A 115,343-nucleotide genomic window follows, 5' to 3' on the forward strand; every position below is an offset into this window, starting at 1 on the left:
CCGTTCGCGGACGACGGCGAACGCGTCACCGCCGATCCCGCATTGCCCCGGCAACGTCAGCCAGGTCATCGCGGCCATGGCCAGCGTCGCGTCGATGGCGTTGCCTCCGTCGGCCAGTACGCGGGCACCTACCGTGCTCGCCGCGGGATGACTGGACGAGACCATGCCGTCGGCGGAGAGGGTGGACGGTCGAGGGTTCACTTCATGCACCCCCGCGCGGCCCGCCGGCGCGGGATGGAACTGGTGTCGTCGGGGTCGATGCCGACGAAGATCTCGCCGTCACGTTCCTCGACCGGGTAGGTCTTGATCGCCACCGTCGCCGGTGGGCACACGGGTTCCCCGGTCTCCAGATCGAATACGCTTCCGTGGCAGGAGCATCCGATGCCGTCGTCGACGAGTTTCCCGGACGAGAGCAGGCAGTCCAGGTGCGTGCAGTAGTTGGAGGTGGCGTAGGCCTTCCCGTTCAGGCGGGCCACGGCGAATTCGTGGTCGCCGGCGAAGAAGCGGCGCACGATGCCTTCGGAAACCTGTCCGGAGCGCGCAACGCGAGTGAATTCCATGGTCTTCTCCCTCTGTCGACAGGTAGGTCTCAGACCGAAGGGCTGAGGTAGACGGTCTTTTCGGCTTGGTAGAACTGCATCATCGACTCGCCCGCCTGTTCCTTGTGGGTTTGCGTGCTCGACGCCTTGTAACCACCGAACGGCGCGTTCATGCTCATGCCGGTGGTGGGCTGATTGATCTTCACCAGACCCGATTCGGAACGGCCCGCGAACGCGAGTGCCTTGGTCACGTCGTTGGTGACGATTCCCGCGCTGAGCCCGAATTCCGTGTCGTTCGCGAGTGCGACCGCCTCGTCGAAGCCGGACGCCCGCAGGAAGACCAGCAGTGGCCCGAACACTTCTTCCGTGACCACCCGCATGTCGGGGCTGCCACCGGCGAACACGGTCGGGACGGCGAAATAACCGTTCCCACTGTCGAGACTTACTCCGCCACAGACCAGTTCGGCGCCTTCGTCGCGGCCAATCTGCACGTACTCGAGGAACTTCGAGAGCTGTCCCGCGCTCGCGAGAGCCCCCATGCCCACACCCGGGTCTGCGCCCGGGCCGACGGTGATCCCTTCGGCGAGTTCCACCACGCGGTCCAGCAACCGGTCGTGGATCGCGTCCACCGCGATCACCCGGCTGGTGCCCGTGCACGCCTGCCCGGACAAGCCGAAGGCGCCCTTGACGATCAGTGCGGCCGCCTTGTCCACGTCGGCGTCGCCCAGGACCACTACAGGGTTCTTGCCGCCCATCTCGAGCTGACTGCGGCGAGACGGACCCACTGCCGCATGGATCGCACGGCCCACGTGAGTGGATCCCGTGAACGTCACGGCATCGACGCGTTCGTCCGCCGCGACCGCGGCACCGGCACGACCGGAACCCTGGACGAGGGCGAGGGCGCCGGCCGGAAGTCCCCCGGCCAGCAGCGCCTCGACCAGTCGCTGTCCCATCAGCGGCGTGAGTTCGGACGGTTTGAACACCACGACGTTTCCTGCGGCCAGCGCCGGTCCGAGTTTGCGCGACGGAATGTTGAGCGGGAAGTTCCAAGGGGTGATCGCCCCGACGATTCCGACGGGTTCGCGCAGGGTGATGACGAGTCCCTCACCCGGGGTGGGGTACGTACTGCCGGTGGTGCGGAGCGCTTCACCGGCGTAGAAGCGCAGGTTCATCGGTGTGCGGCCGACTTCCATGGTCGCCTCGGCCAGGGTCTTGCCCTCCTCGCGGACGAGTTCGTCGACGAGTTCGCCTGCCCGCGCCTCGAGGTGTGCGGCCGCGGCCTCCAGGATCGCCGCGCGGCGTTCCGGGGGCGTCGCGGCCCACTGCGGCGCCACCTTGGCCAGCGCGCTGACGGCGGCATCCACGTCCGCCTCGGTCGAATCCGGGAACATGCCGATCACGTCGTCGTGATCCGCGGGATTGCGCCGCTCGAACGTCGCTCCGGAAGACGACGGGACCCACTGCCCGTCAATGAGATTGAGTCCTTCGATCATGACACAGTCACCAATTCCTCGTCGTCGTCCATCAGGTCGAACAGGTCGACGTCCTGATCCGCTAACCGGCCCGGCGCGATCGACCGGCCGATCAATTCTCTGGCCGCGCTGATCTCGTCGCCGCGGTCGAGTGCGAAGGCGCCGCGCACAACACCGCTGTCCAGATAGAAGGCGGTGAACTCGCCGCCGTCGGCGCTGCCGCGGAAGACCAGGTCGGTGTAGCGGGCGGTGCCGGTGAACTGGATGTTCTTGCCGAACTGGTCGGACCAGAACCAGTGCGCGGGGTCCACCACCCCGACGCGTCCGAGCATGAGGTTCGCGGTCGCCGCCCCCTGCTTGCTCGCGTTGTCGAAGTGTTCGACGCGAACGTGCCTGCCTGCCGCGTCGGAGAATCGCGCTGCCACGTCGCCGGCGGCGTAGACGTGTGGAATCGATGTCCGCCCCTGTGCATCCACGAGGATCCCGCCGTCGACGGCCAGTCCGGAGGCCTGTGCGACCTCGACGTTGGGGACGATCCCGATGCCCACCACCACGACGTCGGCCTGAAGCACCTCGCCGCCCTGGAGGGCGATGAGCACGCCGTCCGACCGGGTCGTCACGGTGTCGACCCGGACGCCGGCGCGGACGGTGACTCCGTTCTCCCGCTGCAATCGCGTGCAGACGTCGCCCATCTCGGCTCCGAGGATTCGGGCGAGTGGCACCGCGTCCGCCTCGAGAACGGTCACCTCGGCTCCCAGAGCCTGTGCAGTGGCGGCAATTTCGAGCCCGACGAAGCCTCCGCCGATCAGGACCAGGCCGATGCCGGGACGAAGGTGGGCGGCGAGCCGTTCGGCGTCGTCGATCGTCCTCAGGTAGTGCACCCGTTCGGACGCAGGCCCGTTCACCGGCATCGTGCGCGGTCTGCCGCCGGTCGCGACGAGCACGGCATCGGCCGCGATGCTCCGCCCGTCGGACAGGTCGACCGATCCGCCGCTCGGGTCGATCCGGGTCACCGTCGTGCCGGTGAGGAGTTCGACGTTCTGTTTCTCTCGCCACGCGTCGGGAAGCAGCATCAACGACTCGCGATCCTCCTGCCCGGCAAGGAATTCCTTGGACAGTGGTGGGCGCTGATACGGCGCGTGCGGCTCGTCGCCGACGAGGAGGATCCTGCCGTCGAACCCTCGGCGCCGCAGGGTGCGCGCCGCGACGGCAGCGGTCTGACCGGCGCCGATGGTGACGATGGTGTTCAACGTCATGGGGTCACTCGCTCTCTCAGTCGACTTCGGCGGGCGAAGTCGCGGTCTCGGCGTAATCGGGGCTGCGGGTGAGATCCACGTAGACGACGTCGTCCTCGACCTTCACCGCGTAGGTCGGCTGGCACAGGTCCTGGTCTTCCTCGTAGCCGGTGTCGAGGTCGAACGCCCACTGGTGGCCCGGGCAGATGACCCGCCCGTGCAGCAGGGTGCCTTTCGCCAGTGACCGATCCTGATGGATGCACAGATCACGAAAGGCGTAGATCCGGTCGTCGGCCTGGAACAGGGCGACCGCGGTGTCCCCGACCTCGACGCGAAGCTTCCGGCGGCGGCCGAGCTCACGCACGGTGACCAGCCGGGTCCAGTTCGTCTCCATCGTTCTCTCCTGTCGGGCGAGATGCCTGCGTCCGGAGGGGCCCGATGTGGGCCCCTCCCTTCGCACGGTCAGGCGGTCGCGAGCTCGAGGTCGGTCGCCACGTACGTGTCGTAGAGTCCCTTCGTGTACGAGAAGCGCATCTCGGCTCCCCACTGCACGAGTTGCAGGCAACGCTGCTGCAGTTGCGGGGTATCCGCGTGGTCGAGCACGATCTGGTATCCACGCTCACCGTGCACGACGTCCGACGTGATGTGCAGGTCGAAGAATTCGATCTCGTCCTCGGTGAACCCGTACACCTCACGCAGAGGGATGATCTGCTTCTTGTAGATGCTCGGTACCTGCGACTCGAGTCCGACGACGAGCGCGGCGGTGGCCACGACGAAGTGCTCACGCTGCGAGACCGCGTAGCACCAGGACTGCAGACCACGGGTGATCGCGTTCATGTTCGACGGATCCTCGACACGTTCCTTCGTGGTGCCGCACGCCTCGGCGAACTTGATGAGGAGGTCGGTGTGCCGGATGTCGGCCAGTTCCTCCTCGTACATGTTCTGGAGGGTGAAATCCTTTGCATTGGTGAAGGTGTCGGGGGTGTTCGAGTAGATGTTCGCGAGGTAGTCGGCGAAGGGGCCGACGTAGTGGTAGTGGTTCTCCGCCCACCGCGCGAAATGGTGCTTCTCGAGCTTGCCCTCGGCCCACGCCTTGCTGAACGAGGCGTTCTTCGCCTCGCGGCCCTTGATGGCGTTCTCCAGAGCTGCGCGGAAATCGTCCCTGCCTAGAAGTTCGGTCATGATGTGCCTCGTCTTCCTCGAGTATGAGAATGGTTGGGGATGCTCCGACTGGAGTGAATTCGACGTTATCGACTCACGGCCTGCCCGACCACGGTCGAAGTGACTGCGTTGGAAGGGTTTCGATGTGCACATTGTCGGCACATCGTGTCCATTCAGCTGGGTACTGCGGCGAGGGCTTCGAACTCGGCCAGCATCGCCGCTCCGACTGCCTTGTCCTGCTTGCCGTTTCCGCCGCTGATGCCTATGCCGCCGACGATCTGGCCGTCGAAGACGAGGGGAAATCCACCGACGAACACCGCGAACTTGCCCGGCAGCATCTGGCTGATGCCGAATGCCTCGTTCCCGGGCAACGCCGGACCGTCGGGAGCCTCGTTGAACAGGTGCGTTGCCCGTTCGTGGCCGGCAGCGGTGAACGCTTTGGCGATCGCGATGTCCACGCCGGTGAGGCGCGCTCCCGGCAGTCGGTGCAGGGCGAGCACGTTGCCGCCGTCGTCGCAGACGCACAGGGTCTGCTTGACGCCGATTTCCTCGGCCTTCGCGCGTCCCGCGGCGAGCAGTGGGAGTGCGTCGTCGAGGGTGATTCGGTGAACCTGATGCATTGTCTTCTCCGTTGCGTATTCGGGAGGAAGTGATGCACCGATTTCTATCACCGTCATCACCGGCGGAACCATGGTCAAAATATCCGGCAATCTCGGCGAAATCAGGGCATAGTGCATAGGCAGTGCAGGTGCGCGCTCCGCCATACTGCACTTTTCGATGCCACCCGAGGAGGGTCCGTAGTGGACGACACCACGACACCGAACGCGGAGGACGAACGACTGTCGTTACGCGGCCTCCTGGAAGAGCCCCTGCTCGCGTCGGCCCGGCTGCTGTCCGGCACGGACGCCCCGAGCGGCCCGGTGACGTGGTGCCTGCCGTGGGGTGAGGTGATGAGCCGGCCCGATTCCCTCGCCGAGGTCGCTGTGTACACCCGGCCGGAAACCCTGTCCGCGCACGGACGTGAACTCGAATCGCTGGTGGCACGGGGAGCCGGGGTCCTTCTCGTCGACGGGTCGGCGCCCGCGGGCACGGTCTGGCCGACCGGACTCACGGTCGTGGAGCTGGGATTTCCCGTCGGTTTCACCGCACTCAACCGGCTTCTCGCCGAGCGCGCACTCACCCAGGAAGCGCACGTGATGCGCTATGCCCTCACCGTGCACCAGTCGCTCGCAGGGTTGCTGCACCGCGGAGCGGGCCTGCCGATGCTGATCCGCGAGGTGGCGACGCTGACCTCGGACGTCGCCGTCGCCCTGGACGTCCGGGGGCGGCTCCTCGCCCACGCGGGCCTCCCGGACACCGAGGACACGGGCACCGTCGCCCTGCTGGAGGCTCTCGCGGACGCCCTGCCGCGGCTCGAGGAATCACCACCGGCACGAATGCACAACGTTCACGTGCTCCGCCTGGAGCATCCGGACGGACTGTTCGCGCCCACGACGGCAGTCGCCGGGGCCATGCAGCTGGCCGGCCGCTACGAGGGCTGGATCGTGGTCGTCGTGCCCGGGGCGAACCCCCGCAGGCACGACATCGCACAGCACCGGGTGGTCGTCGAACAGGCCGGGACGATCATCGGCACCGAGATGCTCCGGCAGCGGAGCGTGGACGAGGCCGAGGAGCGGGCCCGCGGCGACTTCGTCCAGGCTCTGGTGCACGGCAACTTCGCCAACGACCACGACCTGCGCACCCGGGCCGCGCTGCACGAGATCGATCTGGACCTGCACTACATCGTGTTCGTCGCGCCCGGCCTCGTCGACCGGGCGTCGGGACGGCCCGGCGCGAGCATGGTCCGGCTGGCACGGTACGCCGCCGGCGTCCTCCCACGTCCGGGCGTACGTTCCCACGTCACCGTCATCGGCGACGTGCTCGTGGTGATCCGCTCGTTGACTTCCGTCGACACACCCGGCGTCGAATCCGAGATCAGCGAGTACGCGCACGCCATGTCGCTCGATCTCGAAACCCGTTTGGGTCAGCGGATCCCGGTGGCCCACGGACGTCCCGCGGCGGGCGCCCGCGGTATCGGGGAAAGCTACCGCGAAGCCCGCATCACTCTGGGCATCGCCCAGCGGCTCGGGCTGTCCGGTTCGGTGGCGTACAACGACCTGCGCGGGTTCAGTGTGCTCGCCCGCGCGACCGACACCGACGAGAGCCGACGGCTCATCCGTGACGTCCTCGGTCCCCTCCGGGCGTCGAGTTCGCAGGCCGACACCGAGGAGTTGTTGTTCGCCTACCTCGAGGAGGGCGGCAACATCAACGCGGCCGCGCGGCGTCTCCGGATCCACCGGAACACGATGATCGCCAAGCTCGATCGCACGTCACGGCTCATCGGCATGGACATCCGGGAACCCGAGAACCAGTTCACGCTGTGGCTGGCCCTCCGTCTCGATCTGCTCTCCCAGGTGCAGGACACCGTCAACCACGAGATCGTGACCCGCTAGCCCTCAGACGGCCGCCGGGTTCTCGCCTGCGAACGTCCCGGCGAGTCCGGCGAGCACGACGAGTGCCGCCACGGCGAACAGCAGTCCGTACGGATCGGCCGCCAGGTGCGCGGCCACGCCCACCCAGGCGGCGCCCACCGCCGAGCCACCGAAGCGGATGAGGTTGAACAGTCCCAGACCGGTTCCGACGGCCCCCGCGGGCGATCGGGTCGAACCGGCCGCGGCGGGCGTCTGGACCATGCCGATCCCCACTCCGGCGACGACGAGCACGGCGCCGACGGCGATCGGGTTCCGGACATCGGCGGACAACGTGATCGCCAGTGCGACTTGACTACTGATCAACACCACCAGGCCGGACCGCATCACCACCCGGGCCCCGATCCTGTCGACGAGACGCCCGACGACCGGCGCCACGCACGTCATGACGACCGGCAGCACGAAGAGCATCAGCCCCGCCTGTGTGGTGGAACTGCCCGAGCCCGTCAGGTAGAGCGGAAGCGCAAGCAACAGCGCGCCCAGCGCGAACATCTGGGTGAAGGCGGCGAGAGCGCTACGCAGGAACCGCGATTCGATCACCAGGTCGATGGGCACGAACGGGTTCGCCGCCCGCCGGCAATGGACCACGAACCCCGCCGCGACGACGGCTCCGCCGCCGATCGTCGCGATGCTGACCCAGACGGGAACCTGCTCCATCGAGACGGTCGTGAGGCCGAGGATCAGCAGGACCGCTCCGAGCGTGACGGTGAACGCCCCGATCACGTCGAGCCGCATCTTCTTGCCTGGGTAGCGCGGGATGTAGCGGAGGGTTGCGGCGAACCCGATCAGCGCGACCGGCACCAGTGGCACGAAAGCCCACCGCCAGCCCCACCAGTCGCTGACGATTCCGCCCATCGACGGACCGACGGCCTGACCGATCCCGTTCACCGCCGCCCAGGCGCCGACGGCACGCGCCCGCCGCGCGGGCCCGAACAGCCACGCGATCAGGCCCATGACCGCAGGCGCGAACGCGGCCGCGGCGATCCCGCCGAGCGACCGCCAGATCACGAGCACGGGCAGGGAGGGCGCGAGCGCCGCGCCGAGCGAACAGACCGCGGTTCCCAGCAGGGCGGCGCAGTACACGCGTCGGCGACCGAACCGGTCCCCGATCCACCCGGCCAGCGGCATCGTCGCCGCGAAGGTGAGGAGGAATCCGACGACGACGAAGATGCCGCTGCCGAGGCCGGCATCGAAGTCCGTGAGGATCGCGTTCAACGGGACGTTGACGATGTTGTTGCTGACCGTGCCGACGAACGTTCCGGCGAGCAGCGCCGCCAGTGCGGGCGACGTGCCGGGTCCGCGTTCGTCCCCCGCGGTTGCAGTCTGAGCCTGACCGACCGCCGTGTTCATAGAGTCCACTTTCATCCGAGAATTCGCGTTCCGGCGTTGCCAGTTCTCGCCGGAAACCCTTGCCGCACTCCGCCCACCCAAATTTGGTTAGGCAAACCTAATTATGAACACTGGATTCCGTGAAATGGCCTCTGCCGAGCATTCCTTTACTTGCGCGTGACAACAAGCAATCCCGGCGAAAAATGCCGGGCACAATGCACAAATACGCTGGTTATCGATGTGCACTCTGGACGTTGACCCTGGAAAACGCCCCGCGCAGTATCACTGCACTGTGACTAGTGCCACTAGTCTGTACCTATTTCGAAGGGGCGCACCGTGGATGTAAGTCTCACCGCCGCACATTGGGTGTATCTCGGAGGAATCATCGTCATCCTCGGGACGATGCTCATGCGGAAGAACATCGTCGTCCCCGCCGTCATCGGCACGTTCCTGACCGCCTTCGTGTTCTCCGACAGCCTCGTCACCGGTCTCGCGTCGATTTTCAACGCGAGCCTCGTCGCCGCCCGCGAGCTGTTCAACATCTTCCTGATCATCTCGTTGGTGACGGCGATGCTCGGCGCCCTCCGGCAGATGGGAGCCGACCGGTTGATGGTTGCCCCGTTCCGGCGCGTCATGCGCGGCGGCACCAGCAGCTTCATCGTCCTGGCCGTCGTCACCTACACGATCTCGCTGTTCTTCTGGCCCACCCCCGCGGTTCCGTTGATCGGAGCCGTCCTCATCCCCGTCGCCATCCGCGCCGGCCTCCCCCCGATGGCGGTCGGCATGGCAATCGCGATCTGCGGGCAGGGCATGGCGCTGTCGTCCGACTACATCATCAAGGTGGCGCCGGGTCTGTCGGCGAAGTCGGCGGGAGTCGATCCGGACGTCGTCGCGGACCGCGCCCTGGTGATGTCCCTGATCGTCGGTCTCACCGCGCTCCTCATCGCCTACTTCACGCAGCGCAGGCACATGCGCCGCCCCGCACCGGAACTGCTCACCGACTGGGAGTCACGCGCGGAGAGCGACTTCGGCAAGCCAGGCGGCGACGCCCCCGAGGGCGGTGCGACCCCCACCGGCGGCGCGATCGATCGCGCACCGGCCGAAGCGGCGACGAGTGCCGCTCTCCCGACGACGACGGCCGTCCTCGCCGAACCCGTCACGGCTTCCGCCCGGCAGGTCATCGACGACACGTTCAAGAGCATCCGTGCCGCAAAGACTTTCGCAGTACTCGTGCCCACCGCATACCTGGCATTCATCGTCTACCTCATGGTCGGCAAGTTCACCGCTCTGGTGCCCGATCTCAAGGGCGGCGACGCGGCGGCGATGGTCGGCGGCATCGCCGCGCTCATCCTGTTCGCCGCTGCCGCGACCAACGACAAGAGGGGTTTCCTCGAGACGACGTCCGAGCATCTGATCGACGGCCTGGTCTTCGCGTTCAAGGCCATGGGCATCGTGATCCCGATCGCCGGATTCTTCTTCATCGGCAACGGTGACTTCTCCGCCGCCATTCTGGGACTTCCCGCGGACGTGACCGGTCCGACGCTGCTCTTCGACCTGGTGAACGCCGCGCAGTCCCACCTGCCGCAGAACGTGTTCGTCACGTCGTTCGGCATTCTCGCCATCGGAATGATCGCGGGCCTCGAGGGCTCCGGATTCACCGGGCTGCCGCTCACCGGTTCGCTCGCGGGCGCGCTCGGGCCCGCTGTCGGGATGGATCCGGCAACCCTGGCGGCGATCGGTCAGATGGGGAACATCTGGTCCGGCGGCGGAACGCTCGTCGCCTGGTCGTCGTTGATCGCGGTGGCCGGCTTCGCCCGTGTGCCCGTCCTCGAACTCGCCCGGAAGTGTTTCGTGCCCGTGGTGTCCGGCCTGGTGCTGTCCACCGCGCTGTCCGTGCTCATCTTCTGACGGCTCGACGGCCTCGGTGGGGCGGTTACCCCGCCGAGGTCACGCGCGCAGTCGATCCGCATTCTCGAGGATGGCGGCACGCAGCGCCTGCTCCGGTTCGCTGAGAACACTCCGGCGGGCCTCCAGCACGAATTCGACGTCGACGTCGGGCCCCCATTCGTCGCGCGAGCGCATCCGCACCGGCGCCAGCCCCGCCGGCGGCAGCGTCTCGGCATGGAACACGACGCCGAGACCCGCAAGACAGGCAGCCCGCAACCCGTTCAAACTGTCGGTCACACAGACCACCCGCGCGCCGCGCCCCGATTTCTCCAGGACGTCGAGCGCCGCTTCCCTCGTGATCGACGGCGGCGGATACGTCACCAGCGGCACCGGCCCCTCTGCATCCGGAACGAAGTCGGGTGCCGCGAAGAACGCCAGCCGGTCGGTCCACACCAGTTCGCCGTGCCGGTCTCCTCTGCGACGCTTCCCGAAGACCAGGTCCAGCCGGCCTTCGTGCAGTTGCCGGAACAACACTTCGCTCAAGGCCACCGTGAGTTCGAGATCCACCAACGGATGGCTGCGACGGAACTCGCCCAGAATCCGAGGAAGCTCGTGCAGAACCAGATCTTCGGACGCCCCGAACCGGACGCGTCCTCGCACACCGGATTGCGTGAAGTAGCGCTCGGCGTCCGAGTGCCGCTCGAGTATCGACGTCGCGAAACCCACCATCACCGAGCCGTCCGCGGTCAGCTCGACCGAATGCGTGTCCCGCAGAAACAGGCGGCGCCCGGCTGCCAGCTCCAGCTTTCCGACGTGCTGGCTGACCGTCGACTGCCGCAGGTTCAGTCGCCGGGCCGCGGCGGTGAAACTCCGGGTGCGCGCGACCGCGAGAAAGCTCCGCAGATGAACCGGATCGAACATTACCCATTGTTATCACGGTTCGGCATTACAGTAAACGCGACTATCGCCTTTCGAAATATCCGCGTGTTCCATACGGTCGAACCATGCTGACGAAGATCCCGCTGCTCAGAAGACTCGATCCGTTCATTCTCGGCATCCTGATCACCGTCGGGATCGCCAGCCTGATCCCCGCGGACGGCACGGCCCTGACCGCGTTCACCTGGGCCACGAAGGTGGCCGTCGGAATTCTGTTCTTCCTCTACGGCGCCCGACTCTCCACGCAGGAGGCGCTGCACGGCCTGCGTCACTGGCGTCTGCACGTCACCATCCTCGCGGCGACGTTCGTGATCTTCCCGCTACTCGGAATCGCTGCGCGCGTGCTGGTCCCGACGATCCTGACCCAACCGCTGTACCTGGGCCTCCTCTACGTCTGCCTGCTGCCGTCGACCGTCCAGTCGTCGATCGCCTTCGTGTCGATCGCCCGAGGCAACGTGCCCGGCGCCATCGTCAGCGCCTCGTTCTCCAACATCCTCGGCATCTTCGTCACCCCACTCCTCGTGGCATTGCTGATGACGAGTGAGGGGGCAGGCTTCGACGCGTCCTCCGCGATCGGCATCCTCGTCATGCTCCTGCTCCCGTTCCTCGCCGGCCAGGCAGTGCGGCGGTGGATCGGCCCCTGGGTGAAGAAGCACGGCGCACCGCTCAAGCTCGTCGACCGGGGATCGATTCTGCTGGTCGTCTACGTCGCATTCAGTGAGGGAATGAACGAGGGAATCTGGGGCACGTTGTCCGTCGGCCGGCTCCTGGCTCTGCTCGCAGTGTGCGCGGTGCTGCTCGCGATCGTCCTGTCCGTCACCTGGTTCGGGTCGAAGCGACTCGGTTTCGACCGGGCCGATCAGATCACGATCACGTTCTGCGGGTCGAAGAAGAGCCTCGCCACCGGTCTTCCGATGGCCACCGTCCTCTTTGCGAGCCAGCCGATCGGCCTGATCGTGCTGCCGCTCATGCTGTTCCACCAACTGCAGTTGCTGGTGTGCGCGTGGATGGCGGGCCGGCTGGCCCGACGCACCGCAGCCAAGGAGACGGAACTCGCGACCAGTTCGAGCTAGCCGAGTATCAGTCGGCCAGCACGGCCTTCAGGAAGGTCTTGGTGCGCTCGTTCTTGGGCGCGGTGAAGATCGTCGCCGGGTCGCCTTCCTCCACGATCCGTCCGGCGTCGAACATCATCACCCGGTTCGACACGTCCCGCGCGAACTGCATCTCGTGCGTGACGATCAGCATGGTGATGTCGGTGGTGCGCGCGACGTTCCTCAGCACGTCGAGGACGTCCGCCACCAATTCCGGATCCAGTGCCGACGTGACCTCGTCGAGCAGCAGAATGTCGGGGTCCATGGCCAGTGCCCTCGCGATCGCGACCCGCTGCTGCTGGCCACCGGACAGTTGCGTCGGATGCGCGGTCTCCTTGTCCGAGAGCCCGACCGTCTTCAGCAACTCGCGAGCCCGCTGCACGGCCGCGGCCTTGTCGAGTCCGAGAACGTGGATCGGTGCTTCGGTGATGTTCTCGATCACGTTCATGTTGGGGAACAGGTTGAACTGCTGGAAGACCATGCCGATCCGGCGTCGGATCCGGCGCACGTACTTCTCCGACGCCGGCACGAGTTTGCTTCCCTTCTGCTCGTGCGTCAACGGTGTCCCGTCCACCCAGATGACGCCGTCGTTCACCTTCTCGAGGGTCATGAGCAGCCGCAGGATCGTCGTCTTCCCCGATCCGCTCGGACCGATCAGGGTCACCCGGTCGCCGCGCGCGACCTGGAAATCCAGGTGGTCGAGCACGACGTGGTCGCCGAACTGCTTCACGACGTCGTCGAATCGGATCATCGGGGTTGCTGTGCTCGCGTCATCGGGCAAGACGTCTCTCCAATCGCCGTATGAGCAGGGACGTCGGGTAGCTGGCGACGAGAAAGATCACACCCGCCAGGGTCAACGGTTCGAGGTACTGGAAATGCCGGGCGCCGAACTGCTGCGCGGCCGTCACCATCTCCACCACGGTGATGGCGAACAGGAACGGGGTGTCCTTGAACATCGACACCGCGTAGTTGCCCAGCGCGGGGACGACGCGACGGATGGCCTGCGGCAGGATGATCGCCCGCCACGTCCGAGTGGGCGCGATCGACAGCGCCCGCGCGGCCTCCCACTGGCCGACGGGCACCGCTTCGATACCCGCCCGGTACACCTCGGCCATATACGTCGAATAGTGGATTCCGAGTACGACGACACCGATCTGCAGCGGCGACAGTCCCGTGAACGTGTAGTACACGAACAGCAGTTGCACGACGAGCGGCGTCAGCCGGATGAATTCACTGATCGCGCGGACCGGGACACTCACCCATCGCGGCGCGGCCTGCCGGATCAAGGCGATGACGAGACCGAGAACGACAGAGATCAGGAAACTGAGAACGGTGGCGATGAGGGTGATCTTGAAACCCTCGAGCAGCACGGGCAGAGCCTCGAACGCTCGGTCCCAACTCCACTGGACGCTCATTGCTTCGCGGCCTCCAGTCCCCGTGGATCGGTGGGCGCGAGGCTGAAGATCTCCCGTAGGGACGGTCCCGTGCCAAGGCGATTCTTCGCCCGCACCTCCAGCGCGTTCATCACCAGTGTCAGCACGTAGCCGATGACGAAGTAGATGACGAGTCCGACGCCGAACGCGAAGAGCGTATTTCCGGTCGTCTGCCGGAGTTGGTCGATCTCGAAGGTCAAGTCCTGCAGAAGGATATAGCTCGCGAGCGCCGTTCCCTTCAGGAGTTGGATCAGGAGATTGGTCAACGGAGGAATCATCTCCGCCCAGGCCTGTGGGAAGACCACCCGGCGCAGCCGCTGCCAGTGACTGAAGTCCAGCGCCGTCGCCGCCTCCCATTGCGATTGCGGCACCGAGTTGATCGCGCCGCGCACCACCTCGGCTCCGTAGGCGCCGTAGTTCAGCCCGAGCGCGAGGATCCCGCAGAGCACCGGGTCGATGAGATAACCGAACAGCGGAACCACGTAGAACAACCAGAAGAGCTGCACCAACAACGAAGTGCCCCGGAAGAATTCGATGAAGGCGCGAGCCGATCCCCTGATCACGATGTTGTGCGCACGCGCAGCCAGTCCGAGCCCGAGCGCGAGGACGAACGCGAGGAGGGCGCCTCCCGCAGTCAGTTGGAGCGTGACGACGATGCCTTCCTGGATGCTCGGCCACGCATCCAGGAAGGCATCGATGTTCTCCTTCACAGGCAGCAGACCTCTACGACGATCAGCCGGCCCCGCCGCAGAGTTTGGCAGTGGTGAGGTTCGGATCGGGCAGTTCCTCCGCGGTGAATCCGAACGGTCCGACGATGGACAGGTACTTGTCCTTGTCAGAGGTGATCTTGGCCAGCTCGGCGTTGTAGGCGTCGCGCAACTCGGTGTCCTCCTTACGGAAGACCGTGCCGCCGGCACCGACCTGGGGTACCCCGTCGATCTCGGCGACGAAGGAGCTGGTCACGTCGACCGGGGCCTGCGGGTTGTTTTTCGCCAGCCAGTTCAGCGAGATCCCGGTGAGCGCAAAGACATCGGCTCGCCCGTTGGCGACGGCGTCCATTCCATCCTGCGGCGACGCCACCTGCATTGCATCGATTCCGAGCTGCTGCGCATAGTCCGATTCGATCGCCCCGGTCATCGCGGCCATCCGCACCCCGCTCTGCTGCACCGACTGCATGTCGGTGAGGTTCGCGGGATTGCCCTTGGGCACCATCAGCGCGGTGGTGTAGTTGAACTCGGGCTCGCTGAACGCTGCCTGCTCGCACCGCTGCGGCAGGATCGACATACCCGCGCTGACGACGTCGAACCGGCGGGCCTGCAGTCCGGGTATGAGCGCTCCGAAGTCGGTGCTCACGCCCTCGACGTTGTCGATGCCCAGGTTCTTGAAGATTTCGCGGTGCAGGGCCACGGTGGCGCCGGTCAACTGGCCGTCCTGCTCGAAGCTGTACGGCGCCTCGCCGGCGAAGCCGACGGTGACCGTTCCGCTGTCCTGCAGTTGCTGGAGGAGCGATCCGCCGCTGGTCGTGTCGGTCTTCGTGCACCCCGCCAGGGAGCCGGCAGCCACCATCATGCCTGCGAAGGCGACAGCCGCTCTGACCGCCGGACGTTGTTTCGACATCGTGCTCGTCACCACAGATTCCCTTCGTCACCTCGGGTGATCCGGGAGGACGCGCACCGCACGGCACGACCCCAACGGATCTGCCCGGGCCACGTTACGCAGGCGAAGGACCTACCATAGGGGAACCGGGGGGACGTTACCGCAGCGTTATCAAATGGCGGTCGGCGAATATCTCCGGGAATGCCGAAAGCCCCCCAACATGGTTGGGGGGCTTTCGGTAACGGATGTTCGGCGGTGTCCTACTCTCCCACACCCTGTCGGGTGCAGTACCATCGGCGCTGGAGGGCTTAGCTTCCGGGTTCGGAATGGGACCGGGCGTTTCCCCTCCGCTATGGCCGCCGTAACTCTATGAAACTGTCACACGGAACATCAGCGAAGACACACACAACAAACGTTGGTGGTGTTCTTCTTTCTTCTGTTCTGAAACGTGTGTGTTGTTTCAGATACTGCACAGTGGACGCGTAGCTTCTTTGTGGTAAGTCCTCGGCCTATTAGTACCAGTCACCTGCACCAGTTACCTGGCTTCCAGTTCTGGCCTATCAACCCGGTGGTCTGCCGGGGGCCTTACCCCCTCGAGGGGGTGAGAAACCTCATCTTGGAACAGGCTTCCCGCTTAGATGCTTTCAGCGGTTATCCCTTCCGAACGTAGCTAACCAGCGGTGCTCCTGGTGGAACAACTGGCACACCAGAGGTTCGTCCGTCCCGGTCCTCTCGTACTAGGGACAGCCTTCCTCAAGTTTCTAACGCGCGCGGCGGATAGAGACCGAACTGTCTCACGACGTTCTAAACCCAGCTCGCGTGCCGCTTTAATGGGCGAACAGCCCAACCCTTGGGACCTACTCCAGCCCCAGGATGCGACGAGCCGACATCGAGGTGCCAAACCATCCCGTCGATATGGACTCTTGGGGAAGATCAGCCTGTTATCCCCGGGGTACCTTTTATCCGTTGAGCGACACCGCTTCCACTTGCCGGTGCCGGATCACTAGTCCCGACTTTCGTCCCTGCTCGACCTGTCAGTCTCACAGTCAAGCTCCCTTGTGCACTTGCACTCGACACCTGATTGCCAACCAGGCTGAGGGAACCTTTGGGCGCCTCCGTTACATTTTGGGAGGCAACCGCCCCAGTTAAACTACCCACCAGGCACTGTCCCTGAACCAGATCATGGTCCGAGGTTAGAGGTCCAATACGATCAGAGTGGTATTTCAACAACGACTCCACACTCACTGGCGTGAGCGCTTCACAGTCTCCCACCTATCCTACACAAACCGAACCGAACACCAATACCAAGCTGTAGTGAAGGTCCCGGGGTCTTTTCGTCCTGCCGCGCGTAACGAGCATCTTTACTCGTAATGCAATTTCGCCGAGTCTATGGTTGAGACAGCTGAGAAGTCGTTACGCCATTCGTGCAGGTCGGAACTTACCCGACAAGGAATTTCGCTACCTTAGGATGGTTATAGTTACCACCGCCGTTTACTGGGGCTTAAATTCTCAGCTTCGCCATTGCTGGCTAACCGGTCCTCTTAACCTTCCAGCACCGGGCAGGCGTCAGTCCGTATACATCGTCTTACGACTTCGCACGGACCTGTGTTTTTAGTAAACAGTCGCTTCTCACTGGTCTCTGCGGCCCCACCCAGCTCACACTGCAAGAGTGATCACCGGACGAGGCCCCCCTTCTCCCGAAGTTACGGGGGCATTTTGCCGAGTTCCTTAACCATAGTTATCTCGATCGCCTTAGTATTCTCTACCTGACCACCTGTGTCGGTTTGGGGTACGGGCCGTGTGAAAGCTCGCTAGAGGCTTTTCTCGGCAGCATAGGATCACTGAATTCGCCTCATTCGGCTATGCGTCACCTCTCAGGCTGTGTGAATGGCGGATTTGCCTACCATTCGCCCTACAGGCTTACACCAGTATTACCACTGACTGGCTCAGCTACCTTCCTGCGTCACCCCATCGCTTGGCTACTACCAGATCAGGTCCCATGCATCCACATCCAGGGCCCCCGAAGGGGCGTAAGGACGCTTCAGGATGGTTAGTATCACTGATTCACCAGGGGCGCGTTCACACGGGTACGGGAATATCAACCCGTTGTCCATCGGCTACGCCTGTCGGCCTCGTCTTAGGTCCCGACTCACCCTGGGCGGATTAACCTGGCCCAGGAACCCTTGGTCATTCGGCGGACGAGTTTCTCACTCGTCTTTCGCTACTCATGCCTGCATTCTCACTCGTGTGGCCTCCACGGCTAGGTCACCCTGCCGCTTCCATGGCCACACGACGCTCCCCTACCCATCCACACCACTGCCCAAGACTCCGCAGAATCAAGGGGGTGCATTGTGTGAATGCCGCAGCTTCGGTGGTGTACTTGAGCCCCGCTACATTGTCGGCGCAGGATCACTTGACCAGTGAGCTATTACGCACTCTTTCAAGGGTGGCTGCTTCTAAGCCAACCTCCTGGTTGTCTTCGCGACCCCACATCCTTTTCCACTTAGTACACGCTTAGGGACCTTAGCTGGCGATCTGGGCTGTTTCCCTCTCGACTACGAACCTTATCGCCCGCAGTCTCACTGCCGCGCTCTCACTCACCGGCATTCGGAGTTTGGCTGATTTCGGTAAGCTTGTGGGCCCCCTAGACCATCCAGTAGCTCTACCTCCGGTGAGAAACACGCGACGCTGCACCTAAATGCATTTCGGGGAGAACCAGCTATCACGGAGTTTGATTGGCCTTTCACCCCTACCCACAGCTCATCCCCTCAGTTTTCAACCTAAGTGGGTTCGGTCCTCCACGACGTCTTACCGTCGCTTCAACCTGGCCATGGGTAGATCACTCCGCTTCGGGTCTAGAACATGCCACTACGGACGCCCTATTCGGACTCGCTTTCGCTACGGCTACCCCACACGGGTTAACCTCGCGACATGCCACTAACTCGCAGGCTCATTCTTCAAAAGGCACGCCATCACCCCCCACACCGAAGTGTGCAAAGGCTTTGACGGATTGTAAGCGCACGGTTTCAGGTACTATTTCACTCCCCTCCCGGGGTACTTTTCACCTTTCCCTCACGGTACTAGTCCGCTATCGGTCACCAGGGAGTATTCAGGCTTATCGGGTGGTCCCGACAGATTCACACCAGATTTCACGGGCCCGGTGCTACTTGGGTTTCCATCACGACAGTCATCATGTTTTCGTGTACGGGACTCTCACCCTCTACGACAGGCCGTTCCAGACCACTTCCACTAACACAATGATTTCTTACTGTCGGCCAACACGGCAGCATTGACAAGATGAACCCCACAACCCCACGAATGCAACACCTGCCGGCTATCACACATCCATGGTTTAGCCTCTTCCGCTTTCGCTCGCCACTACTCACGGAATCACTATTGTTTTCTCTTCCTGTGGGTACTGAGATGTTTCACTTCCCCACGTTCCCTCCACACACCCTATATATTCAGGTGCGGGTAACACGACATCACTCGTGCTGGGTTTCCCCATTCGGACATCCTCGGATCTCAGCTCGGTTGACAGCTCCCCGAGGCTTATCGCAGCCTCCTACGTCCTTCATCGGCTCCTGGTGCCAAGGCATCCACCGTACGCTCTTCATTACTTACAACAAAGATGCTCGCGTCCACTGTGCAGTTCTCAAACAACACACCCCGCTCGAACTCCCATCAGCACCATGCCCACCACCGAAATGATGCGGTCTGCCTGACATTCGAACCGGATCGTTTTTGCCTAGAAAAAACACTCACGTGTTCTCTCAGGACCCAACAGTGCATCGATATAACTCTTCTCCCACCGGCACTCGGGCCGGCAGTAGTGAAAAGAATGTTTGTCAGTGTTCCACCCATGAGCGTCTGCCGTTCCACATGTGGGAACGAAACAGTCTCTGCCAGAACATCATCCACTGACTGTTCAGTGGTACACGTCTGGAGATGTGCTCCTTAGAAAGGAGGTGATCCAGCCGCACCTTCCGGTACGGCTACCTTGTTACGACTTCGTCCCAATCGCCGATCCCACCTTCGACGGCTCCCTCCCACAAGGGGTTAGGCCACCGGCTTCGGGTGTTACCGACTTTCATGACGTGACGGGCGGTGTGTACAAGGCCCGGGAACGTATTCACCGCAGCGTTGCTGATCTGCGATTACTAGCGACTCCGACTTCACGGGGTCGAGTTGCAGACCCCGATCCGAACTGAGACCAGCTTTAAGGGATTCGCTCCACCTCACGGTCTCGCAGCCCTCTGTACTGGCCATTGTAGCATGTGTGAAGCCCTGGACATAAGGGGCATGATGACTTGACGTCGTCCCCACCTTCCTCCGAGTTGACCCCGGCAGTCTCTTACGAGTCCCCACCATTACGTGCTGGCAACATAAGACAAGGGTTGCGCTCGTTGCGGGACTTAACCCAACATCTCACGACACGAGCTGACGACAGCCATGCACCACCTGTATACCGACCACAAGGGGGGCCGTATCTCTACGGCTTTCCGGTATATGTCAAACCCAGGTAAGGTTCTTCGCGTTGCATCGAATTAATCCACATGCTCCGCCGCTTGTGCGGGCCCCCGTCAATTCCTTTGAGTTTTAGCCTTGCGGCCGTACTCCCCAGGCGGGGCGCTTAATGCGTTAGCTACGGCACGGATCCCGTGGAAGGAAACCCACACCTAGCGCCCACCGTTTACGGCGTGGACTACCAGGGTATCTAATCCTGTTCGCTACCCACGCTTTCGCTCCTCAGCGTCAGTTACTGCCCAGAGACCCGCCTTCGCCACCGGTGTTCCTCCTGATATCTGCGCATTTCACCGCTACACCAGGAATTCCAGTCTCCCCTGCAGTACTCAAGTCTGCCCGTATCGCCTGCAAGCTCGAGGTTGAGCCTCGAGTTTTCACAGACGACGCGACAAACCGCCTACGAGCTCTTTACGCCCAGTAATTCCGGACAACGCTTGCACCCTACGTATTACCGCGGCTGCTGGCACGTAGTTGGCCGGTGCTTCTTCTGCAGGTACCGTCACTTTCGCTTCGTCCCTGCTGAAAGAGGTTTACAACCCGAAGGCCGTCATCCCTCACGCGGCGTCGCTGCATCAGGCTTTCGCCCATTGTGCAATATTCCCCACTGCTGCCTCCCGTAGGAGTCTGGGCCGTGTCTCAGTCCCAGTGTGGCCGGTCACCCTCTCAGGTCGGCTACCCGTCGTCGCCTTGGTAGGCCATTACCCCACCAACAAGCTGATAGGCCGCGGGCCCATCCTGCACCAGTAAACCTTTCCACCCTCAGCCATGCAGCCGAAGGTCATATCCGGTATTAGACCCAGTTTCCCAGGCTTATCCCGAAGTGCAGGGCAGATCACCCACGTGTTACTCACCCGTTCGCCGCTCGTGTACCCCGAAGGGCCTTACCGCTCGACTTGCATGTGTTAAGCACGCCGCCAGCGTTCGTCCTGAGCCAGGATCAAACTCTCCGTTGAAGACTCTAGATTTCGAAACCCCCAAAAGGAGTCTCTAATCAGTCATAGACATCGAGTCAAATCACTAGCAATCAAAAACTCAAACTAGCATTTCAAACACTGACCCCCCTCCGACGGAAGAAGGAGAAGAGCCAGCAAATACCCACACCACAACTCACAACCAAACCACAAGGGCCAGTTGATCATCCGTGATGCGGAGTACCAAAAACATTTGGCACTGACATTCATCGACACACTGTTGAGTTCTCAAAGAACACGCACACACCATCACTACCGAAGTCGCAACTTCGGCCGCTCCGGGGCAACCGTTCCATCTTATCCTACCAGCCTCACCGGCGCAAGCCGAGACGCTGATCAGAATCTAACCGGGATGGAAGCATCACCGTACACGACGGTGAACTTCCGATTTACCAGGCGCCTGCGTCCAACCTCGTGTCCCCGCCTTCCGGCCGGGGTCGGTGTCCGTGTCGCTCTGACCTGGAATAAGTTACGCGAAGGGAAACGAGAACACCAAATCGCCAGGTCAACGCTGCGAAACGCCGATTCAGGGCACCCAGTACTTCGCAGCCAGCTCCTCGATCACCACATCACCGTCCGAGGCCTGCTCCAAAGCCGCGAGGTCGGCGTCGATGGAAACCAATCGTGGATCGTCCCCCTCCGCCTCCTGGACTGGGTGCCCCCCGTCCTCGGCCAGCTGGCGCAACAGCTTCTCGCGCACCCGGTCCTTCAGCGAATCGCTCATATCGAAATCATGACCGCGCGGCGGTGGGTTGTCGAGAGTGCACCGAACTCATTCCTCGGTCTCGTCCGGCGCCTTCACGTTGTCGCTCTTGCCGAAGACTCGCAGCGCGGTCGGAATGAGGACGATCAGCGCGCCCAGGATCGCGATCAACGAAAAGACCTGCATTGCCATCTGTGAACCGACTCTCTGTTTCGTGCCCGCGGCGACCAGGTGTCAGACCGGCGCGAGCCAGCTTCCCCAAGATGTGTTCCTGGTGACGGTAAACGCCGCAAGGAATATGAGCACACCGACTGTCACTCGCGGCCCGAACACGATCGTGCGATCGCGTCGTCCTCGCCAACGGCGACGTGCCCATCCGATCCAGGCGAAGACCATCACCGCGATGAACGGGACGATCAGAACATTGCCGGCCACAGCCGCGCCGATGTCGAGGTTGGTGAGGTCGTGCACCGCCCTCAACCCACCACAGGCCGGGCACCACCACCCGGTCAGGGCGTAGACCGGACAGAAGCCGTACGAACCGGGCTCGTGCGGATCCCGGAAGTGGAGGATCGCGGCGGCGACAACGGCGCCGGCGGCCACAGCGGCGGGCGCATCGAGTGCACGGAGACCGACCGCCGGCGTCGTCGGAGTTCCGCTCTGGGTGTCCACGTGTCCAGTGTTCACGATTCTTCCGGTCTCCGGTGCCGACAGTCAGTCGGGAAGCAAGTAGTCCGGCCACAGACGGTGGGTGCCGTCCTCGTCGACGCGAATCCCACCCGCACCGGCAAGTCCCGCCAAGCCTCCGGTACCGCTGCTCGGCACGATGTGCAGCGCCATTGCCTCGACCGTGCTGTCCGACAGCACCTGCATGTGCAGGAAGGCGAAGGAGCCGGCGACACCGTCGATCGAACCTTCGAAGCTCTCCCACGCCGCGTAGGCGCCCGCACTCTGATCCTCGGTGAGACCGCCGACGAATCTGGTGACCGACCGGCCCTCGATATCGCCGGAGAAGTTCTTCACCATCTCGATGTCGCCCGGGGTGACGCCGGTGGCGACGGACGGAGACCCGTCCCGCGGGCTGAAATCACTGACGTCGAACGTGCTGGCGGCATGACGAGTGGACATGGTGTGCCTTCCGGGACGGAGAAGTGAGTCGCCCCAGCATCGCGGGAGCGATCCCGAACTTCTTGTACATATCCGACACGGCGGAGGTGTCCCGACCCCGGAGACGACTCTGGCCCTTCCCGACTGATCGGGAAGGGCCAGAGGACCGCTGAGCTGCCTGAGAGAATCGAACTCTCGACCTTTTCATTACGAGTGAAATGCTCTACCGACTGAGCTAAGGCAGCGGTGCCTTTCGGCGGTGGCGAGTCTAGCGCCTCAACCCCGAGTATGCGAAAACGGCTCCCTGAACGCGTCGCCGAGAGTGGCCACCATGGCATCGACAGCCCACTGCGGTTTGACGTTGACGGTGATCGCCTCGCGGCACTCGAGAACCGCTTCGATGCACTTCAGAAGGCCTTCCGGGGTTGTTCGCGAGGCGAGGTCGGCCGCGCGATCCGCCATGTCCGGGTGGTTCGCGGCCGCGTTCGATTTCCATGCGACGGCGAGCGCGTCGCGATAGAGACCGGCCAGATCGATCAGTGCACGATCGAGTGCGTCACGGCCCGTGCGAGTGGCCCGGGACTTCTGGCGCTTCTCGAGATCCTTCAGCACGCCGGCCGAGCCTCGCAGGGCTCCGGCAGCACCCTTACCGGTGCCGCCCGCCCCCAGAGCCGTGCGCAACTCCTCGGTCTCCTGCTCGTCCCTGGCCGCGCTCATCTCCTTCGCCTCTGCGTCGGCGGAACGCACCAGTTCCTCCGCCGCAGCGAACGCGGTAGCGGGCCGCAGTGCCGCGACAGCGAGATCCAAAGCGTCCTTACGACGCACCTTGGCGTTCAGATCCGTCGCGAGACGCCGGGCTCGCCCGACGTGACCGCCGCTGATCGAGGCCGCCAGTTGTGCATCGGCGGGATCCAGGCCGTCCCGCTCGCGCAGGACCTTGGCTATGGAGTCGGCCGACGGGGTCACGAGATGGATGTGCCGGCAGCGCGACCGCAGCGTCACGGAGATGTCCTGCGGGTCGACGGAGGGCGCACACAACAGGAACACGGTGCGATCCGGCGGCTCCTCCACCACTTTCAGGAGAGCGTTGGCCGCACCCTCGGTGAGCCGGTCCGCGTCCTCGACGACCACGATCTGCCAACGCCCGGTGCTCGGCCGGCGAGCAGCCGTCTGCACGATGGCACGCATCTCCTTGACGCTGATGCTCAGGCCCTCGGGGACGACTTGCCGGACGTCGCCGTGGGTACCGGCCATCGCGGTGGTGCAGGCGTGGCAGACGCCGCAGCCGGGAACGCCGTCGCTGGTGCATTGGAGTGCGGCGGCGAAACACTGCGCGGCCACCGACCTACCCGATCCGGGCGGGCCGGTGAACAGCCACGAATGCGTCATCGAGGAGCCCATCGCACCGACTCCACGACGGGCGGCAGTCGCCGCGGCCGTCAGCTCGGCCTCGACGTCCTCCTGGCCCACCAACCGGTCGAATACCGTCACCGCGCCAGCCTAACCGGCTCGTGCGACAACCCGACCGGCCCGAGATACCGGCTCACGCCTTCTTGTCCGCTGCCTTCTTCGAGGCCGCCTTCTTGGCCGGCGCCTTCTTGGCGGCGGTCTTCTTTGCAGCCTTCTTGGCGGGTGCCTTCTTCGCGGCGGCCTTCTTCTTGACGGGACCGCGGGCACGCCTATCCGCCAGCAGTTCCGAAGCGCGAGCGTCGGTGATGGACTCCACCTCGTCGCCCTTGCGGAGGCTGGCGTTGGTTTCACCGTCGGTCACGTACGGCCCGAACCGGCCGTCCTTGATCACCATCGGCTTCTCGCTGACCGAGTCGACACCCAGCTCACGCAGCGGCGGGGTGGCGGCGGCCTGACGTCCGCGACGCTTGGGCTCCGCGTAGATCTTCAGAGCCTCGTCGAGGGTCACCGTGAACATCTGGTCCTCGGTGGCGAGGGACCGCGAATCCGTCCCCTTCTTCAGGTACGGGCCGTAGCGACCGTTCTGCGCGGTGATCTCTTCCTTCGACTCCGGATCGACACCCACCACACGCGGCAGCGACAGCAGCTTGAGGGCGTCGTCGAGAGTCACCGTCGCCAGGTCCATCGACTTGAGCAGCGAACCCGTCCGCGGCTTCGGACCCGTGGCCTTCTTCGCTGCCTTCTTCGCCGGCGCCTTCTTGGCGGCCGTCTTGGTCTTGGTCGTCCCGTCGCCCGATTCGTCGGGCACCGGCACCACGGCAGGTTCGGGCTCCGGTTCCGGCTCGGGAAGGATCTCGGTGACGTAGGGGCCGAAGCGGCCCTCCTTCGCCACGATCTCGTGTCCGGTCAGCGGGTCGACGCCCAGCTTGCGACCCTCCTGCGGGGTCGAGAACAGCTTCTCCGCGTACTCCGGTGTCAGCTCGTCCGGCGGAAGGTCGTCGGGCAGGTTGGCCCGCTGCGAGATGAGGTCGCCGTCGGGGTCGTCCGGGTTCTGGACCATCCGCTCGAGGTACGGACCGAACCGTCCGACGCGGACGTGCACTTCGCGGCCCTCGGCGTCGTCGAAGAGCCTGATCGAGTTGACCTCGCGAGCGTCGATCTCCTCGAGGTTGACGCCGACCATCTTCTTCAGGCCGCCCTCACGGGCAACCGAGCCCTCGGCGCCGTGATCGCCGCCGAAGTAGAAACTACTCAGCCAGTTGCCGCGCTGTTCCCGGCCACCGGCGATCGCGTCGAGGTCGTCTTCCATCCCGGCGGTGAAGTCGAAGTCGACCAACCGCCCGAAGTGCATCTCGAGGAGGCCGATGACGGCGAACGCGACCCACGACGGGACCAGCGCGCTGCCGCGCTTGTAGACGTATCCGCGATCGAGAATGGTCTTGATGATCGACGAATAGGTGGACGGGCGGCCGATGCCCAGCTCTTCGAGGGTCTTGATCAGGCTCGCCTCGGTGTAGCGGGCGGGCGGGTTGGTGGTGTGGCCGTCGGGATCGAGCTTGGTGGCGGTGACCGCCTGGCCCTCGACGAGCACCGGCAGGCGCGACTCGGCGTCGTCGGACTGGCCGCCGGCCTCCTCGTCGACACTCTCCACGTAGGCCTTCAGGAATCCGGCGAACGTGATGGTGCGTCCCGACGCGGAGAAGGTGCACTCCTCGCCGGTGCCCGCGGTTCCGGTGATCCGCAGGGTCAGCGTCGTACCCCGCGCGTCCGCCATCTGCGACGCGACGGTCCGCTGCCAGATCAGCTCGTACAGGCGGAACTCGTCGGTGTCGAGGCGGGAGTGCAGCTGACCAGGGGTCTGGAACACGTCACCGGCCGGGCGGATGGCCTCGTGCGCCTCCTGCGCGTTCTTGACCTTCCGCGTGTACTGGCGCGGTGTGTCGTGCACGTACTCGGCGCCGTACAACTCGGTGGCCTGCGCGCGGGCGGCAGCGATCGCCGACGACGACAGCGTCGTCGAGTCGGTACGCATGTAGGTGATGTAGCCGTTCTCGTACAGCCGCTGCGCGATGCGCATGGTCCGCTCGGACGTGAAGCGGAGCTTGCGGCCCGCCTCCTGCTGCAGCGTCGACGTCATGAACGGCGCGTACGGCTTGCGGGTGTACGGCTTGCTCTCGGCGGAGGAGACGGTGAGGTCGACACCGGCGAGGGACTCGGCCAGACGCTGCGCCCGTGCCTCGTCCAGAACCGTGACGGTGCTCGTCTTCAGCTGGCCGTCCGCGCCGAAGTCGCGGCCGGTGGCCACCCGGGAGCCGTCGACGCTCACCAGACGCGCCCCGAAACTGCGGGGGCTGGCCTCGGCGCCGGCGTCGAGGGTGGCGGAGATGTCCCAGTAGGACGCCGAGCGGAACGCCATCCGCTCGCGTTCACGCTGCACGATGACGCGGGTGGCGACGGACTGCACGCGGCCCGCCGACAGCCTCGGCATGACCTTCTTCCACAGCACGGGGCTGACCTCGTAGCCGTACAGACGGTCGAGGATGCGGCGTGTCTCCTGCGCATCGACCAGGTCGTTGTCGAGTTCGCGGGTGTCCTCGGCCGCGGCTCGGATGGCCGGCTCTGTGATCTCATGGAAGACCATCCGGCGAACCGGGATCTTCGGCTTGAGCGTCTCGAGGAGGTGCCAGGCGATCGCTTCGCCCTCGCGGTCGGGGTCGGTGGCGAGGAAGAGTTCGTCGGCGTCCTTGAGCAGGCTCTTCAGCTCCGTGACCTTGGACTTCTTCTCCGGACTGACCACGTAGAGCGGTTCGAAATCATGGTCGACGTTGACGCCGAGCCGAGCCCACGACTCACCCTTGTACTTGGCCGGGACGTCTGCGGCTCCGCGCGGAAGGTCGCGGATGTGGCCGACCGAAGCCTCGACGACATAGTTCTTTCCGAGGTACGGGGCGATCTTGCGGGCCTTGGTCGGCGACTCGACGATCACGAGGCGGCGAGGCTGGCCGGACGCTCCCGCCGCACCCTGTGCACTGCCGTTGTCCCCTTTAGCCACCTGTAGCCCGAGCCTTCCTGAAGTCGATCGCTGCCACTCGACAGTTGTGCAGACAAACCCTTTTATACCCGGTTCGCCTATTACTAGAGTGACATACCCGGAACCCATCCTCGCAGATCAGTACCGTCTACGCGGCTCTACACGTGGGGCCAACCGGTACGGTCGTCCAAATTTCCGGGCGCCTCACCGATGCTCTCGACGAGTCTGCCGAGCCTACGCCGACCCGAGATTCGGAGCCCCGGACCGGAGCCCCGGGTGCCGATCAGCGTCGGCGCGATGCCCGCTCTCATCAATGCCTGAGCCAACGGCGCGTGGGTATCCGGGGCGTGCGGATCGAGTCCGAGGACGAACCGTTCCCCCTCCGCTTCGCTCCTGCCCGACGCGAGAGCCCACACCCTCAACTGACGCCCCGACGGCACCCAGCCGGAGGGCACGGCCTTGACCGCTCCCCTCGTCCACTGGTCCGCGAGCGGCCGCAAGTCGACGACCGAGGCGGTGCGGACCAGCGGGCTGCCCTCGTCGCTGCGCGTGATCTCGACCTCGAGTCCGGCCTGGGCGATCAACTCCGCAATCGCCTGGGCCCGCCACTGGGCGTCGACCACGATCGAGATGCGCGCACGCCCGGCCGATGTGACCACCTGACCCGTCGCGGCGAGAAGACCGCACAGATCGGTGACTGCCGGCGGCATCGCCTCCGCGGAGAAGAAGGAGAGCTGGCTCACTGAAGTACCCCCTTATGCCACGGCACCGTTGCCGTGAAAACGACTCGTCCCCCACCGCCTCAGGCGATGGGGGACGAATCAGACGCGGTCACGGGGACCCCGCCTGTCTGATTTACGTGTTCACGAATGTGAACGGCAGAATCAGACTGCGCGAACGCCGGTAGCCTGGGGGCCCTTGGTGCCCTGGCCGACCTCGAACTCCACGCGCTGGTTCTCCTCAAGGGTGCGGAAGCCGCTGCCCTGGATCTCGGAGTAGTGAACGAAGACGTCAGCGGAGCCGTCTTCGGGTGCGATGAAGCCGAAGCCCTTTTCCGCGTTGAACCACTTCACAGTGCCCTGTGCCATGCTTTTCCTTCTCTTTCTAACACCGGATTCGGCGGACAGCACATACAGTCCGCCGGGCCGGTTCCGACCGCTGTACTACTAGATTTCCCCCTCAGGAAAAGCAGAGCACCGCGTTCGCAACATCGATCCTGCGAACGTTCACTCTTTCAAGCCTACGAACACAGAAGCTGCGACCAGTTGTAGTCAACCATGAACTCCGCGAACGCAACAGTCGAAATCCGAACAATTCACACAAAAAGTTGATCTTGTAGCGAACAGGCACGTTACAGCGGATTCATGAGGGGGTCGCGACACCCCGGGCGACAGCCCTGGAGAGGCACTCGTTATCATCAAATGCGCAGGTCGTGGCGGTGTGGAAGCTACTCGCCCGTCCCCTACGACAGCCCGGAGACATCAGTGAGCACACCGTTTTCACCACGTGACGACAGTGGAAATACGGGCGAAACATACGGCCGAGCGCTACTGAACCGAGTCCTCGAGGGAGTTCCCCGAGACGAAAACCCGCTCACTTTCGCCGCGGAAATGCCTGCCCGGACTTCTCAGCTGTCGGAATGGCCGGCGTGGGCGCACCCGAGCGTCGTCCGGGCCATGCAGGAGAACGGGATCCCCCGCCCCTGGACCCATCAGGCCGCCGCCGCCGACCTGGCCCGTCACGGGACGAACGTCGTGGTGTCGACCGGCACCGCCTCGGGCAAGTCGCTGGCCTACCAGCTTCCGGTACTCACCACTCTGGCAACGGATCCGCGGGCGACCGCCCTCTACCTCTCCCCGACCAAGGCGCTGGGCGCAGACCAGCTGCGGGCCGTGACCTCGCTCATAGACTCGGAAGTCCTGGATGCCGGGGACGACCTCCGGAGCGTGTGCCCGTGCGTGTTCGACGGCGACACCCCACTCGAGGTGCGGCACTGGGCGAGGGAGAACTCGCGGTGGCTCTTCACGAACCCCGACATGCTGCACATCTCCCTCCTCCGGACCCATCAACGATGGGCGCATTTCTTCCGCAATCTGGCCTACGTGGTGATCGACGAATGCCACTCCTACCGTGGTGTCTTCGGCTCGAATGTCGCGCTCGTACTGCGGCGGCTCCGGCGCATCGCGGCCCGGTACGGCGCCGATCCCGTCTTCGTCCTCGCGTCCGCCACCACGGCGGATCCCGGGGCGGCGGCGTCGCGGCTGATCGGAGCGCCCTGCGCCGAGGTCGTGGAAGACGGTTCACCACACGGCCCCCGGACGGTCGCGCTGTGGGAACCCCCGCTCATGCGGGAGGTCACCGGAGAGAACGGAAGCCCCGTACGACGGCCCGCCGGTTCGGAGGCCGCGCGCATCATGGCCGACCTGATGGTTGAAGGGGCCCGCACGCTCACCTTCGTGCGCTCCCGCCGGGGCGCGGAGCTGACCGCGATGGCGACCAAACGCCTACTCGGGGAGATCGATCCCGAACTCTCGGCCCGGGTCGCGTCGTATCGAGCCGGGTACCTCGCCGAGGATCGGCGTGAGCTCGAGACCGCGCTCGCCGACGGCACGCTGCTGGGAGCGGCGACGACGAATGCGCTCGAGCTCGGCGTCGACATCGCCGGCCTCGACGCCGTCGTGGTCGCCGGGTTCCCCGGCACGGTGGCGTCGTTCTGGCAACAAGGAGGCCGCTCCGGCCGACGCGGCGAAGGTTCGCTCGTAGTCCTGGTCGCGCGTGACGATCCCCTCGACACCTACCTCGTCCACCACCCGTCCGCGCTGCTCGACAAGCCCGTCGAGGCGACCGTCACGGACCCGAGCAATCCCTACGTCCTCGGCCCGCAGTTGCTCTGCGCGGCAATGGAACTACCACTGTCCGACGCCGAGGCCGAGGCGTTCGGGGCGATCGACATCCTCGGAAAGCTGGCGGAGCAGGGCCTGATCCGTCGGCGCGCCCACGGCTGGTTCGTCACCGCCGGCACAAATCCTCATGGCGCAGTGGATATCCGGGGTGGAATCGGTACCCAGGTGGCAATTGTCGTATCAGAATCCGGACGCATGCTCGGAACCGTCGACACCGGCCGCGCCCCCGCCACGGCGCATCCCGGCGCCGTCCACATCCATCAGGGTGAGTCGTACGTCGTCGACGAACTCGATCTCGACCAGGGACTCGCCCTGGTGCACGCGGAGGACCCCGACTGGACGACCTCGGCCCGCGAGACCACCGAGATCACGGTCACCTCCGTTCTCGAGCAGAAGCAGTTCGGCGACGTCGAGGTCGCGCTCGTCGAGGTCGAGGTGACCCATCAGGTGATCGGATACCTCCGACGACTGTCTTCGGGCGAGGTTCTCGACGCGGTCGAACTGGACATGCCGAGGCAGACCCTCCCCACCCGTGCGGTGATGTACACGATCACCCCGGAACTTCTGGTGCAGGCGGGTGTTCCGGCCGAACGCGTGCCCGGTTCGCTCCACGCCGCCGAACATGCCGCGATCGGCCTCCTGCCTCTCGTCGCGGTGTGCGATCGAGGCGATATCGGCGGCGTCTCGACCGCGTTGCACGCCGACACCGGACTTCCCACCGTGTTCGTCTACGACGGTCACGCAGGCGGCGCAGGATTCGCCGACCGAGGTCACGCCGAACTCACCCGATGGCTCGGCGCGACCCGCGAGGCGATCGAATCGTGCGAATGCACCTCGGGGTGCCCGTCCTGCGTGTACTCACCGAAGTGCGGAAACGGCAACGATCCCCTCGACAAGGACGGCGCGATCCGGGTCCTCACGGCGGTTCTGGCCTCGCTCGGCTGACGGTCTCCCGGTCAGCGCAGATACAGCCGAACCTTGTCGATCACATCGCGGAGCAGGTGAATCTCCTCGCTGGTCGGCGGGGCGGTGACCGTGAGATCGTCCGCGACCTTCAGCTCCCAGCCGGTCTGGGCTCGCACGTCGTCGACAGTGACCCCCTCGTGCACGCTGACCAGCTCGAGTTCGTCGAACGGACCCTGCCGCGACAGCACCCCGAGGTTCGTGAACACCTTCGTCACCCCTCGGCCCCGAGGCATGATCCCGTCACCTGCCGCCCGGGCCCGGACGGGACTCGGCGACGTGCAGAAGTCGAGTTCCGCGGGGAAAGCGCTCGGATCGTGTCGCCGCATCACCACGAAGATCTCGCCGGCGTTGGGCATGATCTCCACGGCGCCACCGGCACCGGGCAACCGGACCGTCGGCTTGTCCCAGTCTCCGATGATGCTGGTGTTGAGGCTCCCGTACCGGTCGATCTGGGCCGCGCCGAGAAATCCGACGTCGACGTTGCCGCCCTGCAGCACGTAACCGAACAACGCCGACATCGACACCACCGACTCCGCGCCCGACACGACGACCGAGTCGGCGATGCCCTCGGCCATCGCGGAGGGGTGCGCGCCGCACACTCCCGATTCGTAGATCAGTTCGACGTCCGGGTTGCTGGTCCGCTTGGCCAGATCGACGGCGAGCGTCGGGAGTCCGACGCCGGCGAAGACGCGCCCCTTCCCGGCGAGTTCGCGGGCGGCAACGGACACGATGACCTCGGTCGCCGAGATCGCTCCGACTGGTGCTGTGGTCATTTCCGGCTCCCGTAGTCGACTGGTTCGGAGAATCGCGGCTCGACGGCGAGGTCGTTCCAGTAGTCGCCGCCGAGTTTGTCCAGGTACTCGTCGTGATTCGCGGTGCCGTGGATCCACTCCTTCAGCCACGCCTGCAGGAGTGCGGAGTCCTTGCTGATCGCGGTCCAGCGTCGGTAGAACGCGCAGTCCCGGTCGTAGTAGCCCTGCACGTAGGACGGATGCGCCCCGCGCGGACAGACGACGACGGCATCGACCGCGTGAGAAGGGATCAGTGTACGACTGGGGTCGGAGCGGACGACCTCGTCGTCGACGATCTCCTCGACGACCACGATCGCCTTCCCCGCGGCGTACACCGCTTCCTGCTGCACCCCGGAGATACCCCAGATCTGCACGTTGCCGTGACGGTCGGCGCGCTGCGCGTGAACGATGGTGACGTCCGGGTTCAGCGGAGGCACGACGTACACGGTGCCCTCCCCGTAGGGATCGTCGACGAGCCGAATTCGGGGATTGAGCCGCGGAAGGTCGCTTCCGGCATAGGAGCGCAGCGGAAAGAACGGGAGGCGCGCGGCGCCCGCCTGATAGCGGCAGACCATTCCGTAGTGGCTGTACTCCTCGACCTCGAGGGCCACCGGATCGTGGTGCTCGATACGGCGTCGCAACTCGTGGAGGGATCCGGCGGATCCGCTCGCGAAGAACGAGGCCACGAGCTTGGTGACACAACCGGCAGCCACGAGTTGATCCGACACGATGTCGGGAGTCATCCGGCACAGCGTGAGGTTCTGCCGCTGCTGCCGGATGATCTCGTGCGCAGCCGCGAACGAGATGAGATGCGAGAAGCCCTCGAGGCACACGGTCATGCCGTCTTCGACGTACGTTCCTATGGCTTCCGCCATGCTGACCACTTTGCTCATCGCCATGCCCTTCTCCGGAACGACGGGACGTCGCCTCGGGACCTTCCCCACCGGATTACCACCGTTTGACTCAATAGTGTTGACAAATCTGTTGCCGGAACTGCAATAGTTCTCCCGTGGAGATTTCTCAGATCACTGCCTTTCTCGCGGTCGCCGAGGAGTTGCACTTCGGCCGCGCCGCACAGCGCCTGCACTCGGCCCAGCCGCCGCTGAGCCGCACGATTCGGCGACTGGAAAAGCAGCTCGGGGCAACTCTTTTCGAAAGAAACACGCGGAACGTCCGGCTGACCTCCGCCGGTGAGGCACTGCTCGGCCCGGCACGCGAGATCCTGGACGCCTGCCGGCTCGCGGAGATCGCCGTCGCCGCCGCCGGGCGCGGACAGGTCGGCCGGGTCCGCATCGGCTTCGCCGGAGTCTCGTCCCACCTGCTCATCGGGCGGTGGGCGAAACTCGTCCGGCACACCCACCCGGGTATCGAATTCGTCCTGGACAGTTCCGCTTTCGCGAGCGAAGCACTGAACAAGCTTCTCGACGGAACCCTCGACATCGGTCTGGTCCGGTGGATCTTCACCCCGCCGGGCATCGCGTCCCGCGTCATCCTCAACGAGGACTTCGTGGTGGCCCTGCCCACCGACCACCCGCTCGCAGGCAGGGACGGCGTTCGCATCGAGGAACTGGCCACCGAGCCCTGGGTGACGCTGCCCGCCGATCCCGGATCGGCGCTGCGTGACTCCCTGCAGAGGGCGGCCCACGACGCCGGTTTCACGCCCCGGATCGTGCAGAGCGCGCCGGACTCGATGGCGCTGATGGCGTTGGTGTCCGCGGAGGTCGGCTGCGCGTTGACCGTCTCCTCCGTGGCCGAGAACGTGAACAACCCGGATGTCGTGTTCCTCCCCCTGGTCGGCGGTCCCAGCACCCTGCAGCTCCGGATCGCGTGGCGAGCGGACGACGACAACGCCGCCTTGCGGGAAGTCCTCAGGCTGTCCGAGGAGGCATTGCCCACTCCGGAATAACCTGCGCGGTCAGGTGTGGGCTGCCGCACGGGCCTGCCCTGCACTCGGAGCGGTGTCCACCGCATCCTCCTCAGCGATGTCGAGCTGCAGTTCGTCCGCGTCGGATTGCTCCGCGGTCGACAACCGGCGCGCGTCGAATCCGGTCCGGTTCAGCAACAACAGGGTGCAGACCAGGGAGACGGCGGCATAGCCGGCCGACACGAATGCAACGCCGACGATGTTTCCGGACGAGTTGAGCATCCACTGCGCCAGCACCGGGGTGCCGCCGCCGACGACCAGCGAACACAGCTGGTAGGCCGCGGAAAGACCGGTGTAGCGGATGTTGGCGGGGAAGGCACGCGCGAGCACTCCGGCGATGGCGCCGTAGAACATCGAGTGCGGAATGGTCGCGAGGCACATCACGACGACGGCAATGGCGAAGTTCTCGGTCCGGATCGCGAAGAACATTGCCGGCATCAGGACGAACTCGGGAATCACCATGATGCACATGGCTTTCCGCATGTCGATCCGGGACACCAGGACGGCGCCGAACGGCTGCACGATGAACTGGACCACGAGGGCGATGGCGATGGCGCCGAGGAACGTGCCCCGGTCGTAGCCGAGTTCGCTGGTGGCCCAGGACAACGCGAAGGTGTTCTTGAAGTACGTCACCTGGGCCAGGGGCAGCGCGCCTGCACCGAGGAGGACGAGGACCCAATGCTTGCGCAGCACCTCACCGATCGGCAGTGCGACGGTCTTCTTGCGCTTCAGCACGGTCTTCATCGCGTCCGACTCTTCGAGCTTGAGACGGATGATCATGCCGACGATCACCAGGGCCGCGGAGATCAGGAACGGGATGCGCCAGCCGTAGAGCACGAACGCCGGGGTGGGCATGGCGGAGAGCAGGAAGAACGCCATCGTCGCCAGGAGGTTTCCGGCGGGCGACCCCTGCTGGGCGAACGCCGAGTACAGAATCCCCTTCCCCTTGGGTGCGTTCTCACTGGCGATCAGGACCGCCCCGCCCCATTCACCCCCCACTGCCACGCCCTGAACGACCCGGAGGAACACCAGGGCGGCGGGCGCCCATATTCCGATCTGCGCGTAGGAGGGCAGGAGTCCGATTCCGACGGTGGCGGTGCCCATCATCATGAGTGTGATGACCAGCGTGTTCTTTCGACCGATCTTGTCGCCGAGATGGCCGAAGACGATGCCGCCGATGGGACGGGCGAGGAACCCGGCCCACAGGGTGACGAACGCGAGCAGCGTGCCCATGCCCGCCGGCAGGGTGTCGGAAAAGAACACCTGACCGAAGACCAGCGCCGACGCGGTGCCGTAGATGTAGAAGTCGTACCACTCGATCGTGGTGCCGATGAACGAGGCGATGCCCGCCCTCCGCGCCTTTGTCTCGGCCTCGGTCCGCTTCGGTGGTGCCGTGGTCATGTGATGCCCTCTCTCGCCAAAGGGAGTGGTATGGATGAAAACCAGCTCGCATCAGTGAGACTCGCATCACAGGATCCATGCCGTCCAATACTTCCTGAGCGGGGGATTATTCCGAATCTGGTCATAATTTTTGAAACCTCCCACACGCTGGCGTGATGCGCGTCACCGGCCCGCCTCCTCGCTTCGACGTCACTCCGCGGGACCTGCCCTCGCCACGGCGCGGGCATCCCGGAAACCCAGCGAGGACAGAAGCACCGGTGCGGTGACCGCGACCTCGACGTCCCAGTCGTCGACCTCACAGGACACGACTTCGGTACGCATGCGCCCCGCGACTTCCCGGGCCGCGGCACACGCCGCGTCGGTGCCGCGGTCCAGCCCGACGGCCGCGGCGAGGGCGGCCAGATCTGCGGCGGACTGCGCCCGGTGCCGCACCGACACCGCCGAGCCGACGTGCACCAGCATCGCCGTGACCATTACCAGCGCCGCGAGCGCACAGCACGCCGTCACGGTCGCGGACCCGCGGTCGTCGGTGGCCCCCGAACTCACGGCCCTCCTCCGCTCCACCCGCGCACAGTGGGTTCGAGAGCCGCCACCGCCTCCGCGAAGATGTTCACGAGCGGAAGGAGTGGACTGCGTGCCCGCACGGTCGCGACGACGAACTCCCCCTCGGTCCGGACCGACACGTCGGCGCCGTCGGGTGCCACTCTCGCCGCCGTGGAGATCGCCGACTCGCGATCTCCACGGGCAGCAAGCCGTGCTGCCTCGCGGGCCGAGTCGACACACCGGACGTGCAGTGTCGCGGCGGTGATCGCGCCGACACACAGCACGACCACCGCCACGATCGATGCAATCGCGATGGCCGCCTCGACCGTCACGCCGCCGGCCTCCGACCGGCGCAGGTTCTCGGCAGCACTCATCACACCGCGGTGTTCAGCGCTTTGTCGATGATGTTCGTCAACGCCGTAACGATGCTGTCGCCGGTGACGACCGAATACAGCACGGCGCCAAAGGCCGCGGCCGCGATGGTGCCGATGGCGTACTCCGCCGTCGACATTCCGTCCTCGTCCGTCGCGAGCAGAATCAAGCGGGTGGTCAGTGCCCGACCTTCCGCCAACGCCCGAACTCCCGCCAGCGCCCGGATTCCGTGTTCCATGGTGTTCCCCCTTCAGAGTGTCCGGCGCAGCGGTTCTGCGCCGGAAGTGTCGATGTGTCACAACAGCCCGCCGTCCAGCACCCGCGAGGCCAGCCCGACGACGACCGGGATGATGCCGAGACAGAGGAATGCCGGAAGAAAGCACAGCCCGAGAGGACCGCTGATGAGCACGCCCGCGCGTTCGGCCGACGCCGCCGCCAGGTGTTCGACCTGGACTCGGCCGTCGGCGGCGAGCTCCGTCATGGAACCGGCGAGCGACGATCCCGATGCGGCCGACCGGCGCGCCATGCGGGCAAGGGATTCGGTGGCGGGGTCCGACGCCGCCGCCTCCCATGCGGTCGCCGCATCCGCCCCCAGCGACAGCAGGTCCGCGGCGCGGCGAAGCGATTCCGACAACGGCGCGGGCGCCGACCGCGACACGGCCTGCGCCGCGGTCGCGACGGGCAGTCCGGCGCGCAGGCACGCTGCCAGCAGGTCGAAGGCCGCGGCGATCGCGAGCGGGTCCTCGCGGCGCGCGCCCTCGTCCACCGCGGACGCCGCATCACCCGGGCCGACGCCGTCGGCGCGCAGTCGCTGCACCGGCGATCTGGGTGCGGGCAGCACCAGCACGGCGCAGGCGAGGAGAAGTACCGCACACCAGATCATCCCGTCACCCGTCCGGTGATCCGGTCGGTCCACAACAGGCCCGCGCACACCAGCCCCGCACCGAGCAGCAACAGGATGCCACCCACACCGCCTCCGAACAGCACCGTCAGAGGGGCCGCCCCCATCATCTGACCGAGACCGACACCCAGGAGCGGCAGCCCGGCCAGTACGGTCGCCGTCGCCCTCGCCCCGGCCAGCGACGCCTCCGTTCGCTGACGGAAGCGACTGCGTCCCAACAGGTCCGTCCGTGCCGCTTCGAGCAGTTCCGCCAGTGCGAGACCGTGCGCGTCGGCCACCGCCCAGATTTCGGCGATCCGCCCCAACTCGGTACCGACGCGGGAATCCGCGATCCGGAACCCGTCGGCGGCCGATCCTCCGAGCCGCGAGCGCGCCGACGCGGCCCGGAATGCCGCCGACACACTGCCTGCCGCTTCGTCGGCCGCCGTCTGGCATGCGGCGGCCGGATGGGCGCCCACCCGAAGTTCCGCCGTCACCACCTCGAGACTCGACAGTACGACACGCAGATCGGCGTCCTTCGCTTTCGCCGCACTGCGTCGCACCGATCTGAAACGCACTGTTGCACAGACGATCGTCGCGGCGAGGACCGCCCACAGTCCGCCCAGTTCGTACACGATCGGGATACCGGCGAGCGCCGCCGGAACCACCCAGGGCAGACGCAACCGGCGACGGGGGCCTTCCCTGCCCGTGACCGCGAGCAACCGCGGCCGCGACCTCGCGGACGGCACAGTCAGCACTGCGCAGGCGAGCACCACCAGACCGGCGATCACGACGGCACCTCCGTCCCCGAATCCTGCGGTCCACGACGAGAACACAAGTGGCGGAGCCGGTCCACCGCCGGACCCTCACCCGTGTCGTGGTTCCAGGCGGGCACGGTCGTGACGTGCCCGTACTCGTCGCGAGTGACGACGCCGATCTGCGTCAGCCGCCGCGCCCCGCTCGAAGCCCGGTGGACGTGCAGAACCACCTGGACCGCGGCGGCCAGCTGACTGTGCAACGCCGAGCGGTCCATTCCACCCAGTGCCGCAAGCGCTTCGAGCCGCGCCGGAACCTCCTCGGGCGAGTTGGCATGCACCGTCCCGGCACCGCCGTCGTGACCCGTGTTGAGCGCCGTCAGCAGGTCGACGACCTCGGCGCCGCGAACCTCGCCGACGACGATCCGATCGGGGCGCATCCGCAGGGATTGACGGACGAGGTCCCGGACCGTCACCTCACCCACGCCCTCGACGTTGGGTGCCCGAGCCACGAGCCGGACCACGTGCGGGTGCGTCGGTGCCAGTTCCGCGGCGTCCTCCACGCACACGATCCGTTCCGCCGGGTCCACCGCACCCAGCAACGCGGCCAGCAGCGTGGTCTTGCCTGCGCCGGTACCGCCGGTGACCAGGAAGGCGAGCCGCGCGTGCACGATCGTCACCAGCAGGTCGTGGGCCGCCTCCGCCACGGCACCGCTCGCGACGAGCGCCCCGAGCCCCTGGGTGGCTGGGCGCAGCACCCGCAGCGACAGGCAGGTGCCGCCCTGAGCCACGGGAGCGAGGACGGCATGCAGCCGCACACCGAACGAGCCGTTTCCGACGTCCCGCAGTCTTCCGTCGACCCACGGCTGCGCGTCGTCGAGGCGGCGTCCGGCAGACAGCGCGAGACGTTGCGCGAGCCTGCGCACCGCCGTCTCGTCGGTGAACCGGACAGCCGCGCGTTCGAGGCCGCGGCCTCGGTCGACCCACACGCGGTCGGGCGCGGTGACGAGCACGTCCGCGACTCCGGGTTCCGTCAGCAACGACTCGAGCGGGCCGGCGCCGGTGAGTTCGGTCATGAGCACCCGCAGCGCCCCGAGCAGGTCGGTGTCGCCGAGCACGCCACCGGACTCGGTGCGGATGGCAGCGGCGACCGTGGCCGGTGTCGGCTCGCCGGACGTGTGCGCGAGACGTTCGCGCACCCGGTCGAGGAGGTCGGGGGTGACGAGGGAACTCATGCCGCCCACTCCCGCGACCGCGGTCTGCTGCCGACCGTGTCGAGGACCGCCTCGGCCGCGGCGCCCAGCGGGGAGCGCCGGCCCGGCCTGAGGCCGCCGTGTTCGAGCATTCCGGTGAGCGCGCGCTCGGCGCGCATCGACGCAATCAGCGGCAGGTCGAGAACCTCCGCCACGTCGGCGCCGCGGAGCCCGCCGGGTGCCGGGCCGCGAACCACGAGTCCCTGGTTGGGGTTCCTCTCGGTGATCCACTGCGCCACCTTTCCCGCGGCGATGCAGGCCCGGACGGTGGCGGGCACGACGAGGACCACCAGATCGGCGAGTTCGAGGACGGTCTCCGTGGCCGGGCCGGGGAACCGGGACACGTCGCACACGACCAGATCGCCCGCATGGCGGCCGGCATCGGTGACCGCACGGACCGCGGCCGCCGTCGGGCCGGCGCCGTGCCCCGTCCTGCTGCAGGCGAGCACCCGCAGCCACTCGCCACGGGCGGGGAGTGCGTCCCTCAGCGCGCCCGAGGAGATCCGGCCACCCTCGATCGACAGACCCGACCACCGCAGTCCGGGCACGTCCTCGATGCCCAACAGGACGTCGAGTCCGGAGCCCCACGAGTCGGTGTCGAGCAGAAGCGTGGGCCGCGGTCGCGACGCCGCGGCGAGGGCTGTCGCCGCGGCCAGCGTGGAGGCACCCGCCCCGCCACATCCGCCGACGACGGCGACGACGGTGCCATCCGCCTCGGGACGCTGAGGTTGTTCGCCGAGCACCGCGACCAGCGCCGACTCGTCCTCGGGCACCGCGAGCACGTGTTCCGCACCGACCGCGGTCGCGATCCGCCACTCGTCGATGCCCGGCGGCCCGTCGCACAGCAGCACCACACGGCGCCGGCGTGGGAGCCGGTTGCGGCACGCGGCGGCTGCGCGTGCGTCGAGCACGACGATCGGGGCACTCCCCCAGACGTGCCGGGCGTCGGTGACGTCGACCTCGTTCAGTGCCCGGTCGGCCGCTGCCGCCACGCGCCTGATGCTGTGCAACAGCGCCGGGTCGTCGACCAGAACCAGCACTTCACCCCCGCCTTCTGCGTCCATGCAGCGAGCGTGCCCGCTGCCGGCGACCGCCAGAAGGGGCTCGGCTCGAACTGTGGACAACTTCGGCCCTGTGGATAAAAACCGGTACTACCGCACCAATTTTTGTACCGATCCGAGAGAGGCGGCAGCCCTGCCGCAGACAGAGGACGACCCTCGCCAGGGGGGGAGGAGGCGAGGGTCGTCAGTGTTCAGCCCCGGGGGTCGGGCTGAACATCGCCCGGATCAAATCCGGACATCAGCAATACTACACCTCCCCCGATCAGTATTTGCAAGTTCAACTGTTGAACGTTCCGTCGTGTCGATAGTGCCGAAAGACCCTTCCTCAGGCCGTTCATACGAACCCCCACCCGACCCGAAGTCCGCATATCCTTGGGAATTGTGACCGCGAAGCCACAGAGCAGTGCCAAGACAGGTCGACACACCGAGACAGGTCGGGTTGCCGCATTCTTCGACCTCGACAAGACGATCATCGCGAAATCCAGCACCCTCGCGTTCAGCAGACCGTTCTTCGACCAGGGCCTGATCAACCGCCGATCGGTCCTCAAGAGCAGTTACGCGCAGTTCCTGTTCCTGCTGTCGGGCGCGGACCACGATCAGATGGAGCGGATGCGCGCCTACCTCACGAGCATGTGCGCGGGCTGGAACGTGGACCAGGTCCGGTCCGTGGTCGCCGAAACCCTCCACGACATCGTGGACCCCCTGGTGTTCGCCGAGGCCGCCGACCTCATCGCAGACCACAAGCTGCGCGGCCACGACGTCGTCGTGGTCTCGGCGTCGGGCGAGGAGGTGGTGGCGCCGATCGCCGAAGCGCTCGGAGCCACGCGCAGCACTGCCACCCGCATGGCGGTCGCGGACGGGCTCTACACGGGCGAGGTGGAGTTCTACTGCTACGGCGAAGGCAAAGTGGACGCGATGCGGCAACTGGCCGACGAATACCACTACGACCTGTCGGCATGCTACGCCTACTCCGACTCCGTGACCGATCTCCCGATGCTGACCGCGGTCGGCCACCCGACTGCGGTCAACCCGGACCGGGCGTTGCGGAAGGCCGCGGCCGGAAACGGTTGGCCCATATTGACTTTCTCGAATCCGGTCTCCCTCCGGGCACGGCTCCAGGCGCCGTCCGCCACCACCGTCGCGACCACGGCGGCGGTGAGCGTCGGGGCCCTGGTCGCGGGCGCATTCACGTATGGAGTGTTGCGCCGCAAGCGCTGACCGCCGCAACCCGCGACACGGTCACAAACCGAATTTGATACTTGCTGTGAGGGGGGTCACGGGGTACAAAGGAGTTACGGAAGAACGGAAGGCCAAGGTCGACCCAGAAGAGAAGGATCGATCTCCCGACCAGGATTCCCAGCACGGGCACTAGGTACCCACGCGAAGCATAAGCCACTATAAGGGCAGAAGCGTTGTGGGCCTGCGAGACTCGAGTCTTCACCGGCAAGGACCCTGCACAGGTTGCAAGGACGACCCGACGATATTCGGACTCTCGCCGAGGCCACCCACACAACCCACATTGCACGCTTGGTAACCGGTTGTCCGTGCTAACGGGCGGCGAAGTCGACAGCAGTCGGCAGCGCCGCCCGTTTCACATGTTCGGGAACTTCTTGTAGCGCAGGATATTTCGGCTAACTCGCTGCGGCCTCCGCGATCGACGTGGCCTCCCGCGCTCCGGCCTCCAGAGCGCCGCAGCAGAGGACGACCCAACTGCCGACACCCTCCGGCTCGCCCGACGCGAACGCGGCAGCCCCGTTGCGGTACGCCTGCTGCCGCCGCAACCAGCTGACCTCCGGGACCCCGAGGTTGTGCGGATCGAGCCCGCTCGCCACGGAAACCAGACGTGACGCGGCGCGCGCGACGATACCGTCGCCGACTCCGAACGGCTTCAGCGTCAACAATTCCCCGTGCACGACGGCCGCCAGTACCGGCGCGGGCGCAGCCGTTCCCCCCGTCACGAGCTGGGCGAGACCGTCGAGCCGCTCCGCGACGCCGGACCCGGCACGCGGCCTGCCGAGCGATTCCTGATCCTCCACGAGATCGGCCGCGGCCAGCAGATGCAGCCGCGCGAGCGCTTGCAGGGGTGCCCGCTGCCAGGTGGACTGCAGAAGAGTGAGGGCGTCACCGTCGAGGGCCTGCCCGACCCGCAACGCCCCCGACAGAATCGGGTCGCCGGCCTCGCCGGGCGCGGGTAACTCGGTGCTGCCGCCGTCCAGCGACGCCGAGGCGCGGGCCGCCCGGACCGCCGCCTCGGCCGCCGTGGTCGGCCAGCCGCGCCGGTTGGTCTTGTGACGGTGAACCGCACCGAGCGCGTCGCGCGCACGGTCCGCGGCTTCGCGGACGCCGGGAAGGTCGACGAGGGGCTGCAACGGGTCGCTCACGTACCGGAACGCTACCCGGCGCGGTCCCGCGTCAGGCGCCGAGCCGGATCGATCCGCCGGGAATCGCATCCAGCAGCTTCCGCGTGTACTCCTCCCGCGGGGACGTGAAGACCTCGTCCGTGGTCGCTTTCTCCACGATCGCGCCGGTGGACATGACGAGCACGTCGTCGGCGATCTGCCGCACCACCGCCAGGTCGTGGGTGATGAACAGGTACGTCAACCCCAGCTCTGCCTGCAGGTCGTTCAGCAGGGTCAGGATCTGATCCTGGACCAGCACGTCGAGCGCCGACACCGCCTCGTCGCACACCACCATCTCCGGCTGCAGCGCCAGCGCCCGGGCGATCGCCACCCGCTGCCGCTGGCCACCGGACAGCTCGTTCGGGAACCTCCGCATCACCGAAGCCGGCAGCGCCACCTTGTCCAGCAGGTCGCGTACCCGCGCTTCCCGCTCCGCCTTCGTCCCCACCTTGTGGGTGCGCAGAGGCTCCTCGACGGTGCGGAAGATCGAGTACATCGGGTCGAGCGTGCCGTACGGATTCTGGAAGATCGGCTGCACCCGGCGACGGAACGCGAGCGTCTCCCGGCGGTCCAGCGTCGCGACGTCCTTGCCGTCGAACACGACATTCCCCGACGACGGCGCAAGAAGCCCGAGGACCATCTGCGCGACCGTCGACTTACCCGACCCCGACTCGCCGACGATGGCCGTGGTCGTCCCGCGGCGGACCGCGAACGAAACGTCGTCGACGGCGGTGAAGTCGGTGGACTTCCGCAGCCCGTGCCGGAGCTTGAACACCTTGGTCAGCCCGGTGGCCACGACCACGTCGTCGGTGGCCTTGCCGAACTCGACGCCGATCTCGCCGTGCTGTTCGGCCTCGCCGACCACCTCGAGGGCGTGCTCCCGGACGTCCGCCCGGGCCAGCGAAGAACTCCGGCGTTGCGACGCCAGCGACGGCGCCGCCGCCACCAACTTCCGGGTGTACGGGTGGCGTGGCCGCTGCAGGATCTCCAGCGCCGGCCCGGCCTCGACCACCCGCCCCTTGCTCATGACGATCAGGTGCTCGGCCCGCTCGGCGGCCAGGCCGAGGTCGTGGGTGATGAGCAGGACCGCGGTGCCCAGCTCGTTGGTGAGACCGTCGAGATGGTCGAGGATCTGGCGTTGGACCGTGACATCGAGGGCCGACGTGGGCTCGTCCGCGATCAGCAGTTGCGGGCGGGCCGACAGCCCGATTGCGATGAGGGCGCGCTGGCGCATGCCGCCGGAGAACTCGTGCGGATACTGGCCCAGGCGGTCCTCGGCGTCGGCGAGTCCGGCCTCCTCGAGCAGCTCGGCGGCACGCGCCTTCGCGGCCTTCCCCTTCCCGATCCCGTTGGCTTCCAACGCCTCCTCAATCTGGAAGCCGACCTTCCACACCGGGTTGAGGTTGGACATCGGGTCCTGCGGGACGAGCCCGATCTTCTGACCGCGCAGCGCGACGAACTCGCGCTCGGACGCCTCCGCGAGGTCCTGCCCCTCGAACAGGATCTGACCGCCGGTCACCTTGCCGGTCCCGGGCAGCAGGTTGATGATCGCGTGCGCGGTCGTGGACTTACCCGAACCGGACTCACCGACGATCGCCACCGTCTGCCCCGGATACACCGTGAGGCTGACACCGCGCACCGCGGGCACGAGCCCGGAATGCGACTGGAACGACACCTCCAGGTCCCGGATCTCGAGCAACGGCACCTCGTCGGCCGAATTCTGCGGTCCGGCCGATTCGTTCGTGGGCACCGCGCTCACCTCTTCCGGGCCTTGGGATCGAGCGCGTCCCGCAGAGCGTCGCCCATCATGATGAAACCGAGCACCGTGATCGCCAGCGCGGTTGCCGGGTAGAACAGGATCGGTGACCCCTGACGCAGCGTGACCTGGGCCGTGCTGATGTCTCCGCCCCACGAGATCTCGGTGGACGGCAGCCCGATGCCCAGGAACGACAGCGTCGCCTCGGCCACGATGTAGGTGCCGAGCGAGATTGTCGCGATCACGATGATCGGGGCGAGGGAGTTCGGCAGCACGTGCCGGACGAGGGTGCGCACGTTCGACACACCGAGCGCCCGCGACGCCATCACGTAGTCGTTGTTCTTCGCCGAGATCACCGAGCCACGAGCAATTCTCGCCATCTGAGGCCACCCGAACAGCGCCAGGACGACGATCAGCGTCCAGATGGTGCGGTCGGCGAACAGCTGCATCAGGACGATCGCGGCGAGGATGAGCGGGATACCGAAGAAGATGTCGGCGATCCGGGACAGCAGCGAGTCTGCCCAGCCGCCGTAGAACCCGGCGACCGCACCGAACACCACGCCCACGACGAGCACGATCGACGTGACACCGACACCCACCAGCACCGACGCCCGGGCCCCGTAGATCGTGCGGGAATAGATGTCGCAACCCTGCTTGTCGAATCCGAACCAGTGCCCCGCCGACGGACCCTGCATGCTGAACGCGAGATCGCAGAACCTGGGGTCGGTGCCGGTGAACAGACCGGGGAAGCCTGCCACGGCGATCACCACGACGATGATCACCGTGGCGACCAGGAACAGCGGACGTTTGCGGAGGTCCCGCCACGCATCCGACCACATGCTCGTCGGCGGCTGGTCGATGTGGACGGCGTCGGTCTCTCCCGGCGCCGCCACTTCTTCGGGTGCCACGAAATGCGCCTGACGGGTCTTCCGGTCGCCCGTCCGAGGCGACTCGTTCTCCACTTTCTCAGACATAGCGAATCCTCGGGTCGAGCGCGGCGTACAGGAGGTCGACGAGCAGGTTGGCGAGCAGATAGATGACGATCAGCACCGTCACGAAGGACACCACCGTCGGCGCCTCACCGCGGGTGACCGCCTGATAGATCGTGCCGCCGACACCGTTGATGTTGAAGATGCCCTCCGTGACGATCGCGCCGCCCATCAGGGTCGCGAGGTCGGCGCCGAGGAACGTGACCACCGGGATCAGCGAATTCCGCAGCACGTGCACCTGCACCACGCGGCGCCGCGAAAGACCCTTGGCCGTCGCGGTTCTCACGTAGTCGGCGGTGAGGTTCTCGGCGACCGACGTCCGGGTGAGCCGGAGTACGTACGCGAACGACACCGACCCGAGGACGAACGCGGGCAGCAGCAGATTCTTGAAACTGGTGTTGCCCCCGACCGTCGGCGGCACCAACCCCCATTTCACGCCGACGAAGAATTGGGCCAGGAAGCCGATGACGAAGATCGGGATCGCGATGATCACCAGGCTCACGAGGAGGACGGAACTGTCGAAGATGCCGCCCTTGCGGAGTCCGGCCCACAGGCCGAAGCCGATCCCGAAGATCCCCTCGATGGCGAGCGCCATCAGGGACAACTTGATGGTGATCGGGAATGCCTGCGCCAGAACCTCACTGACGGGGCGGCCGGAGAAGGACGTACCGAAGTCGAGGGTGAAGATGCCCTTCAGATACAGGAGGTACTGCGTCAGGAACGGCTCGTCGAGGTGGTATCGCTCACGGAGTTGGGCCGCCACCGCGGGGCTGAGTGCCTTGTCGCCGGCCAGCGCGGCAATCGGGTCTCCGGGCAGCAGGAACACCATCGCGTAGATCAGGAACGTGGCCCCGAGGAACACCGGGATCATCTGGAGCAAACGGCGACCGACGTACCAGAGCATCGGATCACCTCCTATTCGTCGGGAGCAGTGACGTCAGGAATCCGTAGCCTCGGCTCGTACTCCCGAGCGGGGCCGCGAACTGACAGCTCGCGGCCCCACCCGTCGTCGAAGAATCTCCGGTGCGTCAGTTCTTCTCGATGTCGGAGTACATCGGGATGCCCTTCCAGTCGATGACCACGTTCGACACGTTCTCCGACCAGCCGCTGGCGGCGTTGCGGTACCACGTCGGGACGGCAGGCAGGTCGCGCAAGAGCACTTCCTGCGCCTGGTTCAACAGTTCCTGGGCCTTGCCGGGATCGACCTCACCCGCGGAGGCACGCAGAAGCCGGTCGAACTCGGGGTTCGAGTAGTCGCCGTCGTTGGAGCTGCCACCGGTTTGGTAGTTCTGCGCGAGGAAGCCGTACTGCTGCGGGTAGTCGCCCTGCCACCCCGAACGGAACGCGCTCGGGATGGTGCGGTTGGTGGCCTCGGTGCGGATCTGCGCGAACGTGGGGTACTCCTTGCCCTTCGCGTCGATACCGAGGGTGTTGCGGATGTTGTTGGCGGTGGCGTCGACCCATTCCTTGTGGCCGCCGTCGCCGTTGTACGCGATCTCGAAACTGCCCGACCACAGGGCGATGGCGTCGGCCTGGGCCCACAGCCGCTTCGCCGTCTCCGGGTCGTACTTCAGGTTGCCGTTGCCGACGAGCGAATCCGACCAGCCCTCGATGGCGGGGCTGGTGAAGTCGAGCGCGGGGGTGCGGGTGTTGTTGTAGATCTGCTGGGTGATCTGGTCGCGGTTGATCGCCATCGAGATGGCCTGGCGGCGCAGCGTGCCCTCCTCACCGCTGAAGTGCGGCAGCCGGCCCGGGATCGTGAACGTCTCGATGGTCGCGGACGGCTGGTTCACGGTGCGGCCCGGCAGGTCGGTCTCGAACGTCGTGACCGCGCTCGGCGGCACCTGGTCGAGGACGTCGACGTTGCCCGCGAGCAGATCCGTGTACGCCGTGTCGAGGCTGTTGTACATGACGAAGTCGACGCCGGCGTTCTTCGGCTTACGGTTGCCGTTGTAGTCGGGGTTCACGACGGTGTCGATCCGGACGTTGTGCTGCCACGCTCCGGGGCCGGACATCATGTACGGACCGTTGCCGACGGGATTCTCACCGAACGCCGCCATGTCCTGGTACGCCACCGCAGGCAACGGGTAGTACGCGGCGAACCCGAGGCGGTCCGGGAAGGCCGACTCGGGCTGCTTCAGTTCGATCGTGAACGTGGAGTCGTCGACCACCTTCAGTCCCGACATGGTCTGCACCGTCGGGTTCTCTGCAGCCACCTCGTCGTAGCCCTGGATCGGGTCGAAGAAGGACGCCTGAATCTGCGCATTCGTGGACAGCGCGCCGTAATTCCAGGCGTCGACGAACGAGGCCGCCGTGACCGGCGTGCCGTCCGTGAACGTCCAGCCGTCCTTCAGCTTCACGGTGAAGTTCTTGCCGTCCGTCGTCTCGACCGACTCGGCGACCTCGTTGTTCACCCCGCCGTCGGAGTCGTAGGAAACGAGGCCCGCGAACAGTGAGTCGACGACGCGGCCGCCCTGATTCTCGCTCGTATTGGTGGGAATCAACGGATTCTGCGGTTCACTTGCCCAGGCGTTGACGATTCCGCTACCACCCCCGCTCGTCGAATCACCGGACGAGCAGGCGGACAGCATCCCTGCTGCCAGGCCGACCGCCACAACGGCGGTTGCCACACGTGTGATGCGCAAAGCGTTCCTCCCAGATCTGCGTGGTTCCGGGCAGCGGCTCCGGGCGCAGCCCGGATGATGGGATGACGATAAGTCAAGGTTTCAATCTGTGTAGCCACGACGGGCGAAACTCGTGCAATCGGCACCTGATCGACACATCGTCGGCGCAGGGGTATCCACTCGTCGCACCCGATCGCCGTCCGTCGCGTCCAGCCGACCGATCGTCGCAGAATATGGGCATGCAACCCTCTGCAACGGTGCGCTCGGGAGACCATGTGACTACCCTCACACGTGCTAGAAGTGCCGAATTCGAGACTGGAAAGAAGGCCGGGCCACAATGACCAGTGCAGCACAGGCGAGCGGAGCGACGGAGAAGTCGGAACATTCTGATTCCGTCCCGCAGGTGTATCCGCCGAGCCCCGAGTTCACCGCAACGGCGAACGCCGGCCCCGACCTCCAGGCTGCCGCCGACGAAGACCGTCTCGCATTCTGGGCGAAGCAGGCCGAGCGCCTGCACTGGCACGCCCCCTTCTCCGAGGTTCTCGACTGGTCCGACGCGCCCGTCGCGAAGTGGTTCGTGAACGGACGGCTCAACGTCGCCTATAACTGCGTCGACCGCCACGTCCTCGCCGGCAACGGCGACCGCGTCGCCATCCACTTCGAAGGCGAACCGGGCGACACCCGCGACCTGACCTACCACGACCTGCTCGCCGAAGTCAGCAAGGCCGCCAACACCTTCACAGACCTCGGACTCGTCGCCGGCGACCGCGTCGCGATCTACATGCCGATGATCCCCGAGGCCATCGTCACCATGCTCGCCTGTGCCCGCCTCGGCCTGACCCACTCGGTGGTGTTCGCCGGCTTCTCCGCCAGCGCCCTGCGCTCCCGCATCGACGACGCCGAAGCCAAGCTCGTCGTCACCGTCGACGGACAGTGGCGCCGCGGCCAGGCCGCACCCCTCAAGCCCGCCGTCGACGAAGCCGTGGACGGCGCCGCATCCGTCAAGAACGTGCTCGTCGTCAAGCGCACCGGGATCGACGTCGACACCACCGAGGGTCGTGACCTGTGGTGGCACGAGACCGTCGAAAAGGCGTCCGACACCCATCAGGCGCAGCCGTTCGACTCCGAGCACCCGCTGTTCATCTTGTACACCTCCGGCACCACCGGAAAGCCCAAGGGCATCATCCACACCTCGGGCGGTTACCTCACCCAGGCGTCGTACACCCACCACAACGTGTTCGACCACAAGGCCGGGCAGGACGTGTACTGGTGCACCGCCGACATCGGCTGGGTCACCGGCCACAGCTACATCGTCTACGGGCCACTCTCGAACGGTGTCACCCAGGTGGTCTACGAGGGCACCCCGAACTCCCCCGACGAGCACCGCCACTTCCAGATCATCGAGAAATACGGCGTCAGCATCTACTACACCGCACCCACCCTGGTGCGCACCTTCATGAAGTGGGGCAGGGACATTCCCGACGCCCACGACCTGTCCTCGATCCGGCTCCTCGGCTCGGTCGGCGAACCGATCAACCCCGAGGCCTGGAAGTGGTTCCGCGAGGTGATCGGCGGGAACACGGCACCGATCGTCGACACCTGGTGGCAGACCGAGACCGGCGCCATCATGATCTCCCCGCTTCCCGGGATCACCGCCACCAAGCCCGGATCCGCGATGGCACCGCTGCCCGGCATCTCCGCGAAGATCGTCGACGACGACGCCAACGAACTCGGCGCCGGCGGCTCCGGCTACCTCGTGCTCGACAAGCCGTGGCCGGCGATGCTCCGCGGCATCTGGGGCGACATGGACCGCTACCGCGAAACCTACTGGTCCCGCTACCCCGAGCAGGGCTGGTACTTCGCCGGCGACGGCGCCAAGTACGACGAGGACGGCGCCCTGTGGGTGCTCGGGCGCGTGGACGACGTCATGAACGTCTCCGGGCACCGCATCTCCACCTCCGAGGTCGAATCCGCCCTCGTCGGGCACCACGGTGTCGCCGAGGCCGCCGTCGTCGGCGCCGCCGACGACACCACCGGCCAGGGCATCGTCGCGTTCGTCATCCTCCGGGAAGGCGTCGAGAACACCGGCGACACCCTCATCGCCGAACTCAAGGCCGAAGTATCCCGGGAGATCAGCCCGATCGCCAAGCCCCGCCAGATCACGATCGTCCCCGAACTTCCCAAGACCAGGTCCGGCAAGATCATGCGACGCCTGCTCAAGGACATCGCCGAAGGCCGCGACCTCGGCGACACCTCCACGCTCGTCGACCCCAAGGTCTTCGACGCGATCCGCGGCAAGTAGGGCGCCCCGCGCCCCGTGAGTGGTTGACGAGTCCCTGCACTCGTCAACCACTCACGGGCGGCGAAGCCGCCACAGCGTCTGCTCCTCGCCGATTCCCTTCAGACCGGTCGTGAAAACGTCGCACCGGTAGTCCGATTCCGCCAGCAGCGGTGCCACCTCGGGGTCGTCGTGAACAGCCCGGGACAGGACGATGTCGCCGCCCGCCGCACAACCCTGCACCCGCGCCGCCAGGTTGACGGTCGCGCCGAAGTAGTCGATCCGGCCGTCGTTGTCGATCATCACCGCGGGCCCCTGGTGCAGCCCGACTTTCAACGCCACCGAATCGTCGCCGCCGAGGTGCCCGCGACGGAAGTCGTCCCAGCCGGACTGCATCGACGCCGCCGCCGACCAGGCCTCCCGCGCGTCCGCGAACGTCGCCATGACCGCGTCGCCCATCTGCTTCACGACGCCGCCGTTCTCGCGCACCACGGCGTCACGCAGGTAGCGGAAATGGCTCTGCACGAACGCGAACGCCCGGACGTCCCCGATGCGCTCGTACAGGGCTGTCGAGCCGCTCAGATCCGTGAACAGCACCGCCAGGTTCGCGATCCCGATCTCGTCGCCGGGCGCTACCCCCTGGTCCGGGAACAGGTCCTGGAAACCGTCGAGCGACGTGACGAGCGCGCCGGTCGCCGCGGCGTCCTTCCACCGCTCCCGCTCGACCACCACCAGCGCTTCGCCGGGGAGCCGGTTGGCGACCTCCAGCCGGATCGCTCCGTCGGTGGCGGGTGAACTCCGCACCCGGAGTTCGCCGGGCCCGCACTCGACCCGCAGCGTTCCACCGGCCTGGCCGACCTCGCAGGCCACCGGGGAGCCCACCTGATAGCACCGGAGCCGCAGCCACCCCGGGTCGAGTTCGATCCGCTCGGAACGCTGCTCACCCGGCTCGAGCCGCAGCTGAGCCACCGCCGACGGCGAATTCGCCGGACCACCGATGCAGTACCGGGCCCGTTCCGCCCGGCGAACGGCCGGGTTGACGTCGAAGCGGATCTCCACCGACCGCGCCAGGTCGGTGTCGAAGGCGATGTCGCACGTGTCGCAGTGGACGCGGCTCGCCAACTGTGACATCTGGCCGGCGTCCTCACGGACGGTCCGGCAGACGGGGCACAGCACGCTCCAGCTCAGGTCCAGCAGTCCACAGTCCGCGGCGTGGAGGAAGACGTACAGCAGCTGCATCCGATCGACACCCCAGCGGTCCGCCAGCTCGAACGGCCGCATGCCCGTCACCTCCAGGTCGGAGGCGGTCCGCAGGTGGGATGCCAAGCGCCCGATGAGATTCGGGGCATCGTGCGATCGAGACAGCTGTGCTGTGCGGAGTTCCAGCCGGCCGGCGTCGAGTCGCTCCGGCGGCGGCAGCGCGGGCACGGCATGCGTCTGCGGGTCGCGAACGTGGAGTTCCAACGCGCGTGCGAGCGCCACCGTCTTCCGTATTCCCGTGCGCGCCAGCAGGGTTCGCGCCACGATCGACCCGAACCAGGTCCGCGGGACGATCCGGGCGAACACCTCGACGTCGGTCTCGTCGGCGACCGGGCGAAGCCGGACACCCGTGGAGACCTCCGCGAGCGGACCGCGAGAGAACCGACGAAGGACCTGGTAGAAGCGGCCCTCGATCCACTCGAACGGGAACTCCTCGTACCGCACCCGCCGCCCGTACGAACGGGTCTCCGCCGAAAAGTGTCCCTTGCGCCGCCGGTCCAGCATCGGAGCGAAGTGCACCGGTGACAGATCGATGTTGCGGTTGAGCCGATCGGTATCGGCGAGGAACGACCACAGATCCTGCTTCGGCAGCCGGATCCGGGCCGTCCTGGACAGCAGCACGGCTCTCGCCATGCAAGAACTATAGGCGTAGCCCGTGCGCCTTTCTGGTAGTTGGAACAACCAGAAAGGCGCACGGGGGCTATGCCCCTACGTCGTCGAGGGACTGGTCGCGGGTCTCGCGCATGACGAGCAGTGCCACGAACGTGAGCGCGGCGGCGATCAGCAGGTAGATGCCCACCCAGCCGACGCCGTACGACGTGGCGAGCCAGGTGGCGATGAACGGCGCGACCGCGGCACCGAGGATGCTGGCGGTGTTGTAGGCGATCCCCGAACCCGTGTAGCGCACGTTGGTCGGGAACAGCTCGGGCAGAACGGCGCTCATCGGACCGAAGGTCATGCCCATCAACAACATTCCGATGGCCAGGAATACGAGCATGCGGGCGTTGCCCATGCCCTCCTGGTTCAGCATCACGCCGAACGTGAGCCCGAAGACCATGATGAACCCGGTGATGGTGAGCAGCGTGATGCGGCGACCGAAGCGGTCGGCCAGCCACCCCGACACGGGGACGGCGGCCGCGAAGAACAGGACCGCGATCAGCTGGAGGACGAGGAAGTCGGTGTAGTGGAAGCCGGCTCCGGTGCCGCCCTGGGCGGGAGTCTTGCCGGTGCCGTAACTGAGCACCCAGGTGGTCATGATGTAGAAGAGCGTGTACGTGGCGAGCATGACGAACGTGCCGATGATCAGCTGACGCCAGCTGGTCTTGAACACCTCGGCCAGCGGGGTCTTCACCTTCTCGCCCCGCGCGACGGCGCGGGCGAACACGGGCGTCTCCTCGAGCTTCAGCCGCACATACAGGCCGATCATCACCATGATCGCGCTGAGCAGGAACGGGATACGCCAGCCCCAGGTGAGGAACGCGCCGTCCAGGTCGGGGCTGCTGTTGTCGTGGGCCAGGAACAGCGTGATGATCAGGAACAGACCGTTGGCGAGGAAGAACCCGATGGGTGCGCCGAGCTGCGGCCACATGGCGGCCCAGGCCCGCTTGCCCTTCTGCGCGGTCTCGGTCGCGAGCAACGCCGCGCCACTCCACTCACCGCCTAGTCCCAGACCCTGACAGAACCGCATCAACGCCAGCAGTGCGGGCGCGACGAGGCCGATCTGGTGGTATGTCGGCAGCAGGCCGATCACGAACGTGGCGATACCCATGGTGAGCAGTGAGCCGACGAGCGTCGTCTTGCGTCCGATGCGGTCGCCGAAGTGGCCGAACAGGATCGAGCCGAGCGGCCGGGCGACGAAGGCCAGACCGAACGTGGCGAGGGACGCCAGCAGGGCGGTGGTGCCGTTTCCCTTGGGGAAGAACAGGTGCGGGAACACCGACACGGCCGCGGTGGCATAGATGTAGAAGTCGTAGAACTCGATGGATGTTCCCACCATGCTCGCGACGACGATCCGGCTTCTGGGTACGCCGGCGACGGTGGCCCCGCCGTCCGGTTCTGGCTTCGACGTATCGACGGCACTGCTCACTCGACTTACTCCTGCACGATGCTATTTCAACTATTGGGACGAGCGTCCATTCCTTAGGAATTGAACACCCCGTGTCTTTCGCTTGGCAAATTGGATAGGCTCTTCTCGGTGCGCCGGGAAGTCTGGTCGGCAGAGCATTTGCCGTACCCGGACCACATCGAAAGCGAGCGCCCCCGGTGACCCAGCCCCTCCGCTCCGAACTCTCCCGCTACCTCCGCACCGAGACGGTCGGCGGTTCGATCCTGCTCGTCGCCGCGGCGGTCGCCCTCGTGTGGGCGAACTCCCCCGTCTCGGATTCGTACTTCGCACTGCGCGACTGGCAGATCGGCCCGGAGGCACTCCACCTGAACCTGACGGTCGGGACGTGGGCACAGGACGGGCTGCTGGCGGTCTTCTTCTTCGTCGCCGGCCTCGAATTGAAGCGGGAAATGGTGGTGGGCGAACTCGCCGACCGAAAACGTGCCCTGCTCCCGATCATCGCGGCCTGCGGCGGTGTGGTCGTGCCCGCGATCATCGCCGCGACGATCGGCGCCGGCACGCCCGGCATGGAACGGGGCTGGGCGATCCCGGTTGCCACCGACATCGCGTTCGCACTGGGTGTGCTGGCGCTGACCGGGTCTCGCATCCCGGCCAGCGCCCGGGTGTTCCTGCTCAGCCTGGCCGTCGTCGACGACCTGCTCGCGATCGTGCTCATCGCGGTCCTGTTCACCAGCTCGATCGCCCTGCTGTGGCTGCTGGGCGCCGCCGTGTGCCTGGCCGTCTACGCGTTCGCCCAGCACCGGCGCATCACCACCCCACTGCTCTACGTTCCACTCGCACTGCTCACCTGGTTCTGCATGCACGACGCCGGAATCCACGCCACACTCGCCGGTGTCGCGCTCGGCCTCCTCACCCGGGTCCGGCGCGACCCCGGCGAGAGAGAATCCCCGGGCGCCCGCCTCGAGCACCGCATCCAGCCGCTGTCGGCGGGCGTCTGTGTCCCGCTGTTCGCCCTGTTCGCGTCCGGCGTGGCCCTGAGCAGCGAGCTCCTCGGGCAGTTGTTCACCAACCCGATCTCGCAGTCCGTGATCGCGGGGCTCCTCGTCGGCAAGACCGTCGGCATCTTCGGCATCTCGTGGCTCGCGATCCGCCTGGGTATCGCGAAGAAGCCGCGAGCACTGGGATTCCGGGACATGTTTGCCCTCTCAGTGCTCGGTGCGATCGGGTTCACCGTTAGCCTTCTCGTAGCGGATCTCGCGCTTGCGGGAATCGGTGACGGCAGCGAGGCCGAAATAGCTAAGGTCGCGGTGCTCGTGACATCGTTGACAGCGTCGCTGATCGGATCAGCGTTACTGTGGCGACGCGGTCGGGTCCATGCGGCCCGGAAGGATGACTCGGAAGTGCAAGAGCTACCTGGAGGGGTCGACAAGTGAGCATCACTCACGGCAAGGGAGACAGCCCGCGATACACGGGAGACGGGGTGCCGAACACGGTGTCGTCGATCCCGCTCACGGACGTGGACGCTCAGACACCCGGCGAGGCGAGCCTCGGCACGCTGGTCAAGCATGCGACCGCGCAGGTGTCCACCCTGGTCCGCGCCGAGGTCGAGCTCGCGAAGGCCGAGGTCACCGGTGAGGTCAAGAAGGGCCTGCAGGGCAGCCTGTTCTTCATCCTCGCGTTCACCGTGCTGCTGTTCAGCTCGTTTTTCTTCTTCTTCTTCCTCGCCGAACTCCTCGACGTGTGGATCGCCCGCTGGCTGGCGTTCCTGATCGTCTTCCTGATCATGGTCGTGGTGACGGCGGTCCTCGCACTGCTCGGATATCTGCGGGTACGCAAACTCCGCGCACCGGAGAAGACCATCGACTCGCTGAAGCAGGCCAAGACGGTGCTCCCGACGTCGTACTCGGACGCGGAAGCCCATCTCGCGTCGTCCAGCGGACGTCACGCGCGGTAACTCGCTCCTGTGGCACCACCCGATCCGTCTACCGTCCGTTTCGACGGCCCCTGGATTCATCGCGACATCCATGCCAACGGAATCCGCTTCCACACCGTCGAGGTCGGCGCATCCGCCCCGGATGCGCCGCTCGTCGTCCTGCTGCACGGATTCGCGGACTTCTGGTGGTCGTGGCGCCATCAGCTGACCGCGCTGTCCGCGGAGGGGTACCGGGCCGTCGCCGTGGACCTGCGCGGCTACGGCGATTCCGACAAACCGCCGCGCGGCTACGACGGGTGGACGCTGGCCGGCGACATCGCCGGCCTCATCCGGGCGATGGGCTACGGCGAGGCCACCCTCGTCGGGCACGCCGACGGCGGCCTCGTCTGCTGGGCGACGGCCGTCCTCCACGCTCGCCTCGTCCGGTCGATCGCACTGGTCAGCTCGCCGCATCCGGTCGCGCTCAAGCAGGCCGTCCTCCACGACCGCTACCAGCGCAAGGCCCTGCTGCCCTCGTTCGTCTCCTGCCAGGTGCCGTGGCGTCCCGAACGTCGCCTCACCCGCGACAACGGGTCGGAGGTCGAACGGTTGATCCGCGAACGCTCCGGACCCGCCTGGACGGAGAACCCGGAGTTCGACGTCGTGATGTCACGGATGCGCTCGGCGATTCAGATTCCCGGGACCGCGCACTGCACCCTGGAGTATCAGCGGTGGGCGTTCCGCAGCCAGTTCCGCCCGGACGGCAGGCGGTTCATGGCGTCGATGGATCAGACGCTGCGGATCCCGGTCCTGCACCTCCACGGCGACCTCGACCCGTACGTGCTCGCGGACACCGTGCGCCGCAGTCACCGCTTCGCACCCACCCAGCAGATGCAAACGGTCCCCGGTGTCGGCCACTACGCGCACTGGGAAGCCCCGGAACGGGTCAACGCCGCCCTGCTGGACCTCGTCGCACCCCGCACCGTCTGACCGACGGTCAGAGGATGCACGCCCCGGTGTCCACGGCGACGGACGCCCCGGACGCCGCCTGCAGCTGACGCGATACCTCGGCGGCGGTGAGCACGAACCCGGTGTCGCTGTTGTCGACGGCGGCACCGAAGACCACCCCGAGCACCCGGCCGTCGCTGTCGACGAGCGGTCCGCCCGAGTTCCCCTGCCGGATGGAACCGCGGACCGTGTACACCTCACGCTGGACCGTTCCCGCCCGGTAGATGTCGGGACCACTGAGGTCCAGGATCTCCCGGATCCGCGCGGCGCTGGCGGTGTACGGCCCGCCGCCCGGGTAGCCGAGCACCAGGGCGTTGTCGCCGGTCCGGGCCGGCTCGGGCGCGAAGTTCAGGACGGGGGCGTCCAGTCCGGGCACCTCGAGCACCGCGACGTCGGCGGACGGGTCGAACAGCACGACCTCGGCGTCCATCGGCCCGTTCGCCGTGTCGACGACGATGCCCGCCGTTCCCGCGACCACGTGGGCGTTGGTCATCACCCGGTCGGGCGCCACGACGAATCCGGATCCCTCGAGCGCCCGCTGACAACTCGGGGCCACACCCCGGATCCGCAGCACGCTCGACTGCAGCGAGGACGCGACGGGGCTCTCCAGGACGCTGGCGTCCGGCGGGTCGACGGTCGTGATGGGGGTACGCCCGAACGGGCCGATGACGTCGGGAAGCCCGGACGTGTCGAGCAGGGCAGTGAACTCGGTGGGCAGTTGCCGCATCCAGGCGGGCGCGATGTTGTCGACAGTTTCGAGGACGCTCGACCCGCGCACCGCCGCCGCCAGCTGAGGCTGGGACGAGGACGTGAGCGGGATCGCCAGCAGCCACGCCGCGACGAACACCGCGACGGCCTGCACGCAGGCGCCGATCACGCTGTCGACGGACCGCGCGACCGGACTGTGCATACTTCCCCGCGCGGCGCGCCCGAGGACCATGCCCGCCACTTCGCCGATGATCACCAACACCACGATCAGGGCGATACCGGCCAGCACGCGGCCGCGGCCCTCGTCCACGTGCACGAGCACGTGTGGGGCGATCAGGATGCCCGCCACCGCACCGAGTACGACCCCGATGAAGGCGAGCACCGACGCCACCGCGCCCTGCCGCCAGCCGGACGTCGCGGCGACGAAGGCGATCAGCACAATCGCCAGGTCGATCCAGTGCGAGCCCGTCATCGCTCGGCCGCCGGCCGGCCGTGACCGTGGGTCAGATGGTCGTCGTCGAGATCGTTGTCGAGTTCGGCGAGGACGGTGTCGAGGTCGCGGATGTCGTGGCGGTCCCACTCCTGTTCCCAGCCGGAGACCGCGAACAGGGCGGCCAGGATGCCGGCCGTGAAACCCCACACGAGCATGCCGTCGACGGCGAACGCGGGACCCTGGTATCCGGCCGGGTGCCGCACCTGGAACCGGTTTCGCGGATCGATCAGGGTGTGCACGGGGACCCGGGCGACACGTTCCGCCTCTGCGGGATCGACCACGCCGACCTCGCTGGGCTTCTCCCAGTACGCGAGGACGGGAGTGACGTCGAAGCCGGACGGCGGGATGAAGATTTCCTCGAGCACGGCGAGCGGGCGGACACCGGACGGGTCGAGTCCCGTCTCCTCCTGGGCCTCCCGCAGCGCGGTAGCGATGGGCCCCTCGTCGCCGGGATCGCTGGCGCCCCCGGGGAACGCCACCTGACCACTGTGCTGACGCATCGTGGACGCACGCTGGGTGAGCAGGATGTCCGCGTCGGCGGGCAGACCTCCCGACATCAGCGGGTCCGCCTCGACGGGGCCGCCGAACAACACGAGCACCGCCGCCTCACGGGTGGTCGCGCCGCGGGGTGCGCGCCGATCGAGGACGGGGTTGATCTTGTGCGGGTCGGCCGGGGTCCGGTGCACGACCCGGCGCAGCCACGGCGGAACGGCGACACCGTCCACGGAGTTCGTCATGCCGCCACCCCCAGGTTCTGTTCGACGGCGTCCGCGATCTCGTCGACGCTGCGGAACGGCTGCGGCAGAACCTTCGCCACCGTGCCGTCGGGCCGGATCAGCACCGAGACGGGCAGGACAGGCGGGGCTCCGACCGCGACGCGGACGCGCCCGTCGCCGTCCTGCACACCGGGCAGCGTGACGGAGTAGTCGACGAGCCGGGACAGCGCGCTGGACTCGTTGGGATCGGTGTGCACCGTAAGCACGGTAACCGCGTCACCCGCACGATCCGAAAACTGCTGCATATAGGGCAGCTCCTCGGCGCAGGGGCCGCACCAGTAGGCCCACAGATTCAGCAACGCCGGCTTACCACCGAGCGCGGCGGCCAGATCCACCTGGCTGCCGTCGGCCACGCATTCCAGTGTGATGCCGGACAGCACCGAACCCGGCGAAGGCTCGGACGTGGCCGTCGAGGCCGGGCACGATTCCAGACCCGCCTGCGTCCTCAGTGCCGCGAGCGCGTCGGGATCGGCGCTCACCGCCGTCGGGGTACGGCCACCCGAACCGAACCGGTCCTGGTACGACGGCGCCTCCGCGTCGTCACCCCGCGGCCAGATCGCGACGACGAGAGCCACCACGACCACGAGGGCGGCCAGACTCCACCGCGCTGCGCTAGACACCCGTATCTACCCTCACCTGCCGGCCAGACGCAGCAGATGCTCCGTCTCCGGTCCACGAACCAGTTCGGCGGCGACGTCCGGGTCGACCGGGCCGAGCCCGTACGACGGACAGTCCTTGGCGAGCACACACACCCCGCAGGCGGGCTTGCGGGCGTGGCAGACGCGCCTGCCGTGGAAGATCACGCGGTGCGAGAGCAGCGTCCACTCCTTGCGCTCGATCAGCGCGCCGACCGCATGCTCGACCTTGACCGGGTCTTCCTCCTCGGTCCATTTCCAGCGTCGGACGAGCCTCCCGAAGTGGGTGTCGACGGTGATTCCCGGCACATCGAACGCGTTGCCGAGGATCACGTTGGCCGTCTTCCGGCCGATCCCGGGCAGCGTCACGAGGTCCTTCAGATTGCCGGGGACCTCGCCGTCGAAGCGTTCGAGCAGAGCCTGCCCCAGCCCGATCAGTGAGTTCGTCTTGTTGCGGTAGAAGCCCGTGGACCGGATGTATTCCTCGAGTTCGGTGCGTTCGGCCTCCGCGTACGCCTTGGCGTCGGGATAGCGGGCGAACAGCGCCGGCGTCACCATGTTCACCCGCACGTCAGTGCACTGCGCGGAGAGGATGGTCGCGACGGCGAGGTCGAGTGGGGTGGTGAAGTCGAGCTCGCAGTAGACGTGCGGGAAGGCCTCGGCGAGCCGCCGGTTCATTCTCCGGGCGCGCCGGACGAGTCCGATCCGGGTTTCGTCCTGTTTCGCGGCCCGCGAACGGGTGCGTCCACGCACTTCGGAGCCGTCGCTGGGGGTCGCATGCACGGGAACAACTCTACGGATACCCGACCGATCCGAATCGCCGCTGTGTCGCTTCTGAGACATTTCCAGTGTTTACTTCCCGGTATGCAAGGTCTCGCTGTGGTCCTCTTCCCAGTGCTGCTGATGCTGTTTGCGCTGGCAATGGAGCGGGTGGAGTTCAGACTCCGCCGGCTCACGGTTCGTCAGCAAGAGGTGGAAGAGTTCCTCGACCAGGCAAGTCACGACGAAGTGGTCACCCTGGCCCACGAAGGTTTCCCCCACGCATTGGCACGCTTCCATCGACGTCGCAAGGGTCGGTCGGGCTTCGAATCCGACGACGCCGCCGTCACCGAAGTGGGCTCGCGGCGCGCCAGCTGAGCGCTGGGCAGCCCCCGAATCAGCACACCGAAGGACGCATCCCCCGGTTAACTTTTGCGACTTCCGTGGTATCGGTCACTCAGACCGAGCCGTCTCAACGTAGACTTCAGAGCCGTACCTGTTGCACAGCGACACGCCGCGGATCACCGGGGCATCGTCGACATGCAGCAAATCGCGCACAATATGCATACAGACGAACAATATTCCCAAGGAGCCCACGTGGACGACGTCCTGGCAAGAGCCGGCATCTTCCAAGGAGTCGAGCCCTCAGCGGTAGCGGCGCTGACCAAGCAGCTGCAGCCTGTCGACTTCCCCCGCGGACATGTCATCTTCAACGAAGGTGAGCCCGGTGACCGCCTGTACATCATCGTTTCGGGCAAGGTGAAGATCGGCCGCCGCTCGCCGGACGGCCGTGAAAACCTGCTGACGATCATGGGCCCGTCCGACATGTTCGGTGAGCTGTCCATCTTCGACCCGGGTCCGCGTACGTCCACCGCCACGACGGTTACCGAGGTCCGCGCGGTCAGCATGGACCGCGAAGCACTCAAGGCGTGGATCGACCACCGCCCCGAGATCGCCGAACAGCTCCTGCGGGTGCTCGCGCGCCGTCTGCGTCGCACCAACAACAACCTGGCCGACCTCATCTTCACGGACGTCCCCGGTCGTGTCGCCAAGGCGCTGCTGCAGCTCGCGCAGCGTTTCGGCACCCAGGAGGCGGGCTCGCTGCGCGTCACCCACGACCTCACGCAGGAAGAGATCGCCCAGCTCGTCGGCGCTTCCCGTGAGACCGTCAACAAGGCGCTCGCCGACTTCGCTCACCGCGGATGGCTGCGCCTCGAAGGCAAGAGCGTGCTGATCTCCGACTCCGAGCGCCTGGCACGTCGCGCGCGGTAGTCCCGGCACCTACGACTGCGGCCACCCCCTCACAGCGAGGGGGTGGCCGCAGTCGTTTCAGTGACTAGTCGAGGCTGCGCAGGTGGGCGAGCTGCACGTTGACGGACTTCTCCGCCACCGGCCACAACTTCGGGTCGACGTCGGAGTAGACGTGCTCGACCACCTCGCGGACGGAGGGGGTGCCGCCGAGTTCGCCGAGCGCGGCCCGCACCTGGTCGAGTCGCTCCTCGCGATGATCGAGGTACTGCTGCGCGACGACGTTCAGTTCGGGCAGTTCGGGTCCGTGGCCGGGCATCACCCGGTGTCCGGTTCCGAGGTCCAGCAGGCGGCGCAGCGACGACAGGTAGTCGCCGAGGTCGCCGTCCGTGTCGTCGAGCACAGTGGTGCCGCGGCCGAGGATCGTGTCGCCGGTGAGGACGGTGCCCTCACCTTCCACGGCGAAGGACACCGAATCCTTCGTGTGCCCGGGCGTGGCGATCACCGTGAGGGTGAGCCCCGCGACGTCGATGGTCTCGCCGTCCACGAGGGTTTCGCCGCCGCCCCGAAGGAATTCGGGATCCACCGAACGCACGGGCGCACCGGTCAGTTCGAAGAACCGCTGCACTCCCCCGGTGTGGTCGAAATGACGGTGCGTGATCAGCGTCAGCGCGACCGGTCCGAGTGCCGCGACGCGGGCGAGATGCTCCTCGTCGGCGTCACCCGGATCGACCACCACACACTCGTCCCCGCCCGGCGCACGAAGAATCCACGTGTTGGTTCCGTCGAGCGTCATCATGCCGGGATTGTTCTCGAGCATGACCGAGACGATCGGGGTGACCTCCCGCACCTGGGCGTAGGCCGGATGGGCAAGCGTCATGGCACTACGACTCCGGCCGCACTTCGGCGATCAGTTCCACCTCGACGGGTGCGCCGAGCGGCAATTCCGCGACGCCGACGGCCGAACGCGCGTGGGCGCCCGCGTCCCCGAACACCTCACCGAGAAATTCGGAAGCGCCGTTCACAACACCGGGCTGACCGGTGAAACCCTCGGCGGACGCGACGAATCCGACGACCTTCACGATCCGCACCAGCGAGTCGATGCCGACGAGCGCGTCGACCGCCGCCAGCGCGTTGAGTGCGCACGCCCGGGCCGCGGCCTTGGCGTCGTCGTCCGACACGCCGGCACCGAGCTTGCCTGCGATCGTCAGGTTGCCCTCCACGATCGGCAGCTGGCCCGACGTGTAGACGTAGTTGCCGGTGCGCACGGCGGGCACGTAGGCGGCCACCGGCGGAACGACGGACGGCAGCGTGATGCCGAGTTCGGCGAGGCGGGCCGACCAGTTCTGTGTCTCTGCCACGGCCGTCAGCCCTTCGGACGCTTCAGGTACGCGACGTGCTGCTCACCGGTGGGCCCGGGCAGAACCGTCACCAGTTCCCAGCCGTCGGTGCCCCACTGGTCGAGGATCTGCTTGGTCGCATGTGTGAGCAGCGGAACGGTGGCGTACTCCCAGGAAGTCAATTCACTCATGCCGGTGAGCCTATCCCCCGCACATCCCGGCTCCCAGACTTATAGGCTCGACCCGTGGTTGCATCCCCAGACCAGCTCACCCCGACGTGGCCCGAGAAGGCTGCGCGGGCCCGGCTGCACTTCGTCTCCGGAAAGGGCGGCACCGGAAAGTCCACGGTGGCCGCCGCGTTGGCTCTCGCGCTGGCCGAGGGTGGGCGTCGCGTGTTGCTGGTGGAAGTCGAGGGCCGGCAGGGGATCGCCCAGCTCTTCGACGTGCCCCCGTTGCCGCCGCAGGAGACGAAAGTCGCGGCCGCCGAGGGCGGCGGGGAGGTCATGGCGCTGGCCATCGACATCGAGACCGCGTTCCTCGAATATCTCGAGATGTTCTACAACCTCGGCTTCGCCGGGCGTGCGATGCGCAAGTTCGGTGCCATCGAGTTCGCCACCACCATCGCGCCGGGGCTTCGGGACGTGCTGCTGACCGGCAAGATCAAGGAATGTGTGGTGCGCACCGACAAGTCCGGCAAGCGGGTGTACGACGCCGTCGTCGTCGATGCGCCGCCGACCGGGCGGATCGGCAATTTCCTCGACGTGACGAAGGCGATGGCGGACCTCGCGAAGGGCGGACCGGTGCGTTCGCAGAGTGAGGGCGTGGTGCGCCTGCTGCATTCGGACGAGACCGTCGTCCACCTCGTGACGCTGCTCGAGGCGCTTCCGGTTCAGGAGACCACCGACGCCGCAGAGGAACTGGTCCGCGCCGATCTGCGGCTGGGCACCATCGTGGTGAACCGCACCAGCCCGCAGTTCCTGCCCGCCGGGACGCTGGCCGACGCCGCGAAGGGCCGTATCGATGCCGAGGCCATCCGGTCCGGACTGCAGAAATGCGGGATTACCCTCGACGACGACGATTTCGCCGGGTTGCTCACCGAGACGATCGAGCACGCGTCCGTCCTCGAAGCACAGGAGGAGAGTGCCGGAGCGCTCAGCGAAGTGGACGGGGCGCGGTTGCACCTGCCGTCCCTCGCCGACGGTGTCGACCTGGGTGGGCTGTACGAACTCGCCGAATATCTGACGGAACAGGGTGTCCGATGACCCAGACAACTGAACACGAGCGTCGCCACACCGCTGCCGCTCTCGACGTCGCGGGAATTCTGGAGAACAGGGCCACGCGGATCGTCGTGTGCTGTGGCGCGGGTGGCGTCGGCAAGACCACCACGGCCGCATCGCTGGCACTGCGCGCGGCGGAGCAGGGCCGAAAAGTGGTCGTGCTGACCATCGACCCGGCGCGCCGGCTCGCGCAGGCACTGGGCGTCGCGGAACTCGACAACTCACCGCAGCCCGTGCAACTCGGACCGGGCGCGACGGGCGAACTGCACGCCATGATGCTCAACATGCGTCGCACGTTCGACGAGATGGTGATCGAGCACTCCACACCCGAGAAGGCGGAGCAGATTCTCGCGAACCCCTTCTATCAGACCGTCGCCACCTCGTTCTCGGGCACGCAGGAGTACATGGCGATGGAGAAGCTGGGGCAGCTCGCGTCCAGCGACAAATGGGACCTGGTGATCGTCGACACCCCGCCGTCCCGCAACGCCCTGGACTTCCTCGACGCACCCCAGCGCCTGGGCGCATTCCTCGACGGGCGCATGATCCGGTTGCTCACCGCGCCGGGTCGCGGTCTCACCCGGCTCGTCACCGGGGCGATGGGCCTGGCACTGCGTGGCGTCTCCACCATCGTGGGCAGTCAGATGCTGTCGGACGCCTCGAGTTTCGTGCAGTCACTGGACTCGATGTTCGGCGGTTTCCGGGAAAGAGCCACGCGCACTTACGAATTGCTCCGGCAGCCGGGCACGAAGTTTCTGGTGATCGCGGCAGCGGAGCCTGATGCACTGCGGGAGGCGGCGTTCTTCGTCGACCGGCTCGCGGGCGACGAGATGCCGCTCGCGGGTCTCATCCTGAATCGGACGCACCCCACTCTCAGTTCCCTGCCGGCCGATCACGCGGTCACTGCTGCCGACCAACTCGGGGACCAAGACCCCCTCACCACTGCTGTACTGCGGATCCACGCCCATCGGGCGGTGATCGCCAAGCGTGAGGTCCAACTGCTGAGCCGGTTCACGGCCGCCCACCCACGGGTACCGATCGTCGGCGTGCCCTCGCTGCCGTTCGAGGTGTCGGACCTCGAGGCCTTGAGAGCGGTAGGTGACCAGCTCACCCGCACGAGCTGATCAGCTCTGCCGGAGAACCGGTCACCGCCGGTGTCTTGCCTGTCTGCGAATCAGATACCGAACGTCAGACAGCGGACTGGTGCTGCCGCTGAGCTTCGAAGAAATCGGACCATGATTCCACCTCGGGGTGCTGCTTGAGCAACGCCCGGCGCTGACGTTCCGTCATGCCACCCCACACGCCGAACTCGACACGATTGTCGAGAGCATCGGCTCCGCACTGCATCAGGACCGGGCAATGCCGGCAAATGGTTGCGGCCTTGCGCTGTGCTGCGCCGCGTACAAAGAGTTGATCGGGATCGACTTCCCGGCAACGGGCCTGGGTGACCCAGGCGATTCGCGCTTCTGCTTGCTCGACGTCCAGACGGCTGGTTGGGGTGGTCATGTGCATTCGTTTCCCCTCTTCGAGTCTGCGCAACCCAGCACCTAGCACGCCGAGGCTGCACCACATAAGCGATGGGGTGTTATCTCCATCACACTGTTCCAACAATTTAGGTAAAGAAACCGCAACGCGCAAGACGAAGAACATGCTTTTTTGGTACGCCCGTCCATACCCCGTGCTCAGGGCATTTTCCTGGCCGAATTCCGCGCCCAACCAGCGCACCCGCAGACCCCACGTACTCTGTAGATCGTGTCGATTGCAAAAACAGTGGGGAAGCTCGCGGGATCCTCCGCCTTGGCAGGAGTGCTCCTCGCCGGCGTGATGTTTCCGCTCGCCGGCGGGTTCGGTTACGCCTCCAACAGGGCGGCTGACACCGTCGACAACGTCTCCGCGGAACTGGTCGAAGGAACGGTTCCCGCGGTCTCGACGATGGTGGACTCGGCGGGCAATCCCATCGCGTGGCTGTACGACCAGCGGCGCTTCGAAGTGCCCAGCGAAAAGATCTCCAACGAGATGAAGCTCGCCATCGTCTCCGTCGAGGACCGCCGGTTCCCCGAGCACAAGGGCGTCGACTGGCAGGGCACGATGCGCGCCTTCCTGACCAACACCACGAGCGGTGAGGTGCAGCAGGGCGCGTCCACCCTCGACCAGCAGTATGTGAAGAATTACCAGCTGCTCGTCGTTGCCAAGACCGACGCCGAACGCCGGGCGGCGATCGAGACGACGCCCGCCCGCAAGATCCGCGAGATCCGGATGGCGCTGACCCTCGACAAGGAACTCACCAAGGACGAGATCCTCACCCGCTACCTCAACCTGGTTCCGTTCGGCAACGCCTCGTTCGGCATCCAGGACGCCGCACAGACCTACTTCGGCATCGACGCGTCCGAACTGAACACGCAGCAGTCCGCGATGCTCGCGGGCATGGTGCAGTCGAGTTCGGCTCTGAACCCGTACACGAATCCCGATGGCGTCCTCGAACGACGCAACGTGGTTCTCGACACGATGATCTCGAACATTCCCGAGCGCGCCGCCGAACTCCGGCAGCTCAAGGAGACGCCCCTCGGCGTGCTGCCCGAGCCCAACCGGCTGCCCCGCGGGTGCATCGCGGCCGGCGACCGCGGCTTCTTCTGCGACTACGCCCTGCAGTACCTGGCCAACGCCGGCATCAGCCGCGAGCAGATCGACAAGGGCGGCTACCTGATCAAGACGACGCTCGACCCCGCGGTCCAGGCGTCGACGAAGGCGGCACTCAGCGCGAACGCCAGCCCGGGGCTCGACGGCATCGCGAACGTCATGAACGTGGTCCAGCCCGGCCAGGATTCGCACCGGATCCTCGCGATGGGCAGCAGCCGCACCTACGGCCTCGACGCGAACGCCAACGAGACCGTGCAGGCGCAGCCGTACTCACTGGCCGGTCACGGCGCCGGGTCGATCTTCAAGATCTTTACGACGGCCGCCGCGATGGAGAAGGGCCTCGGCACGAACGCCATCCTGGACGTGCCCGGGCGGTTCGAGGCCCGGGGCATGGGTAGCGGTGGTGCACGAGGCTGCCCCGCGTCCACGTACTGCGTCGAGAACGCAGGCAAGTACCCGGCGGCACTGTCGGTGACGGACGCCCTGGCGCAGTCCCCCAACACCGCGTTCGTCAAGCTGATCCAGGCGACCGGCGTCGCCCCCACCGTCGACATGGCGGTGCGGCTGGGTCTGCGCTCGTACGCCCAGCCCGGCACGTCGGGATTCGACGACCGCAGCATGGCCGACTTCCAGAAGGATCAGAACCTGGGTTCGTTCACCCTCGGTCCCACGTGGATCAATCCGCTGGAACTGTCGAATGTCGCGGCGACGCTCGCCTCGCACGGCAAGTGGTGCCCGCCCACCCCCATCGATTCGGTGTTCGACCGTGAAGGCAAGCCCGTCTCGGTCACCCAGCAGGCCTGCGAGCAGGTGGTCGAACCCGGCCTCGCGGACACGCTCACCAACGCCATGAGCAAGGACGACAAGCCCGGTGGCACGTCCGCCGGGGCGGCGGGCAGCGTCGGCTGGACGCTGCCGATGGCAGGTAAGACGGGTACCACGGAATCCCACATGTCCTCGGGCTTCCTCGGATTCACCAACAACTTCGCCGCCGCCGTCTACGTGTTCGGCGACTCGCCGACACCGGGTGAGATCTGTTCGGCCCCGCTGAGGCCGTGTGGCGACGGCAACCTGTTCGGTGGAAACGAACCGGCGCGGACCTGGTACGCGGCGATGAACCCCATCGCCAACAACTTCGGGCCGACGACGCTGCCGCCGGTCGACCAGAAATACGCGCGGGGTTCGCAGAACGGTCAGGTTCCGGACGTCACCGGCCTGAGCCAGTCGGCCGCGACGTCCCGTCTGCAGGGTGCGGGGTTCACCGTGAACGCGGTCACCACCGCGTCGCAGGCGGCCAAGGGGACGGTCACGAGCGCATCGCCGTCCGGTTCGGCCATTCCGGGGTCGACCATCACGATCTACGTCAGCGACGGATCGGTGAAGGCCGCTCCTCCGCAGGCGCCGGCTCAGGGGATCCCCGTTCCGCCCATCCAGCTGCCCGGCCTGCCGCCGATCCAGTTGCCGCCCATACCCCGGTAACCATCGGTGAGTGGGAAGGTGTGGCGACGCACGCTTTCCCACTCACCTCGGGAAGTCAGAGGCGGGACTTCACCGCGTGCGAGAGCCGCGAACCGTCGGCTTTGCCGCCCGCGAGTGCGCCGGCGGCCTTCATGACCTGCCCCATCTGACGCATGCCGGGACGCTCACCGATCTCCTCGGCCACCTGAGCGATCGCGGTGTCGACGACGTCGACCAGTTCCGCGTCGGTCAGCGGCGTCGGGAGGTACTCGTCGATGATCTGCGCCTCGGCCCGCTCCTGCGCTGCCAGCTCACCTCGACCGTTCTCGGTGTAGATCTCGGCGGACTCGCCGCGCTTCTTCGACTCCTTCGCGAGGACCTTCAGCACCTCGTCGTCGGTGAGCTCGCGAGCTTCCTTGCCGGAGACCTCTTCGGTCTGCACGGCGGCCATCAGCATGCGGATGGTGGCGGTGCGCAGCGAATCCTTGGCCTTCATGGCGGCCGTCATGTCGGAGCGCAGTCTTGCTTTCAGTGAATCTGGCATGGGCGAAACGCTACGCGCCCCGATTCGTCCACTGCATCTCGATTGCGCTCATCAGTATCCTGGAAGAGTGTCTGACGAGTTCCGTGCCAACCTGACCCGCGCCGCCCTGGGTACGGCGGGTGCCGCCGCCCTCGGCATCGGCTACGCCTCGCTCATCGAGCGCAATGCGTTCGCGCTGCGCGAGGTCACTATGCCGGTACTCCAACCCGGGTCGTCGACGCTCCGCGTGCTGCACATCAGCGACCTGCACATGATGCCCGGACAGCGGCTGAAACAGAACTGGCTGCGGGAACTGGACAACCTCGACCCCGACCTCGTCGTGAACACCGGCGACAACCTGTCGCACCAGCGGGCGGTGCCCGCAGTGGTCCAGGCACTGGGGAATCTGCTCGCCCGGCCCGGACTGTTCGTCTTCGGCAGCAACGACTACTTCGCGCCCAAGCCGAAGAACCCGCTCAAGTACTTCCGCAAGGAACACAAGCGCGTCCTCGGCGAGCCGCTGCCGTGGGGCGACCTGCGGGCCGCGTTCACCGAGCGCGGCTGGTTCGACGTCACGCACGTCCGCCGCGACCTCGAGGTGTCGGGTGTCCGGATCGCGTCGGCCGGAGTCGACGATCCGCACCTCAAGCGCGACCGGTACGACACGATCGCCGGTCCGCCCAATCCGCTGGCCGATCTCCGGCTGGGCATCACCCACTCGCCCGAACCGCGGGTGCTCGACCGGTTCGCGGACGACGGCTACGACCTCGTGCTGGCGGGCCACACGCACGGCGGTCAGCTGTGCCTGCCGTTCTACGGCGCGCTGGTCACCAACTGCGACATCGACCGTTCACGGGTGAAGGGTCCGTCCAAGTGGGGTGCACACACCCAGCTGCACGTGTCCGCGGGAATCGGGACGTCGCCGTGGGCGCCCGCCCGCTTCTGCTGCCGCCCCGAGGCGACGCTCCTGACGTTGGTTCCGGCTCAGCGCGGTGGCTCGGACGCCGACGCCGCGCGGGGTCGCGCCGAGTCGTCGGAGAGCACCGTTATACGCAACTGACCAGGGGATTTAATGGTGACTGGTTGGGTAATGTAAGCTAGCCGAGGTTCAACACGGGGTGTGGCGCAGCTTGGTAGCGCGCTTCGTTCGGGACGAAGAGGTCGTGGGTTCAAATCCCGCCACCCCGACAGTGTGAGACACCGAGAAGAGGCCTTGACCGGTTCGCCGGCCAGGGCCTCTTCTGCATGGTGGGGTGTTTCCGTTTGCGGCGACCCCGCGACCATCGGTCCGAAACCTCAGGCTAGCCTCACCTCATGTCTTCGAGGGTCTACGTACGCGCCGGGCTGGTCGCCCTGGCCACCGTCTTTCTCGCCGCCTGCAGCACCACCGACACCGGGTCGTCCGCCGGCAACGCCGACGTCGCCACCGGCGGCCGCCAGTTCGCCACGGCGGACGCCGAGACCGCCAAGCTCGGCACCGACGCCGAACCGGGCGTCTTTCCTCGGACCATCACCCACGCCCTCGGCGAGACCGTCATCGAGAAGAAGCCCGAACGGGTGATCGTCCTCGACGGCGGTGAGCTGGACGACGTGCTCTCCCTGGGAATCACACCCGTCGGACTGGCCAGCCCGGAGAGCGCTGCCGGTCAGCCGTCCTACCTCGCCGACAAGCTGGCCGGGGTGCCGGACGTCGGGACCACCAACAACCTGAACCTCGAGGCGATCTCCGCTCTGCAGCCCGATCTGATCCTGGGCAGCAAGCTGCGCGCCGACAAGCTGTACCCGCAGCTGTCGTCCATCGCGCCGACCGTGTTCGGCATCCGCCCCGGTTTCCCGTGGAAGGAGAACTTCCTGCTGGTCGCCGACGCCCTCGGTGAGGAGACCAAGGCGGAGGAGGTGCTCAACGCCTATCAGACCCGCGCCGACGAGGTCCGGGAGTCCATCACGGGCGAGCCGACGATCTCGCTGGTCCGGTTCATGTCCGGCAAGATCCGCCTGTACGGCAACCTGTCGTTCATCGGCGTCATCCTGAGGGACGTCGGACTTCCGCGTCCGACGGTGCAGAACGTCGACGAACTTGCCGTCGAGGTGAGCCAGGAGACGATCGGTGAGGCGAACGCCGACCGGATCTTCTACTCCAGCTACGGCGCGCCCGAGACCACCGACGAGTCGACCGTGGTCGGCGGTCCGCTGTGGAATCAGATGCAGGCGGTGAAGGACGGCAAGGCCGTGCCCGTGAGCGACGAGACCTGGTTCCTCGCGCTGGGGCCCACCGGGGCGATGATCGTCCTCGACGATCTCGAGAACATGCTCGCGGCCTGAGTCACTGCGGGGCGGGCATGAACGCGTCGTAGATTGCCTGCGGCGCACCGTCGATGGCCCAGATGACCATGAGTCCTACCGCCACCGTGAGGGCGGGCCCGAGCACGACCTTCTCGAAGGGCCCGCCTGCCCGGATGGACAGGAACGACGGGAGCCGGAACTCCCACCACCGTTCCTTCCCGAGCGTGAGGAACGGCGCAAGAAAGGGGACGCCCTCCTTGGTGATGGCGTCCCCGAGGCAGTGGGTGGCGCAGCCGAGGGCCACCGCGACTCCGAGTCCGGTGGAACCGGCCTCGGTGGGATACGACTGCCAGGTGAGCGCGGACAGCACCGCCGCGACCGCCGAAACCGCCAGCCAGCCTTTTTCTTTGGCCAGCTCTCCGGCCAGCCCGCGGAGCGCGAGCCCGAGGCAGACGAACAGCGTCGCGATGATGGCGGGCTTGCCGAACTGGACGACCAGCGCGGACACCCCGGCCCCGATACCCACGGCAAACAGGGCCGTGTGGGTGAGCGTGCGGTGCCCGCCCCGCCGCTTGCCGTCGCGTTTGCCTTTGGTGACGGTGTAGAACCCCAGCGACACCGCATCGACGCCCTTCGCGACGACGTTACTGACCGGACCGAACGAGCGCGAGACCGTGGACTGGCTCGTGTCCAGGTCCGGGAGAAGCGCCGCTCCGGCGCACACCGCCGCGAACGTGAAGGTCTCGGCGGTCGAGGTGGGCCCACCCCAGTCGAGAGGCAGCAGATCTGCCACCGCCAGACCGACAGCCGCACCGGACATTGCATGGGTGGGACCCATCACCATGGAAGACAGCACCTTTCGACCCCGACTCGGGACACGGTCATCCGAGCCGGTGTCCTGACACCGCCCAACCTAGCAACAACATCCGACACACCCGTCACACCCCTGTGAGTACTTCTCAACCACGGGCGGTTGAGAAGTACTCACGGGCGCGAAGCGCAGTGGCGTCCGTCCCCGCTCGAGGTGGATGATGGAAGTGCACTGCGTGCAGTCGGGCGGAGGAGGGTCGTCGTGGAAACTGTGATCGTGTTCGTTCTCGCCGTACTGATCTATTGGTGGGGCCTGCTCTGAGCCTGCCCCACCAACGACATCAGTTCTGGCTCTGCCCTTCCCGGACACCGATTTCCACTCGCTTGCCCAGGTCGGGGTCGACGCTCTTCCAGTAGTCGAAGACCCGCAGCAGAACCGGTTCGCTGACACCGCCGAGCGCGTGGCCGACGATGTTGTTCACCAGGCGGTCGCGTTCGTCGTCGCTCAGGACCTCACGGACGAGCGTGCCCGCCTGCGTGAAATCGCCGTCTTCGGCGTGCTCGATGTAGCCGGCTCGCACGGACTCGCCGTCGAACGCCCACAGGCCCTCGTCGCCGGCGAGCGACGCGTCGGCGTGCGGGCCGCCATACGAGTTCGGCGCGTACACCGGGGTCTCGGGCGAATTGGTGGCGTACCGCATCGCACCGTCCTGCGAGTACGAGTTCACCTGGTTCTTCGGCGCGTTGACCGGCAGCTGCGCGTAGTTGGCGCCGATGCGGTACCGGTGCGCGTCCGCGTAGGAGAAGACCCGTCCCAGCAGCATCTTGTCGGGCGAGAAGCCGATTCCCGGAACGACATTCGACGGCTCGAACGAGGCCTGCTCGATCTGGGCGAAGAAGTTGTCCGGGTTACGGTTGAGGGTCCACTTGCCGACCTCGATCAGCGGGTAGTCCTTCTGCGACCACACCTTGGTGAGGTCGAACGGGTTGAACCGGTACCCCTCGGCCTCGTCGACGGGCATGACCTGAACCTTCAGCGTCCAGCTGGGGAACTCGCCGCGGGCGATCGTGTCGTACAGGTCGGCGCGGTGATGATCGGGGTCGTTGCCGGCGAGGGTGTCGGCCTCGTCCTGCGTGAGGAACTCGATGCCCTGATCGGTCTTGAAGTGGTACTTGACCCAGAACCGCTCGCCGTCGGCGTTGACCCACTGGTACGTGTGCGAGCCGAAACCGTCCATGTGACGCCACGTCTTCGGGATTCCGCGGTCACCCATCAGCCAGGTCACCTGGTGCGCGGACTCGGGCCGCAGCGTCCAGAAGTCCCACTGCATGTTGTGGTCGCGCAGACCGGATCCCGGCAGTCGCTTCTGCGAGTGGATGAAGTCGGGGAACTTGATCGGGTCCTTGATGAAGAAGACGGGCGTGTTGTTGCCGACGAGGTCGTAGTTGCCGTCCTCGGTGTAGAACTTGACGGCGAATCCGCGCGGGTCACGCCAGGTGTCGGGGCTGCCCTGCTCGCCGGCGACGGTGGAGAAGCGCACGAGCGACTCGGTCCTGGCGCCGGGCTGGAACAGAGCGGCCTTCGTGTAGCGGCTCACGTCGTGGGTGACGACCAGTTCGCCGAACGCACCGCCGCCCTTGGCGTGGACGACGCGCTCCGGGACACGCTCACGATTGAACTGGGCGAGCTTCTCGATCAGGTAGTGGTCGTGCAGCAGGATGGGGCCCTGTGTGCCCGCGGTGAGGGATTCGTTGTCGCTGGCGACGGGAATTCCGAAGTTGTTGGTGGTGGCGCGCTGTGTTTCAGGCATGGCAAAGCCTCCAGGTTGCATCGGGTGAGGGTGTAGCGGTGGGGACGGACGGGGTCAGGACAGGGCTGCTGCCGACCCGGTTCCGCTCTGCGCGCCGGTCTGGCACTGCGAGCAGAGCCCCCAGAAGACGACCTCGGCCTCGTCGATCTCGAAACCGTGGGCCTGCGAAGGGTCGAGGCACGGAGCCTCACCGACGGCGCAGTCCACGTCCACGACGGTCCCGCAGCTGCGGCACACGAGGTGGTGGTGGTTGTCTCCGGTACGGGTTTCGAACCTCGCGGGCGATCCCGCGGGCTCGATACGTCTAAGCAGGCCGGCGGCGGTGCACGCCTTGAGGACGTCGTATACCGCCTGGGTGGAGACCGATCCCAGCTCTTCACGAACTACGGCCGCAATGTCGTCGACGTCGGAATGCGGGCGTACGGCAACCGCATTCAACACTGCAACACGTGGCGCAGTGACACGCAGGCCCACCTCGCGCAGCTGCGCTTTGGGATCCGTGTCGTGTCGCATGTGTTCCAGTATCGCGCCTTTTTGGAATTAGTCAAGAAAAGGATGCGTCGAAAATTCTTGACATGTCGGAAATCTCCGACATAAAGTCGCGGCGTGCCCGACGACGACGTCTTCATCGCCCTCGCCAACCCCGTGCGACGGCGCCTGCTGGAAATCCTGGTGGACGGCCCCCTCACCGCCGGAGACCTCGCCGGCCGGTTCGACCTCAGCCGGCCCGCGGTGGCAGAGCACCTACAGGTCCTGCGCCGGGCCGGACTCGTCCGCGACGAACCGTCCGGACGGCAACGGCACTACCACCTGACCGCCGAGCCGCTCGCCGACGTCGGCGACTGGCTACACCCGTTCGAGCGGTTCTGGCGTGGCCGCTTGCGCACACTCGCCGACTTCCTCGAGGAGGACTCGTGACCGACCGCACCACCACCAAGATCTCCGTCGATCAGTTCATCGCCGCGCCGCCCGCCAAGGTGTGGCGCGCCCTCACCGAGCCGGAACTGCTCGCCCGCTGGTGGGCCGCGGGCGACATCGCCGCCACGGTCGGGCATCGGTTCCACCTCGAGATGCCCGGCTGGGGCGCCGTTCCCTGCGAGGTGGTCGAGGTCGAACCCGAGCGGCGCTTCGTCTACACGTTCACCGAGAACTGGACGCTGGTCTGGCGCCTCGTTCCCGAGGGTGCGGGCACCCGCCTGTTCCTCGACCACTCCGGCTTCGACCTCGACGACAAGCGCAGCCGCGACGCGTTCGAGCGGATGGGTCCGGGCTGGCGCGACACCGTGCTGCCCCGTCTCGCCGGCGTGGTGGCGGACATCGGACCGCGACCTGCCTGATCGAGTCAGCGGAGTTGCGCGGGTCCGGTGGTCATCCGGCCGTCCGTGATCACGATGCCGTGGTGTGTGCCGGGCGTCAGCCAGTCACCGAGGGTGGGACCTTCGGCCGCCACGTCCACGCGGGCATATCGGAAATGGCCCCGCAGTCGTGCGGATGCCGTCACGAGGCCCCGGTCGCCGGGTTGCGCGAACCCCAGCGCTCCGACGATCGGTAGTCGCGGGCCGCGCGGCCGAGTGTTCGTGGTGACGCGCCACGCGTCGGACGACGCCTCGAAGTCGCCGTGCACGTCGCCGTCGAACTCGGCCGGCACCTTCGGCAGGCTCCAGTGCACCCGTCCGCCGTGTACGGAGGGTTCCGAATCCACGGCGATGAACGGGACCGCCATGCGGGGCAGGACGCCGATGCGACGACCGGGCGCGCGGAGCACCGGACTCGCGAGGATTTCCCGGTAGGGGCCGACCGGCGAGTCCAGGTAGTCGACCATCATCGCCAGGGTCAACGGCACGGTGGCGCCGTCGGGTCCGAGCGCGCGGGCGGCCGCAGTGCTGCGATGCCACCACAGCGTCGCGCGGACTCCCGCCGGCCACGGGGGCGACGCGCTCTCGGGCCAGTCGGTGCGCTGGGTGGTCGATTCAGGCACGCTCCACATCGACTGTCTCCCTTCGGGTTGCGACCGTCAGCGGGAGCCGCAGCGCACCCGGCGCATCGGCGGGCACCACCGGACTCCGGGGCGGCGACGGTTCGATACGTACGTATGGCTTGCCCGGTTCGGGCCGGGCATCGACCTCACCCTTGTTGGGCCACAACGCGAATGCACGCTCGGCCTGGGCGGTGATGGTCAGCGACGGGTTGACCCCGAGATTCGCGCTCACCACGGAACCGTCCGCCACGTGCAGGCCGTCGTGTCCGTACGCCCGCAGGTAGGGGTCGACGACACCGGTGTCCGGGGAGTCCCCGATGGTGCAACCCCCGAGGAAATGCGCGGTCATCGGAATGTTCACGACGTCGGCGAACGAACCGCCGGGGTCTCCCCCGATCCGCTCGGCCACCTTGCGGATGGCCGTGTGACCCTGCGGGATCCATTCAGGTGGTGGATCTCCGGGTCCGGGCCGGCTGGTCACCGCGCGGCCGAGGCGGCCTTTCCCCTTGGCCAGTTCGAGCGAATTGTCGTCGGTCTGCATGACGAGCGCGATCACGGTGCGCTCCGACCAGTGCCGTACTGAGAGGCTGCGCACGAACGCCCCGGGGCGACGCAACGCGACGCCCACCGTTTTCAGCAGCCGCGGCGTTCTGCCGCCGCCGTCGCTGAGGACCGTCTGCAACAGTCCGATCGCGTTGCTGCCCTTGCCGTACCGGACGGGTTCGATGTGGGTGTGATCGTCCGGGTGGAACGAGGACGTGATGGCCACACCCTTCGTGAAGTCGGTGGCGCGGTTCTTCGCCGTGGCCGCGAGGACCGCCTCGGAGTTGGTGCGCACCACCGATCCCAGCCGCGGCGACAACCGCGGCAGCGCACCGGATTCCTTCATCGCCAGCAGCAGCCGGGCGGTGCCGTACGTTCCCGCGGCGACCACCACTTGGTCGGCGGTGAACGTGTGCTCCCGCTTGCGGATTCCGTCGGTGCGGCGGGTCCGCAGCTCGTAACCGCCGCCCGCCCGGGGGTGCAACGCCTTCACCGTCGTCAGCGGATGCACCCGGGCGCCCGCCTTCTCGGCGAGGTGGAGGTAATTCTTGACGAGCGTGTTCTTCGCGCCCACCCGGCAACCCGTCATGCAACTGCCGCACTCGGTGCACCCCGTGCGCTCGGGTCCCACTCCGCCGAAGAACGGATCGGCCACCCGCGACCCTGGTTCGCCGAAGAAGACGCCCACCGGTGTGGACGTGAACGTCTCACCGGCGCCCATCTCCTCAGCCACCTCGCGCATGACGGCGTCGGCGGGGGTGAACGACGGATTGGTCGTCACGCCCAGCATCCGTTTCGCCTGCTCGTAATACGGGGCCAGCTCCGACTGCCAGTCGGTGATGTGCGCCCACTGCTTGTCCTCGAAGAAGCGGCGCGGCGGCTGGTAGAGGGTGTTCGCGTAGTTCAGCGATCCGCCCCCGACGCCCGCCCCGGCCATGACCAGGACGTCGGGGAGGAGGTGGATCCGTTGCACGCCGTAGCAACCCAGCCACGGCGCCCACAGGTAGCGCCGCAGCCGCCAGCTCGTCTCGGGCAGCTCGTCGTCGGCGAAACGTCTGCCCGCTTCGAGAACACCGACCCGGTAGCCTTTCTCGGTGAGCCGGAGCGCCGCGACGCTGCCACCGAAACCGGAGCCGACCACGATCACGTCGTAGTGCGTCACGCGACGGTCTCCTTCGCGGCCCTGCGTCGTGAGACGTAGTTTTCCTGGTCGAAGCGCTGCAGCTGGGAGCGGAACTTCCAGGTGAAGGTCGGCCACTGGACGGAGTTCCGTCCCTCGGAGTCGTAGTACCAGCTCGAGCAGCCGCCCTTGTTCCAGACGGTGGACTGCAGGTCGGACTGGATGCGGGTGTTGTACCGGCGCTGCGCCTCCTCGGTGACCTCGAAGGCGGTGATGCCGCTGTGGTGCATCGTGTTCAATGCGTCGGCGATGTACGCGGACTGCGATTCGAGCATGTAGACGATGGAGCTGTGCCCGAGGTTGGTGTTGGGACCGTACATCAGGAACAGGTTGGGGAACCCGGCGACGGTGGTCCCCTTGTACGCGCTCGGGCTCCCGTCCCAGTGCTCGGCGAGCGTGCGGCCGTTCGCACCGCGCAACGCGTGCGCCACAGGCGGTTCCGTCGGCGTGAAGCCGGTCGCGAAGATGATGGTGTCGACCTTGTGCACGCCCCCCACCGCGTCGACCACGCCGTCCGGCGTGACCGCGGCGAGTCCCGCGTCTACGAGCGTGACGTCGGGACGGTCGAGGGTCCGGAGCCAGTCGTTCGACAGCAGCATCCGCTTGCAGCCGATCGTGAAGTTCGGCGTGAGCTTGCGGCGCAGTTCGGGATCGCGCACCTGCCTGCGCAGGTGCACCTTGGCTACCATTTCGAACACCGGCAGCAGCCCGGTCGCGTGCGCGAGCACACCACCCAGGGCCTCGCGGAAGCTGTACACGGACCCACGGACAGCCTTCTGCACCAACGGCAGTCGCCGGTAGAGGGCCTTCTCGGAGCCGGACAGTTCGCGGTCGAGGCGCGGGATCACCCAGGCGGGCGTGCGCTGGAACACGGTGAGATGCTCGGCCGCGGGCGCGATCTCCGGGACGAACTGCACCGCAGACGCACCGGTGCCGATCACGGCCACGCGCTCACCGGTGAGGTCGTGGTCATGGTTCCACGTCGCCGAATGGAACGTGGTGCCGCCGAACGTCTCCAGCCCCGGCATGTCCGGGACGCTGGGCGTCGACAGCGCACCGGTCGCGACCACCACGACATCGGCGGTCAGCGTTCCGCGGCTCGTCCGGACGGTCCAGATGGTCTCGCCATCGTCCCAGTGCGCTTCCTGCAGTTCACAATCGGTCACCACCCGGGACCGGACACCGGTGTCGGCCGCGACCTTCTTCAGGTAACGGTGGATCTCGGGTTGGCGGGCGAACGTGTGACTCCAGTCGGCGCTCGGCGCGAACGAATACGAGTACAGCGACGTCGGAACGTCGCACGCACACCCGGGGTAGGTGTTGTCTCGCCACGTGCCGCCGACGTCGTCGCCGCGCTCGATGATCAGGACGTCGGCCTGCGGCTGCGTCTGCAGGATGCGCGCCGCCAGTCCCATACCGGCGAAACCTGCCCCCACGATGAGGGTGTGTACGTGCTGCGGAAGATTCACGACTTCTCCACCTTCGATTCCCACACGGGCAACAGCCGCGCGCGTAGTGACTGTTCGGCCTCGGGGGTGCGGAACAGTGCCGACACCGCCAGACCGCGAACCAATTCGATAGTGAGCTCGATGGCGTCGGCGTCGAACCGATCGCCGAACACCGCCGCCGACCCGCGGCGCAGAGCGTCGTTGACCTTCCGCTCGAGCGGAACTGTCGCCCCGTACAGCGCCGGGTCGGTGCGGGCGGCCACCCACAGCTCGAGGGCCGCATAGAACAGCGGGCCGGAGAAGGCGTCGGCGAGCACTTCGACGCCCCGACCTGCGTCCACTTCGGCGGCGAGGATCTCCTGCAGCCGCTTGTCCACGAGATGTTCCACGGCGGCCACCACCAGCGACTCCTTGGTCGGGAAATGGTGCAGCTGCGCGCCGCGCGACACCCCCGCCCGACGGGCGATGCCCTGCGTGGTGGTGCGGGCGTACCCGAGCTCGACCAGGGAGTCTACGGCCGCGTCGAGCAGCTTCGTGCGCATCGCCGCGGTCCGCTCGGCCTGCGTGCGGGCCGGCTTGACTACTTCTGTGTCAGGTGTCACACCTAGCACTGTAGGCGGAAAAAAGAAAACAGTCCAGACTGCTTTTAAGTTTGCGCTACGCGCCCGTGAGCATTTATTAACGTCCGGCGGTTAATAAGTACTCACGGGCCTAGGGCACCAGGCGGTACCGCAGCATCATGTCGTGGTCCTCGTGATCGAGCATGTGGCAGTGCCACACGTAGCCCTGCAGGGGATGCGACGACTGCTCCATGTGGCCGTGGCCGCCTTCGGAGTGATCCATCGTGTGCGCCGACATCCCGAACGTGGCGTCCGGGTCGAAGCCGAGTTCGTCGGCGGTCGGGAACCGGACGACGATCCGGGTGATCGAGTTCGCGTCCGCGATCACCGTGTCCTTGAACCCCGACTCCCACACCTGGGGCGCCAGTTTCGGCCCGAGCACGAACGGGTCCGCCGACGGCGTCCACCGCATCCCTACCGCGGGCACCGGGACGGCCTGCATCAACGCGTTCGTGTCGATCGCCTGCCGCCCGACCACCCGGAACGTCACCAGATGCAGGTGGATCGGATGCGGTTCGGGCGTGACGTTGACGATGTTCCACTGCTCGACCGTCCCCTGCCGGGGCATCTCGATGTCATCGGTCGTGTAACGCAGGTTGTTCAGCGACATCAGCGGCGACGGCTGACCGAGACCCTGCGCGAGCTGCATCACCGACACGTTGCGCACCACCGACGGCCGCGCGACGGGCGGGAGGACGGCGAGACCACGGCTCGCGCCCCGCAAAGTCTCCGGCACGCCACCGGTGAACCCGGCGGCGGTCCCCACCCGGAACCGGCAGAACCGCGGCATGATCTGCACCCCGCGCTGCGCGACCTGCGCCGGAATCGGCTCGTCGTTACGCAGTTCCACCGTCGTGCCGGGTGCGAGGGTCCCGAAGTCGACGAGGAGGTCCACCCGCTCGCCGGGTCCGAGCCGGACGTGCTCGGTGGCGACCGGCGCGTCGAGCAGCCCGCCCTCGGCGCCGATCACCCAGAACCTCATCCGGTTCTCGAAGAACAGATTCCACACGCTGAACGATGCGGCGTTCACCATCCGCAGGCGGTACAGGCCCCGTGCCACCGACATTTCCGGCCACACCTTGCCGTTCACCACCCCCACGTCACCGGGTGTGGCTGCCTCCCAGCTGCCCTGCGGGTTCAGCGGGTTGGACCGGACACTCTGCCGTCCGTCGTCGGTGAAGTTCTTGTCCTGCAACACCAGCGGAAGTTCGAACTCCCCCGAGGGCAGACCGAGCGGGTTGCCGGTCCCACCGGTGTCGTACTCGTCGCGCAGCAGGTACATGCCTGCCAGCCCGGCGTAGATGTTGAGCCGGGTGACGCCCATCGCGTGGTCGTGATACCAGAGCGCGCAGGCCTCCTGCCGGTTCGGGAACTCGTGCACCATCCCCTGCCCGGGCCGCATCGTGTCCTCGGGGTGTCCGTCGAACTCGGGGGGCGTCCGTCCGCCGTGCAGGTGCAGCGACGTCGGCACCTGGGTGCGGTCCTGCTCGCTCACGCCGTGGATCCGCGTGTCGACGTCGGCGGCGAGGGGGTTGCTCGCGATGTCGTTGCGGTAGGTCAGTGAGGTCCGTTCGCCGACGTGGGCTTCGATCGTCGGGCCCAGGTAGTCCATGCCGCCGTAGCCGAGCGCCGGGGACGCCGGCAGGTCGGGATGGAACACGTGCGTCGTGCTGTTCGCGTGCACCTCGACGGAGCTCCCACCCACCATCGGCAACGGAGGCAACTGTTCCCGGAACGGCTGGAGCGGCGGCGAGGAGAAGACGAACGGCCGCAGCGGATCGATCCCGAACGGGTACGCGCTCGCCGATCCCACCCCGACCGTCCCCAGCCCGGCCGTTAGCGCCAGTCCACGAACGAACGACCTACGCGGAATCCGTCCATCCATTCGGAGGAGCCCCCTGCACGGTGAGAACAACATTGTGAATCGAGTAGCCGACGGTACCGCAACCGTTGCCCCTCTCACCGGGTTTACGGGACGTCCCTTCGCACGGCGGCCGTCGTCGTGCCAGTCTGACCCCATGACTGGTGCAGCTCCGAAGAACATGGCGTGGATCCCCGGGGGCACCTTCTGGATGGGTTCGGAGGACTTCTACCCCGAGGAACGGCCCGTCCACCAGGTGACCGTCGACGGGTTCTGGATGGACACGCACCAGGTCACCGTCGCCGAGTTCCGGCGATTCGTGAAGGACACCGGTCACGTCACGACCGCCGAGATCGCCCCCGACCCCGCGCAGTACCCGGGCGCGGATCCGGCTCTGCTCGTGCCCGGTTCGCTGGTGTTCATCCCGACACCGGGACCCGTCCCGCTCGACGATTACACCCGCTGGTGGTCGTTCACCCCGGGCGCGGACTGGCGGCACCCCGAGGGTCCGGGCAGCAACGTCGGCGGACGCGAACGCCATCCCGTCACGCACGTGTCGTGGTTCGACGCCCGCGCCTACGCGGAGTGGGCCGGCAAGGACCTGCCGACCGAGGCCGAATGGGAGTTCGCGGCCCGCGGCGGCCTGGACCGGAAGCCATTCGTGTGGGGCGAGGAGCACGAACCGGGCGGCAGGCCCGGCGGGAACGTCTGGCAGGGACGGTTCCCGTGGGAGAACCTCCTCGAGGACGGCTACGCCGGGACGTCGCCGGTCGGCCATTTCCGGCCCAACGGTTACGACCTCAGTGACATGGCCGGCAACGTGTGGGAATGGACCACCGACTACTTCACGGTGGATCACTCCGAGAGCGGGAAGAACGTCGCACCCACCAGTTCCTGCTGCATTCCGACCAACCCGAGAGTCGACACGGCACGCGCCGAGAACCCGGACGAGCCCTACGCGCGCCGCGTGATCAAGGGCGGCTCGCATCTCTGCGCGCCCAACTACTGCCTGCGCTACCGACCCTCGGCCCGGCAGGGTGACACCGAGGAGACGTCGACGTGCCATATCGGGTTCCGGTGCATCATCCGCCCGTGACGGGCGTTCTCACCTGACGCGGATGATGACAAGCGGGCCCGAACGGTGTTCGCTCGAGGTGTGCGGTCGACGAAACTGTCTGTGGCGCTGGCCAGGGAAGCTCTGGCCGCGCGCACCGAAACGGCCAACGGCTGGTTGCAGGGCACACCTCCCGGCCGTACCGTTCGGCGCGTCATCGACGGGCTGATCGAGATCGAACTCGTCGACCGGTCGATGACGCTCGCCGCCAGGATCTTCACGTCGGTGCTGCCCGTGATGATTGCGGCGTCGACGCTGAGCAGTTGGAACGTGACCGCACGTACCATCAAGACCCAGTTCGGCTTCGACCCCACGGAACTGACGTCCACGTCCGGCACCGTCGACACCACCGACGCCTCCTTCGCCGCGTTCGGGGTCGTCGGTCTGCTGATGATCGCGATCAGCGGTACGTCCTTCGCGAGGGCCCTCGCCCGGATCTACGGAAAGATCTGGAACGTCCCGTCGATCAATCTCCGAGACGCCTGGCGGTGGCTCGTCGTCCTGTTCGCCGTTGCGCTGTCGGGGACGGCGATCGGCGTGGCCAGCGAGCTTACGAGCATCCGATTCATCGGGCCACCTCTCGCCGTCGCCGGGGAGTTCGCGGTGTGGATGGCAGTGTGGACCCTCAGCCCGTACCTGTTGACGATAGGCACCCTCAAGGGTCGCGTGCTCTGGGCGACGGGCGCGCTGACCGCCGCCGCGCTCACCGCTCTCCACGTCGGCGGACGTCTCGTCCTGCCCCGGATCACCGCCGCCGCGCAACACCAATTCGGGCCGCTCGGCCTGGTGTTCACCGCGATCAGCTGGCTGTTCGTCTTCTCCGTCGTCATCGTGGGTTCCGCGGTGATCGTCAAGGCCATCGCGCTCGACGAGGGCTACGTCGGTCATTACCTGCGCGGACCGGACGCCGTCGCGTCAGAACAAGCCGCCGAAACCCTTGCCCAGGACGACGGCGCCCATCACGAGTAGCAGCACGCTCATCACCGCGGCGTTGTTGGCCTGGAGCCAGACCTTGAGATTGTCGAGGGTCCCCCGCATCTTGTCTGCGGCGACGGCGTAGGCGATCACCGGGACGAGGACGGTCGATCCGGCCAGCACGGTGTACACGATCAGGGCCACCACCTGCTCGCTGCCGTTCACGCCGGCCGTGCCGATCCCGACGCCCGCGGACACGCAGAGCAGCAGGTTCTTGGGATTGATTGCCGCCAGCGCAAATCCGAGTCCGGTGGATTTCACGAAGTTCAGGTCGTCGATGGCCTGCATCCACTTCGGTGGCTCCGCGTGGGCGTTGCGGCTTCTCCACTGCCGTCCCGCGAGCAGGAGCAGCAGCACACCGAGAATTACCTTCACCCAGGACGCTGTCGCGGAGGGACCTTCGGAGTCGGACGTGTCGATGCTGCCGGCGAGGAGCATGAAGATGCCCGTCGCGACGAGGATGCCCAGTATCCAGCCGACACCGAAGCCCGCGCTCGCACCGCCCGCACGCTTCGACAGCAGCATCAGGATGACGGCGATGATCGGGATCGGCGAGATCGCGACACCTACCGCGAGCGGTAACAGTTCTCCGATGACTGAGCCCATGTCCGAACCGTAGGGTGGGGGCGTCGTCTCCGCCTCGCACGTGTCGGGTGAACCCAGGTGAGTGGCAAAGTGTGCTCGGGTACGCGTTGCCACTCACCTGGGGGACAGCACGCGCGCCGCGAACGCGAGGGACTCCGGCATGGAGGCCATCAATGATTCGCGGTGGTTCTCGGCGACGAGTTGCTGGTATTCGACGTTCACGCCGTGCTGCTGCGTCTCGGCGAGCTGCACCCACGTCAACGGAATCGGCACCGACGTGTCGGACAGACTGTGCACCACCCGCAGAGGGCGGTCGAAGCCGTCGACGGGCACCTGCTGCATCTCCCGGAACAGCTCCCGGAACTGCTCGTTCCACAAGGGCGCCGCGAACAGGTCGCCGACCGAAGTGGGATGGGCGAGCAGGTACCGGCCGAGTTCCCGGCTGCACGTCACCTTCGCCAGCTCCATCAATTCGATTCCCTTCGGCGACAGATACCGCCGGATGTCGACCTCGGGCCGCTGGTCGTCGATGCCGGCGAGGGTCAGCAACGCGTAGTTCACGATTCCGGTCGTCGGCAGTGCCGGAATCGCGGGACCCGCGGCCGGGAAGAGCTGTTCGAGGTGTGTCGGCGCCGCCACGGCGACGGCACCCCGATAGTCGAGCGCGGGTGCCCGGGCGGCGGCCTCGTGGGCGGCGAAGTAGGTCGCGTGCCCGCCCTGCGACAGTCCCGTGACGATCCACCGGTCGCTGAGCACGTCGCCGTAGACGTCGTGTGCGGTCAGGACGATGTCGACGGCGTTCGCGGCAGCCGCAGGACCGTCGAGGTAGGCATTCACACCGGCCGTGCCGATTCCCGCGTAATCCGTTGCCACGACGGCGTACCCGGCGGCGAGCCACTGTTCGATCGCGGGCAGTTCGACGTAGTTGAACCCGGCGACCGACGGTGCGCACTGGTCGGCGATCCCGACCGTGCCGTGTGCGTAGGAGACCACCGGCCAGCCGCCGTCGGGTGGATCACCACGGGGCAGGAAGATCGATCCGGTCGACTCACCGGCCGCGGTCGCGGTGCGCAGCGTCGAGTAGCGGACCCGGACGCTGTCGCCTGCCTGGGTGGGGACCGCGGCCGGTGGAAGTTCTTCCTGCGACAGCAGGATTCCCGGATGCGCGGACGCCTCGCCCGCACCGGTGAGCAGCAACAGAACCGCCGCCACCGCAGCACCGACGACTCTCATCGGCCCAGTATCCACCCGCACAAACAGACGTGAGTGGCAAAGCGTGCGGAAGCACACCTTGCCACTCACGTGGGGGGAGATCAGACCAGCAGTTCGGCGATCTGAATGGTGTTGAGGGCGGCACCCTTACGCAGGTTGTCGCCGGACACGAACAGTGCCAGACCGCGACCCTCGGGGACACCCGGATCCTGACGGATACGCCCGACCAGCGACGGGTCGCTGCCCGCGGCCTGGAGCGGGGTGGGGACGTCCACGAGTTGCACACCGGGAGCCGTCGACAGGAGCTCCTGCGCACGCTCCACCGACAGCGGACGCTCGAATTCGGCGTTGATCGACAGCGAGTGGCCCGTGATCACGGGGACGCGGACACACGTGCCCGACACCAGCAGGTCGGGCAGGCCGAGGATCTTGCGGCTCTCGTTGCGGAGCTTCTGGTCCTCGTCCGTCTCACCGCTGCCGTCGTCGACGATCGAGCCGGCCAGCGGCAGGACGTTGAACGCGATCGGTGCGACGTACTTGTTCGGGGCCGGGAAGTCGACGGCGCTGCCGTCGTGCACCAGCTTCTCCGCGTCGTCGATGACGGCGCGGGCCTGGCCCACCAACTCCTCGACACCGGCGATGCCGCTGCCCGACACGGCCTGGTAGCTCGACACGATGAGACGCTGCAGACCGGCCTCGTCGTGCAGAACCTTCAGCACCGGCATCGCGGCCATCGTGGTGCAGTTGGGGTTGGCGATGATGCCCTTCGGCGGGTTCTTCGCCTGCTCCGGGTTGACCTCGCTGACGACCAGCGGCACGTCGGGGTCCTTGCGGAACGCCGACGAGTTGTCGACGACCGTGGCGCCTGCCGCGGCGAACCGCGGGGCCTGCTCACGAGAGAGCGTCGCACCGGCCGAGAACAGGGCGATGTCGATGCCCTTCAGGTCCTCGTCGGACGTCGCGGATGCGTCCTCGACGACGATCTCCTCGCCGCGGAACGGCAGCTTCTTGCCCGCCGACCGCGCGGAGGCGAAGAACCGCACCTTGTCCGCGGGGAAGTTCCGTTCCTCGAGGAGGGTGCGCATGACGATGCCGACCTGTCCGGTCGCACCGACGACAGCGATGGTGGTCATGATCTACCGTCCCGTTCCTGCGTGCACGACAGCTTCTTCGTCGCCGCCGAGCTCGAATGCATCGTGGATAGCCTTCACGGCCTTGTCCAGCTCCACGTCCTTGACGAGCACCGAGATGCGGATCTCCGACGTGGAGATGAGGTCGATGTTGACACCGGCCTTCGCGAGAGCCTCACAGAACGTCGCGGTGACGCCCGGGTGGCTCTTCATGCCGGCGCCGACCAGCGACACCTTGCCGATGTGGTCGTCGAACAGCACCTGCGTGAAGCCGATCTCGCCCTGCAGCTTGGTCAGCTTCTCGACGGCGCGCGGGCCGTCGGCGGTGGGCAGCGTGAACGTGATGTCGGTCTTGCCGGTTTCGACCTTCGAGATGTTCTGCAACACCATGTCGATGTTGATCTCCGCCTCGGCCACCGCGCGGAAGACCTGCGCGGCGTAACCCGGGGTGTCGGGCAGGCCGACGACGGTGATCTTGGACTCGCCGCGATCGTGCGCGACTCCGGTGATGATTGCCTCTTCCACGGGGATGTCCTCCATCGATCCGGACACGATGGTGCCCGGCTTGGTCGTGTATGACGAACGGACGTGCACAGGCACGTTGTATCGGCGGGCGTACTCGACGCAGCGGAGCATGAGCACCTTCGCGCCGCACGCCGCGAGCTCGAGCATCTCTTCGAACGACACCGTCTCGAGACGCTGCGCGTCGGGAACGATGCGCGGGTCGGCGGTGAAGATGCCGTCGACGTCGGTGTAGATCTCGCAGACGTCGGCCTCGAGGGCCGCTGCGAGGGCCACCGCGGTGGTGTCCGAACCGCCGCGCCCGAGGGTCGTCACGTCCTTGCTGTCCTGGCTGACGCCCTGGAATCCGGCGACGAGGACGATCGAGCCCTCGTCGAGCGCATCCCGGACGCGGCCCGGTGTGACGTCGATGATCTTGGCGTTGCCGTGAGCACCGGTGGTGATGACGCCCGCCTGCGAGCCCGTGAACGAACGGGCCTCCGCACCGAGCGAATGGATTGCCATTGCGACGAGAGAATTGGAAATGCGCTCACCGGAGGTCAGCAGCATGTCCATTTCGCGGGCGGGTGGGGCTGGGCACACCTGCTGAGCCAGATCGAGCAGCTCATCAGTGGTGTCCCCCATCGCTGAAACCACGACGACGACATCGTTGCCGGCCTTCTTGGTCTCGACGATCCGTTCAGCCACTCGTCGGATTCTCTCGGCGGTTGCCACCGAGGATCCGCCGTACTTCTGGACGACGAGAGCCACGCGTTTCTACCTCCAGGTCGATGAATCTGTACTGGTCCAGCTGTCGAGCTTACCGGCGGAGTCCAATCTGATCCCGGGTGAGTCCGTTCGGCCGCCTATCCGAACGCCGTGTTCGCGGCGTCCGCGACCCTCGCCACGGCCGCGCAGTTCGGCCCGTGAACAGTGACGACTGCACCCGCGTGACCGAGCCTTCGGGTGAACTCGTCGACTACCGCTCCGGGCCGTGTGACGTCGATCGGCTCACCCATCGGGCTCGTCCACCGGCATCGGTCGCCGACTGTCTCCGGCTCGGCGGCAACGGGTGGTCGGTTTTCCTTGACCGGCGACATCGTGAACGACACGGTCACCTCGCTCCCGGGCACCCGATTCGGGTTCGGAAACAGGACGCAGTCGAACGGGGTGGGCGGTGCTTCCGGATCGACGACAAGTCCGCCCGCTGTGGTCCCCAGCACGTCGAGCACTTCGCACGGGTCGTGGACCGCGAGCGCCACCTGACGCGGGGACGTCGGGTCGCGAGCGGGCAGTCCCGACCGCATCCTGTCGATCGCCGAGCCGAGCACCGCGTCGGCGAGCGGGCAGGCGTCCTGGCCGGCGACGGTTCCGGCGCGGACGCTCGCCAGCTGCCGCCCCTCCTGCTCCTGGTCGGTTCCGAGGTTCAACCGGAAGACGCGCTCGCACGTCCCGCGGGTCGGATCGGCGCCCGCGCCTCGATAGACGGTCACGCCGTCGACCGCGTCCGGCCCGGTCAGCGCCGCGTCGGACAGCATCGACGGCAGCAGGGACAACTCCACGTACGTGGTCGCGCCGCCGGGCCGGACCATCAGCGCCGAACACAACGGCAGTTGGACGGCGGACCCGTACTGCTGGACTGTCCCGGCGCCCCGCAGCACTGCCTCGTCGAGCAGTCCGCACGGATCGGCGTGGCGGAGTGCGTCCTCGACGTGGACCTGCCGTTGCTGCTCCGGCGTCAGTTCCTGCAGCGGCGACGCCCCCGCAGTCCCCGACACGCTGTGCGCACATCCGGACGTGAACACGGCGCACAGGAGCGCCGCGGCAACCTTCTTCACTCGATCCCCCTCGAATCGGCACGAACACTACCGCCGACTCGGAATCATCGGAGAGAGGAAGGGACGCCGTGAACCAGACCGATCATGTCGGGAACGAGCAGCCGGATCGGATCGCTCACCAGCGCCCCCTGATCACCTGGTCCTCACGAAAGGTGGGATCTCGAACGTTCCGTCGAACACCTCCGGCTTCGGGCTGTACATCCGAAGCATCGGCCGGAACCCGACTGCCGGTGTCGGCAACCAGTTGGCGCGGGCGACCGGATCGGTCGGGGCGACGGCGCTGAGCGTGATGGTCAGCGAACCGTCGTCCGCGAACACCAGTCCCGGCGTGCGGTCACCGATCGAATAGCGGTCGATCGGATTGTCGACGAGGTAGAACTCCGGAAGGTCGTACATGGTGATAGACCAGAACGCGTCGACCGGCGGGGTCGGCGCGAACGTGAGTGTGTAGGTGTGTTCGCCGGACAGTTCGTTGCCTTCGCTGTCGTGGTAGATCGGCGCGTACGCGGCCTCGTAGCCGTGGTTTCCCCACAGTCCCGCCATCGCGGCGCCGGCCCGCAGTCCCAGCGCCTTCGAGCGGTCCTCGATGCGCCACTCGGGTGAGTCGAGGGTGCCGATCTCGAAGTAGTCGTCGTTGTAGTCGAAGGCGTGGTACATCAACTGCCAGCCGTTGACCACCTCGCTACCTGCGCCCGATTTCAGCGCGGTCGTCAGCGATTGGCGCCCGGCCTCGGCTCCGGCCGTGAGCACGGACGCGAGGTCCGGCGGCGCCTCGAGGTACGGCGACGGCCCGGTCTCGAGCAACCCGAGCGGAGCGAACGCCTGCTGCGCGACGAGGTCCTGCGCGGAAGGAGGGTACGCCTGCGAGTACACCCGCAGCTTCTCCCAGAATTGAAGTTCCTCGGGGACGTTCGGGTCGGGTATCGGCAGGCCCTCCGCCGGTTCCTGGTCGCCGACGGGTTCCAAGGTCAGGGCCGACTGCAGTCGCTTCACCCGCTCCAGGTCTGCCTCACCGTCGCAGGCCCAGCGGCCGATAACGGTGCCCACCGCGGTCGGGAACGCGATCTGCGTCGCGCCGTCGGGGACCTCACCGGACCACCCGGGGCCGGTCAGCAGGAAACGGCCGGCCGCAGTACCCGTCGCGCGTTTGCCGACGTACGCGAAGTTGTCGGTCCACGCATCGACGAATTGCAGCACGTAGTACGCGCCACCGGCGTCCGGCACTCGCAGCAATTGCGGTCCGTGGCCGAGATCGGTCTGGGCGATCGAGTAGATGGTGTCGTTGTTGACCGAGACGAACGTGTCCTGCGGCCCCGGAGTGTGCGCGCGTGGCTGAAGGTGTTGAAGGGTCCCGCGTCGAGGCTCCCCATCCCCTCCGACACGAAGCGGTTCACCTGGTCGAGGTCGAACACCAGCGGAAATCCGTACACCCACGCCTTCGCGGCGAGTTCCTGCAATTCTCCACTCACTACTGTCTCCTGTCATGGGCGGCTCCGCCGCCGCGCCTACTGTCGGTCCGGTTCCGCGAGTGCCTCACGCACGGTCGGATAGAGGTCGACGGGGGTCGAGTCCGAACCCGAGTGTCGAATCGCGTCCCGGAACTGCCCGATGTCCCGCGCCACGCGTAGCTCGATTCCCCGGCGCGCGAGCACATCCCGCAACTGCACGAGCATCTGCGCGGCACTGACGTCGATGAACGGCGACGTCTCGGCGTCGAGGACCACCACTCGCGTGTCGTCGGTGCACAGGTCCTCGATGCGGTCCTTGACGTGATCGGCGTTCGCGAAGAACAGTCCCGCCTCGACTCGCACCACGACCACGTGCGGTGTGGTCGGGAGGTCGGGGTGACGCTCGGCGTCCACCCACAGCGACCCTTCCTTCGCGAGCGCCGCGACGTGGGGACGCGACGCCCGGTAGAGCAGCAACAGCATCGACACGCCGATGCCGATGACGAGTCCGGGCAGGGTGTCGAACAGGAGCACGCCCACCATCGCGGCGAGGGCGGCCGCGAAATCGGCACGCGCGGCGTATCCGTAGATGCTGCCGAGTCTTTCGGTCCACACCCCGTAGAGACGGCGCAGCGCGGAGATGTCCACGAGTTCGATGACGGCGGCGATGACCACCGCGGCGAGCGTCGCCTCGGGGAGTTTCTCGAACAGTCCGGTGAGGAACAGCAGGGTCACCACGGTGAGGACCGCGACGACGAGACCGCTGACCTGCGATTTGGCACCGGCCCCGCCGTTGACCGCCGTCTTGGAGAGGCTCCCGTTCACCACCATTCCCGAGCACAGCCCGGAGCCGAGATTGGCTGTGCCGAGGCCGAGGAGTTCCCGGTTGGCGTCCACCTCGTAGCCCTCTTTCGCGGCGTACGTCTTCGCGGCACCGAGCCCTTCCGCGAACCCGATGAGCAGCACGCCCACTGCGGGGCCGAGAAGGTCGATGTAGTCGTCGAATCCGACACCGTCCGGCAGTCCCACCGACGGCAGACCGGAGTCGATGTGACCGACGATGTCGACACCTCGACCGTCCAAACCGAACACGGCGACCGCGGCGATCCCGAGGAGGACGGCCAGCAGCGAACCGGGGACGAGCGGCAGCCACCGCTTGAATCCGAGAACCACGACGAGACTGAGGACGCCGACGGCGAGTGTGCCCCAGTCGATGTCGCCCAGGTGGGTGACGACTCCCCAGGCCTGTTCGAAGAAGTTGCCGTGCTCCTTCTCCACGCCGAAGAGGGCAGGAACCTGCCCGATGATGATGGTCAGAGCCAGCCCGACGATGAAGCCCTTCAGCACCGGCTCCGAGATGAACGACGCGATGAAGCCCAGACGGAGGAGCCCCGCCAGCAGCCCGGCGATGCCGGTGGCAATCGCCAGCACTGCTGTCAGGGCGGCGTACTTGCCGCCGTCCGCCCCGGCGAGCGGCGCGACGATGGCAGCCGACAGGGCGGCCGTCGCCGACATCGGCCCGACCACCAGATGCCGGGAACTGCCGGCCGCCGCGTAAAGAATCAGGGCGGGTATCGCCGCGTACAGACCGACGACAGGGGGAACTCCCGCGATGGTCGCGTAGGCCAGGGCCTCCGGGACCAGCACGGCCCACACGGTCAGGCCCGCGATCACGTCGGGCCTGACCCATCCTTTCCGATACTCCTGCAGCGAGCCGAATACCGGCCAGGTGCCGGTCGCGGAGCTCACCACGTCGTCATCGTCCTAGTCCCTGGCGGTGTCCCAGGTGGTGACCGCCCAGATCACGACGACGTCGAGCGCGATGATCAGAATCGACCACAGCGGGTAGTAGGGCAGCCAGAGGAAGTTCGCGAGGATCGACAGCGCGGCGATGCAGACGGCCACGACACGGGCCCAGGTGGCGCCCGTCATGAGGCCGATCGCGCTGATGACCAGAACGACGCCGAGAACGATGTGGATCCATCCCCACGCGGTGGTGTCGAACTGGTAGGTGTACTCGACGCCGATGACCAGCAGGTCGTCGGAGGCGACTGCGGCGATGCCCTGGAAAAAGGAGATCACGCCGACGGTCAGCAGCAATATCGCCGCTGCCAGCGACGTTCCCGCGGCAAAACCCTGTTTGACAGGGCTGTTGGTCCTGGACTCCGGATGTGTCGTCATGTCCTGCCCTTCTCGAAAGGATGTGCTCGAACAGTCGAATCGTGCGACTTCGCGATGGCATCGGCATCATCCGCACCGGGTGATCCTCATCTGCAACGGATGATGTGTCGTCATCGGCCGGGTGCAAGAGTCGATTCGGGGCATCCCGGTTGGCCGGCCGATTGTTGCGAAGGGAAACGCGATGACCGATCCGCAGGACGTATCCGGCACGGCGCCGGCTTCTCAGTGGTCGATGCCGCGGGGGCTGATCGTGATTCTCGGGCTGGCCGCGCTCGTCGTCACCGTGGCGGGAATCCGGGTGGCTGCGTCGATCGTCGGGCCGATCTTCCTTGCTCTCATGCTGACCGTCGCGGTTCACCCGCTGCCCGAATGGCTTCACCGGAAGCGTGTCCCGGGATGGCTCGCGACGATCGCGGCGATCCTGGTCGTCAACGGCATCATCCTCGTCCTCGTGCTGTCGCTGGCCCTGTCGGTCGCCCAGCTCGCCACGCTTCTACCGGAGTACGCGGACGACTTCACGGCCCTCATCGACAGCGCCCAGAGCTTTCTGAACAGTAACGGCGTGAACTCCGCCGACGCCCAGACCTTGCTCTCCCAGGTGGATTACAGCAAGGTGTTCGGTCTCGTGGAGGGGATCCTGCAGGCCATGCTGGGCATCTTCTCGAATCTGCTGTTCATCCTCGCCCTCCTGCTGTTCATGGCGGTGGACGGAAGCACCTACGGTTCGCGGATGCGCATCGTGACGCGGATGCGCCCCGACATCGCCACCGCCCTCTCCGCGTTCTCGGTCGGCACCCGCAAGTACCTGATCGTGTCCACCGTCTTCGGGCTGATCGTCGCCGTCATCGACACCGGGGCACTGTGGGCGCTGGGGATTCCGTTGCCGATCCTGTGGGGACTGCTGTCGTTCATCACCAACTACATCCCGAACGTCGGTTTCGTCCTCGGGCTCGTTCCACCGGCACTGCTGGCGCTGCTGCAGGGTGGTCCGGAACTGATGCTCGTCGTCATCGTCCTGTACAGCGTCATCAACGTCATCATCCAGTCCGTGATCCAGCCGAAGTTCGTCGGCGACGCGGTGGGCCTGTCCGTGACGTTCACGTTCCTGTCACTGGTGCTCTGGACGTGGATCCTCGGGCCTCTCGGCGCGATTCTGGCCATCCCGCTGACACTGATGGCGAAGGCGCTGCTGATCGACATCGACCCGTCCACGCGGTGGGTCAACACGATCCTCAGCAGCGCTCCCGCTCCCCCTGCCCCGGTCCCTGCCCCCGCCCGACCGCGACACGAGAAGGAAGAATCATGACACCCGATTTCTCGGACACCACCGATTTCGAGGACGCCGACCGCGGCTTCGTCGACCGTCTCGACCCCCGCACCGTCACGGATGGGGACGGTCGCGTGGTGTGGGACATGCAGGAGTATTCGTTCCTGAACGGCGACTGCCCGGACACCGCCGACCCGAGCCTCTGGCGTCAGTCGCAACTGTGCGCGAAGGACGGCCTGTACGAGGTCACCGAGGGCATCTACCAGCTTCGCGGTATCGATCTGTCCAACATGACGATCGTCGAGGGCGAGACGGGCATCCTGGTGATCGACCCGCTGATCTCGCAGGAAACCGCGGCCGCCGCGCTCGCGCTGTACCGGAAGAACCGTGGCGATCGGCCCGTCACCGGAGTGATCTACACGCACTCCCACATCGATCACTTCGGCGGCGTCGTCGGCGTTCTCCCGGACGGTCGCGGCGACGTCCCGATCCTCGCCCCCGAAGGGTTCCTCGAACACGCGGTGGCCGAAAACGTCTACGCCGGAACCGCTATGGGACGCCGCGCCACCTACATGTATGGCGCGTTGCTCCCCAAGGGGCCGCGCGGTCACGTCGGCGCCGGCCTCGGCACCAACGTGTCATCGGGTGTCCCCGGACTGATCCCACCGACCGTCGACATCACCCACACCGGTCAGGAGGAGACCGTCGACGGCATCCGGATCATCTTCCAGGTGACGCCGGGAACGGAGGCGCCCGCCGAGATGAACTTCCTGTTCCCGGACCACCGGGCACTGTGCATGGCGGAGAACGCCACACACAATCTGCACAATCTCCTCACCCTGCGGGGCGCGCTGGTCCGGGACCCCCGCGCCTGGTCGCGGTACCTCGATCAGGCGATCGAGATGTTCGACGGCGGCTACGACGTCGCGTTCGCCTCCCACCACTGGCCGACGTGGGGTCGCGACCGGGTGGTGAAATACCTGTCGGAGCAGCGCGACCTGTACCAGTATCTGCACGATCAGACCCTGCGGATGCTCAACTCCGGGCTGACGGGACTCGAGATCGCGGAGAATTTCCCGATGCCTCCCGCCCTCGAATCAGCCTGGCACACACGTGGTTACTACGGCTCCGTCAGCCACAACGTCAAAGCGATCTACCAGCGCTACATGGGCTGGTTCGACGGCAACCCGACGTCGCTGTGGCAGCACACGCCGGAGAACGTCGCGACACGGTACGTCGAATGCATGGGCGGCCAGGACGAGGTCCGGGCCAAGGCGCAACGGTATTTCGACGACGGCGACTTCCGGTTCGCCGCCGAACTCCTCAAGCATGCGGTGTTCGCCGACTCGTCGGACAGCGACGCGAAAGAACTACTCGCCCGCACCTACGAGCAACTCGGGTTCGGCTCGGAGAACGCGACGTGGCGCAACTTCTACCTCACCGGCGCACTCGAATTGCGCGGCGGCATCGTTCCGCCTCCCATTACCGAACTCGGCGCGGACATGCTGAGCGCCCTGACGATCGAGCAGATCTTCGACTCCGTCGCCCTCCGCATCAACGGCCCGCGAGCCTGGGACAAGACCCTCGTCGCGGAGTGGCACTTCACCGAACCCGAAGCGCACTACCGGACGACGCTGTCCAACGGTGCACTCATCCAGACGCTGTCGCCGAGGACCGCGACGCAACCGGACGTCTCGCTGACCCTGACGAAAATGCAGTTGGTCGGACTGTTCGCCGGCAAGGGACTCGAGGGCGTAGAGGTGACGGGTGACCCGTCGAAGCTCTTGGTCCTCACGGAACTCGTCGACCCACCCGACAGCGCGTTCCCGATCGTCACGCCGTAGGCGCTCCGCCTGGAATTTGCCCACCGCGCGACCGAACTGCGTGCGCGCCGAGGTGTGCTCGACGACGAGGGCCAGGACGCGTCACATGGTCCCGGCCATCGCGAGCGCCCGAGCCAGGGCGCCGCGCCGGAGGAACTCGGTCACGACGTCGGCGGGCACCGGCGTGCCCTGCTGTGCGGAGACGTCGACCCGGACGTGGTCCCGGGGCATCGACGCGAGGTTGGCCGCCTCCGTCACCTCGACATCGGAGCGGGCGAATTCGGCGACCCGCCACGTGACGTCCGCCTCCCACACGGCCACCAGCGCATCCGCCGAACGCGCCCACGGGACGTGCCGCGCGGTGCCGTCGGCATCCAGCACGGCTGCGGTGCGGACCACGGCGGGGCCGGAAGTCGCGGTCGGGCAACCGGACCTGCCGAGCAGCCAACCCGCGAGCAGATCGTTCTCGGCGATCGGGAGATCAACGGCGCCGGCGGCCGCGAGCAGGTACGCCGACTCCGTCCACCCGGCGTCGCTGCCACCCTCGGATTCGGGGCCGGTGAGCCTCGTGAGGCCGAGTTCGGCGAGCGTCGACCACAACTCTCGATCGAATTCCCGAGCCTCGCCCGGGACCCGCCGATCTGTGGCGAAGACCTGGCCGAGCATGCGTGCGAACTCCCGCATCTCGGTGTCGGTTGCCGGTCCGGTCATCAGCGCATCCCCAATCCCCGCGCGATGACGCCGCGCAGAATCTCACTCGTACCGCCTCGCAGGGTGAATCCGGGGCGCTGCATCACGCCGGCACGGACCAGTTCGGCGAAGTGGTCGTCGCCTGCCTCCGGTTCGCCGGCCAGTTCCTCGACGAGGTCGGCGATGTCACCTTCGGTTTTGGTGCCGAGGACCTTCACCACCGAGGCGCCGAGCTCGGCGTCGTCACCACGCCCCAGTGCCTCCGACACCGCGCGGGACATGTAATGGAGGCCGAAGGTCCGGGCGACAAGCGCTCCGATGCGGGCATCGGCCGGTTGCCGTCCCTCCCGAATTTCCTCGGCCATTGCGGCGAGGATCGAGAACGTGGACATGAAACGTTCCGGACCACTGCCCTCGAACCTGAGCTCGGACGTGACCTGCTTCCAGCCTTCGCCGATGCGGCCGAGCACCAACTCGTCGGGCACGAACACCTCGTCGAGGATCACCTCGTTGAAATGGTGGTCGCCCGACATCGAGAGGATCGGCCTGATCTGCACACCCGGGGAGTCCAGCAGAACGATGAATTGGCTGAGCCCGGCGTGGCGCTGCGCCGGGTCGAGCGGAGCCGACCGCGCGAGCGCGAAGAAGGCGTCGGCCCGGTGGGCGCCGGACGTCCACAATTTGGTCCCAGTGATCCGCCAGCCACCGTCCACCCGGTCCGCTTTCGTGCGGACACTCGCGAGGTCGGAGCCCGATTCCGGTTCGCTCATTCCGATCGCCCAGCTGATCTCGCCGGTGGCGATTCCGGGGAGGAAACGCTGCTTCTGTTCCTCGGTGCCGTAGGCGAGCAGCGACGGTGCGACCTGCCGGTCCGCGACCCACTCGCGCCGACGGCCAGCAATTCTTCGGTGACGACGAACCGCTCCATGAACGTGCGGCCCTGCCCGCCGTACTCCGCCGGGATCGTCATGCCCAGCCAGCCGCGGGCCGCGAGGGCCTTCGTGAAGTCCGGGTTCCACCGGGTGAGTCACGTGTCCACACCGGGTGTGAACACGCCGGCGTCGATCTGCTCGCGCAGGAACGCTCGCACCTCGGCCCGCAACGTGTCGAGGTGGTGATCGGGTGGGTCCGCGGCCGGCACCACCTGTGTGCATGCTGTCCACCTTCGTTGACGCGTGGCGGATGCTTCCGCAGGCTCACGCCTGCAACGCGGCTTTGGCCAATTTTCTCAGGTCACCGCGAAGTGACGGACTCCGAATCGGGCGCACGATCGCGATGACGAAGTAGTCCGAACGACATCACGAAAGCGTGGCGTTGCCGTTCGGTAAAACACGTTCACCCACACAAAACAACGCATTCTCGCTAAAATCGTCGCACCGGCCTACGGCGTCGGGGATTGGCGTTTGTCGAAGATCGTTTCTCGGTGCAGCGAGAATTGGGGGTCGGCGTGACGGCAGCACCTCTCGGGGAATTTCATCTGAGTACTCGAATACCTTCGAGTGCAGGGGGTCGGACGGTTACCCGGACCCGCCTGCACACCATGCTCACCGAAGCGCTCACCGACGACGCCCACCCCTGCCCGGTTGCGCTCGTCTGTGCACCGGCCGGGTCGGGCAAGACGCGGGCCGTGGCCGACTGGGCACGGGAGGTGCTCGCCGCCGCCGACGCTCCGACCATTGCCTGGCTCACGATCGAGGAGCGGCACAACGACCTCGACGTCGTCCACCGTGCCATCCTCCGCTCACTCAGCGACACCGGAAATCCTCGCCTGCAGAAGGCTTGCGCCGGGCTCGATTCCGAGGCGCCGGACGTCGGCGCGCACTTGTCGGCCGCGTTGCACGAACTCGGCGAGAACATCTGGATGGTCATCGACGACGCCCACCTCCTCCGCGACACCGACGTACTCACCGACCTCGAGTCGTTCATGCGCTGGCAACCTCCGATGTTGCGGACGGTCATCATCGGGCGATTCGAGCCGCCGCTCGCTCTGCAGCGACTTCGCCTGGACGGCAAGCTGTTCACACTCACGGCGAAGGCGCTCGCGTTCACGTCCGCCGAGGCGGCCGAGATGCTCGACGAGCACGACGTCGTGCTGAGTCCGGCCGATCTCGACGCGCTGATGGATCGCACGGAGGGTTGGGCGGCCGGAATCCGCTTGGCGGGAATGTCTTTGGAAGGACACCCGGATCCGAGCCGACTGATCGCCGAGTTCACGGGCGACCGCCGGGCCGTTGCCGACTATCTCATCGAGGAGGTCCTCGCCGGCCAGACCGACGAGATGCGCGAGTTCCTCCTGCGCACGTCCGTCCCGGCCTCGTTCACCGTCGAACTCGCGGAGAAACTCACGGGCCGCACGGATGCTCACGGCAACATCGACTGGCTCGAGCACCACAATTTTCTGATCAGCCGAATCACGGACAGCCCCACGCACTATCGCTACCACCCGCTGCTGCGGAGTTATCTGCGGGCGGAGATCAGCCGGATCGGCCACGTCGAAGTCGAGCACCTCGAATTGACGGCCGCCCACTGGCACGACGAATTCGGGGACGCGCTGCTCGCGCTCGAACACGCGGTGAACTCCGGTGATCACGACGAGATCGTGGCGCTGCTCGCCCGGACTTCGCTGGCCCTGATCGTCGGAGGTCATGGTGAGGCCGTCTGCCGGCTTCTCGCGCGGGCACCCCGATCTTCGCAGGACCACCCGTCTGCGCGGCTCATCCGCGCCGCCGCGGCGCTCGCGTCGGGCAACATCGCGGTGGCCACGTCCACCCTCGAACTTCTCGACCGCAGACGGTCGGGGTTGCTGGTGGACGGTGCCGCCGAGTCCCGGTTACACCTGCTGCTCCGCGAATCGCTCCGGGTGCAGACTGCGATCGGCACCGGCGACATCGAGACCGCCCTGAACCGGCTGCGCAGCGTGGGTGTCGGATCGAGCGGCGATCCCGATCTCGACGCGTTCGTCCTGCTCCAGGAAGGGCGTGCGCTGCTGTTCCTCGGGCGGAACGACGAGTCGGAGGTCGTGCTCGAGAAGTCGTTGGCTCACGCTCGCCTCGGCGATGCGACGCTGGGCGTCATGTACTGCCTGGGGTCTCTCGGCGCCGTCGCGATGTCGCGGGGGGACGTCGTGCGAGCATCCGCGCGGGCGGAGGAGGCACTCACGATCGGTCGAACGCATTCGGCAACGAGCGATCCGACATTCCACTTGACCAAGCTCATCGACTCCTGGTGCCGCTACCTCCGGATGGACCCCGATGCCGCCCGTCTCGCCGCCGAATCCGCCGAGGCGCTGCGTCGGGCGAACACCGGGACCGCGGGCTTCGCCGACGGTGCCGCCACCCTGTTCGGTCTCGACGAGTCCGGATACCGGCACAATTCGGTGACGACACTGCACGCGGAGAGCCCCGTGTCGTCCTCGTTGACGGTGCCGCCGGGGGTCCGGGCGGTGTTGTTGCCTGCCATCCAGTACGCGTATCTGTCTGCCGGCGAGACCGGGTGGGCGCACGAACTGGCGACCGAGACGCACGCTCTCCTCGGGCCCACCGGCGACACAGCCCTCGTCGAGGCCATCATCCATCTGCATCTCCACCGCCTCGACTTGGCCCGCAAGACGCTCCAACCCGTCCTGGACGGTGAACTGGAGTGTGCGGCGGGTACCAATCTGATTGCGGTGTGGCTCGTGGACGCATCGATCGCGCTTGCCCGCAAACATGATTCACGTGCCCACAACGCACTGACCGAGGCGTTGCGTCTCGCGGAGCCGCAGTCGGCGTTGCGTCCGTTCCACGACTGCGGACCGCAGATCCGAGAACTTCTGGTGCGGAGCACCGGCCGGTTCGGTGTCCTCGAACCCTTCGCGGAGAGGCTCCGGGCGTCGTTCCCGCGGTCGGAGAGCGCTGCGTCCGACATGTTGACTCCCCGCGAACTGGAACTCCTCGTGGAGCTTCCGTCGTGGCGGACCGCCGAGCAGATCGCGGCAGATCTGTGCGTGTCGGTGAACACCGTGAAGACCCATCTGCGCGGGATCTACCGCAAACTCGGCGTCACCTCCCGCCGCGACGCCATCGCCGCGGCGCAACACAACGGCCTTCTCTGAGCCGGTTCACCACTTGCGGGTGAGGCGCGTTGCCGTTCTGTCGGTCACCCTGAAATCTACGGCTGACCGAGTTCTGGAACGACGATGCGAATGAAGGAGCCCGCCGTGGTGCGTCCTGAATCGAACTGGCCCGGCAAGGTCAGGTACGCCTTCCTGATCAGCGGCGCCCTGTCCGATCGGGTGCTGGCCGCGTTCCCCGAGTTGGACGTCTCAGACGTCACGACCGGCGACACCACACTCTACGGTCCGGTCGACAGCCCGACAGATCTCCGTGGCATGCTGGCGCGCTTCGACGCGCTGGGACTGACCGTCATCGAGATGCGGCGGCTACCGGACTGACCCGGCGTCGGGGTTCAATGGTTGGAGGGTCCCGGGAGGCGGTGAAGCCGATGTGAGCGGCGAGTTCGAACCGGGCACGGTGTTTGCCGGCTACGTGATCGAACGGGTTCTGGGACGAGGCGGCATGGGCACCGTCTACCTCGCCCAGCATCCCAACCTGCCGCGCAAGATCGCGCTCAAGCTGCTCGACGCGTCGTGGACGAACGACGACTACGTCCGGTCACGTTTCGAGTCGGAAGCAGACCACGCCGCGCATCTCGACCATCCCAACATCGTCACCGTCCACGACCGTGGCCGTGAAGGCGGCAGGTTGTGGATCGCGATGCAGTACGTTCCCGGCACCGACGCCAGGAAAGCGCTCGGTTCCGGCGCCCTGGACGTCGAGCGCGCCGTGCACATCGTCAGCGAGACGGGGAGAGCACTCGACCACGCCCACGAGGCCGGGATTCTGCACCGCGACGTGAAGCCGGCGAACATTCTGCTCGCGCCGGGTGATCCCGAACGTGTACTGCTCACCGACTTCGGCACCGCCAAAGCCCTCGACGAAACACATCAGCTGACCCGCACCGGGATGTTGGTGGCGACCCTGCACTACGCCGCGCCCGAGCAGATCGAGGGCGAGAAACTCGACCACCGCGTCGACATCTACGCGTTGGGCTGCACCTTCTTCCACCTGCTCACCAACGAACCGCCGTACCCCGGCAACACCGCGTCCTCGGTGATGCACGGCCATCTGAGCGGTCCGATTCCCCAGCCGAGCGTGGTTCGCCCCGGGCTGCCCGCCGGTGTCGATGCGGTCGTTGCGCGCGCCATGGCCAAGAACCGCGAAGCGCGCTACTCGACCTGTCGTGAGTTCAGCGATGCCATCCGGGCGATCGAGTGGGCCGGGCCCGGCCACGTGACCCGGCCTGCTGCCCTGGTCGACCCCGCCGCGACCACCCGCGCGAGCGGTCCGGACGTGACCCGCCCCGACACCGAACGGGGTGCGGCGCCCACGAAACCGACAACGGTCGGGGGCTCGCGCCGACGGAAGCGCTGGCTGCTCGCCGCGCTTCTGGGCGTCCTCGTCGTCGCCGCTGTCGCCTACGTCGCCTGGCCGGGCGAGGAGTCGACGAGCGCGCAGGTCGTGCTCCCGCTGACCGATCTGCAGGGTCCGGCCGGGCTCGCGGTCTCGGGCACCGGGGACCTGTACATCGCGGACAGTGCGGCCAAACAGGTCCTGAAAGTGAGCGCCGGGACGTATGAGCAGACAGTTCTTCCCTTCACCGGACTCGAGGTTCCGCAGGGAGTGGCGGTCAGTACGTCCGGCGATGTGTACGTCTCCGACCTCGTGACCAATACCGTGACGATGCTGCACGGCAGCACCCAGGTACCGATGCCGTTCGGCGGCCTGAACCAGCCGTTCGGAATCGCACTCGGACCGGACGCCACGCTGTATGTCGCCGATACGCTGAATAATCGGGTGATGGCCCTGCGCGACGTCACCGCGGCTCCCGTCGCGGTGCCGCTGACGGTGATCGGCCCGTTCGCCGTCGCCGTCAATGAACACGGGGATCTCTACGTCGGCACGCCCAACAAGGTTCTCACGTGGAACGCCGCCACCCATGCCCAGAGCTTTCTGCCCTTCACCGACCTCCAGAGCGTCGGGGGTGTCGCGGTCGACGACGAGGGAACCGTGTACGCCATCGATCAGAACCACAATCGCATTCTGCGGCTGGCCGCCGGTTCGGACGAGCAGGAGGTTCTCCCGTTCTCCGGGCTGGATCAGCCGGAGGGGATCGCCGTGTCGAGCCGAGGCGACGTGTACGTCGCGGACACCGACAACAGCAGAGTGGTCATGCTGCCGGCGGGCAGCTGACCGCTCGCGCTCAGGCCTGGCGCGCCAGATCGAAGCCGAAGGATTCCGCCACGGCCTCGTCCACCCGGCCCTGGTGATTGGCGAGGAGTTCTTCGCGCTCGTTCGCGGAGAGTCCACCCCAGATACCGTACGGTTCACCGACACTGAGCGCGTGCTCGCGGCACTGCACCAGCACGGGGCATCCGCGGCAGATCATCTTGGCGCGGAAGTCCCGCATCGCGCGTGCCCGGCCACGTTCGCGGTCGGGGTGGAAGAATGTGGACGACTCGTAGCCGCGGCATGCGGCGTCCCTCTGCCAGTCCCACACCTCGGCGACCGGAATGGGAAGACTCAACCGATTGGACATTTCACTCCTCCAGATACTCGTGAGCCGTTGTGTGCGAGCCCGAGAACTCGTTCCCGGGCCAGATCGGCGGCGCCGACGATGCCGACGTTCGCGCCGAGTTCAGCCAGTCGCACCTCGGCGACCGGTCGGTGTGCGCGTCCGGTGAGACGGTTCTCGAACGCGGCGGCGGCGGGACCGCGCAGGAGTTCGCCCGCCTCGCACACTCCCCCGCCGATGATGAACAGGTCGGGGTCGAAGAACGCGGCGATGTCCGCCATGCCGTGCCCCAGCCAGGAACCGATCACCCGGAAACACTCGAGTGCGGCGGGGTCACCCTCCTGCGCGGCCGCGGTGATGTGCAGGCCGGTGATGGCGTCCGCCCTTCCGCCGGCGCGGGCGAGGAGATCGGCGGCGAAACCGGGCGAGACGTTCGCGAGATCCTGCGCTTCGCGGACCAGTGCCCGCCCACTGGCGTAACGCTCCCAGCAGCCGTGGTTACCGCAACCGCAGCGGCGACCGTGCGGTTCGACGTTGAGATGCCCGAATTCCGCTGCCACACCGAACTTGCCGCGATGGAGAACGCCGTCGACGACGATGCCGCCGCCGATGCCGGTTCCGACCGTGAGCACGACGACGGTCTGCCCCGTCCGCCCGGCCCCGAAGCGCGCCTCGCCCCATGCCGCGGCGTTGGCGTCGTTCTCGACCACCGTCGGCAGTCCGCAGGAGGCCTGGACGACCTCGCCCAGGGGCTCGTTGCGCCAGGCCAGGTTCGGGGCGAAGAGCACGGTGCTGAGATCGGCGGCCACGAAGCCGGCCGCGCCGATACCGACCGCTTGCACGGGGTGCGTGGCCGCCAGTTCGCGAACGAGTTCGGCGATCGCGTTCTCGACCCCCCGCGCATCGTGGGACGGGGTGTCACGACGCACCATCCGGTGGATGACTCCGTCGGTGTCGACCACGCCGGCTGCGATCTTCGTGCCACCCACGTCGATGCCAATTGTCAGAGCCATGTCTCGTGTCCTCTTCAAATCTGCGAGTGAGGGGTGTCACGCTGACAGTAGAGGACCTTTGGATTTTCATCAATACACACTTCCGTCTTTTCGAGAACAAAGCCCGGCCATCTCCAAGTGGACAAGCACTGTGATCTAGGCCATAGTTCTTCCTCGTCGGCGTCTGCCGACATACCCCTAACACTCGGATCGTCCGGCACGTTCCTGCCGGTGGAGGGATTCATTTCTCATGGCAACAATCACTTATGACGGCGCGACCAGGCTCTTTCCCGGCTCGGACGTCCCGGCGGTCGATCAACTCGACCTGCATATCGAGGACGGCGAATTCCTCGTCCTCGTCGGCCCGTCCGGCTGCGGCAAATCCACCTCGCTGCGGATGCTCGCCGGACTCGAGGACGTCGACGGCGGCCAGATCCTGATCGGCGGCCGCGACGTCACGCACGCCGAACCCAAGGACCGCGACATCGCGATGGTCTTCCAGAACTACGCGCTCTACCCACACATGACCGTCGCGGAGAACATGGGCTTCGCCCTCAAACTCGCCGGCACCGACAAGACCGAGATCCGCACGCGCGTCGGGGAGGCCGCCGACATGCTCGACCTCGGCGACTACCTGGACCGCAAACCCAAGGCCCTCTCCGGCGGCCAGCGACAGCGAGTCGCGATGGGCCGCGCCATCGTCCGGCAACCCCAGGTGTTCCTGATGGACGAACCGCTGTCGAACCTCGACGCGAAACTGCGGGTGCAGACCCGCACCCAGATCGCCCAGCTCCAGCGCCGCCTCGGCACCACCACCGTCTACGTCACCCACGACCAGGTCGAGGCCATGACGATGGGCGACCGGGTCGCCGTCCTCAAGGGCGGGGTGCTGCAGCAGTGCGCGTCCCCGCGCGAGCTCTACCGCCGGCCCGCGAACGTCTTCGTCGCCGGTTTCATGGGTTCACCGTCGATGAACCTGTTCACCGTCCCCGTCACCGACGGCGGGGTGCGGATCGGCGACCAGCTGGTCCCCGTCCCCCGCGACGTCCTGACCGCGACGGGCGGGCGCGAGGTGATCTTCGGGATCCGGCCCGAGCACGTCGAGATCGCCGACTCCGGCGGACTGAAACTCGAGATCGACGTCGTCGAGGAACTCGGCTCCGAGGCGTTCGTGTTCGGCCGCACCACCGTGGGCGGGCGGACCGAGAACCTGGTCGCGCGGGTCGACTGGCGCAACCCACCCGAGAAGGGCCAGGTCGTGCACGTCCGCGTCGACGAGGCCCATGCGCACCTCTTCGCCACCGACACGGCGGGCGAGCGCCTGGTGCGCTGACGTCAGAGTTCCGGAGGACGGGCGGTCGAGCCCCTGACCACCAGGTGGGTCGGGAGCACGACCGCCCGTTCCGCCGGTTCCCTGCCGCTGAGCAGTTCCACGACCGCCCGGCCGGCCGCCGCCCCTTGCTCTCCGACCGGCTGCCGCACCGTGGTCAGGTCGGCCAGCTCGGCCGTCGGGTGATCGTCGATCCCGATCACCGACATCCCGGCCGGAACGGGGATACCCGCACGTCGCAGCGTGCGCAACGCTCCGACGGCGACCTCGTCGGAATGACAGAACACCGCGGTGGGCACCTCGGCGCGGCTGAGCAGTAGTTCCATGCCGCGCTCGCCGCCCTCGATTCCCCAGGGAACGGTGACGGTGCAGTCGTCGTCGAGTCCGGCGTCGGCGAGGGCGGCGTGGAAACCCGCCACCCGGGCGATGTCGCCCTCCCAGTACTGGCCTTCCGGGTCCACGGTGCGGATCATGCCGATCCGGGTGTGGCCGATTCTGATCAGGTGCCCGACGGCCTGGCGCGCGGCCAGTTCGTCGTCGATCCGGACGGACGGGAACTCGCCGGCGTGCGCGCCGATGACGACCACGGTCACATCCATCTCCTCGAGCCGCGCCCGCTCCGGCCCGGTCAGCGGAAACGCCACGGCGATGACGGCATCAACCTTGCGGCGCAAGGGAAGCCGTTCGAAGAACGATTCGCGCTGGGACGACTCCTCGAGGCAGTACAGCAGCACGTCCAGATCCGCGGCGCGGAGTTCATGTTCGATGCCGGCGAGAATCCGCGAATAGAACCAGGCGTCGATCCACGGCACCACGACGGCCACCCGCCCGGTCGCGCCCCCCGACAGCTTCGACGCCTCGGGTGAGATGACGTACGCCAACTCGTCCGCGACCCTCTGGATTCGCAGTCGCGTCGCTTCGGAGACACCCCGCTCGCCGCGCAACGCACGCGAGACGGTGGCGATCGAGACTCCGGTGCGGCGCGCGACGTCGGCCATGTTGACGGACTGCTTGGGGATCACGTTCCCACAGTAAGCGAGCAACGCAAATATTTGCGTAGATTCCTCACAGAATCCATGCCGCTGTAGTGCGCAAAAGAAATCACCCGGCTCGAGTTGACAGCCACCTGTGACGTGCCTCACGCTCTTTACGCAAACGTTTACGCATCACATTCCCCCATCCCATCCCCGCACCGAGGAGATTCGATGACCCAGTCCGCGGAGTCGACCGCAACCACCGTCGCGAGCCGGCACCCCGAAGCCTGGTGGAAGACAGCCGTCGTCTACCAGGTCTACATACGCAGCTTCGCCGACGGGAACGGCGACGGCGTCGGCGACCTCACCGGCCTGCGTTCCAAGCTGCCCTACCTCGCCGACCTCGGCATCGACGCCGTATGGATCAATCCCTGGTACCCGTCGCCGATGGCGGACGCCGGCTACGACGTGGCCGACTTCCGCGACATCGAGCCGTCGTACGGCACGCTCGCGGAGGGTGAGGCGTTCATCGCCGAGGCCCACGAACTGGGAATCCGCGTGATTCTCGACATCGTGCCCAACCACACCTCCAGCGAGCACCGCTGGTTCGAGGCCGCCCTCCGCGACGAGCCCGGAGCCCGCGACCGCTACATCTTCCGCCCCGGCCGCGGCCCGGCTGGCGACGAGCCGCCCAACGACTGGCAGAGCGCGTTCGGCGGTCCCGCATGGAGCCGCCTGGACACCGGCGAGTGGTACCTGCACCTGTTCGCCCCCGCCCAGCCCGACCTCAACTGGGAGCACCCCGAGGTCCGTGCGGAGTTCGAGGACATCCTGCGCTTCTGGTTCGACAAGGGCGTCGACGGGTTCCGGATCGACGTCGCCCACGGCCTGGCCAAGGACCCCGCACTCCCCGATGCCGGTGAGCGCCTTCCCGGTTCGCAGCACACCGACCCCCACCCCGCGTGGGATCAGGATGCCGTCCACGAGGTGTACCGGGGCTGGCGCGCCGTTGCCAACGCCTACGCCGACCGCGTCTTCGTCGCCGAGGCCTGGGTGCCCGGCAACGACCGCCTGGCCCGCTACCTGCGCCCCGACGAGCTGCACACCGCGTTCCAGTTCGACTTCCTGCGCGCCCCGTGGCGTTCCGCGAGCATCCGCGCCGTGATCGACGACGCGCTCGAACAAGCGGCCACCGTCGGCGCACCCGCCACGTGGGTGCTCTCCAACCACGACGTTCCCCGCACCGTCACCCGTTACTCCCGCTCACAGCCCGACCACCTGGTCGAAACCGACTGGGAGCGGGCCCGCTGGGCGCTCGAGGAGCCGAACCACGAACTCGGCAGGCGTCGTGCCCGCGCCGCCGCGCTGCTGCAGCTGGCGTTGCCGGGCACCGCATACATCTACCAGGGTGAGGAACTCGGACTGGAAGAGGTCGAGGACCTTCCCGACGAGGCCCGTCAGGATCCGACGTGGTTCCAGACCGGCTTCACCGACTGCGGCCGGGACGGCTGCCGGGTTCCGATCCCGTGGTCGAACGACGCGGTGCCGTACGGCTTCTCCCCGTTCGACGCGGAGGAGGACACATGGCTTCCGCAGCCGGAACACTGGGCCCCGCACACCGCGGAAGCGCAGGCCGGCCACCCCGAGTCGTTCCTCACGCTGTACCGCGAGGCGCTGGAACTGCGCCGCGACTTCTTCGACACCCCGCATCCCGTCGAGTGGCTCGACACACCCCGCGACGTGCTCGCGTTCGCCCGCGGCGCGGTGCAGTGCTGGGTGAACACCGGTACCGAACCGGTCGCACTCCCCGAAGGACTGGCCGTGGTGCTCGGTTCGGTCGCCGGCATCACCGGCGGAGTTCTCCCGTCCGACGCTGCCGTGTGGCTGTCGGAACCGGGCGCGGGTGAATCACGATGAAGCGCGTCGCCACCTGCGCGGTGGCCGTCGGCGTCCTGTTCGCGGCGACGTCCTGCGCCGATCAGGGCATCGACGCCGCCGCGCAGGCGGAGAAGGAGAACCTCGACGGCCGCGGGCCCATCACCTACGTGCAGGGCAAGGACAACTCCAACGTCGTCCGGCCGCTGATCGACGAGTGGAACGCCACCCATCCCGGGGAGGAGGTGACGTTCAAGGAGCAGTCCGACCAGGCGGACCAGCAGCACGAGGACCTGGTGCAGCACTTCCAGTCCCGCGACTCCGGATACGACGTCACCGTCGTCGACGTCGTGTGGACCGCCGAATTCGCGGCCCGCGGGTGGCTGCAACCACTCGAGGGTCCGATGGCGATCGACACGTCCGGCCTGCTACCCGCGACGGTCGAGGGGGCCACGTACGGGGACGTCCTGTACGCGGCTCCGCAGACCAGTGACGGTGCCCTGCTCTACTACCGCACCGACCTGATGGATCATCCACCCGCCACCTGGGACGAGCTCATCGGCGCGTGCGGGACGGCGCGGCTCGCCGGAATCGGCTGCTACGCCGGACAGTACGCCAAGTATGAGGGGCTGACCGTCAACGCGTCCGAGGCCATCAACACGGCAGGCGGGTCGATCCTCGGCCCGGACGGCGTGACCCCGACGATGAATACCCCGGAAGCCAAGGCGGGGCTGCAATCGCTCGTCGACGCCTACCGTTCGGGTGCGATCCCCCGCGAGTCCGTCACGTTCCAAGAGGAACAGGCACGGCAGGCATTCCAGAGCGGCGATCTGCTGTTCATGCGCAACTGGCCGTACGCGTACAGCCTGATGGACGGACAGGGCAGTTCCGCGGTGTCGGGCAAGTTCGGGGTGGTGCCGCTGCCGGGGAAGAGCGGACCCGGTCACTCGACTCTCGGCGGGCACAGCGCCGCGATCAACGTGTACTCCGAGCACAAGGCCACCGCCTCGGACTTCCTGAAGTTCTTCCTGGAGAAGAAGTCGCAGGCGTTCTTCCTCTCGCAGGGATCGCTCGCCCCCGTCCGCGCCGACGTCTACGACGACCCGGAACTGGTCGAGCAATACCCGTACCTTCCCACGTTGAAGACGTCGATCGAGAACGCCGTGACCCGGCCGGTCACCCCGTTCTATCCCGCGGTCACCCGGGCCGTGCAGAACAACGCCTACGCCGCGATCAAAGGCGAGAAGACGGTGGACCAGGCCGCCGCCGACATCCAGTCCGCGATCGCCGCGGCCGGGTCCTAGAGGAGACAGCCGATGACCGTTCACGAACTCTCACTCGAGAAGACAGCCGCTCCCCCACACCGGGGCGGCGCGAGATCCGGCGAACCGGTGCCCGCGCGACCGCCGAAGGGGCGCAGCAGGGCGGCGATGTTCCTGATCCTGCCGACCATGATCCTGCTAGGCATCGTCGTTCTGTACCCGGTGGTCAGCGCCATGGTGATGTCGCTGTTCAAGGACCCGACGATCGATCCCGCCACCGGCAAGTTCGTCGACCAGGGTTTCGCGGGACTGTCGAACTACACGCACTGGCTGTTCCAGCAGTGCACCGACACGACCGGAGCATCCGTGTCCTGCCCCGGCGGCACGCTGGGATCGCTGTTCTGGCAGTCGGTGTGGGTCACCGTGTTCTTCACCGTCGTCACGGTCGCCATCGAGGTCGCGCTGGGACTGTGGTTCGCCACCATCATGAACCGGGCGTTCCGCGGTCGGGCACTGCTACGTACCAGCATCCTCGTGGCGTGGGCCATCCCGACCGCCGTCACCGCGAAGCTGTGGTACTTCGTCTTCGCGTACGACGGCATCGCCAACAAGTTGCTCGGCACGGAGATCCTGTGGACCGGTGACACGTGGCCTGCCCGGTTCGCCGTCGTGATCGCCGACGCCTGGAAGACGACACCGTTCGTGGCGTTGCTGATCCTCGCCGGACTGCAGATGGTGCCCGCCGAGGTGTACGAGGCGGCGCGAATGGACGGCGCGAATGTCTGGCAGCGGTTCCGGTCGATCACGTTGCCGCTCATCAAGCCGGCCATTCTGGTGGCGGTCCTCTTCCGGGTGCTCGACGTCCTACGGATCTACGACCTCCCGGCGATCCTCACCGGCGGCGGTGGCGGCGACGGCACGGCCACCACCACCCTGTCGATCCTGGTGATCGACCAGATGCGCCAGGGTTTCAACAGCGCGTCCGCCCTCTCCACGATCACGTTCCTGTTCATCTTCGCCGTCGCCTACGTACTGGTGAAGGTGATGGGCGTCAACGTGATCGACACCCAAGAGCAGCAGCGAAAGGCCTGATCCATGTCCACAGCAGTCGTCACACCGGGGATGTCCCGGCCCGCGGTGGTACGCCGGCGCCGGGGACCGTCGCTCGCATCCATCCGCACCTACCTCGGCCTGGCGGTGATCGTCATCTGGGGTCTGGCCCCCGTCTATTGGATGGTGGTCACCGCCTTCCGCCACTCCGACTACACGTTCGACACCACGCCGTGGCCCACCCACGTCACGCTGGAGAATTTCGCGAGCGTGTTCTCGACGGAGGCCGGCAACCACTTCGCCAGGGCGCTCGTCAACAGCACGATCATCGGCGCCGTGACCACCGCGATCGGCCTGATCGTCGGCATCGGCACCGCGTACGCACTGGCGCGACTGCAGTTCCGGGGAAAGCACGTCGTCCTCGGAATCATCTTGGCGGCGTCGATGTTCCCGGGTGTCGCCGTCCTGACGCCCCTGTTCCAGCTGTTCACGTCGATGGGCTGGTTCGGCACGTACCAGGCTTTGATCATCCCGAACATCTCGTTCGTGCTGCCCCTCACCATCTACACCCTCACGGCGTTCTTCAAGGAGTTGCCGTGGGAACTCGAGGAGGCAGCCCGGATCGACGGGGCCAGCAGGCGGCAGGCATTCCGAATGGTGTTGCTGCCTTTGGCCGCACCGGGACTGTTCACCACCGCGATCCTCGCGTTCATCGCGTCGTGGAACGAGTACCTGATCTCCAGTCAGCTGTCCAACGACGTGACCCAGCCGGCCACCGTCGCCATCGCGCAGTTCGCGGGAAGCAAGCCGCACGAGGAGCCGTTCACGTCCGTGATGGCAGCGGGGACGGTCGTGACCATCCCGCTCGTCATCATCGTGCTGCTGTTGCAGCGCCGCATCGTGTCCGGCCTGACCGCCGGTGGCGTCAAGTAATGCGGCTCCGCCGCCCGTGAGTACTTGTTAACCGCCCGACGTTAACAAGTACTCACGGGTGCAGGTCGGCCCGGTACTGCCTCGGCGTCTTCCCGAACCACCGCCTGCAGGAACGGTTGAGGGTGCTCTGTTCGGTGTAGCCGAGCAGTCCGGCGATCTGGCCGAGATGGAATCCCGGTTCGGCGAGGTATCTCGCCGCCTGGTCGCGACGCTCCCGTTCAATGAGGTCCTGGCATCGCACACCCTCCTCGGCCAGACGTCGTTGCAGCGTGCGCGGATGCATCGACAGTTGGTCGGCGATGGCCTCGGCGCTGCAATGACCGGTGGGCAGCAGGCGCCGGGCCAGCTCCGCCACCCGTTCGGACAGCGCCGCGGTGCTCGGCAGGTAGTGGGATTCCAGGTATTTCGTGGCAATGCGCCGGGTCTCCGGATCTGCGCTGTCGATCCGCCGGTCCGCCAGGGCGCGGGGCAGTTCGAACCCGCACCACGACTGTCCGAACAGGACGGGGCAGTCCAGCGCATCCCGGTAGGCGGCGTCCGACCCGAGTTGGTCGTGCACGAACGAGATCGTCGAGGGACGCGCGTCCGGTCCGCCCAGCAGCCGCAGAATGCGGACGCCGTTGGCCATGGCCAGCTCGTACCCCTGAGGCAGATAGGGCATGGACGGTTCCGTCATCTCGTAGACGAACCGGACGTCACCTGCGGTGCGCGGCCGGATGGTCAGCTTCAGGGCGGGCGAATGCACGTAGAAGTAGCGGGCGATCGCCTCGAACGCGCCGTGCACGGTCTGCGCGTTCCGCGCGATCACGGCGACGGGCCCGAGGATGTCCAAGCCCTGCCAATGTGAGAGCCGGAGCCCGAAGTCCGGGCAGCCGAGGTCGGCGGCGCCGGCCTCCAGCACGTGCACGACCGCCTCGAACGACACGAACGCGTCCTCCTCGCGCTCGACTCCCGGGGGGATGTGGAAGCGCGCGAGGAACGACTCCGGGTCGGCGTCCAGCTCCCGGATCAGGTCGCCGCATCCCCAGAGGTTCGTGGCCCGGATCAGACTTCCCACGGGATCAACTCCCCTCTCGCCGGAAGCGGTGTCGGGAAATGCTAAAAGCATGTCCGGAAGTGTCAAGACCTGTGACGTGGCCCACAGTCATTCTGTTTGTACCCCATCCTGCAAACCCAGCAGGCAGAAGCGCGAGGAAGCCATGAGCACGACACATTTCGACGTTCTGATCATCGGTGCCGGACTGTCCGGCATCGGAACGGCCTGCCAGGTGGCAGCCGAGTTCCCCCACAAGACCATCGCCGTGCTGGAGCGCCGCGAGCAGCTGGGCGGGACGTGGGATCTGTTCCGCTACCCCGGTATTCGGTCCGACTCCGACATGTTCACGTTCGGCTACAAGTTCCGGCCGTGGCACGACTCGAAGGTGCTCGCGGATGGTGCGTCGATCCGCCAGTACATCGCTGATACCGCGCGGGAGTTCGGCGTCCAGGACAAGATTCGTTACGGCCTGAAGATCGTCGAGGCCGACTGGTCGACGGCCGAGGAACGCTGGACCGTGACGGCCCTGCACGAGGCAACCGGCGACATTCACACCTTCACCTGCGGGTACCTGGTCAGCTGCACCGGCTACTACGACTACGACGCCGGCCACCTGCCGGGCTTCCCGGGTACGGACCGGTTCCAGGGCCGGTGCGTCCACCCACAGCAGTGGCCGGAGGACCTCGACTACACAGGTAAGAAGGTCGTCGTGATCGGAAGCGGCGCCACCGCCGTTACCCTGGTCCCGTCGATGGCCGGCGATGCAGAGCACGTGACCATGCTGCAACGCTCACCGTCGTACATCTTCTCGATACCCGCACTCGACAAGATCTCCGAGGTACTGGGCCGATTCCTCCCCGCCAAGTGGGTGTACGCGTTCGGACGCAAGCGCAACATCGCCCTCCAGCGCGGGCTCTACCTGGCATGCCGGCGGTGGCCCCGGCAGATGCGGCGATTCCTGCTCTGGCAGGTTCGACGACGTCTCGGCCCAGGATTCGACATGAGCCACTTCACGCCGAACTACATGCCGTGGGACGAGCGCCTCTGCGCGGTGCCGGACGCGGACCTCTTCACCGCGCTGTCGTCCGGCGACGCGTCGATCGTCACCGACCACATCGACACGTTCACCGAGAAGGGCATCCTGCTGAAGTCGGGACGGGAACTGGAGGCGGACGTCGTCGTCACCGCCACCGGCCTGAAGATCCAGATGCTCGGCGGAATGGAACTGTCCGTGGACGGGCAGCCCCGCCCGCTGCACGGGCAGATGACCTACAAAGGTGTGCTCGTCGAGGGAATCCCGAACCTGGCCTGGGTTTTCGGCTACACCAACGCGCCGTGGACCCTGAAGTCCGACATCGCAGGCGCCTACCTGTGCCGGCTGCTCCGGTACATGGACGAGAGCGGTCACACCGTCGCGACGCCCCGCGACATGGAGAACTCCGCGATGGACATCGGCATGCTCGACCAGTTGCAGTCCGGGTACGTGCAGCGCGGCAAGGATGTCATGCCCCGCCAGGGGTCCAAAGAGCCGTGGAAGGTTCTCATGCACTACGAGAAGGACTCCACGATGCTCCTCGAAGACCCGGTTCACGACGGGCTGCTGCAGTTCGGGGCGCCGGCATGAGGAACATCGACCGAGGTGTCATCCGGACCTGTCTGCGCAGCGCACGACCGCTGTTTGCGTCCCACCGCGTGCCCGTCGGGACGAAGCGCCTCATGGTCGAGACGGTGACGGCCGCCGCGCGCCCGCCTCGCGGCACCCGGTTCGAGCGCGACACGGTCGCCGGTGTCCCCGTCGTCCGGGTGCGGCCGGCGCACACCACCCGCGGGACGCTGATCTACCTCCACGGCGGCGGCTACGCCCTCGGGAGCGCGAAGGGGTACCGCGGCCTGGTCGCGCACCTCGCCGCAGCCGCCGGGACGGCCGCGGTGATCCCCGACTACTCACGCTCACCGGAATCCCGCTACCCGATTGCGCTCGAGGAAATGGTCGCGGTCTACTCCCGGCTACTCGACGACGGACTCGACCCGAACAGCACCGTCGTCGCGGGTGATTCCGCCGGCGGCGGACTGACGCTGGCGCTCGCGATGACATTGCGTGATCGTGGCTTCCCCGCCCCGGCCGCGCTTGGCCTGATCTGCCCGTGGGCCGACCTCGCGATCGACGTCGACAGGACGCGCCCGGTGCTGCGCGATCCCCTCATCCTTCCGTCCATGACGGCGGAATGGGCCCCGCGCTATGCCGGACACCACGATCCGCGATCACCGGGGATCTCCCCGGTGTACGGCGACATGACGGGTCTGCCGCCGATCGTCGTGCACACGGCCGGCGACGATCCGATCTCCGTCGACGCGGACAAGATCGAAGCAGCCGTCGGCGCTGCGGCGGGCGTCCTCCACCATCGCCGGTTCGACGACCTCTGGCACGACTTCCACCTCCAGGTCAGCCTCCTCGCCGAGGCACGCGAGGCGGTCAACGACCTCGGCGCGTCACTGCGCCGGCACGTCCTGAAGATTCACCCCGACACAGCACAGGTTGCATCCACCTGAGTACGTTCGACGGCAAAGTCGCCGTCATCACCGGAGCAGGATCCGGCATCGGCCGGGCCCTCGCCCTCGATCTCGCGAAGTACGGCGCCAAGCTCGACGTCGCCGAACGGGAAGCGGTGCTTGCCTACGCGGACGACGTCGTCGCACACGTCGGCACGGTCCACCAGATCCACAACAACGCCGGCATCGCCTACAACGGCAGCGTCGAGAAGTCCGACTTCAAGGACATCGAGCGGATCATGGACATCGACTTCGGGGGCGTCGTCAACGGGACCAAAGCCTTTCTGCCGCATCTGATCGCGTCCGGCGACGGACACATCGTCAACATCTCGAGCCTGTTCGGGCTGATCGCAGTGCCCGGCCAGAGCGCCTACAACGCCGCGAAGTTCGCCGTCCGCGGCTTCACCGAGTCGCTGCGTCAGGAGATGCTGATCGCCAAGCACCCCGTCCAGGTGACGTGCGTGCATCCCGGTGGCATCAAGACCGCCGTCGCCCGGAACGCCACTGTCGCCGAGGACAAGGACGCGCAGACCTTCGCGGAGTTCTTCGACAAGCGGCTCGCCCTCCACACCCCGGAGATGGCCGCGACGACGATTCTCGACGGAGTACCTTCCATGCCGTGGATGAAGTAGGAGACTGCCGCGGTCGTCCTAGGACGCCAGGATCTTCGCCTTCTCGGCGTTGAATTCGGCTTCGGTGAGCACACCTTGCGCTCGGAGTTCTCCGAGATCCTTCAGAGCGGCTATCCGGTCGACGCTCCCTCCTCCCGCGGAGGGGGTGGGGGCGGCCTGCGGCGGGGGTGCCTCGGAGTAGGCCGGGGCCTCGTTCTGCGGTGCTTGCGGTTGCTGCTGCGGTTGCTGCTGCGGTTGCTCTTTCGCCGCCCACCGCTGGCCCTGACGTCGAGACACTCGATTCGACACGGACGTCGCGGTTCCGGCGATGACGGCGGTGCGGGCGATCCCGCGGAGAAGTCCAGGCATGGTGTTGTCCTCGGTTTCAGTTTCTGGCTTCAAGAGCGTCGAGTGACGCAAGGATGCCCTGTACAGGGATGCGGCCCGACGCCACGAGTTGCGCTCCGGTGCGACGCAGGGCGGTTGCGAGCGGTGCGGCCCAACTGTTCTCGTAGACCAGTACCGCAGCCGAAGCACCTGGCTCGAGCACGGATCCGGCGTCGGCGATGTCCGTCAGGTCGAGCAGGCCGGTCGAGGCCTCGGCGAAGAGCGACACGTCTATATCGCCCACGAGTCCGACGTCGACGACGTCGATCGCCACGACGGAGCCGTCCGTTTCCTTGCGAAGGAACACCAGGTCGAGTACCCGCACGGTGCCCTGCTCGACGAGTTCGCGGAGGATCGCCAACGCTGATCCGTCCGGTCGTCGGTCGGCAGGGAACTCCACCACGAGATAATCAATGGGTCCGCTATCCTCCGGATCGATATCGTTCACCGGAAACCTCTCTTCGTGCATGCCAACCGGATCCGCAG

General features: G+C 66.7%; 102 protein-coding genes, 2 tRNA genes, 3 rRNA genes and 3 pseudogenes (1 of these 110 only partly in view). 35 read left to right on the forward strand and 75 right to left on the reverse strand.

Going from position 1 to position 115,343, the window contains the following annotated elements:
- The 7 genes from GO592_RS27805 to GO592_RS27835 form a co-directional block, all read right to left on the reverse strand.
- Nucleotides 1–201 carry the beginning of a gamma-glutamyltransferase family protein gene (locus GO592_RS27805; protein ID WP_007301476.1) on the reverse strand. It extends 1,392 nt beyond the left edge of the window, so only the first 201 of its 1,593 coding nucleotides appear in the window; it begins with the start codon at nt 199–201; its stop codon lies off the left edge, out of view.
- Nucleotides 198–560, reverse strand: coding sequence for a Rieske (2Fe-2S) protein (locus tag GO592_RS27810; RefSeq protein WP_005262088.1), 363 nt, complete (start codon nt 558–560; stop codon nt 198–200). The genes GO592_RS27805 and GO592_RS27810 overlap by 4 nt, the downstream gene beginning before the upstream one ends.
- Nucleotides 561–589: 29 nt before the next feature.
- The gene (locus GO592_RS27815; protein ID WP_007301475.1) at nt 590–2,032 is read right to left on the reverse strand and encodes an aldehyde dehydrogenase family protein; all 1,443 of its coding nucleotides are present in this window, start codon (nt 2,030–2,032) and stop codon (nt 590–592) included.
- Nucleotides 2,029–3,267 (reverse strand): NAD(P)/FAD-dependent oxidoreductase, encoded by a 1,239-nt coding sequence (locus GO592_RS27820; protein ID WP_007301474.1) that lies wholly within the window; start codon nt 3,265–3,267, stop codon nt 2,029–2,031. Before GO592_RS27820 ends, GO592_RS27815 begins: the two co-directional genes overlap by 4 nt.
- Nucleotides 3,268–3,283: 16 nt before the next feature.
- Nucleotides 3,284–3,640: a Rieske (2Fe-2S) protein gene (locus tag GO592_RS27825; RefSeq protein ID WP_005245022.1), complete on the reverse strand. Its 357-nt coding sequence runs from the start codon at nt 3,638–3,640 to the stop codon at nt 3,284–3,286.
- Nucleotides 3,641–3,708: 68 nt separating this feature from the next.
- The gene (locus tag GO592_RS27830; RefSeq protein ID WP_005245024.1) at nt 3,709–4,428 is read right to left on the reverse strand and encodes a TenA family transcriptional regulator; all 720 of its coding nucleotides are present in this window, start codon (nt 4,426–4,428) and stop codon (nt 3,709–3,711) included.
- Between the two features lie 152 nt (nt 4,429–4,580).
- Nucleotides 4,581–5,027 carry a GlcG/HbpS family heme-binding protein gene (locus GO592_RS27835; RefSeq protein ID WP_005262083.1) on the reverse strand — a complete coding sequence of 149 codons (447 nt, stop codon included), beginning with the start codon at nt 5,025–5,027 and terminating at the stop codon, nt 4,581–4,583.
- A gap of 180 nt (nt 5,028–5,207) precedes the next feature.
- On the opposite strand from GO592_RS27835, the gene GO592_RS27840 reads away from it, so the two are divergent.
- Nucleotides 5,208–6,899 carry a PucR family transcriptional regulator gene (locus tag GO592_RS27840; protein ID WP_007301473.1) on the forward strand — a complete coding sequence of 564 codons (1,692 nt, stop codon included), beginning with the start codon at nt 5,208–5,210 and terminating at the stop codon, nt 6,897–6,899.
- Nucleotides 6,900–6,902: 3 nt separating this feature from the next.
- On the opposite strand, the gene GO592_RS27845 is transcribed toward GO592_RS27840, so the two are convergent.
- Nucleotides 6,903–8,285: an MFS transporter gene (locus GO592_RS27845; RefSeq protein WP_007301472.1), complete on the reverse strand. Its 1,383-nt coding sequence runs from the start codon at nt 8,283–8,285 to the stop codon at nt 6,903–6,905.
- Between the two features lie 315 nt (nt 8,286–8,600).
- Here GO592_RS27845 and GO592_RS27850 point away from each other — a divergent pair, with 315 nt between their 5' ends.
- Nucleotides 8,601–10,172 carry a hypothetical protein gene (locus GO592_RS27850; protein ID WP_039953096.1) on the forward strand — a complete coding sequence of 524 codons (1,572 nt, stop codon included), beginning with the start codon at nt 8,601–8,603 and terminating at the stop codon, nt 10,170–10,172.
- Nucleotides 10,173–10,211: 39 nt separating this feature from the next.
- Here the strand turns inward: GO592_RS27850 and GO592_RS27855 are convergent, their stop codons facing one another.
- On the reverse strand, nt 10,212–11,072 hold the full coding sequence (locus GO592_RS27855) for a LysR family transcriptional regulator (protein ID WP_007301470.1): 861 nt from the start codon (nt 11,070–11,072) through the stop codon (nt 10,212–10,214).
- An 83-nt stretch (nt 11,073–11,155) separates the two neighbouring features.
- Here GO592_RS27855 and GO592_RS27860 point away from each other — a divergent pair, with 83 nt between their 5' ends.
- Entirely contained in the window at nt 11,156–12,160 is a 1,005-nt protein-coding gene (locus tag GO592_RS27860) for a bile acid:sodium symporter family protein (protein WP_007301469.1), read from the forward strand.
- A 7-nt stretch (nt 12,161–12,167) separates the two neighbouring features.
- Here the strand turns inward: GO592_RS27860 and ehuA are convergent, their stop codons facing one another.
- From ehuA to GO592_RS27935, 16 genes are all read right to left on the reverse strand, one after another.
- On the reverse strand, nt 12,168–12,929 hold the full coding sequence (ehuA, locus tag GO592_RS27865; protein ID WP_007301468.1) for an ectoine/hydroxyectoine ABC transporter ATP-binding protein EhuA: 762 nt from the start codon (nt 12,927–12,929) through the stop codon (nt 12,168–12,170).
- A gap of 19 nt (nt 12,930–12,948) precedes the next feature.
- Nucleotides 12,949–13,593, reverse strand: coding sequence for an ectoine/hydroxyectoine ABC transporter permease subunit EhuD (gene ehuD / locus GO592_RS27870; RefSeq protein ID WP_007301467.1), 645 nt, complete (start codon nt 13,591–13,593; stop codon nt 12,949–12,951).
- Nucleotides 13,590–14,321 carry an ectoine/hydroxyectoine ABC transporter permease subunit EhuC gene (gene ehuC / locus GO592_RS27875; RefSeq protein WP_007301466.1) on the reverse strand — a complete coding sequence of 244 codons (732 nt, stop codon included), beginning with the start codon at nt 14,319–14,321 and terminating at the stop codon, nt 13,590–13,592. The genes ehuD and ehuC overlap by 4 nt, the downstream gene beginning before the upstream one ends.
- A 22-nt stretch (nt 14,322–14,343) precedes the next feature.
- Nucleotides 14,344–15,228, reverse strand: a complete 885-nt coding sequence (gene ehuB, locus GO592_RS27880) for an ectoine/hydroxyectoine ABC transporter substrate-binding protein EhuB (protein WP_037206073.1) — start codon at nt 15,226–15,228, stop codon at nt 14,344–14,346.
- A gap of 226 nt (nt 15,229–15,454) precedes the next feature.
- Nucleotides 15,455–15,571, reverse strand: a 5S ribosomal RNA gene (gene rrf, locus GO592_RS27885).
- Nucleotides 15,572–15,699: 128 nt separating this feature from the next.
- Nucleotides 15,700–18,833 (reverse strand): 23S ribosomal RNA (locus GO592_RS27890).
- Between the two features lie 335 nt (nt 18,834–19,168).
- Nucleotides 19,169–20,687: ribosomal RNA gene (locus GO592_RS27895) — 16S ribosomal RNA — on the reverse strand.
- The 16S, 23S and 5S rRNA genes sit together here, the layout of an rRNA operon.
- 544 nt (nt 20,688–21,231) lie before the next feature.
- Nucleotides 21,232–21,429 (reverse strand): hypothetical protein, encoded by a 198-nt coding sequence (locus GO592_RS27900; protein ID WP_005568355.1) that lies wholly within the window; start codon nt 21,427–21,429, stop codon nt 21,232–21,234.
- Between the two features lie 48 nt (nt 21,430–21,477).
- Nucleotides 21,478–21,600: a hypothetical protein gene (locus GO592_RS45945; RefSeq protein WP_005248443.1), complete on the reverse strand. Its 123-nt coding sequence runs from the start codon at nt 21,598–21,600 to the stop codon at nt 21,478–21,480.
- 42 nt (nt 21,601–21,642) lie between these two features.
- Nucleotides 21,643–22,080: a DUF2752 domain-containing protein gene (locus GO592_RS27905; RefSeq protein WP_005256154.1), complete on the reverse strand. Its 438-nt coding sequence runs from the start codon at nt 22,078–22,080 to the stop codon at nt 21,643–21,645.
- A gap of 42 nt (nt 22,081–22,122) precedes the next feature.
- Nucleotides 22,123–22,536, reverse strand: coding sequence for a DUF3224 domain-containing protein (locus tag GO592_RS27910; RefSeq protein WP_007298532.1), 414 nt, complete (start codon nt 22,534–22,536; stop codon nt 22,123–22,125).
- A 151-nt stretch (nt 22,537–22,687) separates the two neighbouring features.
- Nucleotides 22,688–22,760: transfer RNA gene (locus GO592_RS27915), tRNA-Thr, on the reverse strand.
- A 31-nt stretch (nt 22,761–22,791) separates the two neighbouring features.
- The gene (locus tag GO592_RS27920) at nt 22,792–24,006 is read right to left on the reverse strand and encodes a DNA polymerase III subunit delta' (protein WP_005568358.1); all 1,215 of its coding nucleotides are present in this window, start codon (nt 24,004–24,006) and stop codon (nt 22,792–22,794) included.
- A gap of 52 nt (nt 24,007–24,058) precedes the next feature.
- Entirely contained in the window at nt 24,059–26,977 is a 2,919-nt protein-coding gene (topA, locus tag GO592_RS27925) for a type I DNA topoisomerase (protein ID WP_007298531.1), read from the reverse strand.
- Between the two features lie 137 nt (nt 26,978–27,114).
- The gene (locus GO592_RS27930) at nt 27,115–27,699 is read right to left on the reverse strand and encodes a hypothetical protein (RefSeq protein WP_007298530.1); all 585 of its coding nucleotides are present in this window, start codon (nt 27,697–27,699) and stop codon (nt 27,115–27,117) included.
- A gap of 141 nt (nt 27,700–27,840) precedes the next feature.
- Complete coding sequence (locus GO592_RS27935; RefSeq protein WP_005248460.1) at nt 27,841–28,044, reverse strand: cold-shock protein; 204 nt, start codon at nt 28,042–28,044, stop codon at nt 27,841–27,843.
- Between the two features lie 396 nt (nt 28,045–28,440).
- On the opposite strand from GO592_RS27935, the gene GO592_RS27940 reads away from it, so the two are divergent.
- Nucleotides 28,441–30,804, forward strand: coding sequence for a DEAD/DEAH box helicase (locus GO592_RS27940; protein ID WP_039951800.1), 2,364 nt, complete (start codon nt 28,441–28,443; stop codon nt 30,802–30,804).
- 11 nt (nt 30,805–30,815) lie between these two features.
- Here GO592_RS27940 and GO592_RS27945 read toward each other — a convergent pair whose 3' ends face one another.
- On the reverse strand, nt 30,816–31,598 hold the full coding sequence (locus GO592_RS27945; RefSeq protein ID WP_007298528.1) for a 3-oxoadipate--succinyl-CoA transferase subunit B: 783 nt from the start codon (nt 31,596–31,598) through the stop codon (nt 30,816–30,818).
- Nucleotides 31,595–32,515 (reverse strand): CoA transferase subunit A, encoded by a 921-nt coding sequence (locus tag GO592_RS27950; protein WP_005248463.1) that lies wholly within the window; start codon nt 32,513–32,515, stop codon nt 31,595–31,597. Before GO592_RS27950 ends, GO592_RS27945 begins: the two co-directional genes overlap by 4 nt.
- 110 nt (nt 32,516–32,625) lie before the next feature.
- Between GO592_RS27950 and GO592_RS27955 the strand changes: the two genes are divergently transcribed.
- Entirely contained in the window at nt 32,626–33,522 is an 897-nt protein-coding gene (locus tag GO592_RS27955) for a LysR family transcriptional regulator (RefSeq protein ID WP_005256139.1), read from the forward strand.
- Nucleotides 33,523–33,531: 9 nt separating this feature from the next.
- Here GO592_RS27955 and GO592_RS27960 read toward each other — a convergent pair whose 3' ends face one another.
- The 8 genes from GO592_RS27960 to ssd all read right to left on the reverse strand — a co-directional run bounded on the left by GO592_RS27960 (nt 33,532) and on the right by ssd (nt 39,808).
- Nucleotides 33,532–34,941 carry an MFS transporter gene (locus tag GO592_RS27960; protein WP_007298527.1) on the reverse strand — a complete coding sequence of 470 codons (1,410 nt, stop codon included), beginning with the start codon at nt 34,939–34,941 and terminating at the stop codon, nt 33,532–33,534.
- A gap of 189 nt (nt 34,942–35,130) precedes the next feature.
- On the reverse strand, nt 35,131–35,487 hold the full coding sequence (locus tag GO592_RS27965) for an Rv3654c family TadE-like protein (RefSeq protein WP_007298526.1): 357 nt from the start codon (nt 35,485–35,487) through the stop codon (nt 35,131–35,133).
- Complete coding sequence (locus tag GO592_RS27970; RefSeq protein ID WP_007298525.1) at nt 35,484–35,858, reverse strand: TadE family type IV pilus minor pilin; 375 nt, start codon at nt 35,856–35,858, stop codon at nt 35,484–35,486. The genes GO592_RS27965 and GO592_RS27970 overlap by 4 nt, the downstream gene beginning before the upstream one ends.
- Nucleotides 35,858–36,094, reverse strand: coding sequence for a DUF4244 domain-containing protein (locus GO592_RS27975; protein WP_005256132.1), 237 nt, complete (start codon nt 36,092–36,094; stop codon nt 35,858–35,860). Before GO592_RS27975 ends, GO592_RS27970 begins: the two co-directional genes overlap by 1 nt.
- 57 nt (nt 36,095–36,151) lie before the next feature.
- Nucleotides 36,152–36,739: a type II secretion system F family protein gene (locus GO592_RS27980; protein WP_007298524.1), complete on the reverse strand. Its 588-nt coding sequence runs from the start codon at nt 36,737–36,739 to the stop codon at nt 36,152–36,154.
- Nucleotides 36,736–37,527 (reverse strand): type II secretion system F family protein, encoded by a 792-nt coding sequence (locus tag GO592_RS27985; protein ID WP_039951823.1) that lies wholly within the window; start codon nt 37,525–37,527, stop codon nt 36,736–36,738. Before GO592_RS27985 ends, GO592_RS27980 begins: the two co-directional genes overlap by 4 nt.
- Complete coding sequence (locus tag GO592_RS27990; protein WP_039951821.1) at nt 37,524–38,726, reverse strand: TadA family conjugal transfer-associated ATPase; 1,203 nt, start codon at nt 38,724–38,726, stop codon at nt 37,524–37,526. The genes GO592_RS27985 and GO592_RS27990 overlap by 4 nt, the downstream gene beginning before the upstream one ends.
- Complete coding sequence (gene ssd, locus GO592_RS27995; protein ID WP_039951798.1) at nt 38,723–39,808, reverse strand: septum site-determining protein Ssd; 1,086 nt, start codon at nt 39,806–39,808, stop codon at nt 38,723–38,725. Before ssd ends, GO592_RS27990 begins: the two co-directional genes overlap by 4 nt.
- A gap of 378 nt (nt 39,809–40,186) precedes the next feature.
- Here ssd and GO592_RS28000 point away from each other — a divergent pair, with 378 nt between their 5' ends.
- Entirely contained in the window at nt 40,187–41,023 is an 837-nt protein-coding gene (locus GO592_RS28000) for an HAD-IB family hydrolase (RefSeq protein WP_005256122.1), read from the forward strand.
- A 413-nt stretch (nt 41,024–41,436) separates the two neighbouring features.
- Here GO592_RS28000 and GO592_RS28005 read toward each other — a convergent pair whose 3' ends face one another.
- The 5 genes from GO592_RS28005 to GO592_RS28025 all read right to left on the reverse strand — a co-directional run bounded on the left by GO592_RS28005 (nt 41,437) and on the right by GO592_RS28025 (nt 47,594).
- Nucleotides 41,437–42,186, reverse strand: a complete 750-nt coding sequence (locus GO592_RS28005; protein ID WP_005256119.1) for a hypothetical protein — start codon at nt 42,184–42,186, stop codon at nt 41,437–41,439.
- A gap of 31 nt (nt 42,187–42,217) precedes the next feature.
- Nucleotides 42,218–43,963 (reverse strand): dipeptide ABC transporter ATP-binding protein, encoded by a 1,746-nt coding sequence (locus tag GO592_RS45950; RefSeq protein WP_039951796.1) that lies wholly within the window; start codon nt 43,961–43,963, stop codon nt 42,218–42,220.
- Nucleotides 43,960–44,934, reverse strand: a complete 975-nt coding sequence (locus GO592_RS28015; RefSeq protein WP_039951795.1) for an ABC transporter permease — start codon at nt 44,932–44,934, stop codon at nt 43,960–43,962. Before GO592_RS28015 ends, GO592_RS45950 begins: the two co-directional genes overlap by 4 nt.
- Nucleotides 44,927–45,853 (reverse strand): ABC transporter permease, encoded by a 927-nt coding sequence (locus tag GO592_RS28020; protein WP_005248477.1) that lies wholly within the window; start codon nt 45,851–45,853, stop codon nt 44,927–44,929. Before GO592_RS28020 ends, GO592_RS28015 begins: the two co-directional genes overlap by 8 nt.
- A gap of 124 nt (nt 45,854–45,977) precedes the next feature.
- Complete coding sequence (locus tag GO592_RS28025; RefSeq protein ID WP_039951793.1) at nt 45,978–47,594, reverse strand: peptide ABC transporter substrate-binding protein; 1,617 nt, start codon at nt 47,592–47,594, stop codon at nt 45,978–45,980.
- Nucleotides 47,595–47,910: 316 nt separating this feature from the next.
- Here GO592_RS28025 and acs point away from each other — a divergent pair, with 316 nt between their 5' ends.
- A complete protein-coding gene (gene acs, locus GO592_RS28030; RefSeq protein WP_007298517.1) occupies nt 47,911–49,875 on the forward strand; it encodes an acetate--CoA ligase in 1,965 nt (654 codons plus the stop codon).
- Between the two features lie 51 nt (nt 49,876–49,926).
- Here acs and GO592_RS28035 read toward each other — a convergent pair whose 3' ends face one another.
- Both GO592_RS28035 and GO592_RS28040 read right to left on the reverse strand, forming a co-directional pair.
- The gene (locus tag GO592_RS28035) at nt 49,927–51,744 is read right to left on the reverse strand and encodes an adenylate/guanylate cyclase domain-containing protein (RefSeq protein ID WP_039951790.1); all 1,818 of its coding nucleotides are present in this window, start codon (nt 51,742–51,744) and stop codon (nt 49,927–49,929) included.
- A 67-nt stretch (nt 51,745–51,811) separates the two neighbouring features.
- The gene (locus tag GO592_RS28040; RefSeq protein ID WP_005256102.1) at nt 51,812–53,197 is read right to left on the reverse strand and encodes an MFS transporter; all 1,386 of its coding nucleotides are present in this window, start codon (nt 53,195–53,197) and stop codon (nt 51,812–51,814) included.
- Nucleotides 53,198–53,373: 176 nt separating this feature from the next.
- On the opposite strand from GO592_RS28040, the gene nhaA reads away from it, so the two are divergent.
- Genes nhaA through GO592_RS28055 form a run of 3 tightly spaced genes read left to right on the forward strand, consistent with a single transcriptional unit; the run spans nt 53,374 to nt 56,078 of the window.
- On the forward strand, nt 53,374–54,609 hold the full coding sequence (nhaA, locus tag GO592_RS28045; protein ID WP_005561768.1) for a Na+/H+ antiporter NhaA: 1,236 nt from the start codon (nt 53,374–53,376) through the stop codon (nt 54,607–54,609).
- The gene (locus GO592_RS28050) at nt 54,606–55,130 is read left to right on the forward strand and encodes a phage holin family protein (protein ID WP_005248483.1); all 525 of its coding nucleotides are present in this window, start codon (nt 54,606–54,608) and stop codon (nt 55,128–55,130) included. The genes nhaA and GO592_RS28050 overlap by 4 nt, the downstream gene beginning before the upstream one ends.
- 9 nt (nt 55,131–55,139) lie before the next feature.
- Nucleotides 55,140–56,078, forward strand: coding sequence for an alpha/beta fold hydrolase (locus GO592_RS28055; RefSeq protein WP_007298515.1), 939 nt, complete (start codon nt 55,140–55,142; stop codon nt 56,076–56,078).
- 7 nt (nt 56,079–56,085) lie between these two features.
- Here GO592_RS28055 and marP read toward each other — a convergent pair whose 3' ends face one another.
- From marP to nth, 4 genes are read right to left on the reverse strand one after another with little or no spacing between them, the layout of a single operon-like run.
- Complete coding sequence (gene marP / locus GO592_RS28060) at nt 56,086–57,276, reverse strand: acid resistance serine protease MarP (RefSeq protein ID WP_007298514.1); 1,191 nt, start codon at nt 57,274–57,276, stop codon at nt 56,086–56,088.
- Complete coding sequence (locus GO592_RS28065) at nt 57,273–58,034, reverse strand: NUDIX hydrolase (protein ID WP_005256094.1); 762 nt, start codon at nt 58,032–58,034, stop codon at nt 57,273–57,275. Before GO592_RS28065 ends, marP begins: the two co-directional genes overlap by 4 nt.
- Complete coding sequence (locus GO592_RS28070) at nt 58,031–58,693, reverse strand: TlpA family protein disulfide reductase (RefSeq protein WP_039951787.1); 663 nt, start codon at nt 58,691–58,693, stop codon at nt 58,031–58,033. Before GO592_RS28070 ends, GO592_RS28065 begins: the two co-directional genes overlap by 4 nt.
- 12 nt (nt 58,694–58,705) lie before the next feature.
- Entirely contained in the window at nt 58,706–59,551 is an 846-nt protein-coding gene (gene nth / locus GO592_RS28075) for an endonuclease III (protein WP_050998643.1), read from the reverse strand.
- 21 nt (nt 59,552–59,572) lie between these two features.
- Between nth and GO592_RS28080 the strand changes: the two genes are divergently transcribed.
- The gene (locus tag GO592_RS28080; protein WP_082324948.1) at nt 59,573–59,845 is read left to right on the forward strand and encodes a hypothetical protein; all 273 of its coding nucleotides are present in this window, start codon (nt 59,573–59,575) and stop codon (nt 59,843–59,845) included.
- Between the two features lie 219 nt (nt 59,846–60,064).
- Nucleotides 60,065–60,739 carry a Crp/Fnr family transcriptional regulator gene (locus GO592_RS28085; protein ID WP_005256089.1) on the forward strand — a complete coding sequence of 225 codons (675 nt, stop codon included), beginning with the start codon at nt 60,065–60,067 and terminating at the stop codon, nt 60,737–60,739.
- A 64-nt stretch (nt 60,740–60,803) separates the two neighbouring features.
- Here GO592_RS28085 and GO592_RS28090 read toward each other — a convergent pair whose 3' ends face one another.
- Genes GO592_RS28090 through GO592_RS28100 form a run of 3 tightly spaced genes read right to left on the reverse strand, consistent with a single transcriptional unit; the run spans nt 60,804 to nt 62,246 of the window.
- Nucleotides 60,804–61,595 (reverse strand): MBL fold metallo-hydrolase, encoded by a 792-nt coding sequence (locus tag GO592_RS28090; protein ID WP_007298510.1) that lies wholly within the window; start codon nt 61,593–61,595, stop codon nt 60,804–60,806.
- 4 nt (nt 61,596–61,599) lie between these two features.
- A complete protein-coding gene (locus GO592_RS28095; protein ID WP_007298509.1) occupies nt 61,600–62,076 on the reverse strand; it encodes a RidA family protein in 477 nt (158 codons plus the stop codon).
- A gap of 5 nt (nt 62,077–62,081) precedes the next feature.
- Nucleotides 62,082–62,246, reverse strand: a complete 165-nt coding sequence (locus tag GO592_RS28100) for a DUF4177 domain-containing protein (protein ID WP_005248493.1) — start codon at nt 62,244–62,246, stop codon at nt 62,082–62,084.
- 54 nt (nt 62,247–62,300) lie between these two features.
- Here GO592_RS28100 and GO592_RS28105 point away from each other — a divergent pair, with 54 nt between their 5' ends.
- Together GO592_RS28105 and GO592_RS28110 are read left to right on the forward strand one after the other, a co-directional pair.
- Nucleotides 62,301–63,317: an ArsA-related P-loop ATPase gene (locus GO592_RS28105; RefSeq protein ID WP_007298508.1), complete on the forward strand. Its 1,017-nt coding sequence runs from the start codon at nt 62,301–62,303 to the stop codon at nt 63,315–63,317.
- Nucleotides 63,314–64,453: an ArsA family ATPase gene (locus GO592_RS28110; protein WP_007298507.1), complete on the forward strand. Its 1,140-nt coding sequence runs from the start codon at nt 63,314–63,316 to the stop codon at nt 64,451–64,453. The genes GO592_RS28105 and GO592_RS28110 overlap by 4 nt, the downstream gene beginning before the upstream one ends.
- Nucleotides 64,454–64,517: 64 nt before the next feature.
- Here the strand turns inward: GO592_RS28110 and GO592_RS28115 are convergent, their stop codons facing one another.
- Nucleotides 64,518–64,841, reverse strand: a complete 324-nt coding sequence (locus tag GO592_RS28115; protein ID WP_005248496.1) for a WhiB family transcriptional regulator — start codon at nt 64,839–64,841, stop codon at nt 64,518–64,520.
- 258 nt (nt 64,842–65,099) lie between these two features.
- On the opposite strand from GO592_RS28115, the gene GO592_RS28120 reads away from it, so the two are divergent.
- Nucleotides 65,100–67,445 (forward strand): penicillin-binding protein, encoded by a 2,346-nt coding sequence (locus tag GO592_RS28120; RefSeq protein ID WP_007298506.1) that lies wholly within the window; start codon nt 65,100–65,102, stop codon nt 67,443–67,445.
- Nucleotides 67,446–67,500: 55 nt separating this feature from the next.
- Here the strand turns inward: GO592_RS28120 and GO592_RS28125 are convergent, their stop codons facing one another.
- A complete protein-coding gene (locus GO592_RS28125) occupies nt 67,501–67,968 on the reverse strand; it encodes a GatB/YqeY domain-containing protein (RefSeq protein ID WP_005248498.1) in 468 nt (155 codons plus the stop codon).
- 67 nt (nt 67,969–68,035) lie between these two features.
- Here GO592_RS28125 and GO592_RS28130 point away from each other — a divergent pair, with 67 nt between their 5' ends.
- The 3 genes from GO592_RS28130 (at nt 68,036) to GO592_RS28140 (ending at nt 70,269) form a co-directional block, all read left to right on the forward strand.
- On the forward strand, nt 68,036–69,007 hold the full coding sequence (locus tag GO592_RS28130) for a metallophosphoesterase (protein WP_007298505.1): 972 nt from the start codon (nt 68,036–68,038) through the stop codon (nt 69,005–69,007).
- A gap of 54 nt (nt 69,008–69,061) precedes the next feature.
- Nucleotides 69,062–69,135, forward strand: a tRNA-Pro gene (locus GO592_RS28135).
- Between the two features lie 126 nt (nt 69,136–69,261).
- Nucleotides 69,262–70,269 (forward strand): ABC transporter substrate-binding protein, encoded by a 1,008-nt coding sequence (locus GO592_RS28140; protein WP_007298504.1) that lies wholly within the window; start codon nt 69,262–69,264, stop codon nt 70,267–70,269.
- Between the two features lies 1 nt (nt 70,270).
- Here GO592_RS28140 and GO592_RS28145 read toward each other — a convergent pair whose 3' ends face one another.
- The 3 genes from GO592_RS28145 to GO592_RS28155 all read right to left on the reverse strand — a co-directional run bounded on the left by GO592_RS28145 (nt 70,271) and on the right by GO592_RS28155 (nt 73,364).
- Nucleotides 70,271–71,074, reverse strand: a complete 804-nt coding sequence (locus GO592_RS28145; RefSeq protein ID WP_005256076.1) for a metal-dependent hydrolase — start codon at nt 71,072–71,074, stop codon at nt 70,271–70,273.
- Nucleotides 71,075–71,381: 307 nt separating this feature from the next.
- Nucleotides 71,382–72,851: a catalase gene (locus GO592_RS28150; RefSeq protein ID WP_005256075.1), complete on the reverse strand. Its 1,470-nt coding sequence runs from the start codon at nt 72,849–72,851 to the stop codon at nt 71,382–71,384.
- A gap of 54 nt (nt 72,852–72,905) precedes the next feature.
- Nucleotides 72,906–73,364 (reverse strand): Fur family transcriptional regulator, encoded by a 459-nt coding sequence (locus GO592_RS28155; RefSeq protein ID WP_005256074.1) that lies wholly within the window; start codon nt 73,362–73,364, stop codon nt 72,906–72,908.
- 93 nt (nt 73,365–73,457) lie between these two features.
- Here GO592_RS28155 and GO592_RS28160 point away from each other — a divergent pair, with 93 nt between their 5' ends.
- Together GO592_RS28160 and GO592_RS28165 are read left to right on the forward strand one after the other, a co-directional pair.
- Nucleotides 73,458–73,769: an ArsR/SmtB family transcription factor gene (locus GO592_RS28160; protein ID WP_005256073.1), complete on the forward strand. Its 312-nt coding sequence runs from the start codon at nt 73,458–73,460 to the stop codon at nt 73,767–73,769.
- The gene (locus GO592_RS28165; protein ID WP_005256072.1) at nt 73,766–74,188 is read left to right on the forward strand and encodes an SRPBCC family protein; all 423 of its coding nucleotides are present in this window, start codon (nt 73,766–73,768) and stop codon (nt 74,186–74,188) included. The genes GO592_RS28160 and GO592_RS28165 overlap by 4 nt, the downstream gene beginning before the upstream one ends.
- A gap of 5 nt (nt 74,189–74,193) precedes the next feature.
- Here GO592_RS28165 and GO592_RS28170 read toward each other — a convergent pair whose 3' ends face one another.
- From GO592_RS28170 to GO592_RS28190, 5 genes are all read right to left on the reverse strand, one after another.
- Nucleotides 74,194–74,838 carry a hypothetical protein gene (locus GO592_RS28170; RefSeq protein WP_039951786.1) on the reverse strand — a complete coding sequence of 215 codons (645 nt, stop codon included), beginning with the start codon at nt 74,836–74,838 and terminating at the stop codon, nt 74,194–74,196.
- Nucleotides 74,822–76,534, reverse strand: coding sequence for an FAD-dependent oxidoreductase (locus tag GO592_RS28175; protein ID WP_007298502.1), 1,713 nt, complete (start codon nt 76,532–76,534; stop codon nt 74,822–74,824). Before GO592_RS28175 ends, GO592_RS28170 begins: the two co-directional genes overlap by 17 nt.
- Nucleotides 76,531–78,021 carry a flavin-containing monooxygenase gene (locus GO592_RS28180; RefSeq protein ID WP_007298501.1) on the reverse strand — a complete coding sequence of 497 codons (1,491 nt, stop codon included), beginning with the start codon at nt 78,019–78,021 and terminating at the stop codon, nt 76,531–76,533. The genes GO592_RS28175 and GO592_RS28180 overlap by 4 nt, the downstream gene beginning before the upstream one ends.
- Entirely contained in the window at nt 78,018–78,611 is a 594-nt protein-coding gene (locus tag GO592_RS28185) for a TetR/AcrR family transcriptional regulator (RefSeq protein WP_082324946.1), read from the reverse strand. The genes GO592_RS28180 and GO592_RS28185 overlap by 4 nt, the downstream gene beginning before the upstream one ends.
- 100 nt (nt 78,612–78,711) lie before the next feature.
- Nucleotides 78,712–80,538, reverse strand: a complete 1,827-nt coding sequence (locus GO592_RS28190) for a multicopper oxidase family protein (protein WP_039951780.1) — start codon at nt 80,536–80,538, stop codon at nt 78,712–78,714.
- 100 nt (nt 80,539–80,638) lie between these two features.
- Here GO592_RS28190 and GO592_RS28195 point away from each other — a divergent pair, with 100 nt between their 5' ends.
- Both GO592_RS28195 and GO592_RS28200 read left to right on the forward strand, forming a co-directional pair.
- Nucleotides 80,639–81,577, forward strand: a complete 939-nt coding sequence (locus tag GO592_RS28195; protein ID WP_039951778.1) for a formylglycine-generating enzyme family protein — start codon at nt 80,639–80,641, stop codon at nt 81,575–81,577.
- A gap of 60 nt (nt 81,578–81,637) precedes the next feature.
- Nucleotides 81,638–82,564 carry a hypothetical protein gene (locus GO592_RS28200; protein ID WP_039951776.1) on the forward strand — a complete coding sequence of 309 codons (927 nt, stop codon included), beginning with the start codon at nt 81,638–81,640 and terminating at the stop codon, nt 82,562–82,564.
- Here the strand turns inward: GO592_RS28200 and GO592_RS28205 are convergent.
- From GO592_RS28205 to GO592_RS28240, 8 genes and pseudogenes are all read right to left on the reverse strand, one after another.
- Nucleotides 82,511–83,176 (reverse strand): GAP family protein, encoded by a 666-nt coding sequence (locus GO592_RS28205; protein ID WP_007298496.1) that lies wholly within the window; start codon nt 83,174–83,176, stop codon nt 82,511–82,513. The two genes, GO592_RS28200 and GO592_RS28205, sit on opposite strands and share 54 nt — an antisense overlap.
- A gap of 93 nt (nt 83,177–83,269) precedes the next feature.
- A complete protein-coding gene (locus GO592_RS28210) occupies nt 83,270–84,388 on the reverse strand; it encodes an alpha/beta hydrolase (protein ID WP_007298495.1) in 1,119 nt (372 codons plus the stop codon).
- 80 nt (nt 84,389–84,468) lie between these two features.
- Entirely contained in the window at nt 84,469–85,500 is a 1,032-nt protein-coding gene (locus GO592_RS28215; RefSeq protein ID WP_005564633.1) for an aspartate-semialdehyde dehydrogenase, read from the reverse strand.
- A gap of 3 nt (nt 85,501–85,503) precedes the next feature.
- Complete coding sequence (locus tag GO592_RS28220; RefSeq protein WP_005248517.1) at nt 85,504–86,769, reverse strand: aspartate kinase; 1,266 nt, start codon at nt 86,767–86,769, stop codon at nt 85,504–85,506.
- 95 nt (nt 86,770–86,864) lie between these two features.
- Nucleotides 86,865–87,836 (reverse strand): hypothetical protein, encoded by a 972-nt coding sequence (locus GO592_RS28225; protein ID WP_007298494.1) that lies wholly within the window; start codon nt 87,834–87,836, stop codon nt 86,865–86,867.
- Nucleotides 87,837–87,968: 132 nt separating this feature from the next.
- Nucleotides 87,969–89,305: pseudogene (locus tag GO592_RS28230) on the reverse strand (DUF1254 domain-containing protein).
- A 36-nt stretch (nt 89,306–89,341) separates the two neighbouring features.
- Nucleotides 89,342–91,036 (reverse strand): SulP family inorganic anion transporter, encoded by a 1,695-nt coding sequence (locus tag GO592_RS28235; protein ID WP_005562087.1) that lies wholly within the window; start codon nt 91,034–91,036, stop codon nt 89,342–89,344.
- Between the two features lie 12 nt (nt 91,037–91,048).
- Complete coding sequence (locus tag GO592_RS28240; protein WP_007298492.1) at nt 91,049–91,465, reverse strand: DUF7144 family membrane protein; 417 nt, start codon at nt 91,463–91,465, stop codon at nt 91,049–91,051.
- 181 nt (nt 91,466–91,646) lie between these two features.
- Between GO592_RS28240 and GO592_RS28245 the strand changes: the two genes are divergently transcribed.
- Nucleotides 91,647–92,771 (forward strand): AI-2E family transporter, encoded by a 1,125-nt coding sequence (locus tag GO592_RS28245; protein WP_007298491.1) that lies wholly within the window; start codon nt 91,647–91,649, stop codon nt 92,769–92,771.
- The gene (locus GO592_RS28250) at nt 92,768–94,576 is read left to right on the forward strand and encodes an alkyl/aryl-sulfatase (protein ID WP_007298490.1); all 1,809 of its coding nucleotides are present in this window, start codon (nt 92,768–92,770) and stop codon (nt 94,574–94,576) included. Before GO592_RS28245 ends, GO592_RS28250 begins: the two co-directional genes overlap by 4 nt.
- Before the next feature lie 81 nt (nt 94,577–94,657).
- Here GO592_RS28250 and GO592_RS28255 read toward each other — a convergent pair whose 3' ends face one another.
- Nucleotides 94,658–95,266, reverse strand: a complete 609-nt coding sequence (locus tag GO592_RS28255; RefSeq protein WP_007298489.1) for an acyl-CoA dehydrogenase family protein — start codon at nt 95,264–95,266, stop codon at nt 94,658–94,660.
- Nucleotides 95,266–96,386 (reverse strand): annotated as a pseudogene (locus GO592_RS28260) (acyl-CoA dehydrogenase family protein). The gene GO592_RS28255 and the pseudogene GO592_RS28260 overlap by 1 nt, the downstream one beginning before the upstream one ends.
- A 399-nt stretch (nt 96,387–96,785) precedes the next feature.
- Between GO592_RS28260 and GO592_RS28265 the strand changes: the two are divergent.
- The 3 genes from GO592_RS28265 (at nt 96,786) to GO592_RS28275 (ending at nt 101,535) form a co-directional block, all read left to right on the forward strand.
- Nucleotides 96,786–99,338, forward strand: coding sequence for a LuxR C-terminal-related transcriptional regulator (locus tag GO592_RS28265; protein ID WP_007298486.1), 2,553 nt, complete (start codon nt 96,786–96,788; stop codon nt 99,336–99,338).
- 90 nt (nt 99,339–99,428) lie between these two features.
- On the forward strand, nt 99,429–99,677 hold the full coding sequence (locus GO592_RS28270) for a hypothetical protein (protein ID WP_005253439.1): 249 nt from the start codon (nt 99,429–99,431) through the stop codon (nt 99,675–99,677).
- 52 nt (nt 99,678–99,729) lie between these two features.
- Entirely contained in the window at nt 99,730–101,535 is a 1,806-nt protein-coding gene (locus GO592_RS28275; RefSeq protein ID WP_007298485.1) for a serine/threonine-protein kinase PknD, read from the forward strand.
- Between the two features lie 10 nt (nt 101,536–101,545).
- Here GO592_RS28275 and GO592_RS28280 read toward each other — a convergent pair whose 3' ends face one another.
- Both GO592_RS28280 and GO592_RS28285 read right to left on the reverse strand, forming a co-directional pair.
- Nucleotides 101,546–101,881 (reverse strand): WhiB family transcriptional regulator, encoded by a 336-nt coding sequence (locus GO592_RS28280; RefSeq protein ID WP_007298484.1) that lies wholly within the window; start codon nt 101,879–101,881, stop codon nt 101,546–101,548.
- Nucleotides 101,866–102,870, reverse strand: a complete 1,005-nt coding sequence (locus tag GO592_RS28285) for an ROK family glucokinase (protein ID WP_007298483.1) — start codon at nt 102,868–102,870, stop codon at nt 101,866–101,868. Before GO592_RS28285 ends, GO592_RS28280 begins: the two co-directional genes overlap by 16 nt.
- Before the next feature lie 229 nt (nt 102,871–103,099).
- Here GO592_RS28285 and GO592_RS28290 point away from each other — a divergent pair, with 229 nt between their 5' ends.
- On the forward strand, nt 103,100–104,182 hold the full coding sequence (locus tag GO592_RS28290) for an ABC transporter ATP-binding protein (RefSeq protein WP_005253435.1): 1,083 nt from the start codon (nt 103,100–103,102) through the stop codon (nt 104,180–104,182).
- 2 nt (nt 104,183–104,184) lie between these two features.
- Here the strand turns inward: GO592_RS28290 and GO592_RS28295 are convergent, their stop codons facing one another.
- Entirely contained in the window at nt 104,185–105,201 is a 1,017-nt protein-coding gene (locus GO592_RS28295) for a LacI family DNA-binding transcriptional regulator (RefSeq protein WP_039951819.1), read from the reverse strand.
- A gap of 183 nt (nt 105,202–105,384) precedes the next feature.
- Here GO592_RS28295 and GO592_RS28300 point away from each other — a divergent pair, with 183 nt between their 5' ends.
- From GO592_RS28300 to GO592_RS28315, 4 genes are read left to right on the forward strand one after another with little or no spacing between them, the layout of a single operon-like run.
- Nucleotides 105,385–107,070 (forward strand): glycoside hydrolase family 13 protein, encoded by a 1,686-nt coding sequence (locus GO592_RS28300; protein ID WP_007298481.1) that lies wholly within the window; start codon nt 105,385–105,387, stop codon nt 107,068–107,070.
- Nucleotides 107,067–108,332 carry an ABC transporter substrate-binding protein gene (locus GO592_RS28305; RefSeq protein WP_007298480.1) on the forward strand — a complete coding sequence of 422 codons (1,266 nt, stop codon included), beginning with the start codon at nt 107,067–107,069 and terminating at the stop codon, nt 108,330–108,332. Before GO592_RS28300 ends, GO592_RS28305 begins: the two co-directional genes overlap by 4 nt.
- Nucleotides 108,333–108,344: 12 nt before the next feature.
- Nucleotides 108,345–109,382, forward strand: coding sequence for a carbohydrate ABC transporter permease (locus GO592_RS28310; RefSeq protein WP_007298479.1), 1,038 nt, complete (start codon nt 108,345–108,347; stop codon nt 109,380–109,382).
- Between the two features lie 3 nt (nt 109,383–109,385).
- On the forward strand, nt 109,386–110,273 hold the full coding sequence (locus GO592_RS28315; protein WP_007298478.1) for a carbohydrate ABC transporter permease: 888 nt from the start codon (nt 109,386–109,388) through the stop codon (nt 110,271–110,273).
- Nucleotides 110,274–110,325: 52 nt separating this feature from the next.
- Here the strand turns inward: GO592_RS28315 and GO592_RS28320 are convergent, their stop codons facing one another.
- Nucleotides 110,326–111,330, reverse strand: a complete 1,005-nt coding sequence (locus GO592_RS28320; RefSeq protein WP_007298477.1) for an AraC family transcriptional regulator — start codon at nt 111,328–111,330, stop codon at nt 110,326–110,328.
- A 142-nt stretch (nt 111,331–111,472) separates the two neighbouring features.
- Here GO592_RS28320 and GO592_RS28325 point away from each other — a divergent pair, with 142 nt between their 5' ends.
- The 3 genes and pseudogenes from GO592_RS28325 to GO592_RS28335 form a co-directional block, all read left to right on the forward strand.
- Nucleotides 111,473–112,933, forward strand: a complete 1,461-nt coding sequence (locus GO592_RS28325; protein ID WP_007298476.1) for a flavin-containing monooxygenase — start codon at nt 111,473–111,475, stop codon at nt 112,931–112,933.
- The gene (locus GO592_RS28330) at nt 112,930–113,859 is read left to right on the forward strand and encodes an alpha/beta hydrolase fold domain-containing protein (RefSeq protein ID WP_193385484.1); all 930 of its coding nucleotides are present in this window, start codon (nt 112,930–112,932) and stop codon (nt 113,857–113,859) included. The genes GO592_RS28325 and GO592_RS28330 overlap by 4 nt, the downstream gene beginning before the upstream one ends.
- Nucleotides 113,856–114,467 (forward strand): annotated as a pseudogene (locus GO592_RS28335) (SDR family oxidoreductase); the annotation flags it as partial. The gene GO592_RS28330 and the pseudogene GO592_RS28335, both read left to right, overlap by 4 nt.
- A 42-nt stretch (nt 114,468–114,509) precedes the next feature.
- Here the strand turns inward: GO592_RS28335 and GO592_RS28340 are convergent.
- Nucleotides 114,510–114,839 carry an SHOCT domain-containing protein gene (locus GO592_RS28340; protein WP_007298473.1) on the reverse strand — a complete coding sequence of 110 codons (330 nt, stop codon included), beginning with the start codon at nt 114,837–114,839 and terminating at the stop codon, nt 114,510–114,512.
- 16 nt (nt 114,840–114,855) lie between these two features.
- On the reverse strand, nt 114,856–115,305 hold the full coding sequence (locus tag GO592_RS28345) for a DUF6325 family protein (RefSeq protein ID WP_039951817.1): 450 nt from the start codon (nt 115,303–115,305) through the stop codon (nt 114,856–114,858).
- Between the last annotated feature and the right edge of the window lie 38 nt (nt 115,306–115,343).

This window comes from Rhodococcus sp. 21391 (assembly GCF_016772255.1).
In the GTDB taxonomy this organism is placed as follows: Bacteria; Actinomycetota; Actinomycetes; order Mycobacteriales; family Mycobacteriaceae; genus Rhodococcus_F; species Rhodococcus_F opacus.

What these genes read in the sequence shown, in the direction of transcription:
- GO592_RS27810 (WP_005262088.1), bottom strand. Translation starts at nt 560, where the DNA reads ATGGAATTCACTCGCGTTGCGCGCTCCGGACAGGTTTCCGAAGGCATC.
- GO592_RS27815 (WP_007301475.1), bottom strand. Translation starts at nt 2,032, where the DNA reads ATGATCGAAGGACTCAATCTCATTGACGGGCAGTGGGTCCCGTCGTCT.
- GO592_RS27820 (WP_007301474.1), bottom strand. Translation starts at nt 3,267, where the DNA reads ATGACGTTGAACACCATCGTCACCATCGGCGCCGGTCAGACCGCTGCC.
- GO592_RS27825 (WP_005245022.1), bottom strand. Translation starts at nt 3,640, where the DNA reads ATGGAGACGAACTGGACCCGGCTGGTCACCGTGCGTGAGCTCGGCCGC.
- GO592_RS27830 (WP_005245024.1), bottom strand. Translation starts at nt 4,428, where the DNA reads ATGACCGAACTTCTAGGCAGGGACGATTTCCGCGCAGCTCTGGAGAAC.
- GO592_RS27835 (WP_005262083.1), bottom strand. Translation starts at nt 5,027, where the DNA reads ATGCATCAGGTTCACCGAATCACCCTCGACGACGCACTCCCACTGCTC.
- GO592_RS27845 (WP_007301472.1), bottom strand. Translation starts at nt 8,285, where the DNA reads ATGAACACGGCGGTCGGTCAGGCTCAGACTGCAACCGCGGGGGACGAA.
- GO592_RS27855 (WP_007301470.1), bottom strand. Translation starts at nt 11,072, where the DNA reads ATGTTCGATCCGGTTCATCTGCGGAGCTTTCTCGCGGTCGCGCGCACC.
- GO592_RS27860 (WP_007301469.1), top strand. Translation starts at nt 11,156, where the DNA reads ATGCTGACGAAGATCCCGCTGCTCAGAAGACTCGATCCGTTCATTCTC.
- ehuA (WP_007301468.1), bottom strand. Translation starts at nt 12,929, where the DNA reads ATGATCCGATTCGACGACGTCGTGAAGCAGTTCGGCGACCACGTCGTG.
- ehuD (WP_007301467.1), bottom strand. Translation starts at nt 13,593, where the DNA reads ATGAGCGTCCAGTGGAGTTGGGACCGAGCGTTCGAGGCTCTGCCCGTG.
- ehuB (WP_037206073.1), bottom strand. Translation starts at nt 15,228, where the DNA reads ATGTCGAAACAACGTCCGGCGGTCAGAGCGGCTGTCGCCTTCGCAGGC.
- GO592_RS27900 (WP_005568355.1), bottom strand. Translation starts at nt 21,429, where the DNA reads ATGAGCGATTCGCTGAAGGACCGGGTGCGCGAGAAGCTGTTGCGCCAG.
- GO592_RS45945 (WP_005248443.1), bottom strand. Translation starts at nt 21,600, where the DNA reads ATGGCAATGCAGGTCTTTTCGTTGATCGCGATCCTGGGCGCGCTGATC.
- GO592_RS27910 (WP_007298532.1), bottom strand. Translation starts at nt 22,536, where the DNA reads ATGTCCACTCGTCATGCCGCCAGCACGTTCGACGTCAGTGATTTCAGC.
- GO592_RS27935 (WP_005248460.1), bottom strand. Translation starts at nt 28,044, where the DNA reads ATGGCACAGGGCACTGTGAAGTGGTTCAACGCGGAAAAGGGCTTCGGC.
- GO592_RS27945 (WP_007298528.1), bottom strand. Translation starts at nt 31,598, where the DNA reads ATGACCACAGCACCAGTCGGAGCGATCTCGGCGACCGAGGTCATCGTG.
- GO592_RS27950 (WP_005248463.1), bottom strand. Translation starts at nt 32,515, where the DNA reads ATGGCGATGAGCAAAGTGGTCAGCATGGCGGAAGCCATAGGAACGTAC.
- GO592_RS27960 (WP_007298527.1), bottom strand. Translation starts at nt 34,941, where the DNA reads ATGACCACGGCACCACCGAAGCGGACCGAGGCCGAGACAAAGGCGCGG.
- GO592_RS27970 (WP_007298525.1), bottom strand. Translation starts at nt 35,858, where the DNA reads ATGAGTGCTGCCGAGAACCTGCGCCGGTCGGAGGCCGGCGGCGTGACG.
- GO592_RS27975 (WP_005256132.1), bottom strand. Translation starts at nt 36,094, where the DNA reads ATGGAACACGGAATCCGGGCGCTGGCGGGAGTTCGGGCGTTGGCGGAA.
- GO592_RS27980 (WP_007298524.1), bottom strand. Translation starts at nt 36,739, where the DNA reads ATGATCTGGTGTGCGGTACTTCTCCTCGCCTGCGCCGTGCTGGTGCTG.
- GO592_RS27990 (WP_039951821.1), bottom strand. Translation starts at nt 38,726, where the DNA reads ATGAGTTCCCTCGTCACCCCCGACCTCCTCGACCGGGTGCGCGAACGT.
- ssd (WP_039951798.1), bottom strand. Translation starts at nt 39,808, where the DNA reads ATGGACGCAGAAGGCGGGGGTGAAGTGCTGGTTCTGGTCGACGACCCG.
- GO592_RS28015 (WP_039951795.1), bottom strand. Translation starts at nt 44,934, where the DNA reads ATGTCTGAGAAAGTGGAGAACGAGTCGCCTCGGACGGGCGACCGGAAG.
- GO592_RS28020 (WP_005248477.1), bottom strand. Translation starts at nt 45,853, where the DNA reads ATGCTCTGGTACGTCGGTCGCCGTTTGCTCCAGATGATCCCGGTGTTC.
- acs (WP_007298517.1), top strand. Translation starts at nt 47,911, where the DNA reads ATGACCAGTGCAGCACAGGCGAGCGGAGCGACGGAGAAGTCGGAACAT.
- GO592_RS28035 (WP_039951790.1), bottom strand. Translation starts at nt 51,744, where the DNA reads ATGGCGAGAGCCGTGCTGCTGTCCAGGACGGCCCGGATCCGGCTGCCG.
- marP (WP_007298514.1), bottom strand. Translation starts at nt 57,276, where the DNA reads ATGACGGGCTCGCACTGGATCGACCTGGCGATTGTGCTGATCGCCTTC.
- GO592_RS28065 (WP_005256094.1), bottom strand. Translation starts at nt 58,034, where the DNA reads ATGACGAACTCCGTGGACGGTGTCGCCGTTCCGCCGTGGCTGCGCCGG.
- nth (WP_050998643.1), bottom strand. Translation starts at nt 59,551, where the DNA reads ATGTCTCAGAAGCGACACAGCGGCGATTCGGATCGGTCGGGTATCCGT.
- GO592_RS28080 (WP_082324948.1), top strand. Translation starts at nt 59,573, where the DNA reads ATGCAAGGTCTCGCTGTGGTCCTCTTCCCAGTGCTGCTGATGCTGTTT.
- GO592_RS28090 (WP_007298510.1), bottom strand. Translation starts at nt 61,595, where the DNA reads ATGACGCTTGCCCATCCGGCCTACGCCCAGGTGCGGGAGGTCACCCCG.
- GO592_RS28100 (WP_005248493.1), bottom strand. Translation starts at nt 62,246, where the DNA reads ATGAGTGAATTGACTTCCTGGGAGTACGCCACCGTTCCGCTGCTCACA.
- GO592_RS28110 (WP_007298507.1), top strand. Translation starts at nt 63,314, where the DNA reads ATGACCCAGACAACTGAACACGAGCGTCGCCACACCGCTGCCGCTCTC.
- GO592_RS28115 (WP_005248496.1), bottom strand. Translation starts at nt 64,841, where the DNA reads ATGCACATGACCACCCCAACCAGCCGTCTGGACGTCGAGCAAGCAGAA.
- GO592_RS28125 (WP_005248498.1), bottom strand. Translation starts at nt 67,968, where the DNA reads ATGCCAGATTCACTGAAAGCAAGACTGCGCTCCGACATGACGGCCGCC.
- GO592_RS28140 (WP_007298504.1), top strand. Translation starts at nt 69,262, where the DNA reads ATGTCTTCGAGGGTCTACGTACGCGCCGGGCTGGTCGCCCTGGCCACC.
- GO592_RS28145 (WP_005256076.1), bottom strand. Translation starts at nt 71,074, where the DNA reads ATGGTGATGGGTCCCACCCATGCAATGTCCGGTGCGGCTGTCGGTCTG.
- GO592_RS28150 (WP_005256075.1), bottom strand. Translation starts at nt 72,851, where the DNA reads ATGCCTGAAACACAGCGCGCCACCACCAACAACTTCGGAATTCCCGTC.
- GO592_RS28155 (WP_005256074.1), bottom strand. Translation starts at nt 73,364, where the DNA reads ATGCGACACGACACGGATCCCAAAGCGCAGCTGCGCGAGGTGGGCCTG.
- GO592_RS28170 (WP_039951786.1), bottom strand. Translation starts at nt 74,838, where the DNA reads ATGTGGAGCGTGCCTGAATCGACCACCCAGCGCACCGACTGGCCCGAG.
- GO592_RS28190 (WP_039951780.1), bottom strand. Translation starts at nt 80,538, where the DNA reads ATGTTGTTCTCACCGTGCAGGGGGCTCCTCCGAATGGATGGACGGATT.
- GO592_RS28195 (WP_039951778.1), top strand. Translation starts at nt 80,639, where the DNA reads ATGACTGGTGCAGCTCCGAAGAACATGGCGTGGATCCCCGGGGGCACC.
- GO592_RS28205 (WP_007298496.1), bottom strand. Translation starts at nt 83,176, where the DNA reads ATGGGCTCAGTCATCGGAGAACTGTTACCGCTCGCGGTAGGTGTCGCG.
- GO592_RS28210 (WP_007298495.1), bottom strand. Translation starts at nt 84,388, where the DNA reads ATGAGAGTCGTCGGTGCTGCGGTGGCGGCGGTTCTGTTGCTGCTCACC.
- GO592_RS28215 (WP_005564633.1), bottom strand. Translation starts at nt 85,500, where the DNA reads ATGACCACCATCGCTGTCGTCGGTGCGACCGGACAGGTCGGCATCGTC.
- GO592_RS28240 (WP_007298492.1), bottom strand. Translation starts at nt 91,465, where the DNA reads ATGACGACACATCCGGAGTCCAGGACCAACAGCCCTGTCAAACAGGGT.
- GO592_RS28245 (WP_007298491.1), top strand. Translation starts at nt 91,647, where the DNA reads ATGACCGATCCGCAGGACGTATCCGGCACGGCGCCGGCTTCTCAGTGG.
- GO592_RS28250 (WP_007298490.1), top strand. Translation starts at nt 92,768, where the DNA reads ATGACACCCGATTTCTCGGACACCACCGATTTCGAGGACGCCGACCGC.
- GO592_RS28255 (WP_007298489.1), bottom strand. Translation starts at nt 95,266, where the DNA reads ATGACCGGACCGGCAACCGACACCGAGATGCGGGAGTTCGCACGCATG.
- GO592_RS28265 (WP_007298486.1), top strand. Translation starts at nt 96,786, where the DNA reads ATGCTCACCGAAGCGCTCACCGACGACGCCCACCCCTGCCCGGTTGCG.
- GO592_RS28270 (WP_005253439.1), top strand. Translation starts at nt 99,429, where the DNA reads ATGAAGGAGCCCGCCGTGGTGCGTCCTGAATCGAACTGGCCCGGCAAG.
- GO592_RS28280 (WP_007298484.1), bottom strand. Translation starts at nt 101,881, where the DNA reads ATGTCCAATCGGTTGAGTCTTCCCATTCCGGTCGCCGAGGTGTGGGAC.
- GO592_RS28285 (WP_007298483.1), bottom strand. Translation starts at nt 102,870, where the DNA reads ATGGCTCTGACAATTGGCATCGACGTGGGTGGCACGAAGATCGCAGCC.
- GO592_RS28290 (WP_005253435.1), top strand. Translation starts at nt 103,100, where the DNA reads ATGGCAACAATCACTTATGACGGCGCGACCAGGCTCTTTCCCGGCTCG.
- GO592_RS28300 (WP_007298481.1), top strand. Translation starts at nt 105,385, where the DNA reads ATGACCCAGTCCGCGGAGTCGACCGCAACCACCGTCGCGAGCCGGCAC.
- GO592_RS28305 (WP_007298480.1), top strand. Translation starts at nt 107,067, where the DNA reads ATGAAGCGCGTCGCCACCTGCGCGGTGGCCGTCGGCGTCCTGTTCGCG.
- GO592_RS28310 (WP_007298479.1), top strand. Translation starts at nt 108,345, where the DNA reads ATGACCGTTCACGAACTCTCACTCGAGAAGACAGCCGCTCCCCCACAC.
- GO592_RS28315 (WP_007298478.1), top strand. Translation starts at nt 109,386, where the DNA reads ATGTCCACAGCAGTCGTCACACCGGGGATGTCCCGGCCCGCGGTGGTA.
- GO592_RS28325 (WP_007298476.1), top strand. Translation starts at nt 111,473, where the DNA reads ATGAGCACGACACATTTCGACGTTCTGATCATCGGTGCCGGACTGTCC.
- GO592_RS28330 (WP_193385484.1), top strand. Translation starts at nt 112,930, where the DNA reads ATGAGGAACATCGACCGAGGTGTCATCCGGACCTGTCTGCGCAGCGCA.
- GO592_RS28340 (WP_007298473.1), bottom strand. Translation starts at nt 114,839, where the DNA reads ATGCCTGGACTTCTCCGCGGGATCGCCCGCACCGCCGTCATCGCCGGA.